The sequence below is a fragment of the Archangium violaceum genome (assembly GCF_016887565.1).
Taxonomy (GTDB): Bacteria; Myxococcota; Myxococcia; order Myxococcales; family Myxococcaceae; genus Archangium; species Archangium violaceum_B.
In genome coordinates, this window is sequence record NZ_CP069396.1 from 4,759,193 (window position 1) to 4,870,421 (window position 111,229).

Consider the following 111,229-nt stretch of genomic DNA (forward strand, 5'->3'; position numbering starts at 1 on the left):
GCGGTAGCCCACGCCGCGCACCGTCTCGAGGTAGGCACGCGCGGAGCCGAGCTTGTCGCGCAGGCGCATGACATGGGTGTCGATGGTGCGCGTCTCCAGGGAGCTGGACAGGCCCCAGACCTCCTCGAGCAGCTGCTCGCGGGACTGCACGCGGCCCACGCGGGCCATGAGGTGCTCCAACAGGCGGAACTCGAGCGCGGTGAGGATGACCTCCTTGCCCTCCACGTAGAAGCGGTGGGCGGAGATGTCGAGCGCGAGGGGGCCCAGCTTGAGGGGCGCGGAGTCGTCGCGCGCGGGGCCGCTGCGGCGCAGGATGGCCTTGAGGCGCAGGACGAGCTCGCGGACGCTGAAGGGCTTGGTGACGTAGTCGTCGGCGCCCACCTCGAAGCCGCGCACGCGGTCGGCCTCCTCTCCCTTGGCGGTGAGCATGACGATGAGGACGTCACGGGTGTTGGCGGCGGCACGCAGCTGGCGGCAGACCTCCACGCCGGAGATGTCCGGCAACATCAAATCCAGGAGGACCAGATCCATCCGCTGCTCGCGCGCGGCGGTGAGCGCTGCCTCGCCCGTGGGCGCGACGCGGGTGGAGAAGCCAGCGGCTCGGAGATTGAAATCGATGAGCTCGGCGAGATCGCGCTCGTCGTCGACGATGAGGACGTGGGGCATGGCGGCGCGCACTCTGGACACCGCCGTTTGCGTTCTGGTGACGCGTCTGCGACAAGTACGTGACATCACTCACGCGCGGTGAAGGTCCTCGGCGCGCTGGAGGTAGCGGCCCGGAGCCGCCAGCCACGCGAAGGAGAAGTGCTTGCCGCGTCCCTCGGGGTGGAGCGCGAGCGCGGCGCCCTTGCGCAGCTTGTCGGGCAGCTCGTCCATGTCCAGTGCGAGACAGCCGGCGCGGGCGAGCGAGGGGTTGTGGCCCACCAGCACCCAGCCGGCGCCCAGCTCGCGCGCGAGCCGGAGGATGCGCTTGGGGGCGCGGGCGCGCGGTCGCAGTGCCGGGTGCACCTCCACGCGGGACAGCCCGAAGGCCTCGGCGAGGATCTCCGCGGTCTGCACCGCGCGCACCAGGGGGCTGGTGACGATGCCCACCATGGGCGTGAGGCGGGCCAGCTTGCGCGCGTGGGTGCGGAAGGCGGCGCGGCCCTCGGCGGTGAGGGGGCGGGCCTCGTCACCCAGGGGGTGGGTGTCCTCGGCTACGGCGTGGCGCACGAGCAACAGGGGCATCTGGTGAGGAGACATGGCGGACCGTGTCCCTAGGCTCCGAGGGTCAGGCATTCAAGCAACGTTCCCGCGTCGTGCTTCCCACCCGACGCGAGTCACAAAGTGTCGGACCGGGCGTCTCCAGGGTGTGAGGCCGGGTGTCCCCTGGCCGTGAACCGTCGTGAATGACTCGAGGAGAGCCTGCCCCCATGTCCGCACTGACCCGATTCAATGAGACCCTCGATGGACGTGCCCGCTTCGAGCGGTACCTGACTTCCTGGGGTCGTCCCCAATACCGGGACGCGCTTGGCCTGCTGGGGGTGGACGCCGAGCTGAAGTCGGCCGTGCAATCGGCCAACGCCGAGCCCCAGGTGTCCGCCGCCTGGGAGGCCTTCGAGGATGAGAGCGAGAGCTCCAAGCTGTACGTGGCCCTGCGTGGTCCGGTCGAGAAGCTCTTCCGGATGGACCCGAGGCCGGCCAGCAACGGCGACATCGCCACCCGCCTGACGACCTTCGCCACCGAGGTCGCCTCCGCCCTCGCCAAGGTGCAGGGGGATGCCGGACAGCCGAACGGTCTGGTCATGGCCCTCAACGTCCCCATCCCCTCGGGGGCGGATTCGATCTACCCCGACCTCTCCCTGCTGGACGAGCAGCGCAAGGCCGTCGTGATGCTGATCAAGGCCATGGGCCGGCAGACGGGGACGAAGAGCTGGTCGGAGTGGTTCGGCGAGAAGTTCGCCGCCGTGAAGGACGGGTTCCCGGCGCTGGTGAACCTGGGCGCGACCACCGGGCTCGGCACCATCATCAACAAGTCCCTCGAGGCCGCGGCCGGACATGCCGTGGGACTGGTCGGGTACTCGGTCGTCGGCTTCAGTGGCTACGTCGTCACCTTCGGCTCCAACCTGCTCACCCCGTGGCAGGCCACCTACCAGTTCCCGAAGCTGATGAAGACCCAGTCCGTCCTCTACCGGCTGCGGGAGTACGGCGACAAGCGGCTGCAACTGCCCGCGAGCCACCGGGTGATGAAGGCCCTCCAGGCCTCGACCGACTCCATCGACTGGTCCGCCGTGCAGACCGCCTTCAAGGTGACTCCGTTCGGCCTGCTCGTCAGCGTCTACGGCGGCGTGAAGTGGTTGGCCCTGAAGGCCAAGCCCCAGGTCGGCGCCTACTACAACAACGCCAAGGATCTCATCGACGCCGCCGACACCATCCAGACCGGCGAGACGAAGGAGAACCGGCTGGCCATGCTGACCATCCTCCACCTGTGCGGTGGCCTGGAGAAGTTCGTCCAGGTGATGACGTGCCGCAGGGAGGATGCCTACAGCACCCTGTCCGGGATGATCGACGTCTGAGCGCCTCGGGGCGTCAGCCGTCCAGGTCCGTCACGGTGGACAGGGGCAGGGGCCCGTCCTCGGTGGACGGGGGGTGGCCTTCATCGCCCACCGCCTGCTTCAAGAGCGGAGGCGTCACCACCGGCAGCTCGATGGTGGGGGTGTGGGTGATGGCGGAGGAGCCGGGGGGCGGGCGCAGCACCGGGCCGGGGGGCGGCAGGCCCGAGTGACGGCGCGCCGCCTCCATCAGTGCGTGGTGGTGGCGGTAGCGCGCCTCGACGAGCTTGTGGATGAGCAGGGGTCCGCCGGGGACGCGGCGCGCGGTGAGGGCCTGGGTGGCCTTGCGCACCGGGTAGCGCACGCGGCGGATCTGCACGCGCCAGCCCTTGGGCGTGAAGGTGAAGACGCCGTAGGCGGGGCGGAGATCTCCATCCCGGGGGATGCCGGCGCTGGCTACGTCCGCGATGAGGAGCCGGCCCACGCGGCGGCGGTAGGGGAAGTGCAGGTGGCCGAAGGCACACGCGGCCGCGTCCAGGTTCTGGAAGTAGCGGCGGATGGTGTTCTCGTCCAGCGTGGGGTCCAGCGAGTCCTCGAGGTTGCGCGGGTTGGCGTGGCAGACGAAGAGGTCCTGCCCCTTGCGCGGCGAGTAGCGCACCGAGAAGGGCATGGCCCCCAGGCGCTTGAGCCACGGCTCCCCGAGCTGATCCCTCGTCCACTGGAGCAGCTCCGTCTTCCAGTGGTCGCGCTCGCGGTAGGCCCCGCCCAGGTAGTGACCGGCGAGGTAGCAGTCGGTGTTGCCCATGAGGACCGCGTCACAGCGATCGAAGAGCAGCTCCACCGTCTCGCGCGGGTGCGCGCCGCGAAGGGCGAGGTCTCCGGCGGCCACGACGTAGTCGGGCGCGACGCGGGCGATGTCCTCGAGGACGGCCTCGCAGGCGGGGAGGTTCCCGTGAATGTCGGCGAGGATGGCGACCCGCATGGCCGCCCCATCCTAACCCGCCGCCGTCGCCGTGGGCACAGACACTGGAAGGAAAATCGTGAAGGTAGAGCCCTCGTTCGGCTGGCTCTCGACCTTCACCTCGCCCCCCATGGCGCTCAGCAGGTGCTTGACGATGGACAGGCCCAGGCCCGTACCCCCCATGTCCCGGCTGCGTCCCTTGTCTACCCGGTAGAAGCGCTCGAAGATGCGGGCCAGGTGCTTGGGCTCGATGCCCACCCCGGTGTCCCGGACGTGCACCACGCACCGCCCGTCCTCCTGGCTGGCCGTCACGAACACCCGGCCCCCCTCGGGCGTGTACTTCACCGCGTTGTCCAGCAGGTTGAGCAGCACCTGCTCCAGCCCTCGCTCGTCTCCTCGCCCCACCAGCCCCTGGGGGACGTTCAGTTCGAGCGTAATGTTCTTGCCCTGCGCCTTGGGCCGGACCACCTCGGCCGCCCGGGAGGCGGCCACCGCCAGCGGCACGTCCGTCACCTTCAGCGTCACCTCGCGGGACTCCAGCCGGGACAGCTCCAGCAGGTCCTCGACGAGCTCCGAGAGGCGCTCGGACTGGCGGTGGATGATGTCCACCATCTTGGGCGCCACGTTGGGGTCCTTCAGGGCGCCGCCCTGGAGCGTCTCGGCGTAGCCACGGATGGCGGTGATGGGGGTGCGCAGCTCGTGGGAGACGTTGGCGACGAAGTCCTTGCGCACCTTCTCCAGGTGGCGCAGCTCGGTGACGTCGTGGAAGACGGCGGCGCTGCCGGGCAGGTCCTTCCCCAGCGGGGTCACCCGGATGGCGAGCGTGCGGGGGAAGAGGCCCTCCAGTGCCAGCTCGAGGCGGGTGGAGGCCCCCTCGCGGCAGGCGCGGGTGACGGCCTCGTTGAGCACGTCGTTGCGCAGCAGCGCGAGGGGACGCTGGCCGACGATGTGCCCGGCCGTCTGGAGCATGCCGCGCAGGGCGTCGTTGTGGCGCACCACGGTGCCCTCGGCGTCTGTCACCCAGAGGCCCTCGGCCATGCCGTCCAGCACGGCGGTGAGGATGCGGGCCTCCTGGTCGAGCCCGGCGTTGCGCACGGAGAGCTGGTGGTGGAGCGAGTCGATGGCGCCCTTCAGGTTCGCTACCTCCTCGAGCCGGTCGTTCTCGTCCTCGCTGCTACCCGGGGAGGGGGAGCCCTCGGCGCGGGTGCGGACCTGGCGGGCCAGGGTGAGGATCTGCCGCTTGAGCGCGTCCCGGCTGGCCACCAGCGTCAGCGCGGAGGCGGTGAGGGTGGCGAGCGACACGTAGACGGCGTCCATCCTCCAGCCCAGCAGCAGGAAGAGGATGAGCGCCGCCAGGGCGGGCAGGAGGAGGGGAAGCAGGAAGAGGCGCGGGGGCATCGGGCCGTACCGTCAGGGAGGGCTGAGCTTGTAGCCCACGCCGCGGACCGTCTCGATGATGTCGCCCGCGGGGCCGAGCTTCTCGCGCAGGCGCTTGATGTGCGTGTCCACCGTGCGGGTGTGGATCTCCGCCTGGATGCCCCAGACGTCGGAGAGGAGCACCTCGCGCGTCTGCACGCGATCGCCGCGCTCCAGCAGGGTGCGCAGCAGGCGGAACTCCAGCGCGGTGAGGACCACCTCCTGGCCCTTCACCCGCACCTGGTGGCGCGAGGTGTCGAGCTGGATCTCCCCGGCGGACAGCTGGGCCGAGGGCCCCTCCTCGACGTCCGCGCGCCGCAGCACCGCCCGGACCCGCAGCATCAGCTCGCGGACGGAGAAGGGCTTCACCACGTAGTCGTCCGCGCCCTGCTCCAGGCCCTGGATGCGGTCGGACTCCTGGCCCTTGGCGCTGACGATGATGACCGGCACCTTGCGCAGCTCGGAGTCGCTCTTGAGCAGGCGCAGCACCTCGCTGCCCGCCAGGTCCGGCAGCATCAGGTCCAACAGGACGAGGTCAGGCACATGGGCGCGGGCCTTCGCGAGACCACTCGCTCCGGTGCCCGCTGCCTCCGCCTCGAATCCCGCGGCCCGGAGGTTGTACTCCACCAGTCCCGCCAGGTCCTGCTCGTCCTCGATGATCAGGATGCGCGCCATCGTTCCTCTCGAACCCCAGATTCTTTCCCGTGCCCTAGCAGATCGACCGTGGCGGGTGCATGACGAGGATGTGACGCCTGGGTGACAAGGCGTGTCCGCCCGCCCGGCGGCCACTCAGGGGGCGAAGGTTGGATCGCACTCGCCATTGGTGAGGGAGATGGCGGCGGCGATGAGCGGCTCGTTGCGGGTGGCGCTCACGGATTCCAGGTAGTTGCAGGAGCTGCCCAGGAATCGCGGCGGGTTGGAGCGCGAGAGCGCTTCGATGACGACGACGTAGTCGCGGCCCACCGGGATGTCCACGGTCAGCTCCTGGGCACCGCCCTGGAGCCCCACGTCGAAGCGCAGGGCGCGCGCCTTCTTGCCATCCGGCCCCTGGAGGACGAGCGCCTCCTCTTGTTCCACCTGCTGGTTGAGGCAGGAGCGCTGGAGGTCGCCGCACCGGCGCGACCGGCCTTCGGGGAGCACCACCACCTGGAAGGCACCCAGCTCATCGGCGACGGCCCGATCGATGAGCACGTCCAGGCCGAGCCGGGCTCCGGACGAGGGAGGTTCCGCCCCGCAGCCGGCGGCGAGGGTGGCACCCAGCAGGACGAGGAGGGAGGGACGCGAGCTCATGGATTGACGCGGATGGTGATGGGGACGCGGCCCCGTTCCTCGGAAGTGGCATAGACGACGGCGCCGGCGGTGCCCGCCACGGCCACCGCGCCCACGGCCACCCAGAGCCACGGGCTCTTGTACCAGGGACGCTCGCCCACGGGGGCCACCGCCGTGCCTTCCTGGGCCACCTGGAAGACGAGCGGGTTGAAGGTATCGCCCCGGCCCGCCAGCCGGCGCTGCGCCGCGTCCACCACCTCGAAGTAGTACTCCACCTGATAGGCGGTGCGGGCGGCGGGCAGCTCGTAGGCGGGGATGGTGGCGACGTAGCGCTCCTTGTCGGCCCGGTCACGAGCGAAGTCCACCGAGCTGTACGCCTGGGCCCCGGCGCGCCGGTAGAAGAGCCGGGCCCGCGCCCCGAGCGCCATGTCCTCGATGCGCGCCACGGCGACCACCGGCTCGCCTCCGGCCACATCGGGCAGAGGGTCCACCTGGAGCGTGACGGGGCGGACCCGGCGGTTCTTGATGTCCTCCTTGATGCGCGCGTAGAGCTGGCGGATCTTCGGAGGCGCGGTGCGCGGCAGCTCGTAGTCGGGCCGGGCCTGGAGGAGCATCTCGTAGGCCTCGCGTGCCCGCGCCTCGTCGCCCAGGTAGAGGGCGGTCAGGCCGAGCAGGCGGTAGAGCTCCACGAGCTGGTCGTCGGTGACGTCCGGCGCGTCGAGGCCGGACTCCAGCGTCTTCACCGCCTCCTCGAACTCGCCGTTCTCGATCTGCTCCTGCGCGCGGGCGATCTCCGGCCGGGCGGGGGCCACCTGGAAGAGGAGGGGAGGTGGGAACAGGGGGCGGGCGAGCGAGGCGCCGGGCGACAGCAGGCTCGCCAGGAGCAGGCCCGCCACCAGGCGATTCAGCGAGGGGTACATTGGCACCCACCCTAGCAGACGGCCGAGCGGGCCTCCAATGAGAGGACGGTCCCGCAACGGTGACGGGCCGGTGACATCTATTGGAGTTCGGACGCGTTGACTGCGGGGGAGCACCTCCCCATGATGCGCGCCCCTTTTTGGATAGGAAGCCAGGTAGATGCTCGTAAAGATTGAAGAAATTCGCGACGAAGGGCTCAAGATCAATGATCGGATGAGCCTGGAGCTGCTCGAGGCCGCGCTCGAGGGCTCTGGCTTCCGGGCCACCGAGCCCCTGGCCTTCTCGGCGAACTTCCGCAAGGTGAGTGGCGGCGTGCTGCTCGAGGGCAAGTTCACCGAGCGCGTGGTGGCGGAGTGCAAGCGCTGCCTCACGGAGTCGAAGCTGGAGCTGCCGGTGAGCTTCACCCTCAACCTCGTGCCCGAGTCGCTCGCCCGTGGCACGGACGTGTTGGACGAGGACGAGGTGGAGGAGAAGGAGCGGAACCAGGGAGAGACCGGCGGCTCGTTCGCCATCGATGACGCGGACGAGGAGGTGTTCGACGGCAAGGTGATCGATCTGGATCCCATCATCCGGGAGCAGGCGCTGCTGGCCCTGCCGATGAGCGCCGTGTGCCGCGAGGACTGTCAGGGGCTGTGCACGCAGTGCGGCCAGAACCTCAACGAGAAGCAGTGCGGTTGCGACACGAAGTTCGTGGATCCCCGACTCGCGGTGCTCAAGAACATCAAGCTCCAGAAGAGCTGAGCCGGTGCCCTGGGGGCCCGGAAGCACGGAGGCCGCCACCTCGTGAAGAGGGGCGGCCTCTCGTGTTTCGAGCCTGGGCGCGGAGCGCCGCCGCGGCCTCAGCTGGCCTTGGAGACGAGCTGTTGGGCGGTCTGCGCGGGGACGGCGTAGCCGGCGGACAGGAGGATCTCCTCGACGGCGAGGGCCACGGCGCCCGACGCCGCTCCCGCCAGGGAAGGCTTGGCCCACACCTGGACCGCCAGCACGGGCCCGAGCGCGGTGAACTCCGCCACTCCGACGGAGGGGGCGGGCTGCTGCAGCACGTCGGGCACCACCGAGATGCGCTCCTTCAGGGCATTCATCAGTCCGAACACGTCACCGCCGTGCTGCAGCGGCACCTTGATCGTGACCTGACGGTGGGGGTGATGGGTGAAGTTGATGATGTTGTCGCCGAACAGCCGGCTGTTGCCCACGGAGATGCGCAGGTTGTCGGGGGTGTCGAGGGTCGTGGCGAACAGGCCGATCTCCTGCACCAGGCCGGTGACGCCGCCCGCGGAGATCTCATCGCCCACCCGGAAGGGGCGCAGCACGAGCAGGAAGACGCCCGCGGCGAAGTTGGACAGCAGGCCGGACCAGGCCGTGCCGATGGCGATGCCCGCCGCCGCCAGCAGCGCGGCGAACGAGGTCGTCTCCACCCCCATCAGGCCCAGGATGGCGATCAGCAGGAGGATCGTCAGGGAGCCGGTGAAGAGCGACTCGATGTAGCGGATGAGCGTGGCATCCAGCTGGCGCTTCTGCAGGCCGAGGTTCAGCACGCGCCGGAAGCCGTTGATGAGGGTACGGCCCACGAACCACAGCACCAGCCCACCGACTACCTTGATGAGGAAGGGCACGGCCTGCGTGAGAGCCAACGACTTCAACTGTTCGATGAGGGCATCCATGATGTTCGAAAGGGTGTTGCGTTCTGGGAGTGGTGAAATTGTGACGGGGGCGGATGCGCCAGACCTTAGTGAAGCGGATCGGAATGCGCCATGGGGCGGCAACTGCACGGGGTGGGCCAGGGGTCGTCCCACGCGCAACCCCGCGGAGGGACGGGCCTCGGGCCCGGTGCCGCGGTAGGAGGCGCCCGTGTCGACACGTCGGCTGACATGTCCGGCCCGTGGCGCTGACGTGTCAGCGGGGGGCGCGGGACATTCCCGGGGTGGCTGCCCGGCTGGTGACCAGTCGGGCTGACCCCTGGGCCGCGAGGGTCCCTACCTTGGCCTGAGAGGGAATCGAGTATGGACCTCTACAGCGCCGCCAAGCGGATGACCCGGCCGTTCCGATTCTCGAATCCGGCCTCCCACCGGGAGGTGTCCCTGGCCAGCCGGGGGCTGATTGGCGATGGGATTACCTGCGCCCTGGTCCGCCCCGATGGCGTCATCGACTGGCTCTGCTTTCCCCGCTTCGACAGCCCGAGCGTCTTCGCGGGCCTCCTCGATGAGGTGAGGGGGGGCTTCACGGGAATCCTCCCGGCCACCTGGCCCTTCGAGAGCCTGCAGCGGTACGACCCGGACACCAACGTCCTGGAGACGCTCTTCCGGGTCGAGCGCCAGGGCGTCGTCCGGCTCATCGATTACATGCCCTGGACGAATGATCCGCGCTCCACCATCCACGAGGTGCACCGGCGCATCGAGTGCGTCGAGGGCTCGCTGGAGCTGAACATCATCTTCGACCCGCGGTTCAGGTACGGGGAGTCGGAGACGCGAGTGACGCGCGAGGAGCATGGGCTGGTCGCGCATGGGGCGCGCGGCGAGCGGATGGTCGCGGTCCTCAGTGGCGAGGTCCAGTGGGAGCCCTATGGCGCGTCGGGCCTGCGCACGCGCATCCGGCTCGACACGGGGGAGCGGCGCTGGATGGTGCTGGGCTGGGACGCGGAGCGGCCAGCGCCCATCGCCGCGTACCGTCCCTTCGAGCAGCTCCGGGCCACGCGTCAGGCCTGGCGCGAGTGGTCCCGGCAGTTCCGGTACGAGGGGCCCTGGCGGGACAATGTCCTGCGCTCGGCGCTGGCGCTGAAGCTGCTGATGTACGCGCCCACCGGTGCCATGGTGGCCGCCCCCACCACCTCGCTCCCCGAGTGGATCGGCGGGCCACGCAACTGGGACTACCGCTTCAGCTGGGTCCGCGACGCGGCCATGGCCGTGCGCGCCACCAACCTGATCGGCTACCCGAACGAATCACGGGAGTTCTTCTACTTCGTGCGCGACACGTTGAAGCACGGCGACCCCCTCCAGGTGATGTACTCGCTGGATGGGGGCCCCGTGCCAGAGGAGCGGATCCTCTCGCACCTGGTCGGCTTCCAGGGCTCGACTCCGGTGCGGATCGGCAACGCCGCGCGCGATCAGCTCCAGTTCGACACCGCTGGCGCGCTGCTCGACGCCGCCTACCTCTACGAGCGATTCGGTGGCCGGCTGCCACTGCGCACCTGGAGGCTCCTGAAGGCGGTCATCCTGACGACCGCCCGCCGCTGGCGCGAGCCGGATCACGGCATCTGGGAGCCGCGCCGGGAGATGCGCCACAACGTGCACTCCAAGCTCATGTGCTGGCTGGCGCTGCATCGCGGCCGGCACCTGGCCCGGCTCTTCGCCGAGCCGGACCTCCTGAAGGCCTGTACCCGCGAGGCGGAGCTCATCCGGAGCGACATCCTCCGCCATGGCGTGGACCCCTCGGGGAAGCACTTCGTGGGCGCCTACGGGAGCAACGAGCCGGATGCCGCGTTGCTGCTGCTGCCCATCGTGGGGTGCTTCGAGGCGAGAGATCCGCTCGTCCAGGGGACCATCGACTGGCTGCGCGAGGAGCTGAAGGCTGGCCCGTTCCTCCGCCGCTACCGGACGGACGATGGCTTGACGGGGCCGGAGGGGGCCTTCCTGCTGTGTGGCTTCTGGCTCGCCGAGGCGCTGGCGCTGGCCAACCGCCTCGAGGAGGCCGAGAAGGTCTTCGTGGTGCACGCCGAGGCCGCCAACCACCTCGGGTTGCTCGCCGAGGAGGTGCATCCGCTCACGCGCGAGCAGCTGGGCAACTTCCCCCAGGCCTTCAGCCACCTGGGGCTCATCAACGCCGCGGCGCGCATCGACCTGGCGCTCCGGATGCGGGACGAGGGCCAGAGCGCGCCCCCCTATCTGGTCGACCCCTGACCGGCTCCATGCCGAGAGGCCCAAAGCACAAAGGCCGCCCCTCGTGGGAGGGAGCGGCCTTCTTGCCTTCCAGCGGAGCTGGACGGACGCCGAGGCTCAGGCCTGGGCGCCGGGCACCGTCTCGCGGCCCTTGTAGAAGCCGCACGCCGCACAGGCGCGGTGCGGAAGCACCGGCTCCTTGCAGTTGGCGCACTGGATCACCTGCACGGCGCTGCGCAGGTTGTTGTTGGCCGCACGGCGGCGGTCACGACGCATCTTGGAAGTACGCTTCTTGGGAACACCCACGGCTCACCTCTATATCGTCACGGTCCGCGACCCCGGGTTTCCCCTCATGGTTCAGACCGGCAAAAGCTCGGAAGGCGGCGGACCCTAGCCGCTCACCGCGTGTGAGTCAACGCGCGAGAGCAGGGTATCGCCACGTTCCCTGCAAACCCCGGCCCGGTGGCCGGCATTCTTATGTCCACCACCCCATAGGTGTCCACCTGCTTGCTCTCCGGGCTCCCGAGTCCGGGGCGTCCATGGAAGGATGCGCCGCCCATGAGGCTCGTCCTGGATGCCATGGGAGGTGACCATGCCCCCGAGGCGCCCGTACAGGGTGCCCTCCTGTTCGCGCGCGAGCACCCGGAGCACGAGGTGGTGCTCGTGGGGGACCTGTCGCGCCTGCGCGAGCCCCTGGCCCGTGCCGGCGGACCCCCCGCCAACGTGCGCCTCCACCCCGCCTCGGAGGTGGTGGAGATGGAGGATCACGCCCTCTCGGCCATCCGCCGCAAGAAGGACTCCTCCCTCCGGGTGGGCTTCGAGCTCGTCCGCCGGGGCGAGGCCGACGCGCTGGTGTCCGCGGGGCACTCGGGGGCGGTGATGGCGGGGGCGCTGCTGGTGCTGGGCCGCATCCCCGGGGTGGAGCGCCCGGCCATCGCCACCCTGCTGCCCACCATTGAAGGAGGCGGCCGCTGTCTGCTGCTGGACGCCGGGGCCAACGTGGAGTGCCGGCCCGTCCACTTCGCCCAGTGGGCGGTGCTGGGGGCCGCCTACGTGCGTTCCCGCCTGGGCATCGAACGCCCGCGCGTGGCGGTGCTCTCCAATGGTGAGGAGCCCTCCAAGGGCACGCCCCTCACCCGCGAGGCCTGCGCGCTGCTGCGCACCTCGGATCTGGACTTCGTCGGCTATGTGGAGGGGAAGGATCTCTTCTCCGGGGATGTGGAGGTGGTCGTCACCGACGGCTTCACCGGCAACGTGGTCCTCAAGGCGTCCGAGGGCGTGGCGGCGGCCGTGACGGGGCTCCTGCGCTCGGCCATCGAGCGCCGGGGGGGACTGCCGGAGAAGCTGGGCGCGCTGCTACTCCAGCCCACCTTCGCCGGCCTGAAGAAGATGATGGACTACGCTGAGTATGGGGGCGCGCCGCTGCTCGGCATCCAGGGGGTGGGCATCGTGGCCCATGGCCGCAGCTCGCCCCGAGCGGTGCAGCAGGCCCTGGAGGCCGCCCTTCAGACGGCCCAGGCGGGATTGAGCGCCGAATTGACGCGATGCATCGCGGAAGCCGCCGCCTGGCTCCCTGCCCGACAGAGGGGAAAGGGGGCGACAGAAGAGGCTCTTTCCGATTAGAGAGCGCGCGCGAGGCGTTCGTGTCGGGAACCCCCACAGGGAGCCCCTCTTGGCACGCACGCAGATCATCGGAACCGGCTCGTACGCACCGGAGAAGGTCCTGACCAACGCCGACCTCGAAAAGCTCGTCGACACCACGGACGAGTGGATCACCGAGCGCACGGGCATCCGCAAGCGCCGGGTTGCCGCGCCGGGCGAGACCACCAGCGACATGGCCGTGCATGCGGCCAGGCGTGCGCTGGAGATGGCGGGCGTGCGTCCGGAGGAACTGGGGCTCATCGTGGTGGGCACCGTCACACCAGACATGCCCATGCCGTCGTGCGCCGCGGTGGTGCAGGCGAAGCTGGGCGCGAAGAACGCATTCGCCTTCGACGTGTCGGCGGCGTGCTCCGGCTCGCTCTATGCCCTCAGCGTGGCGGACCAGTTCATCCGCACCGGGCAGGTGAAGCGCGCGCTGGTGATTGGCGCCGAGATGCTCAGCCGCACCGTGAACTGGGAGGATCGCAACACCTGCGTGCTCTTCGGGGACGCGGCGGGCGCCATGGTGATCGCCCCCACCGAGGACGAGGCGCGCGGGCTGCTCTCCACGCACCTCTATACGGACGGCTCCTTCGCGGAGATCCTCTGCATCCCGGGCGGCGGCACCAGCAAGCCCGCCTGCGAGGAGGTGCTGAAGGAGAAGCTGCACACGCTGCACATGAACGGCCGCGAGGTCTTCAAGTTCGCGGTGCGCGCGCTGGCGGACTCCACCGTCACGGCCCTCAAGTCCAATGGGATGCATGCCCGGGACGTGGATCACGTCATTTCCCATCAGGCCAACATCCGGATCCTCGAAGCCGTGCTACAGCGGCTGGAGCTGCCGGTGGAGAAGTGCTGGCTCAACCTGCACGAGTACGGCAATACGTCCTCGGCGTCGCTGCCCATGACGCTGGACGAGGCCAACCGGGCGGGTCGGCTGAAGAAGGGCGACGTGGTGGCGATGATGGCCATTGGCGCGGGGATGACGTGGGGCAGCGCGGTGATGCGCTGGTAGAGACCATTCAGGGAGGGAGCAGGAAGCATGTCGAAGATCGCGTTCGTCTTCCCCGGACAGGGCAGCCAGGCTGTCGGCATGGGGAAGGACCTGTACGAGAAGTTCCCCGAGGCGCGGGCCGTCTTCGAGGCGGCCGACGAGGCGCTGGGTGAGAAGTTCTCCCAGATGCTGTTCGAGGGCCCCGAGTCGGCGCTCAAGCTGACGGCCAACACGCAGCCAGCCATCCTCACGGTGTCGGTGGCGGCGCACGCCGTCTTCTCCAAGCGCGGGCCGGCGCCGGCCTTCGTGGCGGGGCACTCGCTGGGCGAGTACTCGGCGCTGGTGGCGGCGGGCTCGCTGCAGCTGGCGGACGCGGTGCGGGCGGTGCGTGCCCGTGGCACCTTCATGCAGGAGGCGGTCCCCGAGGGCGTGGGCGCCATGGCGGCCATCCTCGGCCTGCTGCCGGACAAGGTGAAGGCGGCCTGTGATGAGGCGGCGCAGGGGCAGGTGGTGTCCCCCGCCAACTACAACTCGCCGGAGCAGACGGTCATCGCCGGCCACGCCCAGGCGGTGGAGCGGGCCGGGGCGAAGTGCAAGGAGCTGGGCGCCAAGCGCGTCATGCCCCTGCCCGTGTCCGCCCCCTTCCACTGCGCGCTGATGGATCCGGTGAAGCCCCGCCTGGGCGAGGTGCTGGCGAAGGTGAAGGTGTCCGCCCCGTCCGTCCCCGTGGTGACGAACGTGGAGGCCAGGCCCAACGCCGACGCCGCCCGCGTGGTGCCGCTGCTGCTCGAGCAGGTCAGCTCCCCGGTGCGGTGGATCGAGTGCATCGAGGCGCTCAAGGCCGAGGGCGTGACGCGCATCATCGAGCTGGGCCCCGGCAAGGTGCTGAGCGGGCTCACCAAGCGCATCACCAAGGACGTCGAGTCGTTCAACGTGGAAGACGCCGCCAGCCTGGAGAAGGCTCTCGCGGCACTGGGGGCCTGAGATGAGCGCGTTCAAGGACAAGGTGGTGTTGGTGACGGGTGGCTCGCGGGGGATCGGCCGCTCCATCGCCGTGGCGTTCGCGAAGCAGGGGGCCACCGTGGTCATCAGCTACGCGGGCAACGAGGCCGCGGCGCAGGAGACGCTGGGCCTCATCCAGGCGGCCGGGGCCAAGGGCGAGTCGGTGCGCTTCGACGTGGCGGACACCGCCGCGTGCGCCAGCACGGTGGAGGGCATCGTCAAGACGCACGGCCGGCTGGACGTGCTCGTCAACAACGCCGGCGTGGCCGTGGACGGCCTGGTCATGCGGGTGAAGGACGAGGACTGGGACAAGCAGCTGGACACCAACCTCAAGGGGGCCTTCGCCCTCATCCGAGCGGCCAGCCGCCCGATGATGAAGCAGAGGGGCGGGGCCATCATCAACCTGACCTCCGTGGTCGGCGAGATGGGCAATGGCGGACAGGCGGCCTACTCGGCATCCAAAGCGGGTCTCATTGGACTCACCAAGTCCGTGGCCCGGGAGCTGGCCAGCCGCAACATCCGGGTCAACGCCGTCTCCCCGGGCTTCATCGGCACGGACATGACGTCCCACCTGGAGGGGGAGACGCGGGAGAAGATGCTGGCCGCCATCCCCCTGGGCCGGCTGGGGTCCCCCGAGGACGTGGCCAACGCCGTCCTCTTCCTGGCCAGCGACACCGCCGCCTACATCACCGGAGAGGTTCTGAAGGTGAATGGCGGCATGTACATGTAGCCAAGGGTTGGATCAGGGTCGGGCGTGGGATATACCGCGCCCGCATTTACCCAGGTTCGGGGAGTACACCGGACCGCCACGTGGTTCCTGGAGGGTTCAATACCTATGTCGACTTCTGCTATCGAGGCCAAGGTCAAGTCCATCATCGCGGACCAGCTGGGCGTGGGCGAGGAGGAGATCAAGCCGGAGTCCTCGTTCATCGAGGATCTGGGCGCGGACAGCCTCGACATCGTGGAGCTGGTGATGGCGATGGAGGAGGAGTTCGAGGTCGAGATCCCCGACGAGGAGGCCGAGAACATCAAGTCCGTCGGCGACGCCATCAACTACATCAACACGCACAAGAAGTAGGCATCACCGGTAGGGCCGGGGAGCGCTGGTCCCCCAGCGTTCCATGGCAGTAGCGCGTATCGAGTGGAGAGCAACGTGTCAAACCGTCGAGTCGTCATCACCGGAACCGGCCTCATCACGGCGCTGGGTACGGGCACCGAGAAGAACTGGCAGGCGATGCTCGCCGGTACTTCGGGCATCGCACCCATCACCCGTTTCGAGGTGGGGAAGATCGATACCCGCTTCGCCGGCGAGGTGAAGGACTTCCAGCCCGAGCAGTTCATCGACAAGCGCGAAGTGCGCCGGATGGATCTGTTCGCGCAGTACGCGCTGGCGGCGGCCGACATGGCCGTCAAGGAGAGTGGTCTGCCCATCGGGCCGGACGCTCCCCATGGCTACGCGCAGGAGAAGGTGGGCGTCATCGTCGGCTCGGGCATCGGCGGCATCTCCTCGCTGGAGGAGCAGCACCGCAAGGGCCTGGAGAAGGGGTTCGACCGGCTGTCGCCCTTCTTCATCATCCAGATGATCATCAACATGGCCCCGGGCCTCATCTCCATGCGCTACGGCTGCAAGGGGCCCAACTGGTCGCCGGTGTCGGCCTGCGCCACCAGCGCCCACGCCATTGGCGAGGCGTGGAAGTCCATCCGCCTGGGTGAGACGGACGCGGCGATCGCGGGCGGAGCCGAGGCGGCCATCACCCCGCTGGGGATGGGTGGCTTCTCGGTGATGAAGGCGCTGTCGACGCACAACGAGGATCCGACCAAGGCCAGCCGCCCGTTCGACAAGGAGCGCGACGGCTTCGTGATGGGCGAGGGCGCGGGCATCGTGGTGCTCGAGGAGCTGGAGCACGCGAAGAAGCGCGGCGCGAACATCCTGGCGGAGCTGGTGGGCTACGGGGCGAACTCGGACGCGCACCACGTGACGGCACCTGCCCCCGAGGGCGAGGGTGCGGCGCGCTGCATGCGGCTGGCGCTGGCGTCGGCGGGGATGAACCCGGAGGAGGTGGGGTACATCAACGCGCACGGCACCTCGACGCCGTTCAACGACGCGAACGAGACGAAGGCGATCAAGACGGTCTTCGGGGCGCACGCGAAGAAGCTGGCGGTGTCGTCGACGAAGTCGATGACGGGCCACATGCTGGGAGCGGCGGGAGGAGCGGAGGCGGTGATCAGCGCCTTGACGCTGCTGCGCGGAATCATCCCGCCGACGATCAACTACACCACGCCGGATCCGGACTGCGATCTGGACTACGTGCCGAACAAGGCGCGGGAGCAGCGTGTGGACGCGGCGATGAGCAACTCGTTCGGCTTTGGCGGAACGAACGCGGTGCTGTTGTTCAAGCGCTTCAAGTAACACCCCTCTCCCGCCGGGAGAGGGACGGGGTGAGGGTAGAGCGGACCGAGGAGTGATGCCCGTGTCCGCCCCCTCTCCCGCTGGGAGAGGGCTGGGGTGAGGGTCAGCCCGGTCCGAGTGGAACAGGGAGGGCGAACGTGAAGCTCATCATCGCGTCGGACCATGCGGGACTGGAGCTGCGCCGCGAGCTCGTGGCCCTCCTGTCGGAAAAAGGCATCACGTTCGACGACGTGGGCCCGACCACGAATGCATCGGTGGACTACCCGGACTTCGCGAAGAACGTCTCGCGAGCGGTCGCCGAGGGCCGTTACACACACGGAGTGCTGGTGTGTGGAACAGGCATCGGGATGAGCATCGTGGCGAACAAGTACCGGGGTGTGCGCGCGGCGCTGTGCACGACGGAGTTCGAGGCGCGGATGGCGCGAGCGCACAACGACGCCAACGTGCTGTGCCTGGGCCAGAGGGTGGTGGGGTTGGGGGTGGCCTGGAGCATTCTCGAGGCCTTCCTGGCGACGCCGTTCGAGGGCGGGCGGCACCAGAAGCGCGTCGACAAGATTCGCGAGGCCGAGTCCGAGAACGGACGCTGAGGCCGGCAGTTCCTACCCGAGGGAGGACCGCATCCATGGAGAACATCCGTAAGCTGGCCGAGGTCGATCCGGAGATCGCCAAGGTGGTACTCGAGGAGACGCGGCGCCAGGAGGAAGGCCTGGAGCTGATCGCCTCGGAGAACTTCGTGAGCCCGGCCGTGATGGAGGCGATGGGCTCGGTGCTGACGAACAAGTACGCCGAGGGCTACCCGGGCAAGCGGTACTACGGGGGCTGCGAGGTGGTGGACGTGGCGGAGAACCTCGCCATCAACCGGGCGAAGGAGCTCTTCGGAGCGGACTACGTCAACGTGCAGGCGCACTCGGGAAGCCAGGCGAACATGGGCGCCTACATGGCGCTGATGAAGCCGGGTGACACGCTGCTGTCGTTGGATCTGAACTCGGGCGGCCACCTGACGCACGGGGCGGCGTTCAACTTCTCCGGCAAGCTCTACAAGATCGTCCACTACGGGCTGACGCGGGACACGGAGACGCTGGACTACGCGCAGGCGGCGGCGCTGGCCAAGGAGCACAAGCCGAAGGTGGTGGTGGTGGGCGCCTCGGCGTACCCGCGCACGATCGACTTCGCGAAGTTCCGGGAGATCGCCGACAGCGTGGGCGCGGCGCTGATGGTGGACATGGCGCACATCGCCGGCCTGGTGGCGGCGGGGGTGCACCCCTCGCCGGTGCCGGTGGCGGACATCGTCACCTCCACCACGCACAAGACGCTGCGTGGTCCGCGCGGAGGCCTGGTGCTGAGCAAGGAGCAGTACGGCAAGGCGCTCAACAGCCAGATCTTCCCGGGCATCCAGGGTGGCCCGCTGATGCACGTCATCGCGGCCAAGGCGGTGGCCTTCCGCGAGGCGCTCACCCCCGAGTTCAAGGCGTACCAGCGGCAGATCGTCGCCAACGCCCAGGCGCTGGCCGAGGCGCTCAAGCGCGGGGGCCTGCGGCTGTGCTCGGGCGGTACGGACAACCACCTGATGCTGGTGGACCTGCGGCCGAAGAACCTCGTGGGCAAGGTGGCCGAGGAGGTGCTGAACAAGGCCGGCATCACGGTGAACAAGAACATGATTCCGTTCGACCCGGAGAAGCCGACGGTGACGTCGGGAGTCCGGATCGGCACGCCGGCCGTCACCTCGCGAGGGATGAAGGAGGCGGAGATGGCGACCATCGGCGCGTTCGTGGTGGAGGCGCTGGACAACGCCTCGGACGACAAGCGGTTGGCCCAGGTCCGCGGGCGCATCCAGGAGTTCACCCGGAGCTTCCCGCTCTACGCCTCGCGGCTGAAGTAACCGAGCTCCCTCTCCCTCTGGGAGAGGGTCGGGGTGAGGGTCTTCCCCCTCACGCCCGTGTCCCGAAACCATGCGCTGCCCCTTCTGCCAGGACGCCGAGAACAAGGTCATCGACTCGCGCGAGTCGCACGAGGGGTCCGTCATCCGCCGGCGGCGTGAGTGCCTGCAGTGCAAGCGGCGCTTCACCACGTACGAGCGGGTAGAGGAGCTCTACCCGCTCATCGTGAAGAAGGACGGGAGGCGGGAGACGTTCGACCGGGACAAGCTGCTGGCGGGGCTGAAGAAGGCCTGCGAGAAGAGGCCGGTGTCGGCGGACCAGCTCGAGGAGACGGTGGTCGCCATCGAGCGGCTGTTGCAGGGGATGGGCGAGAAGGAAGTGCCCTCGTCGGTCATCGGCGAGGAGGTGATGCGCCGGCTGCACGGGCTGGACGAGGTGGCGTACGTGCGCTTCGCCTCGGTGTACCGGAGCTTCCGGGACATCTCCGAGTTCATGGAGGAGCTGAAGGATCTGCTGTCGGACCGGACGCGGGAGCTCAAGCCGCCGAAGCCGGCGGGCAAGGATGGTTGACGGGCGATGCGGCTCTTGACGCGAGCGCGGATGCAGGCCAGGCGGACCCCGCGGGCGAAGCGGGCGGCGGACTTCGATCGGGCGGTGGCCGAGTTTTTCATGCGCCTGGCGCTGGAGGAGGCGGCCAAGGGACTGGGACGGACGAGCCCCAACCCGGTGGTGGGGGCGGTGCTGGTGAAGGGCGGCCGCATCGTCGCGCGCGGCTACCACCGGCGGGCCGGTACGGCGCACGCCGAGGTGGTGGCGCTCGAGGCGGCGGGGAGCAAGGCGCGCGGGGCGGACCTCTACACGACGCTGGAGCCGTGCGACCACTACGGGCGCACCCCGCCGTGCAGCCAGGCCATCCTCGACGCGGGCGTGCGCCGGGTCTTCGTGGCCTCGTCGGACCCCAACCCGAAGGTGAACGGCAAGGGCGTGGCGCGGCTGCGGCGCGCGGGCGTGGAGGTCGTCACCGGCGTGCTGAAGGACGAGGCCGACAAGCTCAACCGGCCCTTCTTCAAGGCGGTGAGCACGGGCCTGCCCTACGTCACGCTCAAGGCGGCGGTGACGCTGGACGGCAAGCTGGCCACGGCCACCGGGGACTCGCGCTGGGTGACGGGTGAGCAGGCCCGCGCGTGGGTGCACCGGCTGCGCGATCAGGTGGACGTCATCCTCGTGGGCGCCAACACCGCCCGGCAGGACAATCCCCAGCTCACCACCCGGCTGCCCGAGGGCGGAGGGAAGGATCCGGTGCGGGTGCTGGTGGACTCGCACCTGCGCCTGTCCCCGAAGCTGACCGTCTTCACCCAGCGCTCCCCGGCGCGCACCGTGGTGGCCACGCTGGAGGACCCCGCCGACCGCAAGGCGAAGCGCTTCCTCGCGGCGGGCGTGGACGTCTGGCGGATGCCCGAGAAGGACGGGCGGGTGGACATCGAGGCGCTGATGCGCCGCCTGGCGAAGGAGGGCCTCAACCACGTGCTGGTGGAGGGTGGGGCGGAGATGTACGGCTCGTTCCTCCGCGAGGAGCTGGCGGACGAGCTGCTCCTCTTCGTCGCTCCCAAGCTGATTGGGAGCGAGGGCCTGTCCTGGTCGGGCTCCCTGGGCGTCAAGCAGATGGCGCGGGCGCTCACCGTGAACACGCCCTCCTTCGAGCAGGTGGGCGAGGATCTGCTCCTCCGGGCGCGGCTGCGGAACGCGAAGTGACGGCGCGGGCCTAGAACGGCTCGAAGCAGTCGTAGTTGCGCAGCGAGGTGATGCGCCCGTCGCGCAGCGTCATGAACATGGCGAGCGAGGCGCGCATCGTGCCTCCCGCGGGCAGGGAGCCCACCGGCACCTTGAGCGTGGCGCTCCAGTCGACCTCGAGCGCCACGGTGTCTCCCTCCGCCACCGCGTGGCGGATGTCGTAGCGCTGCGAGGACACCGAGTGCTGGCCTCGCTCCGCCGATTCGAGCAGGGCCTTCAAATCCCTCGTCTTCCCCGACGGCGTGAGCCGGTTGGGGTACTCGCGCTGGGAGACCTCGGGGTGGAAGAAGGCGGCCAGCGTCTCGCCGGTCGCTCCCTGCTCGATGGCCCTCAGGTAGCGGCGCGCGGCCTCCAGATTCGTCGTCGACATGTGCTGCCTCCCGTCTGATGCACAACCAGGGTTGCACAACTCAATTTGCACAACCTGGGTTGTGAATGCAAGCTTCCCCGCATGACACGTCGGACGGACGCCGCGGCGGTGCGGCTCGACTCGCTGGACCTGGGGCACCTGGCCCTGTTCGTGGGAATGAGGGTGAACGACCTCGTGCTCGAGGAGCTGCACGCGGCGGGCTTCACGGGCCTGCGTCAGGCGCACGGGTACGTCTTCCAGCACCTGCTGGGAGGCGCGAGGTCGATTGGAGAGCTCGCGGGGTTGCTGGAGGTGACACAGCAGGCGGCGTCGAAGACGGTCGCCGAGCTGGAGAAGCTGGGCTACGTCGAGGAGGCCGGGTCCGACGACGCACGCGTCCGCCGGGTCCGTCTGTCGGCGCGCGGGCAGGCCGCCGTGGAGCGGAGCCGCTCGCTCCGGGCCGAGCTCGAGAAGCGCTTCGAGCGCCTCCAGGGGCGTCGCGCCCTCGAGGACGCGCGGAAGCTGCTGGGGGAGGTGCTCGAGTCGCTGGGAGGCGCGGAGGCCGTGCGGACCCGGCGGATCCGCTCCCCGCGCTGAGGACCCCGCTCAGGCCGCGATGTAGCCGAGCGCCAGGTCGAAGATGAGCATCTCCAGCCGCTCGTGGTCCTGCTCGCCCAGGTCCGTGAAGTGGAAGGAGACCCGGCGGGGACCCTCGGGGGCGGCGGAGGCGATGGCGACGACCCGGGCGCGGCCCACCACCGGCTCCTCCTCCTGTCCCGGCAGCCACAGCACGAAGCCGCCGAGCTCGTCCTGGGCGGGAGTGCCGGCCAGCATGCAGGAGAAACCCCCCGAGGAGATGTCCAGGGTGCGGCTGCGCGCCGAGCCCGAGCGGAAGCCGATGTCCACGGGCATGCCCTTGGGGACGCGGAAGTTGCGCCGGGCGGCCGCTCCCGCCTGGAGTTTCTGCCCCTGGGCGGCCAGCAGCGTGCTCGCGAGCTGCTCACGCGCCTCCAGGTAGAGCACGCGCTCCTCGGTCGTGTGCAGCTTCCGGCGCGCACGCTCGTGAAGTTCTCGGAAGCTCGCCAGCCACGCGGAAAAGTCCATGGGTCCTCCAAGCATCCATTCTAGCGTGCTTTTCCGGACAGAAGTGGGACTGGATTAATCTTGCTATCCAGGTCTTTAAGAAAAGGCTATTAATACGACTTTCCCATCTTTCTCCCTCGCGATCCCGCGGGATGGAGGTCCGTATGAGCAGCCAGAGCAGGAGCGGTCATCCCATGAAGTGGCTGGTGGTGCTGGCGGTCGTGGCGGCGGGTTGCGGCGGCGGAGCGTCGTCCGTGGAAAGCGTCGAGCTGAAGGGCGCCGACGAGGAGCTCGGCACCAGCGCCAACGCGCTGACGGGCTGTGTCACCGCCGGCGCGAGCCTCCAGACGACCACGGACCTGAACCTGCGGAGCGGAGCCGGGACGAGCTACGGCATCCTGCTGACCATGCCGGGCAACAGCATCGCCAAGGAAGCGGGCGGGGGCTGTCCCACGAGCGGCTGGTACAAGGTTACCTACAGTGGCGTCACGGGCTGGGCCTCGGGCACCTACCTCACCCTGGTGGCCAGCTCCTCGACGGCGCGCGACGCCGCCGTGACGCGTGCCCAGGGCGCCATGGGCTTCTCCTACTGGTGGGGCCACGGTGCCTGGAAGTCTGGCGCCTCCGTGGGCTCGTGCTCGGGCAACTGCCCCAGCTGCACGCACAGCGGCTCGTACGGCGCGGACTGCTCTGGCTTCCTCGCCAAGGCGTGGGTGGTGCCCAGCACCAACAGCAACGTGTCGGTCGACTCGCACCCCTACGGCACCATCCACTTCAACGTCGACTCCAGCCAGTGGACGACCATCTCCCGTGACAGCCTGCTGAAGGCGGACGCGCTCGTGTACAACCAGGACGGCGCGGGCCACACCTTCCTCTACGAGTCGGGGGATGGCTGGGGCAGCATGTGGGCCTACGAGTGCAAGGGCTGCGCGTACGGCTGCGTGCACAACCTCCGCACCGCCACCACCACCTACCACGCCATCCGGCACTTCTAGTGGACATGGTCGTGTTGCGCATGCTCCCTCTCCCTCTGGGAGAGGGCGGGGGGTGAGGGTCGTCACCCTCGTGTTCCTCGCCCGGCTTGCATCGCGGGACGCAACCGCCCCCCTCGCCGTCGTCTGTGAACTCCCATGGGGTCATGCGCTCCAGGGGGAAGACCCTCACCCTAGCCCTCTCCCAGAGGGAGAGGGGACATCCACGGGCCCTCGGACCTTGTCCAAGGACTTCGTGGACACTCCACCAGCCCCGCCGAGGCTCGCGCTCCGGCCGTCGTGGGGTCCACCGCATCACCCGGTATCTTGGAAGGGTAGGGGTCATGGAGTCGCGCAAGCGCGCTGGCGTCGTCATCCTGGGTCTCGTCGTCCTCGCGCTCGGCATCGCGTTCGTGACGGCATGGTCGAGCGGCAAGGGCCACCCGGATTCCGCCACGAGCCCGGATGAGCCGGCGGCCTCGGCGGCCCAGGGGGGTGGTGCCAGCGCCACGGCCTCGTCGGGAGGCAAGGGCGGCGGACGGACATCAGGTGCCTCCCGGTCCGGTGATTCATCCAGGCCCCGCGAGGTCCTCGCGGAACTGGGTTGGGGCACCGGAGACTCCCAGCTCGGGCGCGAGCGTCCCCAGGAGGGCAACCCCGAGGCGCCCATGTCCCTGGCGGTGTCACCGCTCGGGGACGTCGTGGTGTTGGATCAGGTCAACGGCCGGCTCGTGAAGCTGAGTCCGGACGGCAAGGTCACCGGCACCACGCCCCTCACCCAGCAGACCCCGCAGGACGTCGCCGTGGCGAAGGACGGAACCGTGGTGGTGCTCGACCGGTTGCGGGACAAGACCGTGGCCATCATCGACCCCTACACGGGTGCGCTCAAAGGGGACCTGCCGGTGCAGGGCGAGGGCATCCCCAATCCCGGCGGCATCACCGGCACCTTCGTGGATGGGGACTCGGTGTACGTCGAGCGCGAGCACGGCGCGCTGATCCGCATCGGCGACCTCTCGGGCAAGGTCGACACCACGCGCCCGGAGATTCCCGGCCGCCCCACGCGCGACGGCCGCGCCTACATCCTCGCGCGCATCATCGACGGCCCGAGCGGCCGCCTCTTCCTCAACGTCGTGGATCGCCAGTCGGGCCAGCACCGCTACACCCGCGAGTACCGGCTGCAGTTCCCGCTGATGTTCATCACCCTGCTCGACTCCGACCGCGCCGGCATCATCTACCTGGCCGTCGCGGGCGAGCTGCCCACCGGCAAGGCCAGTCCGGCCACCGAGCACGCCGTGCGGCTCTTCTGCGTGGATCCGCTGGACGGCAAGGTCATCGGCCAGGCCGACCTGCCCCTCAACACCCTGCCCGAGGAGACCTTCCGGGACTTCACCGTGCTCGACGAGGGCGGGATCCTCTACCAGTACCGCACCGAGTCCGGCGTCTCCCTGCGCCGCGCCGACTGCCGGTAGGGCGGAGCGGAGCTCGCCTCCCGCACGGCTTCTCCTCCAGGAGTCCCAGTTCGTCGGGTTTTTCCGGTTGCTGGACGGACCTCGGCTTGTTACCTTGCCCCTGATTTTTGATTGATAAAATCGTCAATCAAAAAGGAGATGAGCGTGAAGATCGTGGTCGATTGGGATCGCTGTGAGGCCAATGGCGTGTGCATGAACGTGGCGCCGGAGGCCTTCAACCTGGACGACAAGGACACGCTGCACGTGCTCACGGAGAACGTGACGCCCGAGCTGCGAGCCAAGGTGGAGAAGGCCGTGCGTGATTGCCCGCGCCAGGCGCTCTCCCTGTCCAACGACTGACCCCGCGCAGTACCCCTCGAAAAGGAGTTCATCGATGTCCGGCAACCCGACGAACCAGAGTGAGACCCGGCCCGCGGTGCAGTTCAATCCCTACGCGCCCGGCTATGACGTGAATCCCTATCCCGCGCTCGAGAAGCTGCGGACGGAAGCGCCGCTCTTCTACTGGGAGCAGGGGCGCGGCTGGCTCGTCACCCGGTATGAGGACGCGGTGGCCGTGCTCCGCGATGGCCAGCGGTTCTCGCCCAACCGGGAACACTGGGAGTTCGCCGCCTCGCTGGGCGCCTCCGCGATCGTCCCCGAGCTGGCGGAGCTGAACAAGAACGGGCTGTTCGCCCTGGACGCGCAGAACCACGCTCGCGTGCGCAAGCTCGTCAGCCCGGCGCTCACCCCGCGCGCCATCGAGCGGCTGCGCCCGGAGATCCAGGCCATCGTCGATGAGATCCTCGACGGCGTGGCGGCCAGGGGCCGGATGGACGTGGTCAACGAGTTCGCCGAGCGCATCCCCGCGCGTGTCATCGGCTCCATGCTGAAGATCCCCAAGGGTCGCGAGGAGCTGTTCCAGGACTTCACGAACGCGGTGGTCAAGAACTTCCTCCCTGGCCTGGTGACTCCCGAGGAGCAGGAGATCCTGCGCGGACACATCCGCGAGGGGCTCGCCCTGGTGAGCGAGACGATCGAGGACCGGCGCCGCAACCCGCTGGAGAACGACATCATGACCGCGCTCATCCAGACGGAGGAGCAGGGGGACAAGCTCAACAAGCAGGAGCTGCTCTCGCTGGTGTCCGCGCTCATCGTGGGAGGCTTCGAGACCACCATCCACCTGATTGCCTTCTGCACGTACAACCTGCTGCAGCGGCCCGAGGTGCTCGCCCAGGTGAAGAGCGAGCCCGAGCTGTTCAAGAACCTGATCGAGGAGGTGCTGCGCTTCGACAACTTCGGGAAGATGGGGATCGCCCGCTACGCCCTGGAGGACGTGGAGCTGGGCGGGGTGCGCATCAAGAAGGGCCAGATGCTGCTCATCATGCTCAACAGCGCGCTGCGCGACGAGAGCACGTTCGACAAGGCGGATGCCTTCGATATCCGGCGCAACACGAACGTGAGCATCGCGTTCGGTCACGGGGCGCACTACTGCATCGGAGCGAACCTGGCGCGGCTCGAGGTGCAGATCGCCGTGGGCACCCTGGTGCGCCGCTTCCCGGAGCTGCGGCTCGTGAAGCAGCCCTCGTTCGGACCGCACCCCGTCATCCGCCGGATGGAGGCGCTCGAGGTCGACCTCCGCTCGCCCTCGGCGTGACGCTGTCATTTCCTCGTGAATGAGCACGAGGCGTCCGCGTCACACCGCCCTCGCTGTAGCTCAGGCCGGCGCGCCGTACGTCTTCTCGAGGTAGGCGACGATGTCGGCGGACTCGAACATCGCCGTGCCGGTGTTCGGGTCCGAGAGGTAGGGCACCATCATCCGCCCCGAGCGCGCGACGAAGTCCGCGCGGCGTGGGCTCCCCTTGGCCACGTTGTGCAGCAGGTAGGGGAGCTCCAGCCGGCAGAGCGTCTCGCGGACGATGCGGCAGTAGGGCGAGGCCTCGAAGCTCCACAGCTCCAGCGGCTTCTCCGGGGCGCGGCTCGGCCGGGCCCGCGCGCCACCGAGCCCGCGCGTCCACGACGCGAGCATGGAGCCCGCGTTGGTGAGCGGCCCGAGCGCCAGCGCGGTGGGCACCTTGCCATCGCCATACGTCTCGAAGAGGTAGCGGATGATGGCGTTGGACTCGTACATCCGCTGGCCGGTGTTCGGGTCCACGAGGTAGGGGAACTGCTGCTTGCCGCCCAGCTCCACCGCACGGGGACGGAAGCGGGTGCCGCCCTTGGGGCACGGGTAGATGAAGGCCTCCAGGTCGAGCAGGCTGAGGGCCTCGCGCACCTTGCGGCAGAAGGGGCAGTTCTCGAACTCGTAGAGCTCCAGCGGCTTGTCGGGACGCTTGCCGAGCGCGCTCACGCGCATGCCCAATCCGAGCCGGGCCACGCTGGCCGCCAGGGACGTCGTCACATTCACGGTCCGGTTCATCGCTCTCTCTCCTCGGGGGACGGTGTCTCGCGCGCTCACCCCGGATTTCCCGGTCCAAGCTAAACACGCCGCCGCGTCAGGTGGCGTGGAATCGCGGCCTCGAGTTCCCGCCAGGACAGCGGCCGAGCGGCGAGCCCGGACCGGATGGCACGTGAATGCATTTCCCCGAGGTCCACTCGAACGAGTGAGAGACACAAGGAGGCTGCACGTGAACGCATGGAAGAAGGGTTGGGTGCTCGTCCCGGCGCTGATCCTGGGCGGGATGGGCTGCGTGACTCCGGGCAAGCGGACCGCGGCGGGCGCGGCGGCGGGCGCCATCGTGGGAGCGGGAGCCGGGGCCATCGCGGGGGGGGACCTGGAGGGTGCGGTCATTGGAGCCGGCGTGGGGGCCGCGGCGGGCGGCGCCGTGGGCAATTATCTCGATCGGCAGGCGCGCGAGCTGGAGCAGGTCGCGGAGACCCAGCGGACGGACCACGGCATCCTGCTGAACCTGCGGAACGACCTGCTCTTCGACACCGACAGCGCCGTCCTCACCGAGGGCGCCATCTCCCAGGTGTCGCGCATCGGAGACATCCTCACGAAGTACCCGGAGGATCACATCCGGGTCGAGGGCCACGCCGACAGCCGCGGCACGGTGGCCTACAACGAAGCGCTTTCGCTCCGCCGCGCCGAGGCCGTCGCGCGAGTGTTGACCTCACGGGGAGTGACGCCACGGCAGATGCTGGTGCTGGGCATGGGAGAGTCGAAGCCGGTGGCATCGAACGCCTCCGACGACGGCCGCTCCGCCAACCGCCGGGTCCAGCTCCACATCACCGTGCCGCCCCCCACCTCGTGAGGAGGTGCGCCAGCCCTCACTGGCTCCACTGCGCGTCGAGCAGGAACCGGGAGATCCTCCCCGACAGCCAGGCGCGGAACTCATCGGTCGTCGGCGGGCAGTGCAGGCAGTTGGCGATGAGCTCCGTGTCCTTCAGGTTCGGCAGGACCTTCGCCGCCCGGTCGAGCAGCTTGCGCCCCGGAAAGCTGAGGTCCTTGTCGGCCCCGATGACGAGCGTCGGCGCGGTCAGGTTCGCGAGCTCCTCGGGCTTCGCGAGGGGCGGGATGCGCATGTCGAGGTCGATGCCGCGGAAGGCCTCGCCCAGGTAGCGTGTCCAGTCGTCGCCGACCGTCGTCAGCAGGTGCTGAACGGACCGCGCGAGCCGCTTCTCGCTCGGGAACGCGCGATACAGGAGCATCGGCAGGCCGAGCTTGAAGAAGCCATCGAGCGGCGGACCGCTGACCATGCCCGCCGGGACGAGCAACACCAGCCGGTCGATCCGCTCCGGCGCATGGGCCGCGAGCCGCAGCGCGACGAAGCCGCCGTAGCTCACCGCGATGACGTGGGCCTTCGGAAGCGCGAGGCCCTCCATGACCTCGGCGAGCCAGATTCCGTACGAGTTGTCGCTCACCGAGGGCCGCACCTCGGCGCTCTTCACCGACTGGCCGATGATGTCGACCGCGTGGACGCGGAAGGTCGACAGCAGGGGCGCGAGCTCGGAGAGCACGTGGGCGGACGAGGCCAGCGCGCCGTGCAGGATGACGACCGGGGGGCCATCCTCCGGGCCGCCGACGAGGACGTGGGTCTCGCCGAAGCGCGTGGCCACGCGGCGCTCGGTGGTCTTCGTGGGGAGCTTGGCGCGGAAGGTCTGGTACCAGCCCTCGAGGGCGGTGCGGGCGGCGGGGGTCTTCACGAGCGATTTCATCGGCGGGTCCTCCGGTCAGGGGTTCGTGGCAGCAGGCCGCGCAGGTGCTGGGCGACGAGACCGTCGACCATCCGCACCGGTGCGTCGTTCGCGCCCTGGGCCCAGGCGATGAGCGCGAAGTAGTAGAAGGACAGGTAGGCCACGGCGAAGAGCGGGGCCTCGGCGGCCGAGTCGACTCCGGCCTTCGCGGCGGCGGCCTGGTAGAGCCCGGCGATACGCGCGTGGACCTTCGTCACCTGTCCGGAGAAGCGCTGTGCCCAGGGAGGCTCGGCGAACAGCGATTCCTTCAGGAGCGTCCGCGAGAGCTTCGGGTGCGCCTGGTAGTAGCCGAAGAACGACTCGGTGATGGCGTGCAGCTGCGTCTCGAGCTCCGCCTCGGGCAGCTCGCGCAGCGCCCGCTCGATCGTCTCCTCCAGGTCATCGAAGAGGGCGGCGTGCAGCAGCTCCTTCTTGTCCTTGAAGTGGACGATGACCGTCGCCGCCGACACGTTCGCTTCCGCCGCGATGGCCCGCAGGTTGGCCTCGTCGAAGCCGTGCTCCTCGAAGTGCCGGCGCGCGGCCTTCAGCACCCGGAGCCGGGTCTCTTCCTTCTGCTGGGCACGGCCGGTGGACATGACGCTCCAGTTCGCTAAACACGTTCAATGAACATGTTTAGCGAGTTCTGGTCGCCAGCGCAACCCGGGGTGGACGTCAGCCGAGCCCGGCGAGCAGCTCGGCGAGCCGCTCCGGCTGCGAGGCGAAGGGCGAGTGGCTGGCGTCCAGGGTCTTCTGCTCGAAGGGATTGCCGGGGGTGAGGGCATCCGCCTCACGGATCATCAGCTCCTGGAGGGCGGGCGCCAGGGCGCGGTCCTTCGTGCAGCGGATGTAGCTGCGCGGGATGCGGCCCCAGCGCTCGCGCGTCGCACCGACCTCGGTCGTCCAGAGCGCGAGGGGCAGGTCCGGTGTGAGGGTGAGCGCGAAGGGCAGGAAGTCACGGGAGTCGACGTCGTTGTAGTAGGCCGTGCGCAGGGCCTCCAGGTAGGCGGCATCCCCGCGCGGGTTGATCCGGACCGCCCCCAGCGTCGCGGGGTTCCCGATGAAGAGCGTCTCGCCATACCCCGTCTTCGCCTCGGGCAGGGCCCCGTAGGCACTCGGCTTCTTCAGCCGCAGGGGGCAATAGGCACTCAGATAGACCAGCCGGCCGATCAGCTCGGGGGCGAGCTCTCCCACCCGCGTGATCACGGTCCCTCCGGCGCTGTGGCCGACCAGGAGTGGCCGGGTTCCTCCCTGAAGTGCCTTGAGCGCGTCGATCACCGCGGAGGCGCAGTCGTCCAGGGTGATGCTGGCCTGCGGCGACGGCTCCTCGGCGAACCGCTTCCGATCGCCCGTGAGATACGAGGAGGGAAAACGGGCATTGAGGCCGTGGCCCGGCAGGTCGATCGAGACCACGCGGTGTCCCAGTCCCGAGAGGTGCCGCGCGACGCGTCCCCAGTGCAGGGCGTTGTGCCAGGCGCCGTGTACCAGCAGGAAGGTCTTGCCCGCCGGCCGTGATGCCGGCTGTGGCCCGAGTGCGTGTGCGCCGAGGGGGAGCGTGGCGGCCCCCAGCATTGTGTTCCTCAACAGGTCCCTGCGGTTCATCTCATCCTCGCTTGTGCGAAGCCCCGAGCGTCTCGACGAGCCGGACGCGACGTGCCTCCAGCTCGGCGAGCTGCCGTTCGATGTCGGAGAGCTTCTCGTGGTGGGCCGCGAGGGTATGCGGGCAGATGACGTTCGACGTGCCCGTGAACATGCACGCCGGGAAGGTGGCGATCTCCTCGAGCGAGAAGCCCAGGCGGATCATCCGGACGATGTGCTGGACCCGAAGCACGACCTCGGGACCGAAATCACGATAGCCATTGCCCTGGCGGCTCGAGACGAGCAGCCCTGCCTTCTCGTAATGGCGGATCGAGCGCGCACTCGCGCCCGACAGCCTGGACAACTGCCCGATATTCATCGCGGCCTCTGTCGAAGAACCCTAGCAGCTGACACCAGTGTCAAGGTCAAGGGGCGTCTACTTCAGGAGACCGTAGGGTTTCCATTCGAGGATCTTCAGCTCGAACCCGGCCCGTCTCTTCTCGGCGAGCCAGTCCTCAAGCGCGCGCAGCGCGGAGGCCTCGTCGTCGAAGCGCTGGCTCTCGCCATCCCGTGTCACGAGTGTGGTGCCCTTGACGATGGCCGAGGTGTATTCGGACTTTCCGCCGTACCTGGCCAGCTCGCGCTCGAGGGGGCCTCGGCCGGGAATTCCGGTCGTGACGCGGAGGAAGTCCCCCTCGTAGCGGGCCTCGAGGCGCCGCACCTCGCGCGCGGCGGCGTCGGGACCGTCGAAGGCGAAGCGGAGCGTCGTCTTCGTTCCATTGTTGTAGCCCGCATGCACCTGCACGATGGCATCGAAGCGCTCGATCTCGAGGAACAGATCGCCACGCTTGCGCCAGAAGGTGACGCGCTCCGAGGCCTTCGTGGCCTCGAGGGCTGGCGAGGGCTCGGTCCCGAGGAACTTCTCCCCATCGTAGATGTGCACACGGAAAACGCCCGGGCGCAGCAACCACACCTCGCCGGTCTTCCGCTGTGCATAGACGACGTCCCTGGGGGTCGCACTGACGGGCGAGCGCGCCACGGTTCCAGCCACGTCGATGCCCTCGAGCTCCTCGGCCGTGGGCCTGTCCGGTTCGCGCCGCTGTCTTGGCTGTGGCGTCTCGGCGAAGACCGGCTCGTTCCGTTCGAGATGCTCGAAGATCTGGTCGTGATGGATCTCGCCGAGATCGACATCATAGAGCCCCGGGAGGAGGAAGACGGAGGCGAGGGACGCCGCCTCTTCACCCGAACGGCCGTTCTCGAAGTGATGCTCCGCGTGCACTTCGCCGTAGCAGGAGACGTCGTGGTCGTTCTCGTCGAGGAAGCGCACCGAGAGGTCGCCGGCGACCACGAGGCTGTCATCGTTGTAGATGCCCTGGATGACATCGCGCACCACGAGGTCGCCGAGGACCAGGAAATTCCCCGACGTCCGGAGCCCGCGCGCGACGCAGTTGCCGACGACGACGACCGTGGAATCCGGCCCGCAGTCCTCGAGCACTCCTTCGACCTCGAGATTGCCGAGGACGACGAAGGGGCTCGTGATGTTCAGCGAGCCGGAGGCGCGTGCGTTGCCGGTGATGACCGTTGCCTCGGACACCGGCGAGTCGAGCACTTCGTCCCTGGGCTCGAGGAGCCCGCGCATCACGACGGCGGCGAAGCCGATGTCCGTGAGGGGCCCGGGGCACAGCGCCTCGGCGAGCTGCGCGGGGGAGCGCGACACGCCGTCCTTGAACACCTGTGCGAGGGATTCGACGCCGGGTCCTCCATGATGGGAGATCGCTTCGAGGACGGCTCCGTCGAGCTCGGCGAGTGTGGCTTCGGCCTTGGGAAGGAAGGTGTCTCGGTTCAGGTTCACGGCCGATGTATACGATGCCCTGCCCGAGAAAGGGGCCCCCGAATGCATGAAGATTCGGGGGCCCGTTGCGCTACGGCGCGCCGAGTCCCGTGAGGATGGACGTCAGGGAGCTCCGCAGCTCGGCCGCGGTGTTCGCACGGTAGAACTGACCCTGGCCCGCCTTCGCGATGCTCTGGAGCATGGGGCTGTGATCGCCATGGCCAATGACGAACGTCCGCACGGACTCGTTGCCGCTCCTGTCACCGCGCAGATCCGAGTGCGACAGGAAGAAGGCCACATCATCCATGAAGTTCTTGTTGCCCACGCCCAGACCGGCCGGCCAGTTGTAGTCGGTGTAATCGCAGTCCGCCTGGGTATACGTCCCGCTGGCCGGGGGATACTTCACGGCCTGGTGGCAGTAATTGATGCCACCCACGTTCGGGTTGTGCTCGGGATCGGTCGGGTTGAACTGGACAAACGTCCCATCCGGATGTTTGGCGCCCTGGGCCTGGAGGAGCTCCATCATCCGGGTGATGGGCACCGAGTTGTCTTCATACCGGGGCGTGCCTCCGGCCACCAGGATGACGGCGCTGCGCTGGCCATCGAAGCAGATGGACTTGTCGTTGCCCTCTCCCTCCCAGGGCTGGCCCGGCAGGGAGGTCTCGCTCAGGGGATCGACATAGGGGGCCTTGAGCCACTCGTCGGGAGCGGCGGCCCAGGTCGCACCCGGCTGGCCCGTGTAGGGATTGTCATACGTGCCACCGGAGCAGCACCCCGGCCAGCCCCAACCCGGCGCGATGGGTTGAGCGAACCAGCTCCCCCAGCGGTTGTCCTGCACCTGGGAGGAGAAGTAGGCGCCCAGGCCGAACAACGCCTCACCGACGTTGCGGTCCTGATTGCGGAACTGGATCTGATTGACGGCATGCTTCAAGGCGGCGCGGTCGAGCGCCGTCTCGTCGATGGTGGGGGAGGACTTGTCGCAGCTCGGGCTCATCCCCTTGATGATGCTTGGCGGATCGAACCAACCCTGATCCCTCCCGAGGGTGGCCACCCCCAAGCGCGCGTTGGAGGCCTGGGCGATGGCCTCCTTGATGGCCTTGCGTGCCGCCACGAACTTGGGTGGACGCAGGTTGAGGATGCGGCCATTGATGACCCACTTGCGGAACGCCTCGGGGGGAAGCGGCGGGTCGCCAGGATTCTGCGTCGGGCCGTCGAGCCCGGGCTCGGTCAGCGCGGAGACCACCGGGCCGCGCCACCATCCCTTCGTCTCCAGACACGTCATGCATTCCTGCATGATGGGAGAGTCGTAGTAAGCGCTCTTCCAATTGACGACGGTGTAGCAGGCGCTGAACGTGTCGCCGTTGGGGGCCAGCGCGTTGAAGAAGCTGGAGAGGGAGAAGGGGTACTCCTCCGACTGCCAGGCCAGACGCCGTCCCCGTGAATGATAGAACTTGTCTGGCTCGAAGAACTTCGACGCCAGGTCGGGATCCTCATCGTAGATGACGGAGCCATTCTTCGCCGGATCGGGGCTGTTCTTGTCGAACCAGCTCATCGCGGAGACCAACGCCGGGTCCGAGCAGCCCGTGTTGATGTTGTGTCCGGCGGGCCCGTCTCCGCCGAGATCTCCGGGGGCGGGCTCCTCGGGAATGGGTTGGTAGCCGGGCGTGAAGGCTTCGGGGAGGTACTCGGAGTACTCCTGCATGGACGCGTTGTTGTCCACCAGGAACATGACATTGGAGGGAGACCCTTCCGCGTGACTGGCGGCGGGCAGCAGCCCCGAGACGCCAGCCGCCACGATTCCCACCGTCAATCCCAATCCTTGTCTGGAAAAGCGCCTCGAGGAAATCATTCCTTTACAAGAATCATCGTGCATGTCGCGGGCTCCTGCGTGTCGGGACGCAACGGCCATGATCTCGAACGGCGTCGATGCGTGTTTATTGATACACCAAATGAGCAATCAAATCCAGGATGAAAGGGTTATCATTTGGTGAGAATCTGGAGTCCTGGGGAGGAACACATGTGAGGCTTTTGTAGGTTCCCCCTCCCATCCACGTGGGATTCCTGAGATAGGAGAAGGCAGGGGCTCCGCGCATGTGCCGAGCCAATGACCCGAGGTTTGGAATGACGTTGAAGAACTTCAAGCAGAACGCTTCACGACTCGTCTGTGCGGTCTCGCTTTCCGCCCTGATGGGGTGCGGGCCGATGGACGTCGAATCCTCTGTCGGTGTGGAGACCGGTCAGCGGGCGCTGGCGACGGTGAGCTTCCGGAGCAGCGCCACGGGAGGCGGAGTCGCGCTCAAGTCCCTTGGCCTCATCAAGCCGCCGGGAACCGCGCAGGGGGACGTGTTGCTCGCGCGGATCGTCAACCGGGACAACGTCACCGCGACCGTGACACCGCCCGCGGGCTGGACGTTGATCCGCTCGGACCAGAGTGCTTCGCAGCTCAAGGCCTGGGTCTTCTACAAGGTCGCGGGCGGCGCCGAGCCCGCCAGCTACACGTTCTCCATCGACCTCACGAGCAACCTCGCGGGCAGCATCGTGGCGTTCTCTGGGGCGGACCCCGTCAATCCCATCGACGCGCAGAGCGGCCAGAAGAACGGGCTCACCGCGAGCTTCATCACGCCCGCCATCACCACCACCGCTTCCAATGGCGTGGCGGTCTGGTTCGGCTCGCAGATCTGGACGGGCTCCGCCTGCCCGGCGAGCCCCATCGTTCCTCCCTCGGGCTTCACGGAGGCGTTCGATACGTGCCTGGTCTCCTCCTCCACGGGAATCATCTATGACGCGGCGTACCTGCAACTGGGCGCCGCTGGACCGCAGCCCGCGTTCAACGGCAGCTCGCCGTACGCCAACACGAACATCGCCCAGGTCGTCGCGCTCCGTCCGGCGAGCACGCCCGGCTGCACCGTCGGAGACACGTTCTCCAGCACGGTGACGACGGTGGGGACCGTGGCGTCCACCGCCATCGTGGAGCCGTCCGGCCTGGCCGCCAGCCGCGTCACCCCGGGTGTCCTCTACGTGCACAACGAGGACACCACCGCCGTGGTCGCCATCAGCACCAGCAACGCGAGCACGGTGGGCAGCTTCACCGTCGCCAACGTGACGCCGGCGGACTGGGAGGACATCGCCACGGGTCCGTGCCCGGCCGGTCAATGCATCTACATGGGAGACATTGGCCGCATCAGCGCGAACTTCCCCACGCCTCCGTCCACCTTCGCGGTCTACCGAATGAAGGAGCCCGACATCGCGGGTGGACAGACGAGCGGCACCCTGACCGCGGAGCAGTTCCCGTTCAAGTATCCGGACACGCCGCAGAACGCCGAGTCCATCATGGTGCACCCGACGACCGGTGACATCTACGTCATCACCAAGGACGGGTCCGGGCTGAGCAAGGTGTACAAGTTCCCCCAGCCGCTGCCCGCCCCTGGGACGATGTCGACCCTGCTCTTCGTGGCGAACCTTCAGCTGCCGACGAATGGCGACACCAACTTCGCCTCCGCGACGGCCGCGGCCATCCACCCCTGCGCCAATCGCTTCCTGCTCAGGACCTACCGCAAGGTCTACGAGTACCGCGCGCCGGCCGGGGGCGCCTTCGAGACGGCCTTCGCGGCCACCCCCGTCTCCCTGACGGACACCGTGGAAGGGCAGGGTGAGGCGATCGAGTACGAGGCCAACGGCGCGGGCTACTTCACGATGAGCGAGAGCCCCTCGCCCTTCAAGCTGAAGTACGTCAGCCGACAGTAGTCTGGCCGCGACCCCGTCGGGCCGCTCGGGGGCGACCGGGCTTTATCTTCTTCACGCAACTTGGAAAATCATCTCCCGATAACCCCTGTGTAAGTCCCTTCCTACACGAGGTTCGTTGCCATGGTCGCTCCCATCTCCTCGAGCCGCACGACGGCGCTGACGACTGCCCGGACCGCGATGCCCACCGTGAAGGAGGGCTCCCGTGGCCCCGCGGTGAGCGAGCTCCAGACCCTGCTGAAGAGCAAGGGCTTCAACCCCGGTGCGGCGGATGGCGTCTTCGGCCCCAAGACGAAGGCGGCGGTGCTGGCCTTCCAGCGCTCCCAGGGCATCGCGGCGGACGGCATCGTCGGTCCCCAGACGTGGGGCCGGCTGAAGGGCGCCAGCGGTCCGGCTCCGACCCCGAGCCCGGGCGGGCGCGGCACGGCCGATGCCTTCGTGAAGAAGGCGCTCGCGCAGGACGGCGACCGCTACGTCTTCGGCGCCGAGACCAACCTGAACGATCCCAACCCCAAGGCCTTCGACTGCTCGGAGCTGGTGCAGTGGGCGGCGCACCAGGTGGGCGTCTCCATTCCCGATGGGACGATGAACCAGCTGCCGCACATCCAGCGGGCGGGCAAGGCGATCTCCGTCGACGAGGCGCTGCGCACCAAGGGCGCGCTGCTGTTCCGGCCGGGCCACGTCGCCATCAGCCTGGGCGACGGGCGCACCATCGAGGCCAAGGGCTCCAAGTACGGCGTGGGCATCTTCAGCGCCCACGGCCGCGGGTGGACGGCGGGCGGTCTCATCCCAGGCATGAAGTATTGAGCGAGGGAGTCTCCGTCACCGGAGGAGGACCTTCCGAGCGCGCTTCGGACGAACTGGTCTGACTGTCAGACCAGTTGCTCTCGAGCGCGCCCGGGACCTCCCCCCTGCTTGATGCTCGCGCTCCCGACTCCAGGGCCTCGTTCAGGCTCCGTGGACCGAGGCCTGAAGCGCCTGGACCGGCTGCTCCTGCGTCCTTCCCAGGTCGATGTACGTCCGCATCATCAGGCGGGTCTGGGCCCCGACCTTGGTGAAGTGGACCCGCAGGTAGGTCTCCAGGTCGATGGGTGCGACCCGGGAGGCGACGGCGAGCAGCACCTTGAAGAAGGCCGGGCGGAGGAGTGGGAGGACGGCGGAGGCGCTCGTCCGTGTGTGCCGGGCCGCGATCTGGACCGCCTCCCGCGCCGCTCCCTGGAGCCGTTCCAGGTGCGCCCGCTCGCGGAACCGATCGAAGCTCCATCCCGCCGATTCCAGCTCGTTGATGAAGACGGTCAGTACCGCGGTGGGAATCGCCGCGGCCCGTGCCACGTCCTCGCTGCGGCTGGCCGGGTACCCACCGGCCCGCAGGGGGCGGAGGACTCCCTGGAGGCGCTCCGGGGGCCCGCTGAACAGGCCTCGCGACATCGGTGGCATCCAGAAGGCCGTGCCGGGTCCCTCCAACGGATCCCCGGGCTTCAGTGGCGCATGGAAGCTGAGGAAGGGAATCATCCCGGAGACGAGCCGCTCCTCGGGAACCCATTGCAGCAGCCAGTCCCGGTCGTCCAGCGCGGGCTGGAGCATGACCCAGGTGGCGTCCCCCGTGGCCCGGGCGAGCTCTCCCACCCAGTTCCCGTCACGCAGCGCCGTCGAGGAGACGCAGAGCCAGACCTGATCCCACCGCTCGGCCGCGACCTCCCGGGCCGAGACGCGCACGCCGAACCCGGAGAACAGGACCGGCCTGGGCCGCCGTGAGAACAGGCCGAGCTCGTACAGCGGGTAGCCTCGCCGGGCCTCCTCCGCGTACTTCTCCTTGACCAGGAAGGACAGCTCGCAGCCGGCCGCCTGGAGGTACTTCCCAAACACCTGGCCGACCGCACCTGCACCGACCAACAGGACTCGGGGGGCTCCGCTCATGGGCGGTCCTCTTACCCCAAGAGAATCGTCCCGGGGCCCGGGATGATGGCTCCGGTGAGCCTGCCTGCCGGGCAGGGGAGGTGGATGGACGCGGCGGCGGATCCCCGGCCCCGAATCCGTTATAAGCGTGCCCGAAATGTTCACCGGACTCATCCAGGACATCGGTGTGGTGGAGCGGGTCATCCCCGGCGGGATGACGGACGTGTGGATTCGGACGGCGCTGGGCGCCCGGGACTTCGCGCTCGGCGAGTCCATCGCGGTCGATGGCGCCTGCCTCACCGTCGTGGAGCGCGGCGGGGACTCGTTCCGCGTCCAGGCCGCCCCGGAGACCCTCCGGCGCACCACCCTGGGCGGTGCCGGCCCCGGCTCGCGCGTCAACCTCGAGCGCGCCCTGGCCCTGGGCGACCGGCTGGGCGGCCACCTCGTCAGCGGCCACGTCGACGCCGTCAGCGAGGTGCTGGAGACCCGCCCCGAGGGCGGCTCGTGGGTGATGCTCTTCCGGCTCCCCCCGGAGCTCGCCCCCTTCTTCATCGAGAAGGGCTCGGTGGCCATCGACGGCATCAGCCTCACCGTCAACTCGGTGGGCCCGGACCGCTTCGGCGTGCAGCTCATCCCCGAGACCCAGGAGCGCACCACCCTGCGCGCCAAGGCCGTGGGCGAGCGCGTGAACCTGGAAGCGGACATGATTGGCAAGTACGTGGCGCGGCTGGTGTCGCTGCGCCAGGGGCCCGGTGGTGGGCTCTCCGAGGCGGTCATCAAGGCGGCCGGTTTCGGCGGTTGATTCGAAGGAAAGGCCAGGAGCACGCATGGCGCGCGGCAGGCAGCACGAGACGGACAGCATCGCCCTGGTGGAGCGGGCGCTCTCGGAGATCCGCAAGGGTCGGATGGTCATCCTCACCGATGACGAGGACCGTGAGAACGAGGGCGACCTCGTCATGGCGGCGCAGAAGGTGACCCCCCAGGCCATCAACTTCATGGCCACCCACGGGCGTGGGCTCATCTGCCTGTCGCTCACCGACGAGCGCCTGCGCCGCCTCAACCTGCCCCTCATGGTGCAGGACAACACCTCGTCCTTCCAGACGGCCTTCACCGTCTCCATCGAGGCCTCCCACGGCGTCTCCACCGGCATCTCCGCCGCGGACCGCGCCCACACCATCCAGGTGGCGGTGGCCCCCAACGCCAAGCCGAGCGACCTGGCGCGTCCCGGCCACGTCTTCCCCCTGCGCGCCCGCGACGGCGGGGTGCTCGTGCGCACCGGCCAGACCGAGGGCAGCGTGGACCTGGCCCGTCTGGCCGGCCTGGAGCCCGCCGGCGTCATCTGCGAGATCATGAACCCCGACGGGACCATGGCCCGCCGGCCGGACCTGGTGAAGTTCGCCCGGAAGCACAAGATGGTGCTGCTGTCCGTGGCCGACATCATCCGCTACCGGCTCGAGCGCGAGCGGCTCGTCAAGCGCCTCAGCGAGGCCACCATCGAGCGCCGGGGGCAGGGCTCCTTCCAGGCCTACACCTACGGCAGCGACGTGGACAGCGCGGTGCACGTGGCCCTCGTCAAGGGCGACATCTCCGGCCGCCAGCCCGTGCTCACCCGCGTCCACCGCGCCTGCCTCGTGGGCGACATGCTGGGCAGCGCCGGGTGTGACTGCGGCAGCCAGCTCGAGCAGGCCTTCCAGCGCATCCAGGAGGAGGGCCGCGGGGTGGTCATCGTCCTCCAGCGCGACGTGCCCGCGAAGAGCCGGCTGGAGTGCACCCACGTCTCCAACGAGGTGTCCGTGCCGGGCAACAACGACCAGACGCGCCTGCGCGAGTTCGGCGTGGGGGCCCAGATCCTCAAGGACCTGGGGCTGTCCCGGTTGCGGCTGCTCACCAACAACCCCAAGAAGATCGTGGGGTTGGAGAGCTACTCCCTGGAGGTGGTGGAGCAGATTCCGCTCACCCTGTCCGCCGAGCCGACCCGCCGCCTGGCCGCGCGCCGTCCCCCCCGCCGCCGCAAGACGTCCTGAAGGCGGCACCCAGGAAAACTCCCTGGCGACGCCCACCGGGTGGCTGGTGTAGAGAGGAGCCTCACATGCCCCGTTACATTGAAGGTGACTTTCTTCCCCCCAAGGGCCGTTTCGCCATCTGCGTGGCCCGTTTCAACGCGTTCATCACCGAGGAGCTGGTGAAGGGCGCCGTGGACACGCTGGTCCGTCACGGAGTGGCCGACGGCGACATCGACGTCTACCGCTGCCCCGGCACCTACGAGCTGCCGGCGCTCACCCGCCGCGTGTCCGAGTCGCGCGCCTACGTGGGCATCATCACCCTGGGCGCCGTCATCCGCGGTGGCACGCCCCACTTCGACTACGTGGCCGGTGAGTGCGCCAAGGGCATTGGCAACGTGGCCTTCACCTCCCAGGCGTCCGTCACGTTCGGCGTGCTGACGTGCGACACGGTGGAGCAGGCCATCGACCGGGCCGGCGTGAAGGCCGGCAACAAGGGCTCCGAGGCCGCCCTCGCCTGCATCGAGATGGTCAACCTGCACGTGAAGCTGGCCACCCTGACGGAAGGGAAGAGGGGCTAGCCATGGGCGCGCGCAGGACGGCACGGGAGCGGGCGCTTCAGGCGCTCTACCAGCTGGAGATGACGCCGGGCTCCGTCCACGAGGCCCTCGAGGCCGCGTGGGCCGCCACCGAGGAGGCCCGCAAGGAGCCCGAGGCGGTCAAGTTCGCTCGCGAGCTGGTGGAAGGCGTCATGGCGCACCGCGCGGAGATCGACCGGCTCATCGAGCAGCACAGCCACAACTGGCGGCTGGATCGCATGTCCCGCATCGATCGCAACGTGCTGCGCCTGGGCGTCTTCGAGCTGAAGTACCGCCCCGACATCCCCAAGAAGGTGTCCCTCAACGAGGCCGTGGAGCTGGGCAAGAACTTCGGCACCGAGGAGTCCAGCGCCTTCGTCAACGGACTGCTGGACCGCGTGGCCGCGGCGCTGGGGAAGCAGTGAACGTCACCTCCTACGAGCTCGGCCTCGAGGGCCTGGACGCGCTGCAGGGCGTGGATGCCCTCTGCCTCTTCGTGGGAGAGGACGACCGGCCCCTTCCCGGCTCGGCCGGCTATGTGGACTGGCGGCTGTGCGGCGCCCTGTCGCGCATCCTCCAGTCCGGCTTCTTCGTGGGCGCACAGGACGACTCCCTCCTGCTGCCCACCGATGGCCGCTTCCCCGTGCCTCGCATCTTCGTCATCGGCCTGGGGCGCCGTCAGGGGCTGGATGCCTCCTCGCTCGGCGAGGCGCTCGCCAACGCCGCCCGCGTGCTGGCCAAGGCGAAGGTGGAGGGGGTGGCCCTCGAGGTGCCCGGCGTCGGCAAGCTGGAAGACGCCGCCAGGGCTTCCGCTTTGAACGACAAGTTCCTCCCGGCTTTCAAGGGACAGCGGGTCGCCGTCCTGGCGGACAAGGAGCTTGCCCGCCGGCTGCCCAACCGCAAGGGCTGACGATCCGTGCCGACAGTCGTTCTGGTACGATGGGGGGCCGGTTCCAACGAATGAAGTTCAAGATCCTGATCGTGGAGGATTCCAAGGCTTCGCGGGAGTTGATTGCCGCGACGGTGGAGTCCATCTCCGGTCTGGAGGCCTTCGTCACCAGCAGCGGTTTCGAGGCGCTCAAGCTTTTGCCCCGGCATCGGTTCGACCTCATCATCACCGACATCAACATGCCGGACATCAACGGGTTGGAGCTCATCAACTTCGTCAAGAAGAACCCCAACTACCGTGACACGCCGCTGTTCATCGTCACCACCGAGGGGCGCGAGAAGGACCGTGACCGCGGGCTGGCGCTGGGCGCGGCCGAGTACCTCGTCAAGCCCTTCTCTCCGCAGAGCCTGGAAGGGCTCGTGCGCCGTTACCTGAAGCTCGCGTGAACCAGGCGGGAAAAGCACTGTCGGAGTTCGTCGCCGAGGGCACGGAGATCCTCGAGGCCCTGGGCAAGGATCTGCTCGTGCTGGATCAGCAGCGCGGTCAGGAGCCGGACCCGGACCTCATCAACGGCATCTTCCGGGCGGCGCACTCGCTCAAGGGCCTCTCCGCCCTCTTCGGCCAGGAGCGCATCGCCAAGCTGGGCCACCAGGCCGAGGATCTGCTGGACCGGCTGCGCCTGGGCAAGCTGTCGCTGGATGACCAGGTGCTCGACACCCTCATCGAGTCGCTGGACGTGCTCCAGGGCTTGCTGGCGGAGGCCTCGCGCGAGGAGTCCACGGCCGTCATGTCCCAGCGCGCGGTGGAGCTGGGCTCGCGGCTGGCGAACATGGGCGCCGCCTCGCCCGCGGCCGATGAGGATCCACTGGACCGGTTGGAGCTGGATCCGCAGGTGCGCGCCGTCTTCACCGAGTACGAGGAGCACCGCCTGCGCGAGAACGTGCGCCGCGGCGTGGCCCTCTGGCGCGTCCGGGCCGCGTTCGACCTGTCCGACTTCGACACCGGGCTGGGCGAGCTCAACTCGCGCCTCAAGCCCCTGGGCGAGGTGGTCAGCACGCTCCCCTCGTCGGAGCCGGGTGGGGCCACCGGCATCGCGTTCGATCTCATCTTCGGCGCCAAGGTGCCCGCCGAGGAGCTGGCGGCGAAGCTCCAGGGCACGCCCGCGCAGCTCTTCGAGCTGAAGGCGCGCCCCGCGGCGGGCTCCGGGGCCCAGGCCGCTCCGGCACCGGCCTCCGTGGCCCAGGTCGTCCGGCGCTCCGGGTCCGAGGCCCCCCCCGAGGAGGCGCCCGCCGCGCCCGCTCCCCCCAAGAAGGGTGGGCGGAAGAAGGCCAAGACCCCCAAGGCCCCGGTGCTGCACGCGGTCGAGCCGGCCAGTCCGAAGGCGCCCCCCCAGGAGCCGCTGTTCCAGGACGAACCCGACGTGCCCACCCCCCTCCGTCCCGAGACGTCCGCGCCTCCGGTGCGCACGCTGATGGAGGACCCAGGCTCCCGGGGGACCCGGTCGGAGAGCGAGTCGCTGCGCTCGCTCACCCAGACAGTGCGTGTGGACATCGGCCGGCTGGACGCGCTGATGAACACCGTGGGCGAGCTGCTGCTCATCAAGGCCAACCTGCAGCGCATGGCGGAGGCCGCGCGGCAGGATGGTCCGGTGACGGTCTCCAAGATGTGGGGCCAGGAGCTGTCGCGCGAGACGCGGCAGTTGGAGCGCAAGCTGGACGCGCTGCAGCAGGGCCTGCTCGAGGCACGCATGGTGCCGGTGGGCCAGGTGTTCGACAAGCTGGCCCGGCTGGTGCGCCGCATCGCCCGGGACGCGGGCAAGGAGATCGACTTCGTCATCAGCGGCGGCGAGGTGGAGCTGGACAAGCTCATCGTCGAGGAGCTGAGCGATCCCCTCATGCACATCATCCGCAACGCGATCGACCACGGCGCCGAGTCGCCGGAGGCGCGCGAGGCGGCGGGCAAGTCGCGGCGGGCGAGGGTGTCGCTGCGGGCCGAGCAGAAGGGCAACCACGTCGTCATCGAGGTGAGCGACGACGGCTCGGGCATCGACGAGCTGGGCGTGCGCGAGATGGCCCTGCGCAAGGGCCTCATCACCGAGGCGCAGGCGCGGGAGATGAGCCGGCGCGAGGTGCTCAACCTCATCTTCCTGCCGGGCTTCTCCACCGCCCGCAGCGTGTCCGAGCTGTCCGGCCGCGGCGTGGGCCTGGACGTGGTGAAGAACAACATCGGCAACCTGTCCGGCATCATCGACGTGTGGAGCGAGCGGGGGCAGGGCACCGCCTTCCACCTCACGCTGCCCGTCACCCTGGCCATCATCCGCGCCCTGGTGGTGGGAGTGAGTGGGCGCACCTACGCGGTGCCGCTCAACAGCGTGCTGGAAATCCTCTCCGTGAAGCCGTCGGAGATCCGCACGGTGGAGCGGCGCGAGGTGCTGGACACGCGCGGCACCACGCTGCCCCTCATGCGCCTGGCGCGGCTCTTCGGCCACCCCGAGCGCAACAACGACCGGCACTTCGTGGTGGTGGCGGGGCTGGCCCAGGAGCGGTTGGGCATCGCCGTGGACGAGCTACAGGGCCAGCAGGACATCGTCGTCAAGTCCCTCGGAGGCCGCCTGCAGGGCGTGCGAGGGATCTCCGGAGCGGCGGATCTGGCCAACCGGCGGACCGTGCTGGTGCTGGACGTCGGTGCCCTGCTCGAAGAGGGAATGAGCCTGGAGCGGCGTCGGGCGTGACGCCACCGGCCCGAGGACTGCTATCCTCTGATCCGTGCCCTCCCTGTCCGTCCTGCTCGACAGCTTCTTCTACCGTCCGGACGAGGACGTCGGTCTCCTGCAGGAGCTGGTGGCCGGCACCGACGAGACGGTCGAGCCCATTCCCGAGGAACCTCCCGAGGAGTACCTGGCCTTCCGGTTGGAGGAGGAGCACTACGCGGTGCCCATCCGCGAGGTGCGGGAGATCGTGAAGGTACCGCCGCTCACCGAGGTGCCTCGCGCCGCGGCCAACCTGCTCGGGGTGATGTACCTGCGCGGCGAGGTGCTGCCCGTCTACGACGTGAAGGTGAAGCTGCGGCTGACCGACAAGGCGCAGCTGGTGGCGGGCCCGGACGCACCGGAGCCCCCGCGCCGCGCGCGCATCATCGTGGTGCAGGCGGAGGACGGGCTGGCCGGCCTCTGGGTGGACTCCGTCTCCGAGGTGGTGCGGCTGCGGCCCTCCATGCTGGAGGTGGCTCCGCCGGGCGTGGGCGGCGGGGAGCGGGACTGCGTGGTGGGGCTCGGGCGGCGCAACCAGCAGCTCTTCATCCTGCTCGACATCTGGCAGGCCCTCGCATGAGACAGCGCTTCAATGTCCTGACACAGCCCCGGTCCGACGAGGCGGCGGCGAGGGAGGAGCGGGACCCGCTCGTCCAGCTGTGCGCCTTCTTCGTGGGACCGGAGGAGTACGCGGTGGACATCATGCGGGTGGAGGAGATCCTCCCGCCCCAGCGCCTCACGCCCATCCGGGGCGCGCCGCCCTTCATCGAGGGCGTCATCCACCTGCGCGGCTCCATCATCCCCGTGGTGGATCTGCGCAAGCGGCTGCTCGGCGGAGAGGCCCCACCGGCGACGCCCAAGACGCGGCTGCTGGTGTGCTGGCTGGGCCGCAGGCGCGTGGCCCTCTTCGTGGATAGGGTCTCCGAGGTGGCGCGCCTGCGGCGCAGTGAGATCAAACCCGCCCCGGCCATTGGCGCGGTGGGCCCGGCGCCCTTCGTGGTGGGGGTGTGCGGCCCGCCGGAGCGGCTCAAGCTGCTGCTGGACGTGAAGGCGCTGCTTCTGGCGGAGCTGGTGCGCGACACCGGCCGGAGGATGAACGGATGATCGAGGAGGGGCGGAACGCAGAGGAGGCGCGTTACCGGGCCCTGCTGGAGCTGGACGTGTCCTCGCCGGGCGCGCGCGAGGAGCTCGTGGCCGGACTCCATGACGAGAGCTGGCGTGTGCGTCGCGCGGCGGCGGAGGGCCTCACCCGGCTGCCGGAGCGCGAGGCGGTGGTGGAGCGGCTCGTCTCCGTGCTGGGCGAGCGCGACGAGACGGGCGCGCGCAACGCGGCGGCCGAGTCGCTGGCGGCCATGGGTGAGCAGGCCGTGGGGCCGCTGGTGCGGCTGCTCGTGCACGCGGACCCGGACCAGCGGAAGTTCGCCGCCGACATCCTCGGCCAGCTGGGACGGCTGGAGGCGGAGGACGCCCTGGTGCGCGCCATGGTGGAGGACGGGGATCTCAACGTCCGGGTGGCCGCGGCGGAGGCGCTGGGCCGGATGGGTGGCCGGGTCGCGGCGCGCGCGCTGGAGCGCATCCTTCATGATCCCGAGCCGCTGTTGCAGCTGAGCGCGCTGGAGTCGCTCGCGGCGCTGCGCCACCCGCCGCCGTTGCCGGAGGTGGTGCGGCTGCTGGCCAACCCCACGCTCAAGCGCAGCGCGTACCGGGTGCTGGGCCTCATTCCGCAGCTGGCGGCCACGGAGCTGGTGTGCCGGGGGCTGGGCTCGGAGTCCCGCTCCACGCGGGAGGCGGCGCTCGTGGCGCTGGGCACACAGGCCCTCCTGTCCGAGTCCACCCAGCGCTCGGAGATGGATGCGGCGGTGCGCCTGGCGCTGAGGCGGCTGCCTCGGGCGGGGGAGTGGGTGGCCGCCGCGCTGCTGTCCGAGGACGGGGAGCTGAGGGCGGGGGCGCTCGTCGCTGCGGCGGCCCTGCGCGAGCCCCGGCTGGCCCCTCTGGTGGCGGAGGTGGCGCAGGAGGAGCGGCTGATGCCGGAGGTGGTGCGGACGCTCTCGTACTTCGGCCCGGAGGCCGGGCGCGAGCTGCTGGCGAGCATGGACCGGTTCTCCTTCCCGGCGCGCGAGGTGGCGGGACAGGCGCTGGTGGAGATGGTGGACGCCACGTACGTGCCCGAGCTCGTCCAGATGCTGGAGTGGGGCGAGCTGGACTTGAAGATGGTGGCGGTGCAGGCGCTCGGCAGGACGCGCTCGCTGGATGCGGTGGAGCCACTGGCGCGCCTGTTGTCCCAGTCGGAGCTGTGCGCACTGGCGGCGCGCGCGCTGGTGTCGCTGGCGGCGAGCTTTCCCGCGCGGGTGCTCCAGGTGTTGGAGGATGCGCTGACGCACGGGGCGGAGCCGGCGGTGCTCAACGCGCTGGTGCGGGTGGGGGGGACGGGCATGTTGCCCCTGGTGCGGCGCACGGCCCGCGAGGCGTCCGTGCCGCTGCGCGCCACCGCCGTGGAAGTGCTGGCCGTGGTGGATCCCGCGGGGGGCCTGGAGATGGCGCGGCTGGCGCTGGCGGACGAGGCCACGCGGGTGCGTGTCGCGGCGGTGCGGGTGCTGGGCCAGCTCGGGGATGCCTCGATGGCGGGGCTCTTGAAACGGGCCCTGGGCGACGAGGCGCTGGAGGTGCAGCTGGCCGCCCTGGACGCGGTGGGCGAGTGCGGGGCGGTGGAGCGGGCGGCGGAGCTGGAGGCCCTGGTGCAGCACCCGGACGGAGCCATCGCCTTCCGGGCGGTGCAATCGCTGGCCCGGCTGGGAGCCCTGCGGGACGAGGTGCTCCGGCGCGCGGTGACTCATGGAGACCACGAGGTGGTGAAGGCGGCGCTGCTGGCGGGCGCGGTCTCGGCCGAGGGCGTGTCCCTGGCGGTGGAGCTGCTCGGCCACCCCAGCTGGGACGTACGGGCCGCGGCGGCGCGGGTGCTGGGAGACTCCGGTGGGCCCGCGTGCCTGCCGGCGACACGGGCCGCCCTGGAGGCGGAGATGGATTCACTGGCCCGCCGCGCCCTCGAGGACGCGGTGGATCGGCTGTCGGGACGTTGAGGAGCTGGGAGGTCCGGGGGGTGATGCCTTTCGATACAGGCAAGCCGGAGATGTCCGTGGAGGAGTTCCGCCTGTTGCGGGACTTCGTCTACGGCCATTGCGGCATCCTCGTGCGCGACGACATGAAGTTCGTCATGCAGCGACGGTTGTGGCCACGGCTGGAGGTGCTGGGGTTGACGGACTTCAGCTCCTACTACCGCTACCTGCGCTTCGACGCGCAGCGGCGCGCCGAGCTGGAGACGGCCATCGAGGCGCTCACCACGCACGAGACGTACTTCTTCCGCGAGCCGCGCCAGCTCAAGGCCTTCTCCGAGGAGGTGCTCCCCCGGCTGGAGCGGCGCAACGCGCGCACGAAGCGGCTGCGCATCTGGTCGGCCGGGTGCTCCTCCGGGGAGGAGGCCTACACGGTGGCCATGCTGCTCAAGGACAGCGGGCGCTTCGATGGCTGGGACGTGGAGGTGCACGGCACGGACATCTCGCGCCGGGTGCTGGCCGTGGCTCGCCAGGGCGAGTACGGGCCCTCGGCGCTCCGGGCCACGGCACCGGACAAGATCGCCCGCTATTTCGATCACGTGGGGCCCACCCGGGTGCGCGTGCGCGACGACATCCGCGCCTGGGTGTCCTTCGGACATCAGAACCTTCAGGACCCGGAGGCGGGCCTGCTCGTGTCGCGGATGGACGCCGTCTTCTGCCGCAACGTGATGATCTACTTCGACACGCCCGCCCGGCAGCGGGTGCTTCGCCACATCTACGACAAGATGGTGCCCGGGGGGTATCTGCTCCTGGGGCACTCGGAGAATCTCATCAACCTGAGCGCGGATTTCGAACTGGTGCACCTGCGCAGTGATCTCGTCTACCGCAAGCCGGAGCTCGGCGGAGGGCTCGCTCCATGAGCCAGATGGAACCAGTGAAGGTGCTGGTGGTGGACGACTCGGCGCACAACCGCCGGTTGCTGACGGAGCTGCTGGAGTCCTCGCCGGACGTGAAGGTGGTGGGCACCGCGGCCGACGGCAACGAGGGGCTGCGCCAGGTGATGGCGCTGCACCCGGACGTGGTGACGTTGGATCTGGAGATGCCGAGGCTGGGGGGCTACTCCTTCCTGCGGCTGCTCAAGAGCACGGCACCCACGCCGGTCATCGTCATCTCGAGCTACGCGCACAAGACGGACGTCTTCAAGGCGCTGGAGCTGGGGGCCTTCGACTTCATCGCCAAGCCGGTGAGGCCCACGCCGGACGCGGTGGAGAAGCTGCGCCGGGAGCTGCAGGAGAAGGTGCAGGCGGTGCGGCTGGTGCGCTCGTCGGATCCGAGGCCGGTGCGCCGGCCGAAGACGATGCCGATGGAGCCCGCGTTCGTGGCGGGAATCGGCGCGTCCACCGGAGGGCCGCCGGCGGTGCAGCGGCTGCTGGAGGCGCTCGCGCCGGAGCCCTCGATGTGCCTGCTGGTGTGCCAGCACATGCCCAAGCAGTTCACCCGCGCCTTCGCGGAGCGGCTGGACAAGCTGGGGCCCTTCTCCGTGCGCGAGGCGCAGGAGGGAGACGTCGTGGCGCCGGGCCACGTCTTCATCGCGCCCGGAGGGCGGCAGCTCGTGGTGTACCGGCAGACGGGGCAGTACGTGCTGGGCACGCCGCCTCCGACGATGCAGGACAAGCACGCGCCCTCGGTGGATCGGCTCTTCATGAGCCTGGCCGAGGCGTTCGGCTCCAAGGCGGTGGGCGTGGTGCTGACGGGCATGGGCTCGGACGGCGCCGTGGGCGCCAGGGCCATCCAGAAGGCCGGAGGCGAGGTGTGGGCGGAGTCGGAGGAGACGGCGGTCATCTACGGCATGCCCCAGGAGGCGGTGGCCACCGGGGCGGTGAGCCGGGTCTTGCCGCTGGGCGACATCGGCCCCTCGCTGGTAGAGCTGGCCCGCAGGAGGCGGTGACATGAGGACCTTTCCCACCGAGTTCGCGGACCTGCTGACGCCCAGGGGGCGGCGCATCCTGGAGGGCCGCGATCGGGACGCGTGCGGCGCGCTGCTGCAACCGGGGCGGCGCTTCGTGGCGCTCGGCGGGGTGCTGGACGCGCGCAAGGCGGCGGCGTGCCGGGACGCGCTGGAGAAGGCGCTGCGCAACACGCTGACGGAGATGGAGGATCCGATCCCCCCGGAGAGCATCTGGGGGATGACGGAGAACTACGCGGAGCTGCTGCCCAAGACGGTGCGGGTGAGGACGGCGCTGCTGGAGAGCCGGCGCTCGCGCTCGTGGAAGGCGGCGGAGGAGGTGGGGCTGGTGGGGATGCTCCACTCGGAGAGCTTCGCGGCGTTCGCGGCGGCGGTGAGCGGCAGGGCGCTGCGGCGCAAGTGGGGGATTCAGGTGCTGTGCTACGGCCCGGGGGACTACTCGGGCCCGCACAACGACCACCACCCCGAGGACCCCGAGGCCTTCGACGGCTACGTGGACATGCACCTCACGTTCGCCACGCCGACGGTGGCGCACCAGTGGCTCATCTACTCCAAGGGTGGGCACTTCACGGAGATGCAGAGCGTCAACACCCTGGGCGGTGTGACGGTGTACCGGCTGCCCTTCTGGCACTACACCACGCCCCTGATGGCGAAGCCGCGCGGCGAGGAGGATGCTCGGCGTTGGGTGCTGCTGGGCACGTTCCTGGACGCGCCGAGGGAGCACCGCCGGGGCTCCGCCATCGAGCCGCCCCGCGTCCAACCGTAGGCGAACGCGGGTGGCTCACCGCACGTGCCGCTGGTCCACCTCGTCGAGTCCGCGTGCGTCGAGGTGGGCCACGTCGCCCCACTGGGCGACGGTGAGGCGGTGGCCGTCACTGTGGAGCCGGTTGATGCCGGCGTTGCGCAGCTCATGCTTGCGCGGAGCATCGAGCGACATGCCATGCGCCGCCCGGTACAGACAATCCAGCACGCCCCCGTGCGCGACCAGGGCGATGCGTCCGCCGAGGTGGCGGCGCGCCAGCGACAGGGTGATGTCGACTACCCGGGCGTAGAAGTCGACGAGCCGCTCGCCGCCCGCCGGCGCATGGTCCGGCACCCGCGCCTGCCACGCCGCGAAACCCTCGGGGTACCGCTCGGAGACCTCGACCTGGGTCAGTCCCTGGAACTCACCGAAGTGGCGCTCGCGCAGTCCCGGCTCGGTCCGCACGGCGAGCGGCCTCCCGGCGGCGAGGGCTCGCGCGGTCTGCAGGGCCCGGGAGAGGTCGCTCGAGTAGATGGCGTCGAGCGGCTCGGCCTGGAGTGCCATGCCCAGCGCGGCCGCCTGGGCCTCGCCGTGTGAATTGAGAGGCACATCGAGCTGCCCCTGCAACCGCCGCTCGCGATTCCAGGCGGTCTCTCCGTGACGGATGACGATCAGCTGGGTGGGGGCAAGCACGGGGGATGACGACTGCACGGACATGAGCGGGCCCTGAGGATTCTTGGGAAGAACGCTCGCAGGAGAATGAGAGCCCCCTGGCTGGCTTGCAATAGCAGACGCGCAGCTGTGTGCGCAGGGCATCCAGTCAGTGGTCTGCCCTCCGCCCGCCCAGCCAGGTGGCCTGCCACCTCACCAGGGGTGCGTGGCCGCTTGCAGGGCTTCGGGTTGGGACTCGAGGGTACTGTCGATCGCCAGGGCCACCGCTTCCTCGAACTCCTCCAGCGGACAGGTCTTGGAGAGGACGTAGCGGACGCCTGGAATCCAGGGTGCCCGCCGGGTGCTGTGCAGGATGATGGGGATGGCCTTGAGCTCGGGGTCCTGGAGAAGGCGCTTGCAGAGCTCGACTCCGTCCAGGCGAGGCATCATCCAGTCCGTCACGATCAGGTCTGGCCGATGCTTTCGGGCCAGCTCGAGGGCTTCCAGACCATCGTGCGCATGGAGGACCTGGTAGCCCATGACCTCCAGCACGTCGGTGTAGAGCTCCAGCAGATCCATCTCGTCATCGACCAGGAGTACCGCGCTCACGGGGCATCCTCGCTTTCCGGAGCGCCTTGGCCTGGATGGCATCTCGCGCCCCTCGTTAAGGAGGAGTTGCCTTCACAACACGTGTGATTCAACGAAACTGCCGCGACAGCTCGTCGATACGGCCCAGCTCGTCCTGGGAGAGGTTGAACCCCATGGCGCCGACGTTCTCCTCGGCGTGGCGGCGCTTCGTCGCGCCCGGGATGACGACCACCGTGTCGCCGTGGAAGGTGGCCAGCCAGTTGAGGGCCACTTGCGAAGGCGTGACGCCGTGGGCAGTGGCGACCTTCCGGAGCTCCTCGATGAGGGGGCGGCTGCGCTCGAGCCCCTTGGCGCGGAAGCTCGGCAGGAACTTGCGAGGGCCGACGCGGCTGCGGATGAGCGAGGGGTCCTCGTGGAACTTGCCCGACAACAGGCCCTGGGCCAGTGGCGAGTACGCGATGATGGTGATGCCCAGCTCCTTGGCGGCGGCGAGCACTCCGTTCGATTCGATGCGCCGATCGAGGAGGCTGTACTGCATCTGATTGGAGACGAGCGGCACGCCCCGAGCGGCGAGCACGGCGTGGGCCTTGCGCATCCGCTTCTCGGAGAAGTTGCTGACGCCCACCGTGCGGATCTTCCCCTCCTGGACCAGGTCGGCCATCGCGTTGGCCTGGGCCGTGACGGTCGCGAGCGAGAAGGGCTGATGAATTTGATGCAGGTCGATGGGGAAGGGGCTCAAGGCCGAGAGGCGATCGCCGATCGTCTTGCCGATGTGGGAGGCGAAGCGAGGGAAGGGGAACCACTTCGTCGCGACGACGACGTCCCCGGGCTTCTTGCCCAGGCGCGTGAGGGCGGCGGCGAGCGCGCGCTCGGAGCGGCCATTTCCATAGGCCTCGGCGGTGTCGAACCAGTTGATGCCGCCGCGCAGGGACGCGTCGATGATCTCCTGGACCGTGTCGGCGGGCAGTGCTTCCCAGAAGCCGCCCGCCAGACCGGAGCCCTCGGAGAACTGCCAGCAGCCCAACCCGATGGGGGAGATCTCGATCTCGGACTGTCCCAGTCTTCGAAGCTTCATGTTCGGTCGCTCCTGCCGCGCGGGGGCGCGGGTCTTGGCCGGCGCGGAATCTCCCGTGCTTTCCAGCGGAGGGCAACGACGGTCCGTGGGAGGGCAGCCGGGGAGCCGGGCGCCTACACCCGGCCGGGGCCATCCCACACCTCGGCCCTTGCCGGCCCCCCCGGGGTGCCGTTAAAGCGGCGAGGTGCGTTCCCTCTGTCTCCGCTGCCTCCGTCCCCAGGTCACCTGCTACTGCACGCAAGTGCCCCAGGTGGAGTCGCGCACGCGGGTCGTCTTCCTCCAGCATCCCCGGGAGCGGCGGGTGGCCATCGGCACGGCCCGCATGGCGCACCTGGCGTTGCCCAATTCCGAGCTCTACGTCGGCGTGGACTTCTCGGGCCATTCACGGCTCGAGGAGCTGGCCGCCCATCCCGAGCGCGTCGCAGTCCTCTTCCCGGGAGAGGAGGCCATCCCACTCGAGGAGGCGAGGAAGCAGCCCCCCGAGACGCTCATCGTGGTGGATGGTACCTGGCCGCTGGCGCGCAAGGTGGTGAAGACGAACCCGCTGCTGGCGGGGCTGCCGCGCATCGGCTTCGTCCCGCGCCGCCCGAGCAACTACCGCATCCGCGCCGAGCCGGCGGACCACTGTGTCTCCACGATCGAGGCGGTGGTGGAGGTGTTGGGGGCGCTCGAGGGAGCGCAGGAGCGCTTCGACACCATGCTGCGCGCCTTCAACTACATGGTGGACACGCAGCTGGACCGCCAGGCGACGCGGACGGAGCCGCCGCGCCGGCGCATCTACAAGTCCGCGTGGCAGCCGCCGGCGGAATTGCGTGCCATCTCCGAGGACTTCGAGCACCTCGTGCTGCTCTACGCCGAGGCCAACGCGCACCCGTCGGGCGAGGGCATTCCCGCCGAGCTGGTGCACCTGGTGGCGACGCGTCCGTCCACGGGTGAGCGCTTCGAGGCGGTGCTGGCGCCCCGTCAGCCGCTGGCGCGCAGCACCCCGCTGCACGTGGAGCTGCCAGAGGAGACGCTGCTGGCCGGAGAGCCGCTGGAGGCGGGGCTCGCGCGCTTCCAGGCCTTCCTGTGCCCGGGCGACAAGTTCGCGGTGTGGACGACGTTCGCGCTGGACCTGTTGCGGCGCGATGGCTTCCCGGTGCCCGAGGCGGTGAACGTGCGGCTCTCGTGCGCGCGGGCGCTCAAGCACAAGTCGGGAGGTGTGGAGCAGGGGGCGGCGCTGCTGGGCGTGTCCCCGCCCGAGCCCTGGGCGCCGGGACGTGCTGGACGGCGCATCGTGGCGCTGGAGGCGGTGGTGCGCGCCCTCGACGAGCGGGGCCGGGCCACCGAGCCCCCTTCGCGCAACCGGCCCGCGGCCTGACCCTTCAGCGCTTGCCCTGGGCGGGCGTGGTGGCCTTGGTGGGGGAGGGCTTGCCCTGCGTCGCCTGGGTCGTGGGCTTCCGGGGGGCCGGCGGTGCCGCCTTCGCCGGAGCCACCGCCTTCACCTGGACGGGCGTGGCGGGCGGGGGCTCCGCGCGTACCGGCGCGGGAGCGTGACCCGCCGCGAGGAGCGTCTTCATGGAGTCGCGCAGCTCCCCGCGCACCACCGCGCGGACGTCCTCCTGCACCGCCTCCCGCACCTCCCGCTGGATGACGTCCTTGAACTGCTCGCTCTGGAGGGCGGCCCTCAGCTCGTCCTGCACCAGGGACTTCATGTCCCCGCGCAGCTGGCTGCGCAGGTCGTCCTTGAAGTCCGTCTTGAGGGACTGATCCAGCCCCTTCACGTCCTTGTGGAGCGGGTCCACGGCCTTGGTGATGCTGTCGAGCGTGGCGCCGGTGACGGCCATGATGAGCTGCTGGGTGCTCTCGCTCTGGCTCTTGAGCTCCGTCTTGAAGGTGCCCAGGGCGTCGCGCATCGCGCCCAGGGAGGCGATCTCCCGCTTCATGTCGTCCAGCTCCCTGGCGCGGGCGTCCAGCTCGCCCTTCTTCTGATCGAGCAGTGCCTGGGTGTCGCGCAGCAGCATCGTCTGCTGCGAGCAGCGCGCGTCGATGGAGAGCAGGTTGGCGTAGGTGTTGCCGGTCATCTGGCACATCGTCACCGCCTCCTGCGAGTCGAGCAGCACGAGCGAGGCGCTCAGCGCGAGCAGGACGACGGACAGCAGTGTCAGCGCGGCGCCGCGGGTGATGCGCGGGGGCGATTGGAGGCTCGGACGGTCGAACCAGCCCCGCTTCGGGCCCACGAGGCCCGCCAGCGAGATGACCACCAGGGTCAGCAGGGACAGGGCCTTGCCCGGGGTGATTTCCAGCACGAGCTTGGAGACGAGCTGGACGGCCTGCCACGTCGAGCCGGTCTCGATGTCGAGATCACGTCCGGGGGCGCCGTGCTCCGCGCTTCCCCAGGAGGGCTGGTGGGCCTGGCAGAACCCGCGCATGTCGGTGGCCCACGGGGGCATGGCGTCCACGAGCGGGGTGCTCGGGCAGAGGCTGAAGATGTACTTCGAGGTGCCGGTGACGAACGCGTGGTGCGTCCGATGGCGCTCGGAGGCCTTCGCGAGGGCCCAGTTCCACGAGTAACCCAGGGACGCGATCGCCAGGGCGAGTGCGATCCAGGGCAGGGCTCTCTTCGCGAAAGCTCGCAGGGACATCGACGGCGGCTCCTTGAATGGGCTCGTGGGAGGATCGCCCAGTTACCCGGCGGGGACAACGCCCCCTGCTACTGCTGTGTCGAGTTCACCCGCTCCAGGGCGAAGTCGATGAGGGCGATCTCCAGCAGGTCCAGCTCCCGCTCGGTGAGATCCAGGAAGTTGAACGAGGCGCGGTGCTTCTCGTTCTTCAGGAACTGGGAGACGACCCGGACGCGGCCCGCCAGCGTCGAGCCATCGGTGAGCTGAAGCACCACGTCGGGTCGCTCCGACTGTTCCACCGGGTGGGGCATGATCACCGAGAAGCCGCCGTAGGAGATATCCAGGGTGTTGGTCCACACGTTGCCGTAGTTCATCTGGAGCTCCACCGGCAGCGACAGCGCCACGCGGTAGTGGCGCCGGGCCTCGGGGCCCTCGAGCATCAGTCCCTGGGCCTTCAGCAATGTCTTCGCGAACTGCTCGCGCGCACCCAGGTATGCCTGCCGCTCGGTCTCGTCGAGCAGCCCCTGCCGTGCCTTCTCGTGAAGAGTGCGGAACTCGGTGATGAACTGGCTCTCGATCATGGTGTGACCCCTTCTCCACGCTTCCCTCTTACTTAGTGGGAATTCCGCTCCTCCGTCCATCCACGAGTGGGAGACATCCGTATACTCCGCGTCAACCTTCACGACGAGAGGCCTTCATGTACCGTCCATCGTTGCGTCATGCGGTTCTCACCTCGCTGCTCATGTTGTCCGGGGCCTGCAAGGAGGATGATCCGGGTACGTTGACTCCCGTGCCCGATGCGGGGACGAGGGCGCCGGACGCGGGGGAGCCGGACTCGGGTACTCCGGACGCGGGGGAGCCGGACTCGGGCACCCCGGATGCGGGCTCTGGTTTCACGGCCAGTGGTGCGCTGACGCCCGCCACCGGCAAGCAGGTCCCCTCGAGCGCGAAGGTGATGGTGTTCTGGTCGGTGAGCAGCACCTCTCCGGACTACATCTACAAGTTCGGCGGGGGCACCAGCAGCGGGGCCAGCTTCACGCTGCCCATGCCCACGCAGCCCCCCCTGGATGCGTTGAACAGTGGGGAACTGGGCGTGGGCCTGATCGCCCTGCTGCCCGCGGATTACACCCTCGCGGACGGGAAGCTCTCGGAAGAGGCCCTCGAGGGTATCTCGACCAATGGCCTGGGCGGGGCCGCCCAGTACGCCATCATCTACAAGGCCACTCCGACGGTGACGTACTGGAGCTGGGCGAACAGCTTCCCGCTCGGCTACTCCTGCGGCAAGGGAGTCAAGGCCAGGCCAGAGGAGAGCCACGATACGTTCGAGCCCGTGTCGTGCGAGTCGATCGGCATCACGGTCGATGACTTCGGCAACATCGAGTTCGTGAACTGGACCTGACGCCAGGGGCCCGCGGCGTCCTACACTGGGGACATGGTCGATGAACTGGTGAGGACGCTGGGGCTCGCGCCCCACCCGGAGGGAGGCTTCTACCGGGAGACGTGGCGCTCGGAGGTGCCGGTGGAGACGCCGCGCGGAAGACGCGCGGTGGGGACGGCCATCTACTACCTGCTGCCGCGAGGCACGTTCGCGGCCTGGCACCAGGTGACCTCGGACGAGCTGTGGCACTTCTACGACGGGCAGGCGCTGACGATGTACCTGCTCGACGAGCGCCAGGGCCGGCTGGAGACGGTGACGCTGGGGCGCGACGTCACGCGGGGCGAGCGGCCGCAGGTGCTCGTTCCGGCCGGGGTGCTGCAGGCCGCGGAGCCGCGAGGGGACTACACCCTGTGTGGTTGCACGGTGGGCCCGGGTTTCGACTTCGCGGACTGGGAGATGCCCCGGGGCGAGGTGCTGGCGGCCCGCCATCCCGGGCACGCGGAGCTGTTCCGCCGACTCTCCCACCCGGGCTGATACCTCACCTCGTGCTCCGGCGAGGAGCCTGGCAGCGCGGGCAGAAGAACAATGAGCGGCCGGCCAGCTCCTGGCGCGAGATGGACGTGGCGCACCGGGGACAGGGCTGTCCCGCGCGGCCATAGACGTTGAACCTGTCCTCGCGGCGCTTGCCGGGAGTCTCCCAGGGGGCCGGGGGCGCATGGGGCGCGACGATGCGTCCATCCCGGGCCGCGTCCTCCAACAGTTGTCGGAGGGCCTCCCACAGGCGCTCGAACTCGGCCGGGCGCAGCTCCGAGGCGGGACGCAGGGGCGGCAGGCGCGCGAGGAAGAGGGCCTCGGCGCGCAGGATGTTGCCCACGCCCGAGATGCGCTCCTGGTCGAGCAGCGCGGCGGCGAGGGGCGTCCGGCCGCGGCGGAGGGCCTCGAAGGCCCGTGCGGGGGAGGCATCCGGGCGCAGCGGGTCATCCCCGAGGCGGGCGCGGAGGGTGGCCTCGGCCTCGGGGCTCAGCAGCTCACAGGCCTGGGGGCCGGCGAGGTGGAGCGTCGCCCGGGGCGAGGCGAGCCGCAGCCGGCACGAGGGGGAGGGCAGGGGGGCTCCAGCGCGGAAGTGCCGGATGTGGCCGAAGAGGCCGAGGTGGATGTGCAGCAGCACTCCGCCCTCGAAGCGGTGGAAGAGGTGCTTGCCATGGGCCTCCACGCCGAGGAGCGTCCGTCCCGACAGGTGCCGGGCTCCTGGCGAGAAGCGACCCTGCGGCGAGTCCGCGGTGAAGCCTCGCCCCACGAGCCACCGGCGGTGGATGCGGGCGATACGGTGGATGATGTTCCCTTCGGGCATTCCTCCCAGGTAACGCGGAGCACATGACCTGTCTCGTCGGTCTTCGGGAGGCTCGCTCGCCTGGATGTTGATTCCGTGAATATTCGGGCGTGGCGTGCGTCGCCTGTCTGGCCGTCTGCTTTGGGCCTACTCACGGTGAGGTGCACATGAAGCTTCGACGTGGTGGTTTGTTCGCGGTCTCGCTGGTTGCTTCGACCCTGGTGGCATGCGCGCACACTCCGGTGGGGTACCGGATGCCGGGAGAGGACAAGGAAGGCGTGGTCGTCGTCACGGAGCACGATGCCGTGAAGACGAAGCTGCCGGCCTGGTCCGCGTCGATGCCGCTGGTCGAGGAGGGGGAGGACGCCTCGGTGCTGAAGTTCCTGGCCCAGGCCGATGCCTCCGGAGCGAAGTACCTGAGTGGCGTGGACCTGGTGTTCCTGGCCGAGGACGCGGGGTCGCCCATGGAGTGCCGGACGCACTTCCTGCCGGTCGTGGCGGTCGAGACCAAGCGGGTGATACGTGAAAACTTCCCCAAGTACGCGTCGCGGCAGGTCTCCGCCGGGCCCTCGGGAGGGGCGAATCGTCTGCCGGTGCCCGTGCAGGTGAACAACACCAAGACGAACCAGTACGTGTACGTGCACATGACGGACGTCCCGCACTACGACGAGCAGCTGACGGTGAAGCGGTGGCGGTTGTTGAAGTCGGACCCCGAGTGCAAGGCGCTCGAGTCCGGCCCCGACAAGTCCATCGAGCGCGTCGAGGGCCGTGCCTACGGTTGTGATGCCTCCGCCTGCGAGGACAAGAGCCTGTAATCACCGCGCCCGAGCTGGGGGTGTGAAGTCCTCCCCCAGCCGGGCGCCCGGCGGTGTATGTTGACGCCCATGACGCAGCAGATCCGTGCGCTCGTGGTGGACGACTCCCTGGCCATGCGGCGCAGCCTCATGTACGCGCTGCAGCGCCTGGGCTCGTGGGTCCATACCGACGAGGCCCAGGACGGCGCCGAAGGCCTCAAGAAGCTCACCCATGGCCGTTACGATCTCGTCCTCACCGACATCAACATGCCGTTGATGGACGGGCTCAAGCTCATCCGTCACCTCCGGCAGACGGATGCGTACCGCACCGTTCCCATCGTGGTCATCACCACCGAGTCCGCCGTCGAGGACCGGGAGCGCGCCATGGCGCTGGGGGCCAGCGCCTACCTGGTCAAGCCCGTGCAGTCCAAGGTCGTCCAGGACACGGTGAAGAGCCTGCTGCGCCTCGAGTAGCGGTGGCCCGCCCGGCGAGCGCTCGTTCCGGGGCTGGCCCGGGGCCCCGTGCTCCAGCCGTCAGAGGGACATGGACCGGAGCGTCTGTTGTTGCTTGGGGGCTGGCGTCCCACTAAGACGCACCCCGTCATGGCCATGAACGAGCGTTACGAGCCGCAGGCAATCGAGCAGAAGTGGCAGATCCGTTGGGAAGAGGCGGGGGTGTTCCGGGCGGGCAAGCGTCCGGGGGCTCCGAAGAAGTACATCCTCGAGATGCTGCCGTACCCCAGCGGGAAGATGCACATGGGGCACGTGCGCAACTACCTCATCGGTGACGTGTACGCGCGCTTCTTCCAGATGAAGGGCTATGACGTGCTGCACCCCATGGGGTGGGACGCCTTCGGTCTGCCGGCGGAGAACGCGGCCATCAAGGACGGCGTGCACCCGGCGGTGCGCACCCGGGAGAACATCGACTCCTTCAAGAAGGAGATCCGCTCGCTGGGCTACAGCTACGACTGGACCCGCGAGGTCAACACCAGCGAGCCCGAGTACTACCGCTGGAACCAGTGGTTCTTCATCCAGATGCTGGAGCGCGGGCTGGTCTATCGCCGTTTCAGCAAGGTGAACTGGTGTACGGGCTGTCTGACCGTCATCGCCAACGAGCAGGTGAAGGAAGGCACGTGCGAGCGCTGCGAGTCCCCGGTGGTGGACAAGGAGCTGCCCGAGTGGTCCTTCCGCATCACGAAGTACTCGCAGGAGCTGCTGGACGGGTTGGATCAGCTCAAGGAGTGGCCCGAGCGCATCACCTCCATGCAGCGCAACTGGATCGGCCGCTCCGAGGGGGTGGAGGCGGACTTCGACGTCCAGGGCGGTAACGCGCGCATCCGCGTCTTCACCACGCGCATCGACACCATCTACGGCTGCACGTACGTGGTGCTGGCGCCGGACCACAAGCTGGTGTCGCAGATCACCACCCCCGCGCAGCGCGCCGAGGTGGAGGCCTTCGTGAAGAAGATGGCGACCGTCTCCAAGACGGACCGCACCGCCGAGGGCGCCACGAAGGAGGGCGTCTTCACGGGCGCTCACGCCATCAACCCGTTCACCGGCCAGCCGGTGCCCATCTGGATCGCCAACTTCGTGCTGTCCGACTACGGCACGGGCGCGGTGATGAGCGTGCCGGCGCACGACGAGCGCGACTTCGAGTTCGCGCGCAAGTTCGGCCTGCCCGTGAAGGTGGTGGTGCAGCCGGCCTCGGGCGACAAGCTGCCGCCGGGGGACAAGCTGGAGGCGGCGTACACCGAGGACGGCGTGCTGGTGGACTCGGGGGAGCACACCGGGCTGAGCTCGGCCGAGGCGCGCCAGAAGATGGGCGCGAAGCTGAAGGCCGAGGGCCGCGGCGAGCCCAAGGTGACGTACCGCCAGAAGGACTGGGGCTTCAGCCGCCAGCGCTACTGGGGCACGCCCATCCCCATCGTCTACTGCGAGAAGTGCGATCCGGAGCGCAAGGGCCAGCCGGTGCCGCTGGATCAGCTGCCGGTGCGCCTGCCGGAGATCGACACCCAGGCGGTGCTGACGGGCAAGGGCGAGCCGCCCCTGGCCAAGGTGCCCTCGTGGGTGAACACCACCTGCCCCAAGTGCTCCGGCCCCGCCAGGCGCGAGGCGGAGACGATGGACACCTTCGTCGACTCCTGCTGGTACTTCGCGCGCTACCTGTCGCCGAAGTACGACGCGGCGCCCTTCGACGCGAAGGAGGCCCAGCGCTGGTTGCCGGTGGACGTGTACGTGGGCGGCCCCGAGCACGCGGTGATGCACCTGCTGTACTTCCGGTTCTGGACCCGGGTGATGAAGCTGCTGGGGTTGAGCCCGGTGGACGAGCCCGTCACGCGGCTGGTGACGCAGGGCATCGTCAACGGCCCGGACGGGCGGAAGATGTCCAAGCGTTGGGGCAACGTGGTGGCGCCCGCCTCCATCGTGTCCAAGTACGGCGCCGACACCGCGCGCGCCTACGTGCTGTTCGCCGGCCCGCCGGAGCGTGACTTCGACTGGTCCGACGACCAGGTGGAGGGCGCCTTCCGCTTCCTGAAGCGGGTGTGGACGCTGGCCGTGCAGCACCAGGGCGCGGTCGGGGCCACGCACACGGGGGCCTTCGAGGGCAAGGCGCTGGAGATCCGCCGCGCCGCGCACAAGTGCCTGAAGCGGGTGGGGGAGGCCATCGAGCGCCTGTCCTTCAACACGGCCATCGCCGGCACCATGGAGTACGTGAACGCGCTGTACGCGCTGGGCACGCCGGAGACGGCCGCGGAGAAGGCCGCCATGGTGGAGGCCATCCGGACGCTGACGGTGGTGCTGACGCCGTTCGCCCCGCACCTGGCCGACGAGATCGCCGAGGCCTACGGCTCCAAGGAGTTCACCGTGACGCAGGGCTGGCCGGAGTTCGACCCGGCCCTGGTGGTGGACGACGTGATTCCGTACGCGGTGCAGGTGAACGGCAAGCTGCGTGCGGAGATCCGCGTGTCGGCGGACGCGGCCGAGGCGGACGTGCGCGCCGTGGCCGAGGCCGATGAGCGGGTGCAGGCCGCCATGGCGGGCAAGACGCTGCGCAAGTTCGTCTTCGTGCCCAAGCGGCTGGTGAACTTCGTCGTCGGCTGAGACGGGGGCCCGGTGCCGACCGAGGTCCTCGTCATGTGCACGCGGTGCGGCCGCCCCCAGCGCGCGGGGGCGGGCCGCTGTGCCGCGTGTGGAGCCGAGCTGCCGGAGGCGCCCCTGCCTTCGCCGGCTGGCTCCTCCTCGGGTCCCTTCCTCTCGGCGGAGCTCGCGGGGGGGCGCGTCCTCGTCGGCGAGGGCAACCGCCTCTCCTTCCGTCCGGGCGCCTCCGCCACGCCCTTCCTCCTCGAGCTGCCCGGCCTGCGCCGCCTGTCGCTGGTGCGCCGGCCGCGCTACGAGGCCCTGCTCCTCACCGCCGTGGCGCTCGGGCTGTTGCCCTTCGTTCCCCTGGCGGTGGCGCGGGGAGTGCTCGTGCTGGTGGCGCTCGCGGGCGTGGCCCTCGCGCTCTCCGGGCGGCGCTACACGCTCGTCCTGGAGTCCTCGGGCCAGGTGGAGACGCGCTGGGACCTCGGGGCCGTGCGGCGGGGCTCTCCCCAGGAGCAGCGCCTGCGGGACGCCTGGAGCACGCTCTCGGGCGTGGTGCGCTCGCGAGGCGTGGAGGTGAGCGAGTCCTTCTCGCGGGACGGCTCCCCTCGCGCTTGACCGCGGGGATCGCACCGCTACTGTGGGCGTCATGTCCCGGTTGAGCGCGGTGGGGTGGGTCTTCTTGCTGTCAGGTCTCGGGTGTGGCTACCGCTTCACGTCCAGGAGCGCGGGGCTGCCCGAGGGGGTGCACTCGGTGTGTGCCCCCGTCTTCCGCAACGACACGTCCGAGCCGGGCCTGGAGCTGCTCTTCACCCAGGCCTTCCGTCAGGAGCTGGGGCGGACCGGGGCGCTCGGAGGGACGGGGGCGTGCGATGCGTCGGTGGAGGGCGTGGTGGTGTCCGTGAGCAGCGCGCCCACCATCGTCACCGAGCCCGTCTATCAGGGGAACACCTTGGTGGCCGGCTCGCAGCTCGCCAGCTATCGCGCCTCGGCGGCGGTGCTGTTGCGGCTGTCGAAGGACGGACAGGTGCTGTCGGAGACGACCGTCTCCGGCAACGAGGACTTCCTTCCGGGCACGGCGAGCGCGTCCGGCGATGTCCTGGAGGTGGAGGCCAACCGGCAGGCCGCGCTTCACCGTCTCGCGGAGACGCTGATGCGCGAGGGATTCGACCGGTTGGCCAGCAACTGGTGACGACCGCGACGACTACTTCGCGGCGGCGGCGGCCTTGGCGCGGTTGGTGGCCTTGGCCAGCCGGGAGATGCGGCGCGAGGCGGCGCGCTTGTGCACGACACCCTTGGAGGCGGCCTTGTTGATGGTGCGCGTGGCGGCCTTGAGGGCATCCGCGGTCTTACCCGCGTCCTTCGTGGTCAGGGTCTCGCGCAGGCTCTTCACGGCGTCCTTCACCGTGGTGCGGATGTTGATGTTGCGGGCGCGGCGCTTCTGCGCCTGGCGGTTACGCTTCTCTGCGGACTTGGTGTTGGCCAAGGTGATCTCCAGCTTACTTCTGTGGAAAAGAGGGGCCGTACCTACTTCGGCGCCTACCGAGCGTCAAGGCTTGCGTGATCCGTGCCACGGATCGGACGCTCGTCACACATCAATCAGCGGCCTCCGAAGGCGTATTCCCACCGGAAGCCGGCCGGATCCCGGAAGGTGATCCGCCCGGAGCCGGCCTCGCCCTCCACGACGCACCCCGGCCACGCCTTCTCCAGGGTGGTGCGCAGCCGCTCCACCGCCGCGGCGGACGGTGCCCCAAAGGTGAGGGTAGCGGGGGAGGGAGCGCCGGCTCCCGCCGTGAAGGCGAGCCGGTACAGTCCGTCACCGTACACCGCCTCGTCCGGCGCACCCCGCTCGGCGCTCCAGCCGAGGAGGGGGGCCACGGCGTCCCAGAAGGCCCGCTGGGCGGCGAGGTCCGCCACCAGGAGGCGCAGCCCCACCAGGGGCGCGCGGGGGACGCGGGTCGGGGGCGGAAGGGCCTTCTCCACCCCCTTGGCTGCCTGCCAGTGGCGCTCCATGTGCTCCAGCGTGGCCTCGCCCAGCGGCACGCCCTCCGAGCGCAGGGCGGACTCGATGTGCTGGAAGCGCGTGGTGAAGCGGCGGATGGCCATGCGCAGCGCGTCCTCGGCGGGCGTGTGGAGGAAGCGCGCGAGGTTGGCCAGCGAGAAGAGGACGTCGCCCAGCTCGTGCTCCAGCTCGTCCCGGTTTCCCGAGGCGATGGCCTCGTCCAGCTCCCCCAGCTCCTCGTACAGCTTGGCGCGCACCTCCTGGACGCTCGGCCAGTCGAACCCGATGCGGCTCGCCTTCTCGGTGAGCCGCTCGGCACGCATCAGCGAGGGCGCGGCCGTGGGCACACCGTCGAGCACCGAGCCCTCCCGGCCCGTCTTCTTCTTGCGCTCCTCCGCCTTGAGCTTCGCCCAGTTGGCCAGCGGCTGCGGGGTGCCGTCCGCCTGCTTCTCTCCGAAGACGTGTGGGTGCCGGTGGGTGAGCTTGTCGCTGATCGACTGGCACACGTCCGCCATGGAGTACTCCCCCAGCTCCTCCGCCAGCCGGGCGTGGAAGACGATCTGGAAGAGCAGATCCCCATGCTCCTCGCACAGCGCCCGCCACGGACCGCCCTCGGCCACCCGGTCCATTTCGTCGAGGACCTCGAACGCCTCCTCGAGCAGGTACGGACGCAGCGAGCGCAGGTCCTGCTCCCTGTCCCAGGGACAGTCGGCTCGCAGGCGGGCCATGATTCCCATCAGCCTGTCCAGTTGCTCCCCTGCTGCACTCACGTTTTCCTCTCCTGTCCGAGCAAGCGGGCTCCTGTAGCATGCGGGGAACCGTCGGCGAGACGGGACAACTTCCTGTGGACGGCCCCGTCGCCTATCATCCGGGCCTGAATGTCGCGCCTTCCCCTGTTGCGCTTCCTGTCGTTGATGATGTGCCTCGCGCTGTGGCTGCCGGCACGTCCCGCGCATGCGCAGAAGAAGCCGCAGCGCCAGGCTCCCGCGGTGCAGAAGCCGTCGTATCAGGATCCTTCGATGTTGGAGCCGGAGGAGATGACGGTCGAGCCCGATGAGACGGAGATCGACGACTCGTCCGAGGAGTCGGGCGAGGGCTCCACGCGTCAGGGCCGTGGCAAGAAGGGCAAGAACAAGAAGGGCTCGGAGGAGGACGAGGCCGAGCAGCCCGCGGAGATGACGGAGACCCCCGCGGCCGCCGCGGCGCCTCCGCCCGCTCCGGCGCCGGTGGTGCGTCCTCCGCCCCCGCCCATCCTCACCCCGCGCGTCACCGACGCGGATCTCCAGGCCGTGTGGGACCGGTGGCAGAAGGCGGTGGCCGCGCTGGACATGGAGGCGGCCCGGAAGGCCCAGCAGGAGCTGGTGTCCCTCAAGGACGACGTGGGGGCGCTGGACATGGAGGCGCTCAGCATCGGCTTCATCCGGGCGGCCGAGGGGCGGCGCAAGGCCAACGACACGGCCGGCGCGCTGCAACTGGTGGAGCACGCGGTGGCGCTCTCGCCCAACCTTCCCTATGCGCGGCTCGCGCTCGCCGAGGCCTATGCCCGCCGCTCTCCTGGCGACGTGGGCGCGTACTCCCGTGAGCTCAAGGCCGCGCTCGAGGTGATGCTGAAGGACCCGCGCTACCGGCGTCCGGCGCTGGCGGACCTCGGGGCGGTGTGCCTGGTGGCGCTGCTGGCCACGGCGGCGGTGGTGGTGGGCGTGCTCTTCCTGCGGCGGGTGCGCTACTTCCTCCACGACTTCCACCACCTGCTTCCCCGGGCGGCGGCGAGGTGGCAGTCCGCGGCCCTCGCGGTGCTGCTGGTGATCGGCACGCCCCTGGCGCTGCGGTGGGGCCTGGTGCCCGTGCTGCTCCTGCTGCTGGCGTCGGTGTCCCTCTACCTGACGGTGGTGGAGCGGGCGGTGGCCACGGTGCTGCTGGTGCTGGCGGCGATGGTGCCGTTCGCCGCCGGGCAGATCGCCCGGACCGCCTCCTTCGCCGGGACGGTGGCCGAGGACGTCTACGTGCTCGAGCGCGGTGGGCTCGCGGCGGAGCAGGTGGCGGATCGGGTGCGCGCGCGGCACGAGAAGAAGCAGGCCGGCTTCGCGGAGCTGTTCGCGCTCGGGCACTTCGAGGCCCGCCGCGGGCAGATGGAAGAGGCCATCACCCACTACAAGGCGGCGGCGGTCCTGAAGCCCGGGCACGCGGTGCTGATGACCAACCTGGCCAACGCGATGCTGGCCACGGGCGATCAGGATGGCGCGGCGCGGCTCTACGCCGAGGCCTCGGGCGCGGATCCTTCGCTGGCCGCTCCCGCCTTCAACCTGGCCGAGGTGTACCGCCGGCGTGCCGCGGTGGCGCCGGACCTGGAGATCGGCTCCGAGAACCAGAAGGCCCGCGATGCCCTGGGGGCCGCGCAGCGCCTGGATCCCTCCCTGTTGATGTGGCAGCGCCCGCCGGAGGATCGCCTGCTGATGAACCGCGTCCTGCTCGGCCCGGCGCTCGTCGAGGCGGACCTGCCGGCGACCGAGGACGCGGTGGCGGGAGATCGGGTGGAGGCGCAGCTGTCGCGCCGGCTGCTCGGTGGCGGCTCGGGTGCCGCCGCCTGGGGCCTGCCGGCGCTGGGCGCGCTGCTCGTCTTCGGGTTCGGCTTCGCCACCCGGTCGATGAAGGCCTCGCGCGAGTGCGAGAAGTGTGGCCGTCCGGTGTGCCGGCGGTGCGACAAGGAGCTGGGCGTGGCCGCCAAGATGTGCGCCCAGTGCGTCAACGTCTTCTCGCGCAAGGGCGCGGTGGAGGCGCGCGTCCGGGCCCGCAAGCAGATTGAAATCGAGCGCAACCGCAGGCTGGAGAGCGGAGTGTCGTTCGCCATCGGCTCGCTGGTGTCCGGCGCGGGCCACCTCTTCCAGGGGCTGGCGGTGCGTGGCGCCATCTACGCCTTCTTCTTCCTGCTGGCGGTGTCCGGCGTGCTGCTGCGCTCCGGGGTGCTGCGCTCGCCCTACGGCGAGGTGCCGATGTACCTCAAGCTGGCCCCGCTGTTGCTCTTCCTCATTCCCCTCCACCTTTTGACGTTGCGCGGCCTGTACCGCCGCCAGAACGAGTAGGTCGGAACGACGATGGCCCTCTCGGGAACGCTCAAGGACTTTGGTATCGCGGACATCCTGCAGCTCATCGGGCAGCAGCAGAAGACCGGTGTCCTCTACCTCAAGAGCAAGGAGCAGGAGGTCCAGGTCTTCTTCCGGGACGGCAACATCGTCCGCGCCGAGAGCGTCACGCGGAAGAGGAAGGACCTCATCGGCAACATGCTGGTGCGCGCCGAGCTCATCTCCGAGCAGCAGCTCGAGAGCGCGCTGGACGTGCAGAAGCGCACCCTCAAGCGGCTCGGGGACGTGCTCATCGCCAGCGGCTTCATCACCGCCGAGAAGCTCAAGCAGATGATGCAGCTCCAGGTGACGGAGACCCTCTACGGGCTCTTCTCCTGGAAGGCGGGCACCTACGAGTTCAAGCAGGAGGATGTGCAGGCCGACGGGGACTCCATCACGCCGCTGCGCGCCGAGAGCGTGCTGATGGAAGGCTTCCGGATGGTGGACGAGTGGCCCCACGTCCGGAAGAAGATCTCCCACGAGGCGATGACCTTCGAGAGGGTCAAGGAGCTGCCCGCCTCCAAGGCCAAGGAGAAGGAGGACGACTTCGACGCCGCCTTCGACGACGCCTTCTCCGAGGAGAAGAAGGACGAGAACAAGGGCGAGTTCAAGTCCATCGGCAGCTCCGAGCGCCGCGTCTACGGCCTCATCGGCCCCGGCCGCGACGTGCGCAAGCTGGTGGACCTCAGCGGCCTGGGCGAGTTCGAGACCTGCAAGGCGCTCGTCAACCTGCTCAACCTCGAGTACGTCCGTGCCATCCAGCCCACGGGCCGGGCCGCCTCCGCGGGCGGGGCGGGCATGCTCGTCCGGGTGGGCGGCATGGTGGCCCGGGGCGTCGTCACCATGGTGGTGCTGGTCGCGCTCGGCTTCGTCGGCTCGCGGCTCAAGCCGGACACCTGGGACCTGGGCGACGAGTCCGCCTCCTCGTACGCGGACCCGGCCGCCCAGCGGCTGCTGGCCCGGGCCCAACAGGCCCGAATCGAGTCCGCCCTGGAGGTGTTCCGTCTTGAAAAGGGGAACCTTCCGGAGCGGTTGGATGCGCTGGTGGAGGTGGGTCTCCTACAGCGGGAGGATCTCCGTTACCCCTGGCGGGACGATTACTACTATCGCCGCACGTCAGACCGTCAGTTCATCCTCCTACCTCCCCTGCGCTAGGCGGCACGCTTGCTTCCGCTCTTTCGCTGGCAGCGGGAGGACGTTAGCTTGAAGTGTGAGGTCGATTTTGGGACCGGAAACCCGCCCCGAGGGATTGGACGAATTGCGAAACCCCGCCACTGTAGAGGCCCCGGCAGTCAGCCCCACCTCCGCCAAGGTGGATGTCCGTGACAACGCGACGACCCTGGCGCTGTGTGGCAACCAGAACGAGAACCTGAAGCTCATGGAGCGGCGCCTCGGCGTCCGGATCGGACAGCGGGGCACCGAGCTCCACCTGTCCGGACCGGCCGACGCCGTCGCGTTCACGGTGCGCCTGGTGGAGAACCTCGAGGGCATCATCCGCGCCGGCCGCCCCGTCTACCGTGAGGACGTGGAGCAGGCCATCAAGGTGCTGGGCCGCGGCGGCGCGGAGAGCCTCCAGGAGGTCATGCTCGGCCCCGTGCTCAAGAGCTCGGGCAACAAGCAGATCTCCCCCAAGAGCATCGCGCAGAAGCGCTACGTGGACGCCATCCGCGCCCATGACATCGTCTTCGGCATCGGCCCGGCGGGTACCGGCAAGACGTACCTGGCCATGGCCATGGCGGTGTCCTTCCTCCAGGAGCGCAAGTTCAAGCGCATCGTCCTGGCGCGTCCCGCCGTGGAGGCCGGCGAGAAGCTGGGCTTCCTCCCCGGTGACCTGGCCGAGAAGGTCAACCCCTACCTGCGCCCGCTCTACGACGCCCTCCACGACATGATGGCCGTCGAGCGCGCCATCCAGCTCATCGAGCAGGGTGTGGTGGAGGTGGCCCCGCTGGCCTTCATGCGCGGCCGCACGCTCAACGACTCCTTCGTCATCCTCGACGAGGCGCAGAACACCACCGTCGAGCAGATGAAGATGTTCCTCACCCGTCTGGGCTACAACAGCAAGGCGGTCATCACCGGCGACGTGACGCAGGTGGACCTGCCCACGGGCAAGACGAGCGGCCTGCACCACGCGCGCTCCATCCTGAAGAACATCGAGGGCATCAACATCTCCGAGTTCACCGAGGTGGACGTGGTCCGCCACCCGCTGGTGCAGGAGGTGATCCGCGCCTACGATCGCTTCGACGCGGCGCAGCAGGCCGCCAAGGCGCTCGCCAAGGAGGCGGAGGGGGCCCCGGCTCCCGGAGCGGCTCCCACTCCGGCCGAGGCGACGGAATCCGACACGCCAAACCCTTGATTTTACAGGGTCGATGAACGGGCGAGCGGGCAGGGGCGGCGGACAGGCACTCCCGCCGCCCGCTTTGCTTGAAGAACCCGCCACCCCTCCCATAGGTTGAGTACCCCCATGGCCGAACCGGAATCGTCGCCCCCCGGACCCAGTCCGCTGGACGCACTCGCACACCGCTTCCGGCTCAGTCCCCGGTGGGGTCGACGTTTGACGAGCGTGCTGTTGCTGCTGGCGGTGTCGGTGGCCTCCGGCTTCGTCATCTCCCCTGGCCTCTACAGCCAGCAGATCCCCGCCCTCACCGAGGACCACCTGGGCAAGCCCTTCCGGGCGAGTTCCCCGGCGGGCTTCAAGGCCGGGCGGGACTACGAGATCATCCACCAGGCGATGACCGAGCAGCGGCGCCAGGAGGCGCGCGGCGCGGTGCGGCCGGTGTACGACCTGAGCCCGGGGGTGGTGTCGGAGGTACGCGCCGGGGTGAGCGGGGCCTTCACGGAGATGCGCCAGCGCCTGGCGGCGGCGAAGGAGCCCGCCGACGAGGTCGCGGTCGCCCAGCCGGTGGAGGCGCAGAAGCCCCCGGCGCGCAAGCCGACCCAGGCGGAGGAGCGTGAGCGCCAGCGCCGCGAGCTGGACGCGCTGCGGGAGGACTTCCAGGTGCTCCTGTTCGGGCGCAAGGACGCGGGGCTCGAGCCGGAGGACTTCCAGGCGTTGCACGCGGCGCGCTTCTCCGAAGCGGTGGAGGCGGCCACGCTGGTGCTGGTGGAGCGGGCCTACGGCTTCTCCGAGCCCACGGCGGTGTTCATCGCGAGCTCGCGAGAGGAGCTGTCGCGCGAGGGCCCCCAGGGCATCACCGTGAGGGACCTGCGGCACAACGGCGAGCAGATGCTGCCTGGAACGTCGCCCACGGTGGTGGACGTGCGCGAGGCCTACATGGAGCTGGACCGGTTCGCCTCCATTCCGGGCAACCTGCTGCCGGACTCGCCGGGCGTGCAGCGCCGGGCGGTGCTGCGGCTGGCCAAGCGGCTGGTGCGGCCCAACCTCACCATCAACCTGGCGGAGACGGACGCGCGGCGGCGTCAGGCGGCGATGGCGGTGAAGGACGTCTTCATCTCCATCAAGAAGGGCCAGCGGGTCATCGGCGACGGGGAGCTGGTCAACGAGACGCACCTGGTGACCATCCGGGGCATGCGCTCGCAGACGGACCGGTTGGATCTGGTGCAGCTGCAGGTGGGGGGCACGGGGCTGGTGGCGCTGCTCATCTCGGCGACGTACCTGTTCTGCCGGGCGGCCTTCCGGCGCTTCCGTCCCACACGCAAGGACGGGCTGCTGCTGGGCCTGCTGCTGGTGACGATGCTGGGGCTGTTGCAGCTCTGGGTGTCCATCGCGGACGCGGTGCAGGACCGGTACGCGGCGCTGCCGCTGGAGGCCTTCTATTACGCCTTCCCGGTGGCGGCCGGGGCCATGCTGGTGCGCTTCGTCCTCTCCGAGGAGCTGGCGCTCTTCTTCGCGCTGGTGATGGCGTGCCTGGCCGGGGTGATGCTGGGCAACTCGCTGTCCTTCGGCATCTATGCCCTGGTGGGCGCGCTGGTGGCGGCGGACCGCATCACCAAGGCCAAGGACCGCGTGGGCATCTTCAAGGCGGGCCTGTCCACGGGCGCCGTCAACCTGCTGGCGGTGTTCTGCCTCTTCCTGGCCGAGGGCAAGGGGCTCAACAGCGACACGGCCATGACCGCGGTGTTCGCCTTCGCGGGCACGTCCCTGGCGGTGCCGGTGGTGGTGCTGGCGCTCACCCCGCTCATCGAGTCCGTGTTCGGCTACGCGTCGGACCTGAAGCTGCTGGAGCTGGCCAACCTGAACCACCCGGCCCTCAAGGAGCTCATCGTCCAGGCGCCGGGCACCTACCACCACTCCATCATCATCGGCACGTTGGTGGAGAACGCGGCGGAGGCCATCGGCGCCAACCCGCTGCTGGCGCGCTCGTGCGCGTACTACCACGACATCGGCAAGGGCCGGAATCCGCTCTACTTCGGCGAGAACCAGAAGGGCGAGAACAAGCACGACAGCCTCGCCCCGGCGATGAGCGCGGTCATCATCAAGCGCCACGTCACCGAAGGCCTGGAGATGGCGCGCCAGTACCGGCTGCCCAAGCTGGTGGCGGATGCCATTCCCCAGCACCACGGCACGCGGCTGGTGGGCTACTTCTTCCACAAGGCCCTGAAGGAGCAGGAGGGCAAGGAAGGCGCCCAGCCCCTGGACGAGAGCATCTACCGCTATCCGGGCCCCAAGCCGCAGTTCCGCGAGGCGGCGCTGGTGATGATCGCCGACGCGGTGGAGGCCTCGACGCGCTCGCTGCCCGAGCCCTCCACGCCCCGGCTGCACACGCAGGTGCAGAAGATGATCAACCTCATCTTCTCCGAGGGGCAGCTGGACGAGTGCGATCTGACACTGCGGGACTTGAACCTCATCGCGCAATCCTTCCTGCACACGCTGGAGGGCATCTACCATGCGCGCCCGGAGTACCCGGCGGGCGCGCTGCAGGCGGGCCCCAAGGGGGCGGCGTTGACGGTGGCGGGGACGAAGCAGGACGGCAAGGCGCGCCCGGCGGGCACCTGAGGCGCGTGTCCGTGGGAGGCCGAACGTGGTGAAGCTGCGCAAGGGGAAGCTCATTCCCCGCGAGGACGGAAAGCGCGTCGAGGAGTTCGTGGGCGCGGCGACGACGGGCACCGAGTCCATGTCGGTGGCGCGCATGTTGGCGCCGCCGGGCTGGTCCGCGCCGGCGCGCACCGCCCGGTTCGACGAGGTGGTCATCGTCCTCAAGGGCGAGCTGACGCTGGTGGTGGATGGACGCAGCCAGCGGATCGCCGAAGGGGAGATGGGGCTGGTGCCCAAGGACCACCGGGTGGTGTTCCGCAACGAGGGGCAGGGGGCGTGCGACTACTACTCGGTCTGCGCGCCGGCCTTCCGGGTGGAGCTGGCCCACTTCGAGGAGGAGCCCGAGGAGCAGGAGGACAACCGGGTGACGCTGCAGGTGGCGCACCCGCAGGGCAAGCGCTTCGCGAAGCTGGTGACGGAGCTGGCGGAGACGTTCCTGCGCAAGCTGGAGCTGACGGGGTGCGAGCTGTCCATCTCCCTGGTGGGAGACCACGCCATCCGCCGGCTCAACCGCACGTGGCGCAAGAAGGACAAGGCGACGGACGTGCTGAGCTTCCCGGCGGGAGACCTGCCCAAGGGGACTCCGGGACCGAGGCAGCTCGGAGACGTGGTCATCTCGCTGGACACGGCGAAGCTGCAGGCGAAGGAGTACGAGCGCACGCTGGAGTCCGAGGTGGCGCGCTACCTGGCGCACGGGCTGCTGCACCTGCTGGGGTATGACCACGAGCGCCCCAAGGACGCGCAGAAGATGGCGCGCGCCGAGGAGCGGCTGCTGGGCGAGAGCGGCATGGTGGGCGACGCGGTGGCTCCGCGGGCCCGCAAGCTCATGACCTGAGCGGAGCGCTCACCACCACCGCACGTTGCCTCATGCATATACGAGGCGCCATGGATTGAATGCCGTCCCCCCGGAACCGTCTGCTTGCGCGCGGATTTCTTCCGCTCCCCTTTTCACGGGGACGCCGGTCTTCACCGGTTCTGAGAATCCAAAGGGAGACGACATGACGAAGAAGAGCGCGGTGCTGGGGTGTGTGGTGGCGAGCCTGTTCGCGGGGACGGTGGCGTGGGCGGGGAGCCGGTATGCCTATCCGGTCTTCATCGATGTGCCGGGGCGGACGGCCTACGGCACGCTCGGCGCGGCGCGGAACAGCAACGACAATGTCCAGTTCATCTCGTGCGACACGCACGCCTACAGCGACGGTAGCAAGAACATGAGCTGCGCCGCGAAGACCACCGCGGGCACCTACGTGTACTGTACGTCGAGCGTGGCGGGCCTGGTGGACGCGGCGCAGAGCATCTCGGGCGACTCGTTCATCTACTTCGAGTGGAACACGAGCGGGGCGTGCACGTACCTGGGCGTGGGCAACAGCTCGGAGTACGCGCCGAAGCTGCAGTAATCCAGCGGGGAGACGCGCGGTCCTCGTGGCCGCGCTCTCCATGCAGCCGGGAGATCATCGCCCATGCAGACACGGATGAAGCTGTTGCTCCTGGTGACGTGGGGGCTGGGAGGAGGCCTGGGCTTCCTCGTGGGCAGGGGCTCGGCCCCCCTGGACACGCATGACGAGCTGCGCACCCTGCTCGAGCGGCAGGGCGCGCAGCTCACGGCTCTGGAGGCCCGGCTCGGTCCCGCCTCGCGGCAGGTGCACTGTGCCGTGGCCGCGCCTGGTGGAGGTGGCCTGGATGCCGCGTGGCTCCGAGCGGAGCTGTCGCGCATCCTCGAGGAGGAGCTGGGCCCGCGGCGCGCGAAGGCGGGACAGGAGCCGGCCCCGGAACCCTCGACGGAGAGCGTGGCGTCGCTCCAGGAGGGCCACCGCCTCATCGACGAGGCCAGTCGAGCCCGGCGGTGGACGGAGGAGGATGCGCGGGAGCTGCGACGCATGATGGGTGGGCTGAGTGGAGCCCAGCGCGAGGAGCTCATGCGTCGGTTCGCCGTCTTCGTCAACGCGGGTGGCGTCGACGTGCAGGTGCGCGGGCCCCCCTTCTGAGCACGCAGGGGCCCGGCGCGGGCTCACCCGGCTCGAAGCGAGAAGGAGTGGGAGGGCTCCTGACGCAGCGGGGCGCTGCCGACGCCCAGCTCCTCGGCGATCGCGGTGAGCACGTCCTGGGCACCCACCAGCTGGGCTTCCGGCACGCGGGAGAGCGCCCGCTCCACGGCGGCCTCCACGGTGCCGGTGGTGGGGACGTCCAGCTCACGGCCCGCCTGGGTGAGGGAGAAGCGCGCCTTGCGCGCGTCGAGCGGATCCGGCGTGCGCTCGACATGGCCCCGCTTCTCCAGGCGCTTCATGACGCCGGTGAGCGTGCTGGGGTGGACATGGAGGATTCGCGCGAGTCGGCCCGCGGTGATGCCGGGGTAGCGGCCCACGAGCCGGAGCACCAGCCGCTGAGGGCCCGTCAGTCCCAGCTTGGACTCCATGAGCTTCGAGGTCGATTTCAGCTGATGATCCACGGCCCACAACAGGCGCATGAACTCCAGCACCTCGCCCAGAGGGGCCTTCTGGATCTCGTCCGCGGTGGAAGGAACGCCGGCCTCGTCAATTGCCTTCATGGCTACCGTCTCCTGGGCATTCATCAGGCCGCACGGGTCGGCGTGCCTGGATGCTCGGTGGATACTTGGACAGGCAAGCAATGCCTGTGCCGCTCCACCTCCCTCTCGGAGACACATGCGGAGGGGGGCGGGGCATTTTGCCCCATCTGTTCGCACTGGGGCGAAATGGGACTTCCTCCATTTCCCTGGCTGCCTGGCGAGCCCGTGGGTGGTCCGCCGTGCCGCGCTGGCACGGGTGGGGGAGCGGAACCACTTTTCGCCTCAGGTGATGCACATCCAGCGCGCCGTCACCGCGAGGAGGTTTCCCATGGCCCAGTGCGAAGTCTGTGGCAACGAGTACTACCTGGCCTTTCAGGTCGTCACCGCGGGAGTGACCCACACCTTCGATTGCTTCGAGTGCGCCATCCACAAGCTGGCCCCCATCTGCGGCACGTGCGGCTGCAAGATCCTGGGCCACGGCATCGAAGCCAACGACACGTTCTACTGCTGCGCCCACTGTGCCCACGCCCAGGGGGCGAGGGCGATCGTCGACAACGCGGCGCACGTCCAGGTGAGCTAGTGGAGTGTCCACGAAGTTCGTGGAGAGAGTCGTGTTGCCCATGCTCCCTCTCCCTCTGGGAGAGGGCGGGGGGTGAGGGTCGTCACCCGCGTTCCTCGTCCGGTGTGCATCGCGGCACGCAACCGCCCCCCTCGCCGTCCTCTGTGAACTCCCATGGGGTCATGCGCTCCAGGGGGAAGACCCTCACCCTAGCCCTCTCCCAGAGGGAGAGGGGACATCCACGGGCCCTCGGACCATGTCCGAGGACTTCGTGGACGCTTCACTAGCCGGGGAATGCTGTGGGCGTCCGGCTCGCGCCGTCCCGGGTCCGTCTCACGTCTCTCGCGTGGTGACCCCGCCGGAGCCGTCGTACCTGGAGCCTGGAGGAGGCTCCACATGGGTACACCGCTTCGCGCCGAGAATGACCGCCGCCCCGACCTGGACTGGCTCCGGGTGGTGGCCATCCTGCTGCTGCACCTGTTCCACACGGGCATGATGTTCAACTCGTGGGACTGGCACCTGAAGAGCCCCGAGCCCCTCACGGTGCTGGAGCCGCCCATGGAGTTCCTCCACTACGTGAGGATGCCGCTGCTGATGTTCATCTCCGGAGTGGGCACGGCCATCGCCCTGGGCCGGCGCTCGGCGGGCGCCTTCGCGTGGGACCGCACGAAGCGCCTCCTGGGGCCGGTGCTGTTCGGCATGGTCGTGGTGGTGCCTCCGCAGATCTACATCGAGCGGCTCCAGCACGGGTCCTTCCAGGGCAGCTACCTGGATTTCCTCCCGTCGGTGTTCCAGTTCGTGCCGTACCCCGAGGGCAGTACGAGCTGGCATCACCTCTGGTTCGTGGTCTACCTCTTCATCTACTGCCTGCTGACCCTGCCGCTCCTCGCGTGGCTGCGGACGGCGCGAGGCCAGACCTTCATCGCCCGGGCCGACGCGTGGCTCGCCCGGGGGTGGAACGTGGCGCTCCTCTTCCTGCCGCTGGCCCTGGGCCGCCTGCTGTTGCGCCGCTACCCGGAGACCCACGCCCTCGTCGATGATCCGAACACCTTCGTCTACTACGGCCAGCTCTTCCTGCTGGGCCATCTGCTCGGCCGCTGCTCGCGGGTCTGGGAGCATCTGGTGGCGCGGCGGCGCGCGCTGTTGTTGGCCACCGCGGTGCTCTTCGCCCTCATGGTGCACCCCTCCGAGTATCCGCTCGTGCCCGAGGTGCTCGGCACCTACGCGCTCGTGTGGGGGGTCCTGCTCACGGCGCTCGCGTACGCCCGTGCGCACATCACGGCCCGCCGCCCCTGGCTCGCCCATGCGCAGGAGCTGTCCTATCCCTTCTACATCCTCCACCAGACGGTGATCATCGTCGTGGGGTACCTGCTCCTGTCCCTCCGGGTGGGACCCTGGGCCCTCTTCGGAGGGGTGCTCGCCGGGTCGTTCCTGGCGACCTGGGGCCTGTGTGAGCTCATCGCCCGGGTGCGCTGGCTGAGGCCCTGCTTCGGGATGAAGCCGGCGCGGGCCCGAGACCCGGCCCGCGTGGCACCGGAGCCCGTGGAGGGACAATCCGTGCATACTGCCTGACGACGCCATGCCCGCCCCTGATTCCCTGGATGCATCGGCCCGTGCGCCCTGGCGCTGGCCACGGTTCCATCCGCGCACGGTGCTCGCATTGTTCGGCCTCCTGCTGGCCATGGGCCTGTGGCAGGGCAGCGCGGTGCGCTTGAATCTCCTGGGCGATGGCAGCCGGCAGCCCTGGTCCCGGCCGTTCCTCTGGGAGCTGACCGGAAGTCTCTCGGCCTGGCTCTGTCTGCCCATCATCCGGGTGGCGGTGCTCAACGCGCCGGGCCCGCGCGTGGGGTGGGCCCGTTTCCTGGGGCTGCACGGGGTGGCGTTCCTGCTCTACACCGCCCTCCACATCACGGTGATGGTCGGCTCCCGCCATCTGCTCTATCCGTGGCTCGGCTGGGGCGCGTACGAGTACGGGCCGCTGGTCTTCCGCGTCCCCATGGAGGTGCAGAAGGATCTCATCGGCTACGCGGTGGTCGCCACCGTCTGGAGCTTCCTGGACACGATGCGGGAGCGCCAGGCGCGGGCCCTGCACGCCGCCCGGTTGGAGGGAGAGCTGCGGACGGCGCAGCTCCAATCGCTCACCGGTCAGCTCAACCCGCACTTCCTCTTCAATGCCCTCAATACCGTGAGCGCGGTCATGTACGAGGACCTGTCCCGCACGGATCGGCTGCTGAGCGATCTCGGGCAGTTGCTGAGGGCGAGCCTGGAGCATGCGGGGCCGACCTGGACGCTGGCCGAGGAGCGGACGCACACCCAGCGGTTCGTGGACATCCTCACGGCGCGTTTTGGCGAGCGCCTGCGGGTGCGCTGGGAGGTGGCGCCGGGACTGGAGCCGGTCCAGGTTCCCCGCTTCGCGCTGCAGACGCTGGTGGAGAACGCGGTGAAGCACAATCAGGATCGGCGCGAGCCGCTGGAGGTGCGCATCCGTGCGAGAGGGGAGGGCGGAGGCTGGGCCTTGGAGGTGGAGGACACGGGGCGGGGCCTCGGGGAGCCCTCTCCCGCCGGGGGGACGGGGGTGGGCCTGGAGCACCTCACGCGGGTGCTCGCGCTCCTCCACGGAGAGCGCGCCCGGTTGGAGCGGGGCAGCGGTCCCGAGGGAGGCGCGCGCGTGACGCTGCTGCTGCCCCGGGAGGTGACGGTATGACGCCCCCGCGCGTGCTGGTGGTGGACGACGAGGCCCCGGCCCGGGCCAAGGTGAAGCGCCTGCTGGCGGACGACCCGCGCTTCCAGCTGGTGGGCGAGGCGGCCGACGGGAACGAGGCCCTCTCGCGGGTGGAGTCATTGCGGCCGGAGCTGCTCATCCTGGACGTGCAGATGCCGGGCCTCACTGGCTTCGAGGTGTTGGAGGTGCTGGGGCCCGAGGCCTGTCCCCAGGTGATCTTCTCCACCGCGTACGACCAGTACGCGCTGAAGGCCTTCGATGCGCACGCGGTGGACTACCTGCTCAAGCCGTACGATGCCGAGCGCTTCCAGAAGGCACTGGACAAGGCTCACGCGCGGCTCGTGGGGGGGCGCCAGGACGCGGAGCGGCTCGAGGCGCTGCTGGCGGGCCTGTCGCGAGCCCGGGAGCCGGGGCGTCCATTGGAGCGGCTGGTGGTGAAGGTGGGGGAGGCCTGGGTGCCGCTGCGCCTGGATCGGGTCTTCCGCCTCTCGGCGGAGGACAAGTACGTGCGCCTCCACACGGACCAGGGCGAGCACCTGGTCCGCCAGGGACTGAAGGCGCTGGAGGAGCGGTTGGATCCGGAGCGCTTCGTGCGGGTGCACCGCGGGGAGATCATCCAGCTGGACGCCGTGGCGCGTCTGGAGCCCTGGACGCACGGGGACGGCATCCTCGTGCTGAAGGACGGCAGCACGGTGGTGCTCAGCCGGACGTACCGTCAGGCCTTCCTGGAACGGTGGGGCCTGGAGGGGGGGAGCTGAACGCCCGCCCACCTGGCTGTCACACATGGGGTTGAGTCGGGCGTTACGCATGATAGGTAGGCCCGCCCTCATTTGTTGGGACGGACAATGCCCCGCCTTGCTCCATTGCTGACCTGCCTGCTCGGCCTGCTCCTACTGGTTGCACACCCGGCACATGCCCAGGAGATGCCTCCCTGGGGGACGGGCGAGAGCCGGGGCGAGGACCTGAGCATCTACCTGGTCACCTTCGGGCCGGGCGATGACGTGGCGTCGTGGTGGGGGCACGGCTCGCTGGTGGTGGAGGACCACAAGGCCCAGCAGGCGCGCCTCTACAACTACGGGATGTTCTCCTTCGACCAGACCATGCTGCTGCGCTACGCGATGGGGCGGCTCGAGTTCTGGGTGGACGACGCGAGTCCCGGGGCCACGTTCCGCTTCTACCGGTCGCTGAACCGGGACGTGCGGTTGCAGGAGCTGAACCTGTCGGTGGCGCAGAGGGTGGAGCTGGCGCGGCTGCTGGCGGTGAACGTGCTGCCGGAGAACCGCAACTACCTGTACCAGCACTACAGCGACAACTGCGTGACGCGGCTGCGCGATGGCATCGACAAGGTGCTGGGCGGGCAGCTCCAACAGGCGATGAGCACTCCGGGGCGGATGACGCTGCGCGACCACGTGCGCCGCTACACGTCGGTGGGCCCGCCCATGAGCCTGCTGCTCGACTTCCTGATGAACGATGAAATCGACCAGCCCATCACCCGCTGGCAGGAGGCCTTCCTCCCGGACGAGCTGGAGCGGCAGGTGGCGGAGATGCAGGTGGTGGGGGAGGACGGGCAGAAGCACCCGCTGGTGGCGAGGAACATGACCTCCTACGCCTCGCAGGGCCGTCCCCAGACGCCCGAGCAGCCGCCGAAGTACGGGCCGGTGCTGCTGGTGCTGGGCCTCGTGTTCGGCGGTGGCGCGGTGGGCTTGTCCCTCTGGCACCGGCGGAGCGGAGCCCGGGCGCCCCGCCTCCTGCTCGGCCTGCAGAACGTCCTGGTGGGTCTGGTGCTGGGGATTCCGGGTTTTGCCTTGTTCATCATGTGGCTGTTCACCGAGCACACGGTGACGCACCGCAATGAGAACCTCTTCCTGGCCAACCCGCTCACGTTGCTGGCGCTGCCGCTGGGCATCCAGCTGATCTTCGGCTCGGCGCGGGCGCCCGAGCGGCTGCGGCGCTTGTGGCTGGTGCTGGCCGGGTTGGGGCTCCTGGGCCTGGTGCTGAAGGCGCTGCCGATGTTCGACCAGGACAACTGGCGCCTCATCGCGCTCATCCTGCCCATCTCGGCGGGCATGGCCGGGGCGCTGCGGCTGGGCCGGGCTCCGGCGGCGGCCCGGGCACCGGACGCGCTGGCTTCTTCCCTGAAGGCTTCCTAAGAAGCTTCGGCAATCGCGCGCGGGTCACCCCCGCCGCACACTGAGGAAACACATGGCGAACGACTCGATGGAGAAGATCAACGGCCTTCGGGAGCGCCTGCTGGCGCTCCGGGGGCATCTTTGACCTCGACCGCAAGCGGTCACGTATCGCGCTGATCGAGCGCGAATCCACGCTCCCCACCTTCTGGGACGACAACACCAAGGCGCAGGCGATGCTCAAGGAGAAGTCCACGCTGGAGTCGAGCGTGAACTCCTTCGAGAAGACGCTGCGCGGCCTGGACGACGCGCAGGTGCTCTTCGAACTGGCGGCCGAGGTCAACGACGCCGACAGCGCGAAGGAGGCCGAGGACTCGCTCACCACGCTGGAGACGGAGGTGTCCAAGCTGGAGCTGGCGCGGATGCTCTCGGGCGAGCAGGACCGGTCCAACTGCTTCATGGACATCAACGCGGGCGCGGGCGGCACGGACTCGATGGACTGGGCCGCGATGCTCATGCGCATGTACACGCGCTACTGCGAGCAGAAGGGCTGGAAGGTCGAGCTCAACGACTCGGTGCCGGGTGAAGAGGCGGGCTTCAAGAACGTCTCGCTGCGCATCGAGGGCGAGTTCGCCTACGGCTACCTCAAGGCGGAGGTGGGGGTGCACCGGCTGGTGCGCATCAGCCCCTTCGACGCCAACGCGCGCCGGCAGACGGCGTTCGCCTCGGTGGACGTGTACCCGGAGGTCGATGACTCCATCCAGATCGACATCCCGGAGAAGGACTACGAGCTGAAGTTCATCCGCGGTGGCGGCGCGGGCGGTCAGAAGGTGAACAAGACCTCCTCGACGGCGCAGCTGCGCCACCTGCCCACCGGCATCCTCATCACCTGCCAGACGGAGCGCTCGCAGTCGGCCAACAAGGACATGGCGTTCAAGATCCTCCGGGCCCGGCTCTACGAGATGGAGCTGAAGAAGCGTGAGGCCGAGCAGGCGGCGGCCGAGGCGCAGAAGAAGGACATCTCCTTCGGCTCGCAGATCCGCTCCTACGTGCTGGCGCCCTACCGCATGGTGAAGGACCTGCGCACCGGCATGGAGACGGGCAACGTGGACGCGGTGCTGGATGGTGAACTGGAGGAGTTCGTCACCGCCCAGCTGATGGGGGTGAAGAACCCCAACCGGAACATCCCCGAGTAGCCCGGAACCCCGGTGGGAACCTTTCCGCGACCTCGTTGTCCAAGGTCGCGGAACAGGGAGCCGAGGGTGGGGTAGGATGGAAGCGCGCGGTGTAGGCCGCGTGGGAGGTCACCGGTGTCTTCGAGCGAGGTGCTCGGGATGGAGCGGGAGGGGATGCCGGTGACCGGCGAGGCCGAGGCCGCCGTGCGCGAGGAGCGCCTGCTGCTGGCGCGGTTGCGGCGGGGCGAGCCGGAGGCCTTCGAGGCGCTGGTGCGGGCCAATCAGGACCGGCTCTTCGACTTCTGCGTGCGGATGGTGGGGGATCGCGAGGAGGCGAACGATCTGGTGCAGGACATCTTCGTGAGCGCCCACCAGAACCTGTCGAGGTTCCGGGAGGACGCGAAGCTGTCCACGTGGCTGTTCCGGATAGGAAAGAACCACTGCATCAACCGGCTGAAGTACCTGAAGCGGCGGGGGAGGGGACGGTCGGAGGAGTACGGCGAGCAGAGTGAGGGGGCGTTGGCGGAGGCGTTGGGGGCGCAGCCGGGGCCGGACGCGGCATTGGAGTCGGCGCGGGAGCAGGCGCGGGTGCAGTGGGCCATCTCGAAGCTGGAGCCGGACGCGCGGATGCTGGTGGCGCTGCGGGACATCGAGGGACTGTCGTACGAGGAGATCGTCGACATCACCGAGCTGGCGTTGGGAACCGTGAAGAGTCGGCTCCACCGGGCGCGGGAGAAGCTGGCGGATCTCCTGGGACGGCTTGAGGAATGAACGGTTTTCAGCGGAGACTCCGGGACATGTCAGCACAGCTCAGCCACCGCGAGACCAAGGCCCTGTTCATCGCGCTCGCCGACGAGGAGCTTCCCGCCGAGAAGGAGCAGGCGGTGCGCTCGCACCTGGAGGAGTGTGGCGAGTGCCAGAAGGGCTGGCAGAGCTATTCGAGCACCGTGTTGCGGCTGCGGAAGGTGGAGAAGGAGAAGGCTCCGCCGGCGCTGACCTCGATGGTGATGACGCGGCTGAAGCGGCAGCGGCGCTTCGGGCTGAAGCGGCTGCACCTGGCGCACGCGCAGTACCGGCTCCCGGTGGAGGTGCTCATCCCGCTGCTCATCGCGGCGGCGGTGGGCGCCTTCCTCATCATGTCCGCGCCCTGAGCCGCGAGGGGCGGCTCTGAGGCATCAGCAGCCCGTCAGTCGTACCGCGGAAAGCACAGCCACGACTCTTCGACGGGAAGGTAGCCACACTTGTTGTTCGGGCCACAGGTATCCGGCCCGTTCGGGTCGCACCGCTGGCGGCAGGCACCAAAGTCACAAACGAGTCCGTTCGGGCACGGAGGTTTGTTCTTGCCACAGGGCACCACGCACTCCATGTCGACAGTGGGCCGCTGCCCTCCGAGCCGATAGCGGACCTGGCACTCGCGTCCCTCGGGGCAGGCCGTTCGCTGACAGTTGCTTCCCCGGAGAACCGCGCACATGGGGAGGTCATCGTCGTGGAGGATGCACTCCTGTCCTTCGGGGCACGCCCTGTCCTTGCAGTGGGGTCGACAAGAAGGACCATCGGGGCCATTGCGACAAGCAAAGCCGTCCGGACAACTCGTGGGTTCCTCCAACCCGCAGGGTCTGCCGCAGACGCCGTTGCAGACGAGCCCCTGAACACAGGCTTCTTCCTGTGTGTCCGCGCTGGTGACGCAGGGTTGTCCTTCCTGGCGCGTACCGATGACGACACATCTCCGCACCCGTGGGCCATTGTCCAGGGTGGGGCGTGTTCGGCAGGTGAAGCCCTCCTTGCACTGGGAATCCGACTGACACTCACTGGCGACGCAGAAGCGGGGCCCTCCCGTGTAGAGCTCGAGGCACCCGAGAGGTGGCTCACAATCCTCGAGTCGGGTGCAGTGCCTCTCGAAGGTTTGGAGCTGGCGACGCTCGTCGGGTGCCAGAATCGGGCTGATGTCCGTTTCGGGTGAGGGGGTGGACCAGCGTGTCCAGGAAGTCGCGGCGTGGAGGGTGAGGACGAGCGGCAAGGGCAGCAGCAGTCCCGCGATGATGCCAATGGCTCGTTTCCAACTCACTCGCATATCCAGCGGCATGGAGGTTGCCCGTTGGGGCCATAGCACTCCTTCCGGCGCGGCTGGTTGGGCGGGCACTCCTTCCGGGCCTCACGCTCCTCTTGGAGGTCCTTCTGCATGGCCTCATCCATGGTGCCACCAATCATCCAGTCATGAGGGCATCCTGTCCCGACGACGAGCAGGAGCAGCGCGGGCACGAGTGCGATACGTCCGGGCATGGGTCTTCCCCCCTTCCCACGGAAGGGTAGCACGTGGCTCGCGATGCCCCGCATCATGTTCCAGTCAGGTGTGAGATGACTTGAAAAGTCACATCCATGGGCCTGACCTGACTCCCCATGCGCCTCAGGGGAGTGCCCGTCGGGAACATCCGCCTTACCCATTCGTTGCGTCCCGGGGTGCGCTTGGCTACGGTGCCGCGCCCTTACGGGATGCCCCATGGCTGACACTCCAGAGAACAAGAACGCGGAAGCGGACCTCGGGTCCAAGGAGCAGGAGATCTACGACCAGCGCCTCGACAAGGCGCGCAAATGGCGGGACTCCGGCTTCAACCCGTACGGCAACGGCTACCGTCCCCAGCACCTCGCCGCCAACATCCTCGAGCGCCACGGCAACCAGTCCATCGAGGACCTGGAGAAGGCCGAGCCCATCTCCTACGACGTGGCCGGCCGCATCGTGGCCGTGCGCAGCTTCGGCAAGGCCGCCTTCGTCAAGCTGCGCGACCGCTCGGGGGAGATCCAGGCCCACCTCAAGAAGGACGCCCTCGGGGACGCCTACGAGCTCTTCAAGCTCACCGACATGGGTGACTTCGTCGCCGTCCAGGGCACCATCTTCCGCTCCAAGACGGGCGAGCTGACCCTGTCCGCCACGAAGTTCGTGCCGCTCACCAAGTCCCTGCGGCCCCTGCCCGAGAAGTGGCACGGCCTCACGGACGTGGAGATCCGCTACCGCCAGCGCTACCTGGACATGGTCTCCAACCCCGAGGTGAAGCAGACCTTCCTCAAGCGCAACAAGCTCATCCGCTTCATCCGGGACTTCCTCGACGCTCGCGACTTCGTCGAGGTGGAGACCCCGATGATGCACCCGCTGGTGTCCGGCGCGGCGGCGCGTCCGTTCATCACCCACCACAACGCGCTGGACATCGATCTGTACATGCGGATCGCTCCGGAGCTGTACCTCAAGCGTCTGGTGGTGGGCGGCATCGAGCGCGTCTACGAGATCAACCGCAACTTCCGCAACGAGGGCATCAGCACCCGGCACAACCCCGAGTTCACGATGCTCGAGTTCTACCAGGCCTACGCCACGTTCGAGGACCTGATGGACCTCACCGAGGAGATGCTCTCGGGCGCGGCGAAGGCGGTGACGGGGGACACGAAGGTGACCTACCAGGGTCACGTGCTGGACTTCGGCAAGGGCTGGAAGCGCATCCCCATGACCGAGGCCATCCGCGAGGTGGTCCCCTCGCTCTCCGACAAGGACATGGCGGACGCGGATCGACTGCGCGCCGAGCTGCTCAAGACGACGCACGGCGAGGCCGAGCGCCGCGCCATCGAGACCATGCACCACGGGGAGCTGGTGGGCGCGCTCTTCGAGCACCACGTGGAGCAGAAGCTGGTGCACCCCACCTTCATCACGCACTACCCCACCGCCGTCAGTCCGCTGGCGCGCCGCAACGACCAGAATCCGGACATCACCGACCGCTTCGAGCTCTTCGTCGCCGGCCGGGAGATCGGCAACGCCTTCTCCGAGCTCAACGACCCGATCGATCAGAAGGGCCGCTTCCTCGCCCAGCTGGACGCCAAGCAGCGCGGTCAGCAGGAGACGATGGACTACGACGAGGACTACATCCGCGCCCTCGAGCATGGCATGCCGCCCACGGCCGGCGAGGGCATCGGGATTGATCGCGTCGCCATGCTGTTCTCGGACGCGCCGTCGATCCGCGACGTCATTCTGTTCCCCCTCCTCAAGCCGCTTGCGAAGTAGGCAGGAAACCTCGTGAACGCCGAACGGCAGACCGTCTACCGCTGGAGCTTCATCTGGAGCGGCGCCCTCGTGGCGCTCGTGGGGGCCGTGCTGCTCGGCGTGGCCATCACCAAGTCCGACGCCTGGGAGCGAGTCGGCGGCGTGCTGGGGATGTCGATGCTCGCCTGGGGTGGGCTGCTGCAGACACTCCAGGCGCTGGGGCTCACGGCGGTGCAGTCCACCGCCCTGCGCTCCTCGGTGAACGTCTCCGGCACACAGTTCATCCTGTCCGGCGCGGCCGCCTGGCTGGTGGGGTGGGCGATCATCGCCGCCGGCATCCGGCGTGCTCCGGTCTCCGCCGAGGGACCGAGCCCGGCCGCCGGGGCGGAGCTCTACCCTCGGCTGGCCCAGTACCGCGACTTCTACTGGAGCACCCTGGGCGCCTACGGCGGGGGCATCCTGCTCTCGGAGCTGGTGCTCATCCTCCTGCAGACGTTCCTGTCCAGCGGTGGTGGCGCGGGAGCGGAAGGGGAGGGCGGGCTGCCTCCGACGGGCGCCTTCGCCATCGCGTTGATCCTCTCGTCGCTCGTGGCCTTCGGGAGCGGCTTCGTGGGGGCCTCGCGGGCGCGGCGGCTGGCCATGCCCGAGGCCACCATCGGCGTCATCTACTTCGGCCTGCCCGTGCCCGTGCTGCTGACGCTGATGGAGCAGCTGCCGGACCTCCAGATGTCGCTGGGCTACCGGCTGCGCGAGGTGACGTACCTGGCGGACATGCTCGGTCGCCCGGTGATCGGCTACTGGCTCGTCTTCTCGCTGCTGGTGCTGATGCTGGTGCTGGGCATCAACACCGGCTTCATCGCCGCGGGCAGCGGGCGCGTGGACCTGAAGCTCGGCTTCGAGCTGTTCGTCGCCCGCAGGCACGTGGGCGTGTTCCGCCCCTCGTTGCTGCTGGGCACGCTGGCGGTGTTGATGTTCGGCATCGTCCCGCCGCTCATCGTCTACGGCATCATCCGCGCGGTGGAGGCCGCCGTGGAGCGCACCCGCATCCGAGCGCTCGGCATGAAGGACCCGCTCGCCGCCGCATCCGCGCTCAACAACCTCAAGCTGCGCGAGCAGTCGCCCACCATGATGATGACGGCGCTCTCCGTGGGCGGCGTGGGCGTGGGCGTGATGGCCCTCATCATCGTGCTCTCGGTGATGAGCGGCTTCGAGGTGGATCTCCAGCAGAAGATCCTCGGGGCCCACTCGCACGTGGTGGTGTCCAAGTACGCGGGCAACCTGTCCGAGTACAAGCGGCTGATGGAGCAGATCGCCAAGGTGCCCGGCGTGGTGGGGCAGACGCCCTCCATCGACAACCCCGTCATGGTGCTCGGCGAGGGCGATGAGGTGCAGGGCATCGTGCTCAAGGGCATCGACCCGGACACCGTGGGCTCGGTGTTGGATCTGCGCAAGAACATGCTTCCGGGCGGCGAGCTGGACTACCTCCAGAAGCCCGAGAAGATCTCCCCCCGGCGCACGCTGGGCTTCGGCACCGAGTCCTCCCAGAAGCAGGAAGAGGAGGAGGAGTCCGAGGATCCCATCATCGGCAAGAGCACCAAGAGCGCCCAGGAGAAGGTGCTGCCCGGCATCGTGCTCGGCCGGGAGCTGGCCACCATCCTGCGCGTGGTGGTGGGGGACCGGGTGAACGTCATCTCCCCGCAGGGCGCCGAGCTGGGCCCCGCGGGCCTCATCCCCAAGAGCCGGGCCTTCCGCGTGGCCGGCATCTTCTACTCGGGCATGTACGAGTACGACGCCAAGTTCGCCTACATCCTGCTCGGCGAGGCGCAGAAGCTCTTTGGCACCGATGGCCCCAGCGGCATCGAGCTGAAGGTGTTGGACGTGGATGACGCCCGGCGCATCGCGAGCCTGGTGTCGCGCGAGCTGGGCGGCTACCCCTACCGCGCACGCGACTGGGGAGAGATCCACCGCAACATCTTCTCCGCGCTCCGGCTCGAGAAGCTGGTGATGGGCATCATCCTGTCCATCATCATCGTGGTGGCCGCCGGCCTCATCGTGGCCACCGTCATCATGCTGGTGCTGGAGAAGCGCAAGGAGATCGCCGTACTCAAGGCGCTCGGCGTGTCCGACGGCGGCATCGTGAAGATCTTCCTCGCCGAGGGCCTGCAGATTGGCGTGGCCGGGGGTCTGCTGGGCCTCTTCTCCGGCCTGAGCTGGTGCCTTTTCATCGAGAAGGTGGGCATCAAGCTGGACCCGTCCGTCTATTACATCCCGGCGCTGCCGGTGAAGATCGAACCCCTCCAGACCGCGCTGTCGGTGGTCATCGCGGTACTCGTCACCTACCTGGCATCCATCTATCCCGCGCTCAAGGCGAGCAGCGTGGAGCCGGTGGAAGGCCTGAAGGCGGAGTGAGGACGATGGCGCTGCTCTCCATCCGCAACGTCTTCAAGAGCTACTTCCTGCACGGCAAGCGCATCGACGTGCTCCGGGGCGTGTCCCTGGACATCGAGAAGGGCGAGCTGGTGAGTCTCATCGGCGCGTCCGGCGCGGGCAAGAGCACCTTCCTGCACGTGCTGGGCACGCTGGACATGCCGGCCGCGGGCGAGCTGCTCTTCGAGGGCCGCTCCGTCTTCGCGATGAACGACGCGGAGATCGCCGAGTTCCGCAACCGCACCATCGGCTTCGTCTTCCAGAGCCACTACCTGCTGCCCGAGTTCACCGCCCTGGAGAACGTGGCCATGCCGGCGCTCGTCCAGCGCCGGGACCGGACCCAGTCCTATGCCTACGCCCGCGAGCTGCTGGAGCGGGTGGGGTTGGGCAGCCGGGTGGAGCACCGGCCCGGCGAGCTGTCCGGCGGCGAGGCCCAGCGCGTGGCCCTGGCCCGGGCCCTGGTGCTCAAGCCCGCGGTGCTGCTGGCCGACGAGCCCACCGGCAACCTGGACCCCGCCACCGGCGAGGGCATCCACCAGCTCCTGCGCGAGGTGAACCGGGACCTGGGCATCACCGCCGTGGTGGTGACCCACAATGAAACATTGGCCCGCTCCATGCCCCGGCGGCTGCGGTTGGTGGCCGGCCAGGTGACCGAGGCTTGACGCTCCAGCCCCCCCTCCACGCGATTTCCCGTTGAGACCCGCCGAATTCCTCCCGTAGATTGCCCCGCCCTTTACTGGCGATTGCTCTTGAGGCTCCCCGTTCTCTCGCTCAGGTTCCTTCTCCCGCTGCTCGCCGCCGTTTGGACGGTGATGCCCGGTCGTGTGCTCGCGCAGGCGGACGAGGGCACCCCGCCGGCCTCCGTGCCTCCCGCGGCGCTCCCCTCGGTCCCCCCCGCGCCGGGTGCCGACACCCCCGCGCCCCCCGCCGACCGCGAGGTCCGCGAGGGTGAGGTGGTCGACATCCGTGTCGAGGGCAACCGCCGCGTCGAGGCCGAGGCCGTCCGCCGCGCCCTCAGGACCAAGGTGGGCCAGGTCTTCGACGAGGCGCGCACCGCCGAGGATCTCCGCGCCGTCTGGGCGCTCGGCTACTTCAGCGATGTGCAGCTGTTGACGCAGCAACTGCCCAACGGTGGCATCGCCTACGTGGTGCGCGTGCAGGAGCGCCCCTCCATCCGCGCCGTCAAGCTCGCCGGCAACGAGGAGCTCAGCCAGGACGACCTGAAGGAGGCCATCGAGGTCAAGGCCCTCTCCATCCTGGACCTGGACGTGGTGCGCCGCACCCAGAAGAAGATCCAGGAGAAGTACGTCGACAAGGGCTACTTCCTCGCCGAGGTCAACTACAAGATCAACCCCGTCGAGAACGGCCAGGTCGATGTCATCTTCAACATCGACGAGCACGCCAAGGTGATGGTGAAGGACATCCTCCTGCTGGGCGCGGAGAAGGTCCCCGCCTCCCGACTCAAGGACGTGATGCTCACCAAGGAGGGCGGCTACCTCTCCTTCCTCACCGGCGAGGGCACCTACCGCGAGGAGGTGTTCCAGCGCGACCTGGCCGTCATCCAGGCCACCTACTACGACGAGGGCTTCATCAACGTCCGGGTGGACAAGCCCACCGTCTCGCTCTCCGCCGACAAGCGCTACATCTTCATCACCATCCGGGTGACCGAGGGCGAGCGCTACAACATCGGGAACATCGACTTCTCCGGTGACCTGGTGGTGTCCAAGGAGGAGCTGGCCAAGCAGATGCGCTCCTCGACGGGCCAGAACTTCAGCCGCGCGCAACTGGGCCAGGACATCCAGGCGTTCACGGACGTCTACTACGACCGTGGTTACGCCTACGCCAACATCAACCCCGTCACCGCCGTCAACGCGGAGACGAAGACGGTGGACCTGACCTTCGACGTGCAGAAGGGTCCGCAGGTCTCCATCGAGCGCATCGACGTCGTCGGCAACACCAAGACGCGCGACAAGGTCATCCGCCGCGAGCTGCGCGTCTACGAGGGTGAGCTCTACAGCGGCACCGGCGTGCGCCGCAGCAAGGAGCGCGTCACGGCGCTCGGCTTCTTCGAGACGGTGGAGGTGACGCAGAAGCCCGGCAGCAGCCCGGACACCATCGTCATCCAGGTGGAGGTGAAGGAGAAGGCCACCGGTACCTTCCAGGTGGGTCTCGGCTTCTCCAACGTGGAGAGCTTCATCTTCACGGCCCAGGTGTCGCAGAACAACTTCCTCGGCTGGGGCCAGAGCGTGTCGGCCTCGGCGCAGATCTCCAGCCTGCGCTCGCTCGTCCAGCTGTCGTTCTTCGACCCGTACTTCCTGGACACCAACTTCCTGCTCTCCGCGGACTTCTTCCGGGTGGAGGCGGAGTACGACGACTTCGTCCGCCAATCGACCGGTGGCAGCCTGTCCCTGGGCTACCAGGTCCTCGAGGACCTGCTCGTCAACGTGGGCTACTCGCAGGAGCACGTGAACGTGCAGGCCGCGGAAGGCCTGGGCGGCGTGCTGTTGGCCAACCGCTTCCTGAGCGGCGTGACGAGCTCGGTGCGCCTGTCCGTCACCTACGACAAGCGCAACAACCGCCTCTTCCCCTCCCAGGGCTTCATCCACTACGGCTCGGTGGAGTACGCGCCCAGCTGGCTCGGCGGCTCGTTCCTCTTCTCCCGCTACTCGGCCTACTCGCGCCTCTACTTCCCGCTGCCCCTGGGTGCCGTCTTCAAGACGAACGCCACCATCGGCTACATCCAGCAGCTGGATGCCAACCGCCCGCTGCCCATCTCGGAGCTCTACTACCTGGGTGGCATCAACTCGGTGCGTGGCTACGCGCTGCGCACCATCAGCCCCTCGCTGCTGGCGCCGCGCTCGGCCTCGCCGGACGCCGCCATCCAGCGGCTCGACGTGGGTGGCAACAAGCAGTTCATCCTCAACGTCGAGCTGGAGTTCCCCATCGTCGAGAAGGCCGGCATCCGTGGCGTGCTCTTCTACGACGCGGGCAACGCCTTCGCCGTCAACGAGAACTTCTTCGAGAGCAACCAGAACAGGACCCTGCCCCTGGGGCTCTTCCACTCGGTGGGTTTCGGCTTCCGGTGGTTCTCGCCGGTCGGTCCCCTGCGCTTCGAGTGGGGAATCCCGCTCACGAAACGTCCGGAAGACCAGGCCCTCCTGTTCGAGTTTACGATCGGCAATTTCTTCTGATAGGTCGTCCGCCCGGTCCACGAGCGGCCGTCTTCACGGCCGTTTGAAGATGGACTGGAACGGGACGTCTGAGTTTCAAACTTCCCCCGAGGAGCTGTCGCACATGTCGCTTCGAAGCAAACTGTCGGTTCTGGCCCTTGCCCTCTCGCTTGCCGTGCCGACCCTGGCCGCGGCCGCCGACCTGAAGGTCGCGTACGTGGACTACCAGCGCGTCCTGCTCGAGGTGGATGACGGCAAGGCCGCCAAGGTCCGTCTCCAGAAGTGGCTGGAGTCCCGCCAGAAGGAGATCGACTCCCAGCAGGAGGCCCTCCGCAAGGAGAAGGAGACGCTGGACAAGCAGGCCAGCGCCATGAGCGAGGAGACGCGCATCCAGAAGGCCACCGACCTGCAGAAGAAGGTCTACGAGCTCGCCCAGAAGTGGGAGCAGAGCCGCGGTGAGGCCGCCGAGAAGGAGCGCAAGGAGATGGAGCCCATCATCGCGAAGATCGACGAGGTCATCGGCAAGATCGCCGAGCGCGACGGGCTGAGCATGGTCTTCGAGAAGCGCGACTCCGGTCTGGTCTTCGCCCTCAGCCAGTTCGACCTGACCAACGAGGTCATCCGCACCTACAACACCTCCAAGGGCAAGGCCAGCGCTCCGAAGGACGCCCCGGTCGCCAAGGACGCCCCCAAGAAGTAGGCCTTCTCCCGTGCAAGCACCCACCCCCCGCCGGCTCGGGGAGCTCGCCGCCCATGTGGGCGGTGAGCTCGTCGGAGACGCCGGCCTGTTGATCACCGGCCTCAACGGGCTCTCCGAGGCCGTGCCTGGCGAGCTCTCCTTCTACGGCAACCCGCGCTATCGCCGGCAGTACGAGGCCTCGCGGGCCTCCGCCGTGCTGGTGGGTCCGGACACGGACGTCCGCGAGGGCGTGTCGCTCGTGCGGGTGGTCAATCCGCACCTGGCCTTCGCGAAGCTCTCCAGCCTCTTCCACCCCCGGCCGTCGTACGTGGCGGGAGTGCGGCCCGGCGCGCACGTGCACTCCGAGGCGCGCGTGCACCCGGAGGCGGCGGTGATGGCTGGTGCCACGGTGGAGAAGAACGCCACCGTTGGCGCCCGCGCGGTGCTCTTCCCCGGCGCCTACGTGGGCGAGGGCGCGAGCATCGGCGAGGACAGCCTGCTGTACCCCAACGTCACGGTGCGCGAGCACTGTCAGGTGGGGGCGCGCGTCATCCTCCACGCCTCGAGCGTGGTGGGCGCGGACGGGTTCGGCTTCGCCTTCAACCCGGAGGGCGAGAGCGGGCCGGAGCACTTCAAGGTGCCCCAGGCCGGCATCGTCCGCATCGAGGACGACGTGGAGGTGGGGGCCTGCACCACCATCGACCGGGCGACGATCGGCGAGACGGTCATCGGCCGCGGGTCGAAACTCGACAACCTGGTGCAGATCGCCCACAACGTGAAGGTGGGCCCGCTGTCGCTCATCTGCGCGCAGGCGGGCGTGTCCGGCTCGGCGGAGCTGGGCACGGGCGTGGTCCTGGCGGGGCAGGTGGGCGTGGTGGGTCACATCCGGGTGGGAGACCTGGCCAAGGTCGGCGCCCAGTCCGGGGTGGCGCACGACGTGGAGGACGGACAGGTGGTGAGCGGCAGCCCGGCCATGCCACACAGAGAGTGGTTGCGCATGTCGGCCGCACTCGGGCAGATCAGCGATCTGCTCAAGGAAGTGCGTACCCTGCGTCGCAGGGTCGAGACGCTCGAGAAGAAGGAGAAGGGCGGATGATGGACATCCAGGAGATCCAGCAGTTGCTGCCCCACCGCTATCCGTTCCTTCTGGTGGATCGGGTGGTGGAGATCGTTCCGGGCCAGAAGATCACGGCCTACAAGAACGTCACGATGAACGAGCCCTTCTTCAACGGCCACTTCCCCGGTCACCCGGTGATGCCGGGGGTGCTCATCCTGGAGGCGATGGCGCAGGTGTCGGCCATCCTCGCCTACAAGACGGCGCAGATGGACCCCACGAAGATGGTGTCGTACCTGATGAGCGTGGATGGCGCCCGCTTCCGCAAGCCGGTGGTGCCGGGAGACCGCCTCCTGTTGACCGTCGAGGTGGTCCGCCACAAGGGCGCCATCTGGAAGACGAAGGGGACGGCCACGGTGGACGGGGTGAGGGTGGCCGAGGGCGAGTTCATGGCCACCGTGGTGGACAAGGACAAGAACAAGGACACGGGCGGCTCGGAGCCCGAGGCGTCCTGAGCAGGCGAGGAGGCTCACCATGGCGCAGGTTCACCCCACGGCGGTGGTCCATCCCGGTGCTCGCCTCCACGAGACGGTGGAGGTCGGCCCCTACGCCGTCATCGGCGAGAAGGTGACGATTGGCGCGGGCTCACGCGTGGGCCCCCACGTCGTCATCGACGGTCGCACCACGCTGGGCGAGCGCAACGTCATCCATCCGTTCGCCTCGGTGGGCGGGGCCCCGCAGGATTTGAAGTACGCGGGCGAGGACACCCAGCTCATCATCGGCAACGGCAACACCATCCGCGAGTCCGCCACGCTCAACATCGGCACGGTCGGTGGGGGCGGCGTGACGCGGGTGGGCAACAACAACCTCTTCATGGCCTACAGCCATGTGGCCCATGACTGCCTGGTGGGCAACGGCTGCGTCGTGGCCAACAGCGTGGCGCTGGCCGGGCACGTCCAGGTGGAGGACTTCGTCATCCTCGGAGGCCTGTCCGCGGTGCACCAGTTCACCCGGCTGGGCAAGCACGCCTTCATCGCGGGTGGCTCCATGGTGACCATGGACGTGCCCCCGTACTGCACGGCGCAGGGAGACCGGGCGGAGCTGGCCGGCCTCAACGTGGTGGGCCTTCAGCGGCACGGCTTCAACGAGGAGCAGATCGGCCGCATCAAGGAGGCCTACAAGGTGCTCTTCCGCTCGAAGCTGCAGCTGGCGGAGGCCCTGGCCCGGCTGAAGACGGACATGGGCGGCCACCCGGAGATCGACTACCTGGTGGACTTCATCAGCCAGAGCAAGCGCGGCCTGACGCGCTGACGTGACCGTGGAGCGCATCGGCCTCATCGCGGGCAACGGACGGTTGCCCTTCCTGTTCGCGAGCGCGGCCCGGGAGCAGGGGCTGGAGGTGGTCGCTGTCGCCCATCGCGGCGAGGCGGATCCGGCCCTGGAGGCCGAGGTCGCCGAGCTGACGTGGGTCCGGCTGGGGCAGGTGGACCGCATCGTCCGCGCCTTCTCCAAGGCGGGCGTGAAGCGGGCGGCGATGGCCGGAGGGATCGGCCGGGTGCGCGCGTTCACGGAGGCGAGGCCGGACCTGGGCGCGGTGCGCATCATCTCCCGCCTGCGCAGCTTCCGGGACGACGCGCTGCTGCGCGCGGTGGCGGACTACTTCGAGTCCCATGGCATCACCATCGTGGCCCCCACGGACTGGCTGGCGCAGGCGCTGTGCCCCGCGGGCCACCTGGCGGGCCCCGTGCTGAACGCGGCGCAGGAGAAGGACGTGGCGCTGGGGCGCGAGGTGGCCCTGCTGCTGGGCCAGGCGGACGTGGGGCAGACGGTGGTGGTGCGGGGTGGCCACGTGCTCGCGCTGGAGGCCGTGGAGGGCACGGACGAGGCCATCCGCCGGGGCGGCAAGTACGGCGGGGCGGGGGCCGTGGTGGTGAAGCGCTGCAAGCCGGGGCAGGACCTGCGGTTCGACCTGCCGGCGGTGGGGCCTCGCACCCTGGAGGTCATGCAGGAGGTGGGGGCGAAGGTGCTCGCGCTGGAGGCGGGCAAGACGGTGCTGCTGGACGCGCCGGAGCTCTTCCGGGCGGCCGACAAGGTGGGCATCACCCTCGTCGGCGTGTCCTGAGGCCCTCCCGTCCGCCCACGAGTGCCTGCCTCCCCGCCGTCCAGGGAGAGGCCCACGAGGAGGGTCGTCAATCCTTGGCCCTGTGTGGAATGCTCGCAGCCCAAGGGCCTGTTCCGGACACTGCTCCGGGACCCGACCCGGGTTCGCGTTGCACGAGGGGCGCGGCCCGGACAGGGTGTGCCTCGGCCCGGAGGTGACCACCCCGCATGAACACCCGCCTGCTCCTGCTGTGTCTGACCCTGTCTCCCCTGTGCGCGCTCGCGGACGCGGTGCGCGTGTCGCTCCAGCCCCGGGCCGCGGTCGGAAAGGGCCTGCCCGCCTTGCAGGTGCACATCGAGGAGCCCATCGCCGGCTTCGAGCTGAAGCTGAAGCGGGGTGACGGCCACGAGGTGCGGGTGAAGGGCGGCGGCGAGCCGGGCGTGACGCGCACCCTCTCGTTGGAGCAGCCCGAGGGCCGCTTCCACTACGAGGGCGAGCTGGTGGTGCGCTTCCCGGACTCCCAGGAGGCCTCGATGCCGCTGTCCTTCGACACGGAGCTGCTCGGGCCTCCCCAGCTGACGGTGGCGCCGGAGGACGTGGACGTGGCGGGGCGCAAGCTGCGCTTCAGGCTGTCCCGGCCCGCCTCGCGCGCGCAGGTGACGGTGCTGATGGACACCGGCGAGAAGGCCTTCGACGGCGAGGTGCCCTTCCAGAACGCTCCCGCGGGCACGCCGCTCGAGGTGAAGTGGCCAGCGGCGGAGGGCCGGGTGCTGAGCATCTCGATCAAGGCCTTCGACACCTCGGAGTTCTACAGCATCGTGGACCTCTTCCCCTGGCGGGTGGAGATTCCCCACGAGGAGATCAACTTCCCCTCCGGCAGCGCCGAGGTGCCCGCGGGGGAGCGGCGCAAGCTGGACGCCAGCCACGCGCTCATCGCCGACGCGGTGTCTCGCTACGGCCGCCTGGCGCAGATGCGCCTCTACATCCTCGGGCACACCGACACGGTGGGGGAGACGGCGGCCAACCGGGAGCTGTCCCTGAAGCGCGCCCGGGGCATCGCGGCTTACCTGCGCAAGAAGGGCCTGAAGCTGCCCATCTTCTACGAGGGCTTCGGCGAGCAGTCCCCGCGCGTGCCCACGCCCGACGAGACGGACGAGCCCGGCAACCGGCGCGCCGAATACATCCTGGCCGTGGAACCCCCGGCCCTTTCCTCCACCCCCTTTCCGCCACAGTGGCGGAAGCTGTGATGTCCCCCTCCAAGGAGTTCCGACGGATGAAGCGACTCGTGCCGCCTGCCCTGATCGCCCTCGCCGCCACTGGCTGCATGCACTCGCCGGAGGCCCTCATCAACCCCACCGAGGAAGCCGGCAAGTGCGAGCTGGTCCAGACGCTCATGCGCGAGCGGGTGTCGCAGGGTCTCCTGTCCGAGCTGTCGGCGCAGGGGAGTGACGGGCCCGCGCAGGTGCTCGTCTTCGTGCGCCGGCCCGAGCAGGGCATGCTGGAGCGCCTCTTCCAGGGCGATCCCACGTGCGGCGGCCCCAACTACAGGGCGGTGCAGGACATCACCATGAAGGCCGTGGTGCTCTTCCTCCAGCCCCGGGGCAATGGCTACATCTACGACGCTCAGCTCGCGGCCCCCAACGAGCTGTCGCTGGGCGGAGAGGCCAAGGGCGCGGTGAGCAGGGACGGCGGCGGCTGGGTCGCCTCGGGCCTCTGAGACGTCTGGACCGGCTCCTCCTTCTCCCGGAGCAGGTCCTTGCCTCCGTCCGCGATGAACTGCACCGCGATGGCCGCGAGGATGAGCCCCATCACGCGCTCGAGGATGGCCACGCCCGACTGCTTGAGCACGCGCTGCACGAAGCCGGCGGCGCGCAGCACGAAGTAGCTCGTCACGAAGGTGAGGACGATCGCCACCAGCACGGGCACGGCCGACAGCAGATCATCCCCGCCACGGGCCATCAGCACCATGGCCGTGGCGATGGCGCCCGGGCCCGCCAGCAGCGGCATCGCTAGCGGCACCAGCGCCACGTCTTCCTTTTTCACGCTCTCTTGTGTCTCGGACGGCGTGGTGCGCGTCTCCGAGGGCCTCGCCCTCAGCATGTCCAGCGCGGTGATGAGCAGCAGGATGCCGCCCGCGACCCGGAAGGCGCCCAGCGACACGCCGAACACCTTGAAGATGATGCCGCCGAACATGGCGAAGAAGATCAGCAGCGAGCACGCCACCACGCACGCGCGCCGTGCCGTGCTCCGGATCTTCTCCTCCGAGTCACCCGCGGTGATCGCCAGGAAGATGGGCACCACGCCGATCGGATCCACCACGAAGAGGACCGCCGGGAGCGACACGAGGAACAAGGACAGCTGCTCGGACATACGCCCCTCTACACCGTGAGGCGCAGCTTCCACACCATCGTCAGGGCCTCGAGGAAGATCTTCCGGCTCATCTTCGACTGCCCCACGCGGCGGTCCTCGAAGACGATGGGGATCTCCTTCACCGTGAAGCCCTTCTTCAGGGTGCGGTAGGTGAGCTCGATCTGGAACGCGTAGCCGGTACTCTTCACCGCCTCCAGGTCGATGGACTCCAGCACCCGCCGGTGGAAGCACTTGAAGCCGCCGGTCAGGTCCCTCGTGCCCACGCCCAGGATGGAGCGCGCGTAGAGCGAGCCGCCCCGGCTGATGATCTTCCGGCCGACGCCCCAGTTCACGGTGCCGCCGCCGCTCACGTAGCGCGAGCCCAGCACCAGGTCCGCGCCGCCCTGCGCCGTGTCCAGGAAGGTGGGCAGGTAGCGCGGGTCATGGCTGAAGTCCGCGTCCATCTCGAGGATGTACGTGTAGCCCGCGTCGAGCGCCACGCGGAACGCATGGAGGTAGGCACGCCCCAGGCCCTGCTTCTTCTCGCGGTGCAGGACGCGGATGCGCGGCTCCTTCGCCGCCAGCTCGTCGGCCAGCTTCCCCGTCCCATCCGGGGAGTTGTCGTCGACGACGAGGATGTCCACGCGAGGATCGGCCGCGAGCACCGCTCGGGTGATGGGCTCGAGGTTGTCCCGCTCGTTGTAGGTGGGGATGCAAACCAGCGCTGGATTCATCGCGCGGCGGGACATAGCAGAGCGGCGTGGTGTCCGCCTCTAGACTTTCGCGGCGGGGGGGAGCAGCTCCAGCACCGACTCGGCCGCCCGGCCGGCGGCTCCGTGCTCCCCGAGCCGGGTGCGCACTTCCTCCAGCCCCTGGAGCATCTCCTCGCGTGGTGTGCCTGGCACCCACAGGCGGCGGATTTCGCTGGCGATGCGCTCGGGTGTCATGTCGCCCTGGAGGAGCTCGGGCACCACGCGGCGGCCGGCCAGCAGGTTGACGAGGGCCACGTGCGCCACCTTCAACATCAGCCGGCCCACGAGGTAGGTGACGAGCGAGACGCGGTACACCACCACGAAGGGGCGCTGCATGAGCCCCGCCTCCAGGGCCGCCGTCCCCGAGGCCACGATGGCCGCGTCGCTGGCGCCCACGACTTCGGGGGCCTTGCCCTCCACCAGCACGGGTTGCACGCCGCTGCCCTCGAAGCGGGAGACGATCTCCTCGCGGGGGATGGTGGGCGCCACCGGCACCACGACCTGGAGCCCGGGGCGCTCGGCCACCAGCTGCTTCGCGGCACCCACCATGGCGGGGAGGATGCGGCGGATCTCACTCATGCGGCTGCCGGGCAGCAGGGCCAGGGTGGGCGTCTCCACGGGCAGCCCGAGCTTCTGGCGGAAGGCGGCGGCGCTGGCGGGGGAGGGCATCTGCTCCACCACGGGGCTGCCCACGTAGCGCGCGGCGACACCGGCCTCGCGGTAGAAGTCCTCCTCGAACGGGAGGATGCAGAGCATCCGGTCCACGAGCTTCGCGATCGTCTTCACCCGGCCGCGGCGCCAGGCCCAGATCATCGGCGAGACGTAGTAGGCGACGGGGATGCCGAGCTTCTTGAGGCGGGCGGCGAGCCGGAGGTTGAAGTCGGGGATGTCCACGAGGATGGCGCAGGCGGGGCGGCGCTCGGCGGCGGCCTGGGCCAGCCCGCCCATCACCTGGAGGATGCGTGGAATCTTGGGCAGCACCTCGGTGATGCCCATGACGTTGACCTCGTGGGCGCCGTAGAGGAGCTCCACGCCCTGGGCGGCGAGGCGCGAGCCTCCCATGCCGAAGAAGGTGAGGTCCGGACGGCGGGCCTTGAGGGCGGCGACGAGCTCGGAGGCGTGGGCGTCACCGGACGCCTCGCCGGCCACGACGAGAATCTGGGGGGCTGGGGACATGGGAAGCGGCGCGCATCCTACCCGAAGCGCCGCTCACGGCCACGTCAGCATGAGCCCCACGCCGTTGGGAGAGGGCACCAGCCGGGCGGTGAGCTGGGTATTCAGGCGCCAGTTGAGCCCCCACAGCACCGCGTCGAAGAGCAGCAGGAAGCCGCCTTGCAGCAGCAGGCTCTTGCCCCACCCGCGCAGCCTCGCCGAGTCCCTGTGCAGTCCGCGCTCCAGCAGGAATCCTCCGAAGGCGATGTAGCCCACGTCCAGTCCCACGTTGAGCAGGAGCACCTTCTCCATCTGTTGGCCCTCGGCCAGGCTGCGCGCCAGGTCCCACGTCTCCGGCGTGGCCGTGAGCTGCCCGTGGAGGCCGAAGCCCGCGATGGCCAGGTTCACCACGTTCCAGGCCGCGTTGGCCTGGAAGAAGGCCTGGGTCTCGCCCTGGGTGGCGAAGTGCCCCGCCGTGCCGGTGCCGATGTTCAGTACCGCCCAACCCAGCAGCACACTCATGGCTGTCTGGTTCAGCCGCACCGCCTGTGCGTTGTGCGTGACGAGGAAGGACTCGGGAGTCACCTCGGCCGCCTGGGCGGCGAAGGACACACTCAGCAGGAGGAGCAGGAAGACCCGTCGCATGTACTGGGAAGAGGAGGGCATGGGCGCTCGTGAGGGGCCTCCTCAGATGTGTCAGGCGCTCACGAGTCGCGCGAGGCTGACCCTGGCTCTTGGTTCTTGTGTTCTGAGAAAAAAGGAGTAAGGGGCATCTCCCCCGGTCGCCGGGGGGTGGGATCGACTTCTGGGTCCAGACATGGAAGCGTTTCCCTGTGCGTCTGGTTGATCCGGAATTGGCTGTGATCGTGCTTTCTGAATCGCGACAGAGGGGGCGACCGATGTTGCAGGACAGCGAGGCTGCGGTGGTGGGTCGGTCCGCGGAGTTCTGGGCACGGGACTTCGCGCGGCGGATCTCCATGGTGAGGCCGGAGGACACCCTTCGCGGCATGTTCTGCAACGGTCTGTTGCGGTTCGCACGAGGACTCGGTTGCGAGAAGCAGCTGCGGCGCTGCCTGGCCGCGGGGGGCGAGGAGAAGTTCGTCGACTTCTTCAGCTATCCCATCGTCACGTACCTCCGGATGGTCTCCACCGTGCTGTTGCCCCTGGCGGAGCGGTACGGAACTGTCGAGGAGGCGCTGAGAGCGCTCGGGAAGCAGGCGATGGTGGACCTCCAGGGCTCCGCGGCGGGCAAGGCCCTGGCGATGATGAACACGGGGGACATGCGGAGCCGTCTGGATGCCGTGTTCACGGCCTACCGGGTCTCGGTGAGCTTCGGCGAGCACACGCTGGCGTGGAGGGGGCCGACGAGCGCCCGTATCACCCTGAAGCGTGTGCTCATGCCCTGTCCGTTCCACGAGGGACTGATGCTGGCGGTGCTCGGCTCGGAGCACCTGCGCCCCGTGAAGGTGATCGGGCGACAGACGGGGCTGCTCGACTGTGAGTTCGACATCTTCTGGGAGTGAGCCTCTCCAAGGCCGTCACGCCAGGGGCGGCGTGTCCAGTGCGAGCACCATGCAGACACGGCTCGCGGCGGGTAATCCCGCGCGCGTCTCGTTCTCGCGGATGGCGCGCAGGCCGGGGCCCACCTCCTCGTCCCGCATGACGCGGAAGCCCCAGCGCTCGTAGAGGGGGGCGTTCCAGGGCACGTCGCGGAAGGTGGTGAGCAGCAGGGTCCGGTAGCCTTCCTCTCGCGCCCACTGCCTCACCATTTCGAAGAGGGCCTGGCCCAGTCCCTGTCGCGCATGGGCCGGGTGCACGTCGATCTCCGCGAGGTAGGCCGTGCCATCCACCTCCTTGCAGAGGGCGAAGGCCGCGACCTCCCCGTCCGCCGCGACGGCCACCCACGCGCCGCCCTGTCGCTGGTACTCGCGCAGCTGCTCGGGTGTCTGCGCGTCCGCCTGGGCGATGAAGGGATGTGCCGACTGGAGGAACTGTTGCGCGGCGAGGTGCTCGAGCTCCGGCAACCTGGTCAGCTCATCGGGCCGGGCCCGCCGCAGGGTGTAGCCACGCCACGTCGTCTCCGCCTTCATCGGGACCTCGTCGCTCAGTCGCTCGGCTCCGTGCCCTCGTATTCGGGGGAGGTGGCCTCGCCGGGATGCTTCGGATTCTCGCTCGTCCGGGCGTGCCGTTGGAGGTCTCGCTTCGCCTCTTTCCCTCTCTCTCGAAGACGTCGGATTTTTCCTGGGCTATGGGGCACCTCCACCGCCAAGGTGGGGGCGGTCCGGTGCCGCTTCAAGGAGGCCGCGCCCCGCTCGTGGAGACGGCCTGCTTGAAGTCTTTCACTCCCGGAGAGAAGGCCCTCCACTCGCCGGGCAGCCGGGCGAGTCGCGTCGCCGGGTGAGGGCGCGCTGGAGGGCGAGCGGACGAGATTCCTGACTGATGCACGCGGGCCGAATGTGTACACTCGGCGGCCCTTGAAGACGCTTCTTCTGGCCGAGAGCCATCCGCCCACTCTGGAGCACCTCACCGGGTTGCTGTCTCAGGCCGGGTTCACCGTGCGTGCGGTGAGCGATCCCGGCTCGGCGATGGAGCACTTCGTCGCCGACAACCCCGACATGGTGGTGGTGGCCGTGGACATGCCGCGCCTGGACGGGGCGCACGTGGGCCACCTCATCCGCAACCACAGCCAGGGGGCGCGCGTGCCCATCGTGGCCATCGACAAGGGGCACCTGGGCCGGGCGCGCGGGGTGGCGGCGGTGTTGGATCTCAAGGTGAACGCCTACGTGGCGGACCCGCTCAAGCCGGGCGAGCTGGTGGGCAAGCTGCAGTCGCTGGCGACCAGCTCCACGCGCAACGAAGTCCCGCTCAAGGGCGTGCGGGCCATGCTGGCGCGCCCGGCGGTGGTGAGCGGGGAGCTCAAGGGCTTCCCGCTGCCGGCGCTGCTGGTGTCGCTGTACCGGCTGCGCCGCGATGGCGTGCTGGTGGTGGCGTACCGCGATCTCACGCGGCGGGTCTTCTTCGCCCGGGGCGGCGCGGTGAACTACGACTCCAGCGCGAGACAGGACGCGCTGCCCAACTACCTGCTGCAGCGTCAGGTGGTGACGGAGGTGCAGGCGGAGCGGGTGGTGCAGGCGCTGGGCTCGGGCCTGCGCATTGGCGCGGCACTGGCCGAGGCCGGCGTGGAAGCGGCGGGCGAGGAGCTGCTCCAACTGTTGCGCGAATACACGAGCGATCGGCTGGCCCAGGTCATCGGCATGCGCGAGGGCCGTTACGCCTTCTACCCGGGCGAGGAGTTCCAGGCCGAGGTGGCCACGGTGGAGACGCCGGCGCTGGCGCCGATCCTGGATGGGGCACGGCGGGCCCTGCCGCTGAAGGTGATGGCGGCCCCGCTGCGCTCGCACCAGGCGGAGTTCCCGGTGCGCACGCCCGAGTTCGGAAGGGATCTGGGCGCGCTGGGGATGAACACGGAGGACCTGAAGATCGCCATGCAGGTGAACGGGCGCATCGCGCTGCGAGACCTGCTGGCGCACGGGCGGGGAGATCTGCGGCGCGGGTACTCGCTGCTGTGGTTCCTCAAGCTGACGGGCTGCGTGGGCTTCTCCCCGACGCCGGTGGCGACCGGACCGGGCGAGGTGGTGGCCGTGCCGGAGTCCATCGCTCCGCGCAAGCGCAAGCCGCTGCCGCCGGAGACGGAGGCGTCCTTGCGCGAGGGCGCGGTGAAGATCATCACCGGCAGCTACTTCCGCTGCCTGGGGCTGGACATCGCCGCGGACTCCGAGGCCGTGGAGCGCGCCTACCACGAGCTCGCCACGCGCTTCCATCCGGACAGCTACGCCGAGTTCGACACCTCGGAGACGAAGGACCTGTTGGACTCGGTGCAGGAGAAGCTGTCGGCGGCCTACCGGGTGCTGTCGGTGGAGGAGAAGCGCAAGGCGTACCTGCAGTACCTCATGTCGCGCATGGACGTGGGGCGCTCCACCACGGTGAACGTGGACGCGGAGATCATCCTGCGGCGCGGAGAGGCGGCGCTGAAGCGCAAGCAGTACCGCTCGGCGCTCATCCACTTCGAGGAGGCGGTGACGCTCAACCCGCAGGAGCCCGAGTATTACTCGTACCTGGCATGGGCCACGTTCCTGGCGGGAACGGGGCCGCGCGAGGACCGGGCGAAGGCGGCGCAGAAGGTGCTCCGCAAGGCGCTCTCGCTCAACCCGTACCTGGAGCGGGCGATCATCATCTCGGCCATCATCGATAGCGAGATGGGTGACGAATCCGGGGCTCGCAAGAAGCTGCTGAAGGTGCTCGAGCTCAACCCCAACGCGAAGCTCGCGAAGGCCGCGCTGCGCAAAGTAGGTCGGTGATGCACAAGTCGTTGTGGAGGTTGCTGGGTTTCGCCCGGCCGCACGTGGGCGTGCTGGTGGCGGCCTTCGCGTGCATGGCGGTGGTGGGCCTGGCCACGGGGGCGTACGCGTACCTGATGGGGCCGGCGCTGCGCTTCCTGCTGTCGGGTGGCTCGGAGGGCTTCGGGGGCGCGCAGCCGGTGCCCTGGCTGTCGAGCCTCCCGCGCGAGGCCGCGCTCTGGGGCTTCCCGGTGGTGGTGGTGACGGTGGGCGTGTTGAAGGGCGTGGGGTACCTCGGCCAGTTCTATTTCATGGGCTACTTCGCCCAGAAGGTGGCGGCGGACGTGAGGAAGGCGCTCTTCATCCGCCTCACCTCGCTGTCTCCGGCGCAGCTGGCGCGCGAGCGGATGGGAGATCTGCTCAGCCGCTTCTCCGCGGACGTGCAGGCGGTGGAGGTGGCCGCCATGTACACGGTGGGCTCGTACCTGCGCGACTCGTTCCAGGTGGTGGTGCTGGCGGGCGTGGCGCTGTCGCTCAGTCCGATGCTCGGCGGGGTGATGTTGTGCGTGCTACCGCTGGCGGCGCTGCCGGCCTCGAGGCTGACGCGCAAGGCGCTGAAGGGCACGCGCGAGGGGCAGGTGCAACTGGGCCACCTCGCGGGGCAGCTGCAGGAGGGGCTGGGCGGCATGCGCACCATCCAGGCCTTCAACGGGCAGGCGGCGGAGCTGGCGCGCTTCTCGGCGCACGCGACGGCGCACGAGCGGGCCCTGGTGAAGGCCGCGTGGGCGCGGGGCGGGGTGCCCGGGGTGATGGAGGTGCTGGCGGCGGCGGCGCTCGCGGGAGCGCTGGCCTACGCGGCGGCCACCCACGCGATGGAGCCCGAGTCCCTGCTGTCGTTCCTCACGGCGGTGATTCTGGTGTACCAGCCGGTGAAGGACCTGGGCCGGGTGACGCAGTTCGCGATGCAGGCGGGCGCGGCGGGAGAGCGGCTCTTCGCGCTGTTGGACCAGAAGCACCCGGTGGAGGACATGCCGGGGGCCACGGCCGCGCCGGCGTTGGAGAAGGGCATCCAGGTGGAGGGCGTGCGCTTCTCGTATGGAGAGCGGCGGGCGCTGGACGGGCTGACGCTGGAGCTGCCGGTGGGGAAGGTGGTGGCGCTGGTGGGGCCGAGCGGTGGAGGCAAGAGCACGCTCACCAACCTGCTGCTGCGCTTCGAGCGCCCCCAGGAGGGGAGGATCCTCTTCGACGGGGTGGACGTGGACCGCTACACGGCGGCGAGCGTGAGGGCGAAGTTCGCGCTGGTGACGCAGGAGCCGCTGCTCTTCTCGGGCAGCGTGCTGGACAACCTGCGGTATGCGCGGCCGGACGCCACGCGCGAGGAGGTGGAGGCGGCGGCGCGGGTGGCGAACGCGGACGGCTTCATCCGGGCGCTGCCGGAGGGGTATGACACGCGGGTGGGCGAGCGGGGCGTGAAGCTGAGCGGAGGGCAGCGGCAGCGGCTGTGCATCGCGCGGGCGGTGCTGTCGAGGGCGCCGGTGCTGGTGCTGGACGAGGCGACGAGCAGCCTGGATCCGGAGAGCGAGCGCGAGGTGCAGGCGGCGCTGGCGGCGGTGCTGCCGGGACGCACGGCGCTGGTCATCGCGCACCGGCTGTCGACGGTGGTGGACGCGGACGTGTTGTGCGTGGTGGAGGCGGGGCGGGTGGTGGAGCGGGGCAGTCACGCGGAGCTGCTGAAGGAGGGAGGCCGCTACGCGCGGCTGTGGGCGTTGCAGACGGCGGCGCCGGAGCGGGGCGCGGCGTGAAGCCCGCGGTGGTGGTGGGGAAGCTGCTCCGGGCGTTGCTGGGGCTGGTGTTGCTGCTGTTGGGGGTGGCGGGGTTCTTCACCCTGGCGGCCTCCTTCGCGGAGTACCCGGTGGTGCCGCCCCACGAGGGGGCGCCGGAGTGGGTGCGAGGGGCCTTCCACGTGCACACGACGCGCTCGGACGGGCGGGGCACGGTGGAGGAGGTGGCCGCGGCGGCGAAGGCGGCGGGCCTGCGCTTCGTGGTGCTCACGGACCACAACGACTTCGCACCGCGCGAGCCCGTCTTCATGGACGGGGTGTTGCTGGTGCCGGGCGTGGAGATCTCGACGGACCACGGCCACCTCGTGGCGTTCGGCATGAAGCGCCCGTTGGAGGGCGTGCGGCCGTGGATGGACGGAGGGGAGGCGGAGGCGGCGGTGGAGAAGGCGGGAGGAGTGAGCGTGCTCGCCCACCCGGTGCAGGAGCGCAACCCGTGGCGGCACGAGGAGGCCGCGAGGCGGGCCGATGGCTTCGAGCTCTACTCCGCGGACACGTTCTTCCGGGAGGCGCTGAGCCACCCGTTCAGCCGGCTGTTGCCGGCGGTGGGGGCGTCCTTCGGCCAGGCGGTGCACGGGGTGATGATGCTGGTCGAGCCACAACCCGGGTCCACGGCGCGGCTGCTGGAGCTCGAGCGGGAGAAGCCGCGCGTGGCGTTGTGCTCGCACGACGCGCACGGACTGCCGCGCTACGAGGATGTCTTCCGGGCGCTGGCGGTGTACCTGCCGCCCGCGGAGGGGGAGCCACCTGGGGTGCTGCCCGAGGATGCACATGCGGCGGCCGAGGTGGTGGTGAAGGGGCTCGCGAGTGGAGGGGCGGTGTGCGCCTTCCGGGCGCTGGGCGAACCCGAGGGCTTCGCGTTGGAGGGCCTGGAAGCGGAGAGCCGGGAGGCCCGAGTGGGCCAGGTGCTCACGGTGCGACTCCCCCCGGAGGCGGGAGAGCAGGTGCGAATCGAGGTGTGGGGGTCGGGGAGGCTGAGACCGGATGGCCGGTCGGTGGAACTGGTGGAGGAGGGAGCGGTGCAGGTGGAGGTCTGGGCGAGGGCGCCGGGGAGCTTCTTCGGGACGACATGGCGCCCCTGGATCGTCCCGAGCCCGGTGAGAGTGCTCCCGAGAAGCAACTGACACCGTGCATCAACCCCTCTCCCTCTGGGAGAGGGAAAGGGTGAGGGTAAGCATCCCCGTGCTCCCCACCGTTGCCGAGCCCCGTGTCCCGCAAAGTCGAACGGCCACCCCCGAAACACACGGGAGTAGCCGTTCTTGGTACAGCCCCTTCAGGTTGGGAACCCCGCGCCGCCCAGCATCGGCGCGGTGTCCCTTGTCACCCGAGGGTGAATCCGGGTCCGGGAGCCACGCTTCGCCCCCGGACCCGTGTCAGCTGCGATCAGTCGTTGATGTTGATGCCCAGGCCGATGAGATCACCGAGACCGAAGTCATCCCGGTCGTAGTGGCCGGGGCGCACGCGCACCGTGTTGGTCTTGCCCACCAGGTTGAGACCCTCGTAGCCGCCCTTCGCGCCGAAGACCTGGATGTAGTAGTTGCCGTCGCGCACGCCCTTGATGCGGCAGATCTCCAGGTTGTGCTCGCTCACGCCGCGGCACTCGTACTCGTACGCCTTGGGGGCCGAGCCGTGCTGCACGTAGAGGTCCGCGTTGCCCTTGCCGCCGTAGATGATCACGAACAGGTCGGTGCGGGTATTGGCCTTCGTGGAGGTCACCACCGGCAGCTTGTAGACCTGGTCCGAGCCAGCGACACCGGAGAGACCGGAGAGCTTCACACCCTCCTCGATGGGCACGTAGCCGCCCTTCCAGGTCACCGACAGCGTCACGCCCGTGTAGGCGCTGAAGCCGTTGAGCAGCGCGTACCAGGTGCCCTGGGACGGAGCGGCGAAGGTGCAGGTCTCCGCGTTGCCGGACTTGTAGGGACGGCAGTCGTACTGGGTGGTGGTCGGCGCGTTGTTGAAGCGCACGTAGAGGTCCGCGTCACCCGTGCCGCCAGCGATGCTGACCGTCAGGTCCGTGGCACCCTCGGGCACCGTGAAGCTGTAGTACTGCTTGGAGCCCTTGGCGCCGGCCACGTCGGTCACCGGCACGTTCTTCTCGATCGGGGTGTTGACCGGCGGAGGCACGGGCACGCCCACGCCCACGGCCTTCCAGGCGTTGGAGACGGAGGCGATGGTCGCCGCGTCGTAGCCCAGCTGCTGAGCGGCCTGCTCGGTGGCCACCTTGGCCTGCTCGAACGTGGTGCTCGGCGTCATGATGTCGGCGTTGGCCTTGTAGAAGATGCGCGCGGCCTTCTCGATGCCGATGCCCGCCACGGCCTGGGTGGTCTTGCCCTTCGGGTGCGTGCCGCCCTGGCTCAGCAGGTAGAAGGCCAGGTTGGAGATACCCGAGCTGTAGTGCACGTCCACGCCCGAGGCGTAGTCCGGGTAGTAGTCCAGCGAGTCGCCGTCCTGCGTGGGGTTGGCCATGTAGCGCAGCGCGTCGCCCGGGGTGGCCGGGGTCCACACGTCGTCGCCGATGAGCCAGGTGCGGTCGCTGACGACCTTGCCGTCGCCGTACCACTCGCACACGGCGCCGAAGATGTCGGACATGGACTCGTTGAGGCCGCCGGACTCACCCGAGTAGATGAGGTCCGACTCGTTGTCCGTCACCGCGTGGGTCAGCTCGTGGGCGGTCACGTCCAGCGAGTTGGCCAGGTTGGTGGCGGTGACGTTGTCGCCGTCGCCGTACACCATCTGGGTGCCGTCCCAGAAGGCGTTCACGTACTTGACGCGGTGGTGCACCGTGCTGATGAGGGTGGCGCCCGCGTTGTTGATCGAGTCACGGGCGAACAGGGTGCTGTAGCAGCTGTAGACCGTGCCGAGGTGGTCGTAGTTGGTGTTGACCACGGTGTCGGCGACCGCCGCCTCACCCTCGGAGCGCGTCAGGGTGCCCGGCAGGGTGGAGAGGGTCTTGCCGTCGTACAGCTTGCGGTTCAGGGCGGTGTGGATGTGCGGGATGCGCTCCACGACCGAGCCGTCGATGGCATTCACCAGCACCGAGTCGTCCACCGGGGTGCCGTCGGCCTGCGTACCGGTCTGGCGGACCTCGTAGACCAGGACCAGCTTGTCGCCAGCGCGGAAGTAGGAGAGCGACGGCTCACCCGCGACGCTGGGGGACTGGGGGGCCAGACGGTCCTCGGCGGCGGCGCTGATGGCGGCCTCGGGGGCCACGGACGCCTTCTCGGGGCCTACCAGGTCACCACGGACGTTGGTGTTGGCCGCGAAGATCTTCCCGGCACGCGCGTGCAGGCGCAGCTCGCCGCCAATGATGGCCCGCCCGTTGTGGAGCACGCCATAGCGGTAGTGCAGGTCGCCCTGCGCATCGGCGTAGGCGCGCTTGAGGATGAGGTTGGACGGGTCGAGCTTGAACTGGGGCGCGATGCTCGCCAGCGCGGGGCCCAGGTCCGCGGTGAGAGCGGCCTCGGCGGACAGGGACGCGGGCAGGGTGCCCAGCTCGCCGGTGATGAACCGGGCGGTGCCGTCCTTCTCGGCGTCCACGATGTTGTTGTTGCCCAGGGCCGAGGCCAGCGTCCGCACACCCGCCGGCTTGTCGCCCGCAGGGGCGGTGTTCTCGTTGCAGGCGCCCATCATCATCGACAGGGCCGCGATTCCAATGACTCCGCGGATCCGATTCTCCACTGTGCTGCCTCCTGTGTCTCTGTTGCCTCAGAGACGGGAAGCAGTGTGCCAAATGACTCCAATGATTTCAAGGATTACTGATAAATTATGTTTTTAACGTTTTCACAAAAGGTGAGAAGATGACGTTCTGTCCGTGAGTGGGGGGAATGGAGGGGGCGGTGGTGTGTGCTGCGGGGCGAGGGGGCATCTGGTAGAGGGTCCGCGGCCCGAGCTCCCATGCGACTCCTCTATGTCCTCGCCAGCTATGTGCTCTTCGCGGTGCTCTTCCCGGTGCTGTCGCTGCACCGCAAGACGCGGCACGGGCTGAGGCAGCGGCTCGGTTTCTACGCGCGGGGGGAGCTGCCGGCGCGAGGGCCCGGGCCGACGATCTGGATGCACGGGGCGAGCGCGGGAGATCTGCTGGCGCTCTCGCCGATGTTCGGCCCGCTGAGGGCGCGCTTTCCGGGATGCCGCATCGTGCTCTCCACGATGACGAACTCGGGCTACATGATGGGGCGCGAGCGGCTGGCGAAGCAGGTGGACGGGGTGGTGTACGCGCCGTACGACCTGTGGGGGGCCACGAGGAGGGCGGTGCGGGCCATCCAGCCGGACCTGTTGGTGCTCGAGTACACGGAGATCTGGCCCAACCTCATCCGTGCGGCGAGGAGGGCGGGGGTGCGAGTGGCGCTGACGAACGGGCGCTTCTCGCCGGCGCACCAGGGCAAGTACCGGCTGCTGTTCTCGCTGATCGGCAATCCGCTCAGGGACATGGATCTGTTCCTGATGAGGGGAGAGGACGAGGCGGAGCGGGTCTTGGGACTGGGGGCGCCGAGGGAGCGGGTGTTCATGACGGGGAACACGAAGTTCGACGCGCTGGCGGTGGGGGACGTGGGGAGGGAGGACGAGGCGCTGCGGAGCGCGCTGGGGCTGAGGGAGGGGGAGCGGGTGTGGATCGCCGGCAGCACGCACGAGGGGGAGGAGGAGCACCTGCTGGGGGTGTACCGGCGGCTGCTGGAGGCGCACCCGGATCTGCGGTTGGTGATCGCGCCGAGGTACATCGAGAGGGCGGGGAGGATCGTGGCGCTGGCGAGGGAGGCGGGGCTGGGGGCGGGATTGCGCTCGAAGGGGAACGAGGAGGGAGGGCGGGTGGTGGTGCTGGATACGATTGGGGAGCTGTCGAGGGCGTACCGGCTGGCGACGCTGGTGTTCGTGGGAGGGTCGTTCACGAAGAGAGGGGGCCAGAACATCCTGGAACCCGCGGGGCAGGGGAAACCGGTGCTGTTCGGGCCGCACATGGAGAACTTCCGGGACAGCGTGCAGGTGCTGGTGGGGAGGGGAGGGATCCAGGTGAAGGACGCGGACCAGCTGTACCGGGTGATGACGGAGCTGTTGGCGAAGCCGGAGACGGTGACGTCGTTGGGAGAACTGGCGAGGACGACGGTGAGGCAGATATCGGGGGCGAGCCAGCGCAACGTGGATCAGATGGCGCGAATCCTCCCCTCTCCCTCTGGGAGAGGGACGGGGTGAGGGTAGGAATGACCGTGAAAATCCTCCACCTGCTCGCGAGTCCGTTCTGGAGTGGCCCGGCGGAGAACGTGGCGTTGCTGGCGCTGGCGCAGCGGGAGGCGGGGCACGAGGTAACGGTGGCGGTGGATCGCCGGAGGAAGGAGGTCGCGGCGGAGGAGCCGGCGGTACCGCGTCTCGAGGCGCTGGGCCTGTTGGACGAGGGAGGACTGGAGCTGTCGGTGAAGTCCCCGCCGTGGGCGATCTGGAAGGACATGCGCGGGCTGAGGGCCCGGGACGTGGAGGTGGTGCACACGCACTTCACGCACGACCACCTGGTGGCGAGGTGGGCGAGGCCGAGGGGTGCGGTGCTGATCCGCTCGGTGCATGCGCCGAGGTCGCTGAGGTCCTCGCTGCCGTACGCGGACGCGTACACGGTGCCGGCGTCGTCATTGATTACACGGCTGTTGGGCCGGCGGGTGAGGGTGTTGCCGCCGCTGGTGGATGGGATGTTCCGGCCGGCGGAGGAGCGCGAGGCGTTGCGGAGGGAGCTGGGGCTGACGGGGGCGCCGCTGATGGGGATGGTGTCCACGTTCCAGGCCTCACGGCGGCACGGGGTGGGAGTGGAGGCCTTCGCGAGGCTGCGCCGGGTGCACGAGGGGGCGAGGCTGGTGCTGGTGGGGGATGGAGAGCAGGTGGAGGCGGTGCGCCAGCAGGTGCGAGGGCTGGGGCTGGAGGAGGCGGTGACGTTCGCGGGCTACCAGCGAGGCGAGGCCTTCGCGCGCTGGCTGCGAGCGCTGGACGAGGTCTGGGTGCTGGGCCTGGGGAACGACTGGAGCGCGAGGGCGGCGGCGCAGGCGAGGGCCTGCGGGGTGAGGGTGGTGGCGGTGGCGGAGGGAAACCTGCCGTCGCTGGCGGACGTGCTGGTGGAGGAGCCGACGCCCGAGGCGGTGGTGGCGGCGTCGGAGTCTGGGGTGAGAGCGCTGGTGGCGCACCCGAGCAACGCGAGGATCGCGGAGGACATGCTCGCGCTGTACGCGCAGGCGAGGGAGGAGCGGTGAGCGAGCCGGCGCCGAGGCGGGAAGGGCCGACGGCCATCGAGCGGGTCTTCTATCCGGGGAGGGCGGAGTCCTGGGGGAGGAGGGCGCTGTTGGCGCCGCTGGAGGCGCTGGCCTGGGGATACGGGGCGGGAGTGAGGCTGAGGGGAGCGCTCTACGACGCGGGCCTGTGGAGAGGGGAGCGGGTGGAGGGGCTGCGGGTCGTGTCGGTGGGCAACCTGAACGTGGGGGGGACGGGGAAGACGCCGGCGGTGCTGTACCTGGCGGAGCTGCTGGTGAGGGAGGGGAGGCGGGTGGGAATCCTGACGCGAGGGTACGGGAGGGGCACGAAGGAGCCGCTCACGTTCACGGGGAAGGGGCCGTTGCCGACGGTGGAGGAGGCAGGGGACGAGCCGCTGCTGCTGGCGCGCCGTTGCCCCGAGGCGAGGCTGCTGGTGGGAGCGGATCGGCGGATGCTGGCGCGCCGGGCGAGGGACGAGTTCGGGCTGGAGGTGGTGTTGCTGGACGATGGCTTCCAGCACCGGAAGCTGGCGAGGGACGAGGACGTGGTGGTGGTGGACGAGGCGGTGGGATTTGGCAACGGGAGGATGTTGCCGAGAGGCCCGCTGCGAGAGCCGCTCTCGGCCCTGGAGAGGGCCACGCTCTTCTGGGTGCGAGCCGCGTCGGTGCCGGGGCCGGAGCTGCCGCC

General features: G+C 69.2%; 109 protein-coding genes and 1 pseudogene (2 of these 110 cut by a window edge). 75 read left to right on the top strand and 35 right to left on the bottom strand.

Annotation, left to right across the window (positions count from 1 at the left end):
• Together JRI60_RS19455 and JRI60_RS19460 are read right to left on the bottom strand one after the other, a co-directional pair.
• Positions 1–666 carry the 5' portion of a response regulator gene (locus JRI60_RS19455; protein WP_204227357.1) on the bottom strand. Its footprint begins 24 nt before the window's first position, so only the first 666 of its 690 coding nucleotides appear in the window; the start codon lies at positions 664–666; the stop codon falls past the left edge of the window.
• Between the two features lie 69 nt (positions 667–735).
• Complete coding sequence (locus JRI60_RS19460) at positions 736–1,242, bottom strand: SixA phosphatase family protein (protein WP_204227358.1); 507 nt, start codon at positions 1,240–1,242, stop codon at positions 736–738.
• A gap of 170 nt (positions 1,243–1,412) precedes the next feature.
• Here JRI60_RS19460 and JRI60_RS19465 point away from each other — a divergent pair, with 170 nt between their 5' ends.
• Positions 1,413–2,555 (top strand): hypothetical protein, encoded by a 1,143-nt coding sequence (locus JRI60_RS19465; protein ID WP_204227359.1) that lies wholly within the window; start codon positions 1,413–1,415, stop codon positions 2,553–2,555.
• A gap of 13 nt (positions 2,556–2,568) precedes the next feature.
• On the opposite strand, the gene JRI60_RS19470 is transcribed toward JRI60_RS19465, so the two are convergent.
• The 5 genes from JRI60_RS19470 to JRI60_RS19490 all read right to left on the bottom strand — a co-directional run bounded on the left by JRI60_RS19470 (position 2,569) and on the right by JRI60_RS19490 (position 7,097).
• Positions 2,569–3,513, bottom strand: coding sequence for a metallophosphoesterase family protein (locus JRI60_RS19470; RefSeq protein WP_204227360.1), 945 nt, complete (start codon positions 3,511–3,513; stop codon positions 2,569–2,571).
• 12 nt (positions 3,514–3,525) lie between these two features.
• Positions 3,526–4,890, bottom strand: coding sequence for a sensor histidine kinase (locus JRI60_RS19475; RefSeq protein ID WP_204227361.1), 1,365 nt, complete (start codon positions 4,888–4,890; stop codon positions 3,526–3,528).
• A 12-nt stretch (positions 4,891–4,902) separates the two neighbouring features.
• A complete protein-coding gene (locus JRI60_RS19480; protein WP_204227362.1) occupies positions 4,903–5,583 on the bottom strand; it encodes a response regulator in 681 nt (226 codons plus the stop codon).
• 114 nt (positions 5,584–5,697) lie between these two features.
• Positions 5,698–6,198 carry a hypothetical protein gene (locus JRI60_RS19485; RefSeq protein WP_204227363.1) on the bottom strand — a complete coding sequence of 167 codons (501 nt, stop codon included), beginning with the start codon at positions 6,196–6,198 and terminating at the stop codon, positions 5,698–5,700.
• Positions 6,195–7,097 carry a hypothetical protein gene (locus tag JRI60_RS19490; RefSeq protein ID WP_204227364.1) on the bottom strand — a complete coding sequence of 301 codons (903 nt, stop codon included), beginning with the start codon at positions 7,095–7,097 and terminating at the stop codon, positions 6,195–6,197. The genes JRI60_RS19485 and JRI60_RS19490 overlap by 4 nt, the downstream gene beginning before the upstream one ends.
• 157 nt (positions 7,098–7,254) lie before the next feature.
• Between JRI60_RS19490 and JRI60_RS19495 the strand changes: the two genes are divergently transcribed.
• The gene (locus tag JRI60_RS19495) at positions 7,255–7,836 is read left to right on the top strand and encodes a YceD family protein (RefSeq protein WP_204227365.1); all 582 of its coding nucleotides are present in this window, start codon (positions 7,255–7,257) and stop codon (positions 7,834–7,836) included.
• A gap of 98 nt (positions 7,837–7,934) precedes the next feature.
• Here the strand turns inward: JRI60_RS19495 and JRI60_RS19500 are convergent, their stop codons facing one another.
• Positions 7,935–8,756 (bottom strand): mechanosensitive ion channel family protein, encoded by an 822-nt coding sequence (locus JRI60_RS19500; protein ID WP_204227366.1) that lies wholly within the window; start codon positions 8,754–8,756, stop codon positions 7,935–7,937.
• Positions 8,757–9,095: 339 nt separating this feature from the next.
• Between JRI60_RS19500 and JRI60_RS19505 the strand changes: the two genes are divergently transcribed.
• Entirely contained in the window at positions 9,096–10,988 is a 1,893-nt protein-coding gene (locus JRI60_RS19505) for a glycoside hydrolase family 15 protein (RefSeq protein ID WP_204227367.1), read from the top strand.
• Positions 10,989–11,084: 96 nt separating this feature from the next.
• On the opposite strand, the gene rpmF is transcribed toward JRI60_RS19505, so the two are convergent.
• The gene (gene rpmF, locus JRI60_RS19510) at positions 11,085–11,273 is read right to left on the bottom strand and encodes a 50S ribosomal protein L32 (protein WP_204227368.1); all 189 of its coding nucleotides are present in this window, start codon (positions 11,271–11,273) and stop codon (positions 11,085–11,087) included.
• 252 nt (positions 11,274–11,525) lie between these two features.
• On the opposite strand from rpmF, the gene plsX reads away from it, so the two are divergent.
• From plsX to ribD, 10 genes are all read left to right on the top strand, one after another.
• On the top strand, positions 11,526–12,590 hold the full coding sequence (gene plsX / locus JRI60_RS19515) for a phosphate acyltransferase PlsX (protein WP_204227369.1): 1,065 nt from the start codon (positions 11,526–11,528) through the stop codon (positions 12,588–12,590).
• Between the two features lie 49 nt (positions 12,591–12,639).
• The gene (locus JRI60_RS19520) at positions 12,640–13,623 is read left to right on the top strand and encodes a beta-ketoacyl-ACP synthase III (RefSeq protein WP_204227370.1); all 984 of its coding nucleotides are present in this window, start codon (positions 12,640–12,642) and stop codon (positions 13,621–13,623) included.
• Between the two features lie 27 nt (positions 13,624–13,650).
• Positions 13,651–14,586: an ACP S-malonyltransferase gene (gene fabD / locus JRI60_RS19525; RefSeq protein WP_204227371.1), complete on the top strand. Its 936-nt coding sequence runs from the start codon at positions 13,651–13,653 to the stop codon at positions 14,584–14,586.
• 1 nt (position 14,587) lies between these two features.
• Positions 14,588–15,334 (top strand): 3-oxoacyl-[acyl-carrier-protein] reductase, encoded by a 747-nt coding sequence (fabG, locus tag JRI60_RS19530; RefSeq protein WP_204227372.1) that lies wholly within the window; start codon positions 14,588–14,590, stop codon positions 15,332–15,334.
• Between the two features lie 105 nt (positions 15,335–15,439).
• A complete protein-coding gene (gene acpP / locus JRI60_RS19535) occupies positions 15,440–15,682 on the top strand; it encodes an acyl carrier protein (RefSeq protein ID WP_204227373.1) in 243 nt (80 codons plus the stop codon).
• 75 nt (positions 15,683–15,757) lie between these two features.
• The gene (gene fabF / locus JRI60_RS19540; RefSeq protein WP_204227374.1) at positions 15,758–17,014 is read left to right on the top strand and encodes a beta-ketoacyl-ACP synthase II; all 1,257 of its coding nucleotides are present in this window, start codon (positions 15,758–15,760) and stop codon (positions 17,012–17,014) included.
• Between the two features lie 137 nt (positions 17,015–17,151).
• Positions 17,152–17,601, top strand: coding sequence for a ribose 5-phosphate isomerase B (rpiB, locus tag JRI60_RS19545; RefSeq protein WP_204227375.1), 450 nt, complete (start codon positions 17,152–17,154; stop codon positions 17,599–17,601).
• A gap of 35 nt (positions 17,602–17,636) precedes the next feature.
• Entirely contained in the window at positions 17,637–18,893 is a 1,257-nt protein-coding gene (gene glyA / locus JRI60_RS19550) for a serine hydroxymethyltransferase (protein WP_204227376.1), read from the top strand.
• A gap of 70 nt (positions 18,894–18,963) precedes the next feature.
• Positions 18,964–19,461, top strand: a complete 498-nt coding sequence (gene nrdR, locus JRI60_RS19555; RefSeq protein WP_204227377.1) for a transcriptional regulator NrdR — start codon at positions 18,964–18,966, stop codon at positions 19,459–19,461.
• Between the two features lie 6 nt (positions 19,462–19,467).
• Positions 19,468–20,643: a bifunctional diaminohydroxyphosphoribosylaminopyrimidine deaminase/5-amino-6-(5-phosphoribosylamino)uracil reductase RibD gene (ribD, locus tag JRI60_RS19560; RefSeq protein WP_204227378.1), complete on the top strand. Its 1,176-nt coding sequence runs from the start codon at positions 19,468–19,470 to the stop codon at positions 20,641–20,643.
• Between the two features lie 10 nt (positions 20,644–20,653).
• Here ribD and JRI60_RS19565 read toward each other — a convergent pair whose 3' ends face one another.
• On the bottom strand, positions 20,654–21,052 hold the full coding sequence (locus tag JRI60_RS19565) for a nuclear transport factor 2 family protein (RefSeq protein ID WP_204227379.1): 399 nt from the start codon (positions 21,050–21,052) through the stop codon (positions 20,654–20,656).
• 81 nt (positions 21,053–21,133) lie between these two features.
• Between JRI60_RS19565 and JRI60_RS19570 the strand changes: the two genes are divergently transcribed.
• Positions 21,134–21,628, top strand: a complete 495-nt coding sequence (locus tag JRI60_RS19570; RefSeq protein WP_275439386.1) for a MarR family winged helix-turn-helix transcriptional regulator — start codon at positions 21,134–21,136, stop codon at positions 21,626–21,628.
• A 9-nt stretch (positions 21,629–21,637) separates the two neighbouring features.
• On the opposite strand, the gene JRI60_RS19575 is transcribed toward JRI60_RS19570, so the two are convergent.
• Entirely contained in the window at positions 21,638–22,135 is a 498-nt protein-coding gene (locus tag JRI60_RS19575; protein ID WP_204227380.1) for a PilZ domain-containing protein, read from the bottom strand.
• 143 nt (positions 22,136–22,278) lie between these two features.
• Between JRI60_RS19575 and JRI60_RS19580 the strand changes: the two genes are divergently transcribed.
• From JRI60_RS19580 to JRI60_RS19595, 4 genes are all read left to right on the top strand, one after another.
• The gene (locus JRI60_RS19580) at positions 22,279–23,109 is read left to right on the top strand and encodes an SH3 domain-containing protein (RefSeq protein WP_204227381.1); all 831 of its coding nucleotides are present in this window, start codon (positions 22,279–22,281) and stop codon (positions 23,107–23,109) included.
• A 320-nt stretch (positions 23,110–23,429) separates the two neighbouring features.
• Complete coding sequence (locus tag JRI60_RS19585; RefSeq protein WP_204227382.1) at positions 23,430–24,554, top strand: hypothetical protein; 1,125 nt, start codon at positions 23,430–23,432, stop codon at positions 24,552–24,554.
• Between the two features lie 138 nt (positions 24,555–24,692).
• Positions 24,693–24,893: a ferredoxin gene (locus tag JRI60_RS19590; RefSeq protein WP_239470612.1), complete on the top strand. Its 201-nt coding sequence runs from the start codon at positions 24,693–24,695 to the stop codon at positions 24,891–24,893.
• Positions 24,894–24,927: 34 nt separating this feature from the next.
• Entirely contained in the window at positions 24,928–26,187 is a 1,260-nt protein-coding gene (locus JRI60_RS19595) for a cytochrome P450 (RefSeq protein ID WP_204227384.1), read from the top strand.
• Positions 26,188–26,247: 60 nt separating this feature from the next.
• Here the strand turns inward: JRI60_RS19595 and JRI60_RS19600 are convergent, their stop codons facing one another.
• Entirely contained in the window at positions 26,248–26,949 is a 702-nt protein-coding gene (locus JRI60_RS19600) for a glutathione S-transferase N-terminal domain-containing protein (protein WP_204227385.1), read from the bottom strand.
• A gap of 208 nt (positions 26,950–27,157) precedes the next feature.
• On the opposite strand from JRI60_RS19600, the gene JRI60_RS19605 reads away from it, so the two are divergent.
• Complete coding sequence (locus tag JRI60_RS19605) at positions 27,158–27,784, top strand: OmpA family protein (protein WP_239470613.1); 627 nt, start codon at positions 27,158–27,160, stop codon at positions 27,782–27,784.
• Positions 27,785–27,800: 16 nt separating this feature from the next.
• Here JRI60_RS19605 and JRI60_RS19610 read toward each other — a convergent pair whose 3' ends face one another.
• The 6 genes from JRI60_RS19610 to JRI60_RS19635 form a co-directional block, all read right to left on the bottom strand.
• Complete coding sequence (locus JRI60_RS19610; protein WP_204227386.1) at positions 27,801–28,688, bottom strand: alpha/beta fold hydrolase; 888 nt, start codon at positions 28,686–28,688, stop codon at positions 27,801–27,803.
• Positions 28,685–29,302, bottom strand: coding sequence for a TetR/AcrR family transcriptional regulator (locus JRI60_RS19615; RefSeq protein WP_204227387.1), 618 nt, complete (start codon positions 29,300–29,302; stop codon positions 28,685–28,687). The genes JRI60_RS19610 and JRI60_RS19615 overlap by 4 nt, the downstream gene beginning before the upstream one ends.
• A gap of 76 nt (positions 29,303–29,378) precedes the next feature.
• The gene (locus JRI60_RS19620; RefSeq protein WP_239470614.1) at positions 29,379–30,275 is read right to left on the bottom strand and encodes an alpha/beta fold hydrolase; all 897 of its coding nucleotides are present in this window, start codon (positions 30,273–30,275) and stop codon (positions 29,379–29,381) included.
• 31 nt (positions 30,276–30,306) lie between these two features.
• Positions 30,307–30,660: a MerR family transcriptional regulator gene (locus tag JRI60_RS19625; RefSeq protein ID WP_204227389.1), complete on the bottom strand. Its 354-nt coding sequence runs from the start codon at positions 30,658–30,660 to the stop codon at positions 30,307–30,309.
• 57 nt (positions 30,661–30,717) lie between these two features.
• Positions 30,718–32,133 carry a hypothetical protein gene (locus JRI60_RS19630; protein WP_204227390.1) on the bottom strand — a complete coding sequence of 472 codons (1,416 nt, stop codon included), beginning with the start codon at positions 32,131–32,133 and terminating at the stop codon, positions 30,718–30,720.
• A gap of 70 nt (positions 32,134–32,203) precedes the next feature.
• Positions 32,204–33,922: a hypothetical protein gene (locus tag JRI60_RS19635; RefSeq protein ID WP_204227391.1), complete on the bottom strand. Its 1,719-nt coding sequence runs from the start codon at positions 33,920–33,922 to the stop codon at positions 32,204–32,206.
• 392 nt (positions 33,923–34,314) lie between these two features.
• Between JRI60_RS19635 and JRI60_RS19640 the strand changes: the two genes are divergently transcribed.
• Together JRI60_RS19640 and JRI60_RS19645 are read left to right on the top strand one after the other, a co-directional pair.
• A complete protein-coding gene (locus tag JRI60_RS19640; RefSeq protein ID WP_275439390.1) occupies positions 34,315–35,856 on the top strand; it encodes a cell wall anchor protein in 1,542 nt (513 codons plus the stop codon).
• Positions 35,857–35,976: 120 nt separating this feature from the next.
• Entirely contained in the window at positions 35,977–36,660 is a 684-nt protein-coding gene (locus JRI60_RS19645; RefSeq protein ID WP_204227393.1) for a peptidoglycan-binding protein, read from the top strand.
• Positions 36,661–36,801: 141 nt separating this feature from the next.
• Here JRI60_RS19645 and JRI60_RS19650 read toward each other — a convergent pair whose 3' ends face one another.
• Positions 36,802–37,770: a ketopantoate reductase family protein gene (locus JRI60_RS19650; RefSeq protein ID WP_204227394.1), complete on the bottom strand. Its 969-nt coding sequence runs from the start codon at positions 37,768–37,770 to the stop codon at positions 36,802–36,804.
• Between the two features lie 136 nt (positions 37,771–37,906).
• On the opposite strand from JRI60_RS19650, the gene JRI60_RS19655 reads away from it, so the two are divergent.
• From JRI60_RS19655 to JRI60_RS19715, 13 genes are all read left to right on the top strand, one after another.
• Positions 37,907–38,551, top strand: coding sequence for a riboflavin synthase (locus JRI60_RS19655; protein ID WP_204227395.1), 645 nt, complete (start codon positions 37,907–37,909; stop codon positions 38,549–38,551).
• Positions 38,552–38,576: 25 nt separating this feature from the next.
• On the top strand, positions 38,577–39,773 hold the full coding sequence (gene ribB / locus JRI60_RS19660) for a 3,4-dihydroxy-2-butanone-4-phosphate synthase (RefSeq protein ID WP_204227396.1): 1,197 nt from the start codon (positions 38,577–38,579) through the stop codon (positions 39,771–39,773).
• Positions 39,774–39,838: 65 nt separating this feature from the next.
• Positions 39,839–40,330 (top strand): 6,7-dimethyl-8-ribityllumazine synthase, encoded by a 492-nt coding sequence (gene ribH, locus JRI60_RS19665; protein WP_204227397.1) that lies wholly within the window; start codon positions 39,839–39,841, stop codon positions 40,328–40,330.
• Between the two features lie 2 nt (positions 40,331–40,332).
• Positions 40,333–40,752 carry a transcription antitermination factor NusB gene (gene nusB / locus JRI60_RS19670; RefSeq protein WP_204227398.1) on the top strand — a complete coding sequence of 140 codons (420 nt, stop codon included), beginning with the start codon at positions 40,333–40,335 and terminating at the stop codon, positions 40,750–40,752.
• Positions 40,749–41,237 (top strand): M17 family peptidase N-terminal domain-containing protein, encoded by a 489-nt coding sequence (locus JRI60_RS19675; RefSeq protein WP_204227399.1) that lies wholly within the window; start codon positions 40,749–40,751, stop codon positions 41,235–41,237. The genes nusB and JRI60_RS19675 overlap by 4 nt, the downstream gene beginning before the upstream one ends.
• Before the next feature lie 50 nt (positions 41,238–41,287).
• Entirely contained in the window at positions 41,288–41,662 is a 375-nt protein-coding gene (locus JRI60_RS19680; protein ID WP_204227400.1) for a response regulator, read from the top strand.
• Positions 41,659–43,947 (top strand): chemotaxis protein CheA, encoded by a 2,289-nt coding sequence (locus tag JRI60_RS19685; protein ID WP_204227401.1) that lies wholly within the window; start codon positions 41,659–41,661, stop codon positions 43,945–43,947. The genes JRI60_RS19680 and JRI60_RS19685 overlap by 4 nt, the downstream gene beginning before the upstream one ends.
• Before the next feature lie 34 nt (positions 43,948–43,981).
• Positions 43,982–44,545, top strand: a complete 564-nt coding sequence (locus JRI60_RS19690; RefSeq protein ID WP_204227402.1) for a chemotaxis protein CheW — start codon at positions 43,982–43,984, stop codon at positions 44,543–44,545.
• Positions 44,542–45,069 carry a chemotaxis protein CheW gene (locus JRI60_RS19695; RefSeq protein ID WP_204227403.1) on the top strand — a complete coding sequence of 176 codons (528 nt, stop codon included), beginning with the start codon at positions 44,542–44,544 and terminating at the stop codon, positions 45,067–45,069. Before JRI60_RS19690 ends, JRI60_RS19695 begins: the two co-directional genes overlap by 4 nt.
• A complete protein-coding gene (locus JRI60_RS19700) occupies positions 45,066–47,042 on the top strand; it encodes a HEAT repeat domain-containing protein (protein ID WP_204227404.1) in 1,977 nt (658 codons plus the stop codon). The genes JRI60_RS19695 and JRI60_RS19700 overlap by 4 nt, the downstream gene beginning before the upstream one ends.
• 23 nt (positions 47,043–47,065) lie before the next feature.
• Positions 47,066–47,935, top strand: coding sequence for a CheR family methyltransferase (locus JRI60_RS19705; protein ID WP_430384389.1), 870 nt, complete (start codon positions 47,066–47,068; stop codon positions 47,933–47,935).
• Positions 47,932–48,963 carry a protein-glutamate methylesterase/protein-glutamine glutaminase gene (locus JRI60_RS19710; RefSeq protein ID WP_204227405.1) on the top strand — a complete coding sequence of 344 codons (1,032 nt, stop codon included), beginning with the start codon at positions 47,932–47,934 and terminating at the stop codon, positions 48,961–48,963. Before JRI60_RS19705 ends, JRI60_RS19710 begins: the two co-directional genes overlap by 4 nt.
• Before the next feature lies 1 nt (position 48,964).
• A complete protein-coding gene (locus tag JRI60_RS19715; protein ID WP_204227406.1) occupies positions 48,965–49,747 on the top strand; it encodes a hypothetical protein in 783 nt (260 codons plus the stop codon).
• 15 nt (positions 49,748–49,762) lie between these two features.
• On the opposite strand, the gene JRI60_RS19720 is transcribed toward JRI60_RS19715, so the two are convergent.
• The 3 genes from JRI60_RS19720 to JRI60_RS19730 all read right to left on the bottom strand — a co-directional run bounded on the left by JRI60_RS19720 (position 49,763) and on the right by JRI60_RS19730 (position 52,037).
• The gene (locus JRI60_RS19720; RefSeq protein ID WP_204227407.1) at positions 49,763–50,440 is read right to left on the bottom strand and encodes a histidine phosphatase family protein; all 678 of its coding nucleotides are present in this window, start codon (positions 50,438–50,440) and stop codon (positions 49,763–49,765) included.
• 147 nt (positions 50,441–50,587) lie between these two features.
• Positions 50,588–50,983: a response regulator gene (locus JRI60_RS19725; RefSeq protein ID WP_204227408.1), complete on the bottom strand. Its 396-nt coding sequence runs from the start codon at positions 50,981–50,983 to the stop codon at positions 50,588–50,590.
• Between the two features lie 88 nt (positions 50,984–51,071).
• Positions 51,072–52,037 carry an aldo/keto reductase gene (locus JRI60_RS19730; RefSeq protein ID WP_204227409.1) on the bottom strand — a complete coding sequence of 322 codons (966 nt, stop codon included), beginning with the start codon at positions 52,035–52,037 and terminating at the stop codon, positions 51,072–51,074.
• A 184-nt stretch (positions 52,038–52,221) separates the two neighbouring features.
• Between JRI60_RS19730 and JRI60_RS19735 the strand changes: the two genes are divergently transcribed.
• Positions 52,222–53,397 carry a tRNA-uridine aminocarboxypropyltransferase gene (locus tag JRI60_RS19735; protein WP_204227410.1) on the top strand — a complete coding sequence of 392 codons (1,176 nt, stop codon included), beginning with the start codon at positions 52,222–52,224 and terminating at the stop codon, positions 53,395–53,397.
• 4 nt (positions 53,398–53,401) lie between these two features.
• On the opposite strand, the gene JRI60_RS19740 is transcribed toward JRI60_RS19735, so the two are convergent.
• Positions 53,402–54,661, bottom strand: a complete 1,260-nt coding sequence (locus tag JRI60_RS19740) for a hypothetical protein (protein ID WP_204227411.1) — start codon at positions 54,659–54,661, stop codon at positions 53,402–53,404.
• A 68-nt stretch (positions 54,662–54,729) separates the two neighbouring features.
• Positions 54,730–55,221, bottom strand: a complete 492-nt coding sequence (locus JRI60_RS19745; RefSeq protein WP_204227412.1) for a PilZ domain-containing protein — start codon at positions 55,219–55,221, stop codon at positions 54,730–54,732.
• Between the two features lie 116 nt (positions 55,222–55,337).
• Between JRI60_RS19745 and JRI60_RS19750 the strand changes: the two genes are divergently transcribed.
• Both JRI60_RS19750 and JRI60_RS19755 read left to right on the top strand, forming a co-directional pair.
• Positions 55,338–56,039: a hypothetical protein gene (locus JRI60_RS19750; RefSeq protein WP_204229509.1), complete on the top strand. Its 702-nt coding sequence runs from the start codon at positions 55,338–55,340 to the stop codon at positions 56,037–56,039.
• A gap of 33 nt (positions 56,040–56,072) precedes the next feature.
• On the top strand, positions 56,073–56,552 hold the full coding sequence (locus JRI60_RS19755) for a cupin domain-containing protein (protein ID WP_204227413.1): 480 nt from the start codon (positions 56,073–56,075) through the stop codon (positions 56,550–56,552).
• Between the two features lie 4 nt (positions 56,553–56,556).
• Here JRI60_RS19755 and JRI60_RS19760 read toward each other — a convergent pair whose 3' ends face one another.
• The gene (locus tag JRI60_RS19760; protein ID WP_204227414.1) at positions 56,557–57,369 is read right to left on the bottom strand and encodes an Fpg/Nei family DNA glycosylase; all 813 of its coding nucleotides are present in this window, start codon (positions 57,367–57,369) and stop codon (positions 56,557–56,559) included.
• 146 nt (positions 57,370–57,515) lie between these two features.
• Here JRI60_RS19760 and JRI60_RS19765 point away from each other — a divergent pair, with 146 nt between their 5' ends.
• From JRI60_RS19765 to lptE, 5 genes are all read left to right on the top strand, one after another.
• Complete coding sequence (locus tag JRI60_RS19765) at positions 57,516–58,163, top strand: hypothetical protein (RefSeq protein WP_204227415.1); 648 nt, start codon at positions 57,516–57,518, stop codon at positions 58,161–58,163.
• A gap of 69 nt (positions 58,164–58,232) precedes the next feature.
• Positions 58,233–58,616 (top strand): response regulator, encoded by a 384-nt coding sequence (locus JRI60_RS19770; RefSeq protein ID WP_204227416.1) that lies wholly within the window; start codon positions 58,233–58,235, stop codon positions 58,614–58,616.
• A 129-nt stretch (positions 58,617–58,745) separates the two neighbouring features.
• A complete protein-coding gene (gene leuS / locus JRI60_RS19775; protein ID WP_204227417.1) occupies positions 58,746–61,244 on the top strand; it encodes a leucine--tRNA ligase in 2,499 nt (832 codons plus the stop codon).
• 12 nt (positions 61,245–61,256) lie between these two features.
• A complete protein-coding gene (locus JRI60_RS19780; RefSeq protein WP_204227418.1) occupies positions 61,257–61,841 on the top strand; it encodes a hypothetical protein in 585 nt (194 codons plus the stop codon).
• Positions 61,842–61,872: 31 nt separating this feature from the next.
• Entirely contained in the window at positions 61,873–62,415 is a 543-nt protein-coding gene (gene lptE / locus JRI60_RS19785; protein WP_204227419.1) for an LPS assembly lipoprotein LptE, read from the top strand.
• Positions 62,416–62,427: 12 nt separating this feature from the next.
• Here lptE and rpsT read toward each other — a convergent pair whose 3' ends face one another.
• Both rpsT and mazG read right to left on the bottom strand, forming a co-directional pair.
• On the bottom strand, positions 62,428–62,709 hold the full coding sequence (gene rpsT / locus JRI60_RS19790; protein ID WP_204227420.1) for a 30S ribosomal protein S20: 282 nt from the start codon (positions 62,707–62,709) through the stop codon (positions 62,428–62,430).
• Between the two features lie 113 nt (positions 62,710–62,822).
• A complete protein-coding gene (gene mazG, locus JRI60_RS19795) occupies positions 62,823–63,995 on the bottom strand; it encodes a nucleoside triphosphate pyrophosphohydrolase (protein WP_204227421.1) in 1,173 nt (390 codons plus the stop codon).
• A 108-nt stretch (positions 63,996–64,103) separates the two neighbouring features.
• On the opposite strand from mazG, the gene JRI60_RS19800 reads away from it, so the two are divergent.
• The 7 genes from JRI60_RS19800 to JRI60_RS19830 all read left to right on the top strand — a co-directional run bounded on the left by JRI60_RS19800 (position 64,104) and on the right by JRI60_RS19830 (position 73,319).
• The gene (locus JRI60_RS19800; protein WP_204227422.1) at positions 64,104–66,305 is read left to right on the top strand and encodes a hypothetical protein; all 2,202 of its coding nucleotides are present in this window, start codon (positions 64,104–64,106) and stop codon (positions 66,303–66,305) included.
• Between the two features lie 12 nt (positions 66,306–66,317).
• Complete coding sequence (locus tag JRI60_RS19805) at positions 66,318–67,499, top strand: DUF4388 domain-containing protein (protein WP_204227423.1); 1,182 nt, start codon at positions 66,318–66,320, stop codon at positions 67,497–67,499.
• Positions 67,500–67,602: 103 nt separating this feature from the next.
• A complete protein-coding gene (locus tag JRI60_RS19810) occupies positions 67,603–68,697 on the top strand; it encodes a PhoH family protein (RefSeq protein ID WP_204229012.1) in 1,095 nt (364 codons plus the stop codon).
• 108 nt (positions 68,698–68,805) lie between these two features.
• Positions 68,806–71,298 (top strand): HD family phosphohydrolase, encoded by a 2,493-nt coding sequence (locus tag JRI60_RS19815; RefSeq protein ID WP_204227424.1) that lies wholly within the window; start codon positions 68,806–68,808, stop codon positions 71,296–71,298.
• Positions 71,299–71,326: 28 nt separating this feature from the next.
• Positions 71,327–72,172 (top strand): rRNA maturation RNase YbeY, encoded by an 846-nt coding sequence (ybeY, locus tag JRI60_RS19820; RefSeq protein ID WP_204227425.1) that lies wholly within the window; start codon positions 71,327–71,329, stop codon positions 72,170–72,172.
• 163 nt (positions 72,173–72,335) lie between these two features.
• Positions 72,336–72,731: a hypothetical protein gene (locus JRI60_RS19825; protein WP_204227426.1), complete on the top strand. Its 396-nt coding sequence runs from the start codon at positions 72,336–72,338 to the stop codon at positions 72,729–72,731.
• 63 nt (positions 72,732–72,794) lie between these two features.
• Positions 72,795–73,319 carry a hypothetical protein gene (locus JRI60_RS19830; protein ID WP_204227427.1) on the top strand — a complete coding sequence of 175 codons (525 nt, stop codon included), beginning with the start codon at positions 72,795–72,797 and terminating at the stop codon, positions 73,317–73,319.
• Between the two features lie 23 nt (positions 73,320–73,342).
• On the opposite strand, the gene JRI60_RS19835 is transcribed toward JRI60_RS19830, so the two are convergent.
• On the bottom strand, positions 73,343–73,879 hold the full coding sequence (locus JRI60_RS19835) for a MarR family winged helix-turn-helix transcriptional regulator (RefSeq protein ID WP_204227428.1): 537 nt from the start codon (positions 73,877–73,879) through the stop codon (positions 73,343–73,345).
• A 307-nt stretch (positions 73,880–74,186) separates the two neighbouring features.
• On the opposite strand from JRI60_RS19835, the gene JRI60_RS19840 reads away from it, so the two are divergent.
• From JRI60_RS19840 to JRI60_RS19875, 8 genes are all read left to right on the top strand, one after another.
• Positions 74,187–74,438 (top strand): hypothetical protein, encoded by a 252-nt coding sequence (locus tag JRI60_RS19840; protein WP_204227429.1) that lies wholly within the window; start codon positions 74,187–74,189, stop codon positions 74,436–74,438.
• Between the two features lie 375 nt (positions 74,439–74,813).
• Positions 74,814–75,989 carry an acyltransferase family protein gene (locus tag JRI60_RS19845; RefSeq protein WP_204227430.1) on the top strand — a complete coding sequence of 392 codons (1,176 nt, stop codon included), beginning with the start codon at positions 74,814–74,816 and terminating at the stop codon, positions 75,987–75,989.
• A gap of 79 nt (positions 75,990–76,068) precedes the next feature.
• Positions 76,069–77,121 (top strand): sensor histidine kinase, encoded by a 1,053-nt coding sequence (locus tag JRI60_RS19850; RefSeq protein ID WP_239470616.1) that lies wholly within the window; start codon positions 76,069–76,071, stop codon positions 77,119–77,121.
• The gene (locus JRI60_RS19855) at positions 77,118–77,897 is read left to right on the top strand and encodes a LytR/AlgR family response regulator transcription factor (protein ID WP_204227432.1); all 780 of its coding nucleotides are present in this window, start codon (positions 77,118–77,120) and stop codon (positions 77,895–77,897) included. Before JRI60_RS19850 ends, JRI60_RS19855 begins: the two co-directional genes overlap by 4 nt.
• Positions 77,898–77,984: 87 nt before the next feature.
• Positions 77,985–79,289, top strand: a complete 1,305-nt coding sequence (locus JRI60_RS19860) for a DUF4105 domain-containing protein (RefSeq protein ID WP_204227433.1) — start codon at positions 77,985–77,987, stop codon at positions 79,287–79,289.
• Positions 79,290–79,341: 52 nt separating this feature from the next.
• Positions 79,342–80,461, top strand: a protein-coding gene (prfB, locus tag JRI60_RS19865) for a peptide chain release factor 2 (RefSeq protein ID WP_239470617.1) whose coding sequence is annotated in 2 segments (ribosomal slippage) — positions 79,342–79,410 and positions 79,412–80,461 — 1,119 coding nt in all. Because the reading frame shifts where the segments join, the coding sequence is not laid out codon by codon here.
• A 114-nt stretch (positions 80,462–80,575) separates the two neighbouring features.
• Positions 80,576–81,211, top strand: a complete 636-nt coding sequence (locus tag JRI60_RS19870; protein ID WP_430384390.1) for a sigma-70 family RNA polymerase sigma factor — start codon at positions 80,576–80,578, stop codon at positions 81,209–81,211.
• A 26-nt stretch (positions 81,212–81,237) separates the two neighbouring features.
• The gene (locus tag JRI60_RS19875) at positions 81,238–81,591 is read left to right on the top strand and encodes an anti-sigma factor family protein (RefSeq protein ID WP_239470618.1); all 354 of its coding nucleotides are present in this window, start codon (positions 81,238–81,240) and stop codon (positions 81,589–81,591) included.
• Positions 81,592–82,501: 910 nt separating this feature from the next.
• On the opposite strand, the gene JRI60_RS19880 is transcribed toward JRI60_RS19875, so the two are convergent.
• Positions 82,502–82,720 (bottom strand): hypothetical protein, encoded by a 219-nt coding sequence (locus JRI60_RS19880; RefSeq protein ID WP_204227435.1) that lies wholly within the window; start codon positions 82,718–82,720, stop codon positions 82,502–82,504.
• Between the two features lie 217 nt (positions 82,721–82,937).
• On the opposite strand from JRI60_RS19880, the gene lysS reads away from it, so the two are divergent.
• The 11 genes from lysS (at position 82,938) to JRI60_RS19935 (ending at position 95,609) form a co-directional block, all read left to right on the top strand.
• Positions 82,938–84,482, top strand: coding sequence for a lysine--tRNA ligase (gene lysS / locus JRI60_RS19885; protein WP_204227436.1), 1,545 nt, complete (start codon positions 82,938–82,940; stop codon positions 84,480–84,482).
• A 12-nt stretch (positions 84,483–84,494) separates the two neighbouring features.
• A complete protein-coding gene (locus tag JRI60_RS19890) occupies positions 84,495–86,870 on the top strand; it encodes an ABC transporter permease (RefSeq protein WP_204227437.1) in 2,376 nt (791 codons plus the stop codon).
• 5 nt (positions 86,871–86,875) lie between these two features.
• A complete protein-coding gene (locus JRI60_RS19895) occupies positions 86,876–87,550 on the top strand; it encodes an ABC transporter ATP-binding protein (protein ID WP_204227438.1) in 675 nt (224 codons plus the stop codon).
• A 150-nt stretch (positions 87,551–87,700) separates the two neighbouring features.
• The gene (bamA, locus tag JRI60_RS19900) at positions 87,701–90,079 is read left to right on the top strand and encodes an outer membrane protein assembly factor BamA (RefSeq protein WP_204227439.1); all 2,379 of its coding nucleotides are present in this window, start codon (positions 87,701–87,703) and stop codon (positions 90,077–90,079) included.
• Between the two features lie 103 nt (positions 90,080–90,182).
• On the top strand, positions 90,183–90,758 hold the full coding sequence (locus JRI60_RS19905) for an OmpH family outer membrane protein (RefSeq protein ID WP_204227440.1): 576 nt from the start codon (positions 90,183–90,185) through the stop codon (positions 90,756–90,758).
• Between the two features lie 10 nt (positions 90,759–90,768).
• Complete coding sequence (gene lpxD / locus JRI60_RS19910) at positions 90,769–91,833, top strand: UDP-3-O-(3-hydroxymyristoyl)glucosamine N-acyltransferase (RefSeq protein ID WP_204227441.1); 1,065 nt, start codon at positions 90,769–90,771, stop codon at positions 91,831–91,833.
• Entirely contained in the window at positions 91,833–92,306 is a 474-nt protein-coding gene (gene fabZ / locus JRI60_RS19915) for a 3-hydroxyacyl-ACP dehydratase FabZ (RefSeq protein ID WP_204229014.1), read from the top strand. Before lpxD ends, fabZ begins: the two co-directional genes overlap by 1 nt.
• A 19-nt stretch (positions 92,307–92,325) precedes the next feature.
• Complete coding sequence (gene lpxA, locus JRI60_RS19920; protein ID WP_204227442.1) at positions 92,326–93,102, top strand: acyl-ACP--UDP-N-acetylglucosamine O-acyltransferase; 777 nt, start codon at positions 92,326–92,328, stop codon at positions 93,100–93,102.
• Positions 93,103–93,109: 7 nt separating this feature from the next.
• Positions 93,110–93,913 (top strand): LpxI family protein, encoded by an 804-nt coding sequence (locus JRI60_RS19925; RefSeq protein ID WP_204229015.1) that lies wholly within the window; start codon positions 93,110–93,112, stop codon positions 93,911–93,913.
• 206 nt (positions 93,914–94,119) lie between these two features.
• The gene (locus tag JRI60_RS19930; protein WP_204227443.1) at positions 94,120–95,139 is read left to right on the top strand and encodes an OmpA family protein; all 1,020 of its coding nucleotides are present in this window, start codon (positions 94,120–94,122) and stop codon (positions 95,137–95,139) included.
• Positions 95,140–95,165: 26 nt separating this feature from the next.
• Positions 95,166–95,609, top strand: a complete 444-nt coding sequence (locus JRI60_RS19935) for a hypothetical protein (protein ID WP_204227444.1) — start codon at positions 95,166–95,168, stop codon at positions 95,607–95,609.
• 26 nt (positions 95,610–95,635) lie between these two features.
• On the opposite strand, the pseudogene JRI60_RS19940 reads toward JRI60_RS19935, so the two are convergent.
• The 4 genes and pseudogenes from JRI60_RS19940 to JRI60_RS19955 all read right to left on the bottom strand — a co-directional run.
• A pseudogene (locus JRI60_RS19940) lies at positions 95,636–96,262 on the bottom strand (MarC family protein); the annotation flags it as partial.
• Between the two features lie 8 nt (positions 96,263–96,270).
• The gene (locus JRI60_RS19945) at positions 96,271–96,975 is read right to left on the bottom strand and encodes a polyprenol monophosphomannose synthase (RefSeq protein WP_204227446.1); all 705 of its coding nucleotides are present in this window, start codon (positions 96,973–96,975) and stop codon (positions 96,271–96,273) included.
• A 39-nt stretch (positions 96,976–97,014) separates the two neighbouring features.
• Positions 97,015–98,169: a lipid-A-disaccharide synthase gene (gene lpxB / locus JRI60_RS19950; RefSeq protein ID WP_204227447.1), complete on the bottom strand. Its 1,155-nt coding sequence runs from the start codon at positions 98,167–98,169 to the stop codon at positions 97,015–97,017.
• A 33-nt stretch (positions 98,170–98,202) separates the two neighbouring features.
• Positions 98,203–98,811, bottom strand: coding sequence for a DUF6992 family protein (locus tag JRI60_RS19955; protein ID WP_204227448.1), 609 nt, complete (start codon positions 98,809–98,811; stop codon positions 98,203–98,205).
• 233 nt (positions 98,812–99,044) lie between these two features.
• Between JRI60_RS19955 and JRI60_RS19960 the strand changes: the two genes are divergently transcribed.
• The gene (locus JRI60_RS19960) at positions 99,045–99,668 is read left to right on the top strand and encodes a TIGR02265 family protein (protein ID WP_204227449.1); all 624 of its coding nucleotides are present in this window, start codon (positions 99,045–99,047) and stop codon (positions 99,666–99,668) included.
• Between the two features lie 15 nt (positions 99,669–99,683).
• Here the strand turns inward: JRI60_RS19960 and JRI60_RS19965 are convergent, their stop codons facing one another.
• Entirely contained in the window at positions 99,684–100,235 is a 552-nt protein-coding gene (locus tag JRI60_RS19965) for a GNAT family N-acetyltransferase (RefSeq protein WP_204227450.1), read from the bottom strand.
• A gap of 384 nt (positions 100,236–100,619) precedes the next feature.
• Between JRI60_RS19965 and JRI60_RS19970 the strand changes: the two genes are divergently transcribed.
• Genes JRI60_RS19970 through JRI60_RS19980 form a run of 3 tightly spaced genes read left to right on the top strand, consistent with a single transcriptional unit; the run spans position 100,620 to position 105,444 of the window.
• Positions 100,620–102,503, top strand: coding sequence for a DUF4388 domain-containing protein (locus JRI60_RS19970; protein WP_204227451.1), 1,884 nt, complete (start codon positions 100,620–100,622; stop codon positions 102,501–102,503).
• Positions 102,503–104,284, top strand: a complete 1,782-nt coding sequence (locus tag JRI60_RS19975) for an ABC transporter ATP-binding protein (protein ID WP_204227452.1) — start codon at positions 102,503–102,505, stop codon at positions 104,282–104,284. Before JRI60_RS19970 ends, JRI60_RS19975 begins: the two co-directional genes overlap by 1 nt.
• Positions 104,281–105,444 carry a PHP domain-containing protein gene (locus JRI60_RS19980; RefSeq protein WP_239470619.1) on the top strand — a complete coding sequence of 388 codons (1,164 nt, stop codon included), beginning with the start codon at positions 104,281–104,283 and terminating at the stop codon, positions 105,442–105,444. The genes JRI60_RS19975 and JRI60_RS19980 overlap by 4 nt, the downstream gene beginning before the upstream one ends.
• Before the next feature lie 259 nt (positions 105,445–105,703).
• Here JRI60_RS19980 and JRI60_RS19985 read toward each other — a convergent pair whose 3' ends face one another.
• Positions 105,704–107,956, bottom strand: coding sequence for a M4 family metallopeptidase (locus JRI60_RS19985; protein ID WP_204229017.1), 2,253 nt, complete (start codon positions 107,954–107,956; stop codon positions 105,704–105,706).
• 261 nt (positions 107,957–108,217) lie between these two features.
• Here JRI60_RS19985 and JRI60_RS19990 point away from each other — a divergent pair, with 261 nt between their 5' ends.
• The 3 genes in view from JRI60_RS19990 to lpxK are tightly spaced (at most 14 nt apart) and all read left to right on the top strand, a layout consistent with a single transcriptional unit that may run on beyond the window.
• Positions 108,218–109,507: a 3-deoxy-D-manno-octulosonic acid transferase gene (locus tag JRI60_RS19990; RefSeq protein WP_204227453.1), complete on the top strand. Its 1,290-nt coding sequence runs from the start codon at positions 108,218–108,220 to the stop codon at positions 109,505–109,507.
• Positions 109,508–109,521: 14 nt separating this feature from the next.
• Entirely contained in the window at positions 109,522–110,544 is a 1,023-nt protein-coding gene (locus JRI60_RS19995; RefSeq protein WP_204229018.1) for a glycosyltransferase, read from the top strand.
• On the top strand, positions 110,541–111,229 hold the 5' portion of the coding sequence (lpxK, locus tag JRI60_RS20000) for a tetraacyldisaccharide 4'-kinase (RefSeq protein ID WP_204227454.1). 382 nt of this gene lie beyond the right edge of the window; the window shows 689 of its 1,071 coding nt (coding positions 1–689); the start codon lies at positions 110,541–110,543; its stop codon lies beyond the right edge, outside the window. The genes JRI60_RS19995 and lpxK overlap by 4 nt, the downstream gene beginning before the upstream one ends.

What these genes read in the sequence shown, in the direction of transcription:
- JRI60_RS19825 (WP_204227426.1), top strand. Translation starts at nt 72,336, where the DNA reads ATGACGAAGAAGAGCGCGGTGCTGGGGTGTGTGGTGGCGAGCCTGTTC.
- JRI60_RS19800 (WP_204227422.1), top strand. Translation starts at nt 64,104, where the DNA reads ATGTCGCGCCTTCCCCTGTTGCGCTTCCTGTCGTTGATGATGTGCCTC.
- JRI60_RS19640 (WP_275439390.1), top strand. Translation starts at nt 34,315, where the DNA reads ATGGACGTCGAATCCTCTGTCGGTGTGGAGACCGGTCAGCGGGCGCTG.
- JRI60_RS19840 (WP_204227429.1), top strand. Translation starts at nt 74,187, where the DNA reads ATGGCCCAGTGCGAAGTCTGTGGCAACGAGTACTACCTGGCCTTTCAG.
- nusB (WP_204227398.1), top strand. Translation starts at nt 40,333, where the DNA reads ATGGGCGCGCGCAGGACGGCACGGGAGCGGGCGCTTCAGGCGCTCTAC.
- JRI60_RS19595 (WP_204227384.1), top strand. Translation starts at nt 24,928, where the DNA reads ATGTCCGGCAACCCGACGAACCAGAGTGAGACCCGGCCCGCGGTGCAG.
- plsX (WP_204227369.1), top strand. Translation starts at nt 11,526, where the DNA reads ATGAGGCTCGTCCTGGATGCCATGGGAGGTGACCATGCCCCCGAGGCG.
- JRI60_RS19990 (WP_204227453.1), top strand. Translation starts at nt 108,218, where the DNA reads ATGCGACTCCTCTATGTCCTCGCCAGCTATGTGCTCTTCGCGGTGCTC.
- JRI60_RS19615 (WP_204227387.1), bottom strand. Translation starts at nt 29,302, where the DNA reads ATGTCCACCGGCCGTGCCCAGCAGAAGGAAGAGACCCGGCTCCGGGTG.
- JRI60_RS19965 (WP_204227450.1), bottom strand. Translation starts at nt 100,235, where the DNA reads ATGAAGGCGGAGACGACGTGGCGTGGCTACACCCTGCGGCGGGCCCGG.
- leuS (WP_204227417.1), top strand. Translation starts at nt 58,746, where the DNA reads ATGGCCATGAACGAGCGTTACGAGCCGCAGGCAATCGAGCAGAAGTGG.
- JRI60_RS19845 (WP_204227430.1), top strand. Translation starts at nt 74,814, where the DNA reads ATGGGTACACCGCTTCGCGCCGAGAATGACCGCCGCCCCGACCTGGAC.
- JRI60_RS19830 (WP_204227427.1), top strand. Translation starts at nt 72,795, where the DNA reads ATGCAGACACGGATGAAGCTGTTGCTCCTGGTGACGTGGGGGCTGGGA.
- JRI60_RS19495 (WP_204227365.1), top strand. Translation starts at nt 7,255, where the DNA reads ATGCTCGTAAAGATTGAAGAAATTCGCGACGAAGGGCTCAAGATCAAT.
- JRI60_RS19645 (WP_204227393.1), top strand. Translation starts at nt 35,977, where the DNA reads ATGGTCGCTCCCATCTCCTCGAGCCGCACGACGGCGCTGACGACTGCC.
- JRI60_RS19960 (WP_204227449.1), top strand. Translation starts at nt 99,045, where the DNA reads ATGTTGCAGGACAGCGAGGCTGCGGTGGTGGGTCGGTCCGCGGAGTTC.
- JRI60_RS19930 (WP_204227443.1), top strand. Translation starts at nt 94,120, where the DNA reads ATGAACACCCGCCTGCTCCTGCTGTGTCTGACCCTGTCTCCCCTGTGC.
- JRI60_RS19855 (WP_204227432.1), top strand. Translation starts at nt 77,118, where the DNA reads ATGACGCCCCCGCGCGTGCTGGTGGTGGACGACGAGGCCCCGGCCCGG.
- lptE (WP_204227419.1), top strand. Translation starts at nt 61,873, where the DNA reads ATGTCCCGGTTGAGCGCGGTGGGGTGGGTCTTCTTGCTGTCAGGTCTC.
- bamA (WP_204227439.1), top strand. Translation starts at nt 87,701, where the DNA reads ATGCCCGGTCGTGTGCTCGCGCAGGCGGACGAGGGCACCCCGCCGGCC.
- JRI60_RS19700 (WP_204227404.1), top strand. Translation starts at nt 45,066, where the DNA reads ATGATCGAGGAGGGGCGGAACGCAGAGGAGGCGCGTTACCGGGCCCTG.
- JRI60_RS19490 (WP_204227364.1), bottom strand. Translation starts at nt 7,097, where the DNA reads ATGTACCCCTCGCTGAATCGCCTGGTGGCGGGCCTGCTCCTGGCGAGC.
- JRI60_RS19610 (WP_204227386.1), bottom strand. Translation starts at nt 28,688, where the DNA reads ATGAAATCGCTCGTGAAGACCCCCGCCGCCCGCACCGCCCTCGAGGGC.
- JRI60_RS19945 (WP_204227446.1), bottom strand. Translation starts at nt 96,975, where the DNA reads ATGAATCCAGCGCTGGTTTGCATCCCCACCTACAACGAGCGGGACAAC.
- acpP (WP_204227373.1), top strand. Translation starts at nt 15,440, where the DNA reads ATGTCGACTTCTGCTATCGAGGCCAAGGTCAAGTCCATCATCGCGGAC.
- JRI60_RS19985 (WP_204229017.1), bottom strand. Translation starts at nt 107,956, where the DNA reads ATGATGATGGGCGCCTGCAACGAGAACACCGCCCCTGCGGGCGACAAG.
- JRI60_RS19695 (WP_204227403.1), top strand. Translation starts at nt 44,542, where the DNA reads ATGAGACAGCGCTTCAATGTCCTGACACAGCCCCGGTCCGACGAGGCG.
- fabZ (WP_204229014.1), top strand. Translation starts at nt 91,833, where the DNA reads ATGGACATCCAGGAGATCCAGCAGTTGCTGCCCCACCGCTATCCGTTC.
- JRI60_RS19895 (WP_204227438.1), top strand. Translation starts at nt 86,876, where the DNA reads ATGGCGCTGCTCTCCATCCGCAACGTCTTCAAGAGCTACTTCCTGCAC.
- JRI60_RS19480 (WP_204227362.1), bottom strand. Translation starts at nt 5,583, where the DNA reads ATGGCGCGCATCCTGATCATCGAGGACGAGCAGGACCTGGCGGGACTG.
- nrdR (WP_204227377.1), top strand. Translation starts at nt 18,964, where the DNA reads ATGCGCTGCCCCTTCTGCCAGGACGCCGAGAACAAGGTCATCGACTCG.
- JRI60_RS19680 (WP_204227400.1), top strand. Translation starts at nt 41,288, where the DNA reads ATGAAGTTCAAGATCCTGATCGTGGAGGATTCCAAGGCTTCGCGGGAG.
- JRI60_RS19755 (WP_204227413.1), top strand. Translation starts at nt 56,073, where the DNA reads ATGGTCGATGAACTGGTGAGGACGCTGGGGCTCGCGCCCCACCCGGAG.
- glyA (WP_204227376.1), top strand. Translation starts at nt 17,637, where the DNA reads ATGGAGAACATCCGTAAGCTGGCCGAGGTCGATCCGGAGATCGCCAAG.
- JRI60_RS19710 (WP_204227405.1), top strand. Translation starts at nt 47,932, where the DNA reads ATGAGCCAGATGGAACCAGTGAAGGTGCTGGTGGTGGACGACTCGGCG.
- JRI60_RS19730 (WP_204227409.1), bottom strand. Translation starts at nt 52,037, where the DNA reads ATGAAGCTTCGAAGACTGGGACAGTCCGAGATCGAGATCTCCCCCATC.
- JRI60_RS19655 (WP_204227395.1), top strand. Translation starts at nt 37,907, where the DNA reads ATGTTCACCGGACTCATCCAGGACATCGGTGTGGTGGAGCGGGTCATC.
- JRI60_RS19750 (WP_204229509.1), top strand. Translation starts at nt 55,338, where the DNA reads ATGTACCGTCCATCGTTGCGTCATGCGGTTCTCACCTCGCTGCTCATG.
- JRI60_RS19460 (WP_204227358.1), bottom strand. Translation starts at nt 1,242, where the DNA reads ATGTCTCCTCACCAGATGCCCCTGTTGCTCGTGCGCCACGCCGTAGCC.
- JRI60_RS19815 (WP_204227424.1), top strand. Translation starts at nt 68,806, where the DNA reads ATGGCCGAACCGGAATCGTCGCCCCCCGGACCCAGTCCGCTGGACGCA.
- JRI60_RS19975 (WP_204227452.1), top strand. Translation starts at nt 102,503, where the DNA reads ATGCACAAGTCGTTGTGGAGGTTGCTGGGTTTCGCCCGGCCGCACGTG.
- JRI60_RS19745 (WP_204227412.1), bottom strand. Translation starts at nt 55,221, where the DNA reads ATGATCGAGAGCCAGTTCATCACCGAGTTCCGCACTCTTCACGAGAAG.
- JRI60_RS19620 (WP_239470614.1), bottom strand. Translation starts at nt 30,275, where the DNA reads ATGCTGGGGGCCGCCACGCTCCCCCTCGGCGCACACGCACTCGGGCCA.
- ribB (WP_204227396.1), top strand. Translation starts at nt 38,577, where the DNA reads ATGGCGCGCGGCAGGCAGCACGAGACGGACAGCATCGCCCTGGTGGAG.
- JRI60_RS19500 (WP_204227366.1), bottom strand. Translation starts at nt 8,756, where the DNA reads ATGGATGCCCTCATCGAACAGTTGAAGTCGTTGGCTCTCACGCAGGCC.
- JRI60_RS19770 (WP_204227416.1), top strand. Translation starts at nt 58,233, where the DNA reads ATGACGCAGCAGATCCGTGCGCTCGTGGTGGACGACTCCCTGGCCATG.
- JRI60_RS19905 (WP_204227440.1), top strand. Translation starts at nt 90,183, where the DNA reads ATGTCGCTTCGAAGCAAACTGTCGGTTCTGGCCCTTGCCCTCTCGCTT.
- JRI60_RS19575 (WP_204227380.1), bottom strand. Translation starts at nt 22,135, where the DNA reads ATGGACTTTTCCGCGTGGCTGGCGAGCTTCCGAGAACTTCACGAGCGT.
- JRI60_RS19585 (WP_204227382.1), top strand. Translation starts at nt 23,430, where the DNA reads ATGGAGTCGCGCAAGCGCGCTGGCGTCGTCATCCTGGGTCTCGTCGTC.
- JRI60_RS19600 (WP_204227385.1), bottom strand. Translation starts at nt 26,949, where the DNA reads ATGAACCGGACCGTGAATGTGACGACGTCCCTGGCGGCCAGCGTGGCC.
- JRI60_RS19860 (WP_204227433.1), top strand. Translation starts at nt 77,985, where the DNA reads ATGCCCCGCCTTGCTCCATTGCTGACCTGCCTGCTCGGCCTGCTCCTA.
- JRI60_RS19880 (WP_204227435.1), bottom strand. Translation starts at nt 82,720, where the DNA reads ATGCCCGGACGTATCGCACTCGTGCCCGCGCTGCTCCTGCTCGTCGTC.
- JRI60_RS19955 (WP_204227448.1), bottom strand. Translation starts at nt 98,811, where the DNA reads ATGCCCTCCTCTTCCCAGTACATGCGACGGGTCTTCCTGCTCCTCCTG.
- lysS (WP_204227436.1), top strand. Translation starts at nt 82,938, where the DNA reads ATGGCTGACACTCCAGAGAACAAGAACGCGGAAGCGGACCTCGGGTCC.
- lpxB (WP_204227447.1), bottom strand. Translation starts at nt 98,169, where the DNA reads ATGTCCCCAGCCCCCCAGATTCTCGTCGTGGCCGGCGAGGCGTCCGGT.
- JRI60_RS19590 (WP_239470612.1), top strand. Translation starts at nt 24,693, where the DNA reads ATGAGCGTGAAGATCGTGGTCGATTGGGATCGCTGTGAGGCCAATGGC.
- JRI60_RS19505 (WP_204227367.1), top strand. Translation starts at nt 9,096, where the DNA reads ATGGACCTCTACAGCGCCGCCAAGCGGATGACCCGGCCGTTCCGATTC.
- JRI60_RS19465 (WP_204227359.1), top strand. Translation starts at nt 1,413, where the DNA reads ATGTCCGCACTGACCCGATTCAATGAGACCCTCGATGGACGTGCCCGC.
- ribD (WP_204227378.1), top strand. Translation starts at nt 19,468, where the DNA reads ATGCGGCTCTTGACGCGAGCGCGGATGCAGGCCAGGCGGACCCCGCGG.
- JRI60_RS19935 (WP_204227444.1), top strand. Translation starts at nt 95,166, where the DNA reads ATGAAGCGACTCGTGCCGCCTGCCCTGATCGCCCTCGCCGCCACTGGC.
- ribH (WP_204227397.1), top strand. Translation starts at nt 39,839, where the DNA reads ATGCCCCGTTACATTGAAGGTGACTTTCTTCCCCCCAAGGGCCGTTTC.
- JRI60_RS19650 (WP_204227394.1), bottom strand. Translation starts at nt 37,770, where the DNA reads ATGAGCGGAGCCCCCCGAGTCCTGTTGGTCGGTGCAGGTGCGGTCGGC.
- JRI60_RS19740 (WP_204227411.1), bottom strand. Translation starts at nt 54,661, where the DNA reads ATGTCCCTGCGAGCTTTCGCGAAGAGAGCCCTGCCCTGGATCGCACTC.
- JRI60_RS19765 (WP_204227415.1), top strand. Translation starts at nt 57,516, where the DNA reads ATGAAGCTTCGACGTGGTGGTTTGTTCGCGGTCTCGCTGGTTGCTTCG.
- JRI60_RS19835 (WP_204227428.1), bottom strand. Translation starts at nt 73,879, where the DNA reads ATGAAGGCAATTGACGAGGCCGGCGTTCCTTCCACCGCGGACGAGATC.
- JRI60_RS19805 (WP_204227423.1), top strand. Translation starts at nt 66,318, where the DNA reads ATGGCCCTCTCGGGAACGCTCAAGGACTTTGGTATCGCGGACATCCTG.
- JRI60_RS19760 (WP_204227414.1), bottom strand. Translation starts at nt 57,369, where the DNA reads ATGCCCGAAGGGAACATCATCCACCGTATCGCCCGCATCCACCGCCGG.
- JRI60_RS19475 (WP_204227361.1), bottom strand. Translation starts at nt 4,890, where the DNA reads ATGCCCCCGCGCCTCTTCCTGCTTCCCCTCCTCCTGCCCGCCCTGGCG.
- JRI60_RS19875 (WP_239470618.1), top strand. Translation starts at nt 81,238, where the DNA reads ATGTCAGCACAGCTCAGCCACCGCGAGACCAAGGCCCTGTTCATCGCG.
- JRI60_RS19570 (WP_275439386.1), top strand. Translation starts at nt 21,134, where the DNA reads ATGACACGTCGGACGGACGCCGCGGCGGTGCGGCTCGACTCGCTGGAC.
- JRI60_RS19625 (WP_204227389.1), bottom strand. Translation starts at nt 30,660, where the DNA reads ATGAATATCGGGCAGTTGTCCAGGCTGTCGGGCGCGAGTGCGCGCTCG.
- JRI60_RS19470 (WP_204227360.1), bottom strand. Translation starts at nt 3,513, where the DNA reads ATGCGGGTCGCCATCCTCGCCGACATTCACGGGAACCTCCCCGCCTGC.
- JRI60_RS19580 (WP_204227381.1), top strand. Translation starts at nt 22,279, where the DNA reads ATGAGCAGCCAGAGCAGGAGCGGTCATCCCATGAAGTGGCTGGTGGTG.
- fabG (WP_204227372.1), top strand. Translation starts at nt 14,588, where the DNA reads ATGAGCGCGTTCAAGGACAAGGTGGTGTTGGTGACGGGTGGCTCGCGG.
- JRI60_RS19485 (WP_204227363.1), bottom strand. Translation starts at nt 6,198, where the DNA reads ATGAGCTCGCGTCCCTCCCTCCTCGTCCTGCTGGGTGCCACCCTCGCC.
- JRI60_RS19565 (WP_204227379.1), bottom strand. Translation starts at nt 21,052, where the DNA reads ATGTCGACGACGAATCTGGAGGCCGCGCGCCGCTACCTGAGGGCCATC.
- JRI60_RS19705 (WP_430384389.1), top strand. Translation starts at nt 47,066, where the DNA reads ATGCCTTTCGATACAGGCAAGCCGGAGATGTCCGTGGAGGAGTTCCGC.
- lpxA (WP_204227442.1), top strand. Translation starts at nt 92,326, where the DNA reads ATGGCGCAGGTTCACCCCACGGCGGTGGTCCATCCCGGTGCTCGCCTC.
- fabD (WP_204227371.1), top strand. Translation starts at nt 13,651, where the DNA reads ATGTCGAAGATCGCGTTCGTCTTCCCCGGACAGGGCAGCCAGGCTGTC.
- JRI60_RS19715 (WP_204227406.1), top strand. Translation starts at nt 48,965, where the DNA reads ATGAGGACCTTTCCCACCGAGTTCGCGGACCTGCTGACGCCCAGGGGG.
- JRI60_RS19720 (WP_204227407.1), bottom strand. Translation starts at nt 50,440, where the DNA reads ATGTCCGTGCAGTCGTCATCCCCCGTGCTTGCCCCCACCCAGCTGATC.